The organism is Mesorhizobium sp. B2-4-14, from assembly GCF_006442155.1.
Lineage (GTDB): Bacteria > Pseudomonadota > Alphaproteobacteria > Rhizobiales > Rhizobiaceae > Mesorhizobium.
Map to the genome: position 1 here is coordinate 1 of NZ_VFVA01000022.1, position 100932 is coordinate 100932.

102 protein-coding genes, 2 tRNA genes and 3 pseudogenes are annotated in these 100932 nt (G+C 62.0%); 43 read left to right on the top strand and 64 right to left on the bottom strand.

The window, feature by feature from the left end:
- The 13 genes from FJ938_RS18955 to FJ938_RS19015 form a co-directional block, all read right to left on the bottom strand.
- On the bottom strand, nucleotides 1-451 hold a 451-nt coding region (locus FJ938_RS18955), incomplete at its 3' end, for an adenylate/guanylate cyclase domain-containing protein (RefSeq protein WP_140696241.1).
- Nucleotides 452-505: 54 nt separating this feature from the next.
- On the bottom strand, nucleotides 506-841 hold the full coding sequence (locus tag FJ938_RS18960) for a hypothetical protein (protein WP_181169134.1): 336 nt from the start codon (nucleotides 839-841) through the stop codon (nucleotides 506-508).
- Between the two features lie 31 nt (nucleotides 842-872).
- Nucleotides 873-1478, bottom strand: coding sequence for a L,D-transpeptidase (locus tag FJ938_RS18965; RefSeq protein ID WP_246673417.1), 606 nt, complete (start codon nucleotides 1476-1478; stop codon nucleotides 873-875).
- Nucleotides 1479-1594: 116 nt separating this feature from the next.
- The gene (locus FJ938_RS18970; RefSeq protein ID WP_181169139.1) at nucleotides 1595-2503 is read right to left on the bottom strand and encodes a glycine betaine ABC transporter substrate-binding protein; all 909 of its coding nucleotides are present in this window, start codon (nucleotides 2501-2503) and stop codon (nucleotides 1595-1597) included.
- Nucleotides 2504-2572: 69 nt separating this feature from the next.
- Nucleotides 2573-3559: an alpha/beta hydrolase gene (locus FJ938_RS18975; RefSeq protein ID WP_246673419.1), complete on the bottom strand. Its 987-nt coding sequence runs from the start codon at nucleotides 3557-3559 to the stop codon at nucleotides 2573-2575.
- Nucleotides 3560-3926: 367 nt separating this feature from the next.
- Nucleotides 3927-4067, bottom strand: a complete 141-nt coding sequence (locus FJ938_RS29555; protein ID WP_181169135.1) for a hypothetical protein — start codon at nucleotides 4065-4067, stop codon at nucleotides 3927-3929.
- Between the two features lie 564 nt (nucleotides 4068-4631).
- Nucleotides 4632-5450 (bottom strand): transporter, encoded by an 819-nt coding sequence (locus FJ938_RS18985; RefSeq protein WP_140696403.1) that lies wholly within the window; start codon nucleotides 5448-5450, stop codon nucleotides 4632-4634.
- Nucleotides 5451-5549: 99 nt separating this feature from the next.
- Nucleotides 5550-6413 (bottom strand): Na+-dependent transporter, encoded by an 864-nt coding sequence (locus FJ938_RS18990; protein ID WP_140696252.1) that lies wholly within the window; start codon nucleotides 6411-6413, stop codon nucleotides 5550-5552.
- A gap of 258 nt (nucleotides 6414-6671) precedes the next feature.
- Nucleotides 6672-7271, bottom strand: coding sequence for a HupE/UreJ family protein (locus FJ938_RS18995; RefSeq protein WP_140696255.1), 600 nt, complete (start codon nucleotides 7269-7271; stop codon nucleotides 6672-6674).
- A 42-nt stretch (nucleotides 7272-7313) separates the two neighbouring features.
- Nucleotides 7314-8363: a hypothetical protein gene (locus tag FJ938_RS19000; protein ID WP_140696258.1), complete on the bottom strand. Its 1050-nt coding sequence runs from the start codon at nucleotides 8361-8363 to the stop codon at nucleotides 7314-7316.
- Nucleotides 8360-9508: a DUF4331 family protein gene (locus FJ938_RS19005; protein WP_140696260.1), complete on the bottom strand. Its 1149-nt coding sequence runs from the start codon at nucleotides 9506-9508 to the stop codon at nucleotides 8360-8362. Before FJ938_RS19005 ends, FJ938_RS19000 begins: the two co-directional genes overlap by 4 nt.
- Before the next feature lie 72 nt (nucleotides 9509-9580).
- Entirely contained in the window at nucleotides 9581-10900 is a 1320-nt protein-coding gene (locus FJ938_RS19010; RefSeq protein ID WP_140696263.1) for a peroxidase, read from the bottom strand.
- Between the two features lie 51 nt (nucleotides 10901-10951).
- On the bottom strand, nucleotides 10952-11518 hold the full coding sequence (locus FJ938_RS19015; RefSeq protein ID WP_140696266.1) for a hypothetical protein: 567 nt from the start codon (nucleotides 11516-11518) through the stop codon (nucleotides 10952-10954).
- Between the two features lie 813 nt (nucleotides 11519-12331).
- Between FJ938_RS19015 and FJ938_RS19020 the strand changes: the two genes are divergently transcribed.
- The gene (locus FJ938_RS19020) at nucleotides 12332-13510 is read left to right on the top strand and encodes a hypothetical protein (protein WP_140696269.1); all 1179 of its coding nucleotides are present in this window, start codon (nucleotides 12332-12334) and stop codon (nucleotides 13508-13510) included.
- Nucleotides 13511-14179: 669 nt separating this feature from the next.
- On the opposite strand, the gene FJ938_RS19025 is transcribed toward FJ938_RS19020, so the two are convergent.
- The 5 genes from FJ938_RS19025 to FJ938_RS19045 all read right to left on the bottom strand — a co-directional run bounded on the left by FJ938_RS19025 (nucleotide 14180) and on the right by FJ938_RS19045 (nucleotide 18115).
- The gene (locus FJ938_RS19025; RefSeq protein WP_140696271.1) at nucleotides 14180-14938 is read right to left on the bottom strand and encodes a metallophosphoesterase; all 759 of its coding nucleotides are present in this window, start codon (nucleotides 14936-14938) and stop codon (nucleotides 14180-14182) included.
- Between the two features lie 58 nt (nucleotides 14939-14996).
- Nucleotides 14997-15746, bottom strand: a complete 750-nt coding sequence (locus FJ938_RS19030; RefSeq protein ID WP_140696273.1) for a hypothetical protein — start codon at nucleotides 15744-15746, stop codon at nucleotides 14997-14999.
- A gap of 470 nt (nucleotides 15747-16216) precedes the next feature.
- Nucleotides 16217-17236: an AAA family ATPase gene (locus FJ938_RS19035; protein WP_140696276.1), complete on the bottom strand. Its 1020-nt coding sequence runs from the start codon at nucleotides 17234-17236 to the stop codon at nucleotides 16217-16219.
- Complete coding sequence (locus FJ938_RS19040) at nucleotides 17227-17766, bottom strand: hypothetical protein (protein ID WP_140696279.1); 540 nt, start codon at nucleotides 17764-17766, stop codon at nucleotides 17227-17229. The genes FJ938_RS19035 and FJ938_RS19040 overlap by 10 nt, the downstream gene beginning before the upstream one ends.
- A 7-nt stretch (nucleotides 17767-17773) precedes the next feature.
- Nucleotides 17774-18115, bottom strand: coding sequence for a hypothetical protein (locus tag FJ938_RS19045; RefSeq protein ID WP_140696282.1), 342 nt, complete (start codon nucleotides 18113-18115; stop codon nucleotides 17774-17776).
- A 193-nt stretch (nucleotides 18116-18308) separates the two neighbouring features.
- Here FJ938_RS19045 and FJ938_RS19050 point away from each other — a divergent pair, with 193 nt between their 5' ends.
- The 3 genes from FJ938_RS19050 (at nucleotide 18309) to FJ938_RS19060 (ending at nucleotide 20628) form a co-directional block, all read left to right on the top strand.
- On the top strand, nucleotides 18309-18569 hold the full coding sequence (locus tag FJ938_RS19050) for a helix-turn-helix domain-containing protein (RefSeq protein ID WP_140696285.1): 261 nt from the start codon (nucleotides 18309-18311) through the stop codon (nucleotides 18567-18569).
- A gap of 758 nt (nucleotides 18570-19327) precedes the next feature.
- Complete coding sequence (locus tag FJ938_RS19055; RefSeq protein WP_027053229.1) at nucleotides 19328-19591, top strand: helix-turn-helix transcriptional regulator; 264 nt, start codon at nucleotides 19328-19330, stop codon at nucleotides 19589-19591.
- An 812-nt stretch (nucleotides 19592-20403) separates the two neighbouring features.
- The gene (locus FJ938_RS19060; protein ID WP_140696288.1) at nucleotides 20404-20628 is read left to right on the top strand and encodes a helix-turn-helix domain-containing protein; all 225 of its coding nucleotides are present in this window, start codon (nucleotides 20404-20406) and stop codon (nucleotides 20626-20628) included.
- A gap of 199 nt (nucleotides 20629-20827) precedes the next feature.
- Here the strand turns inward: FJ938_RS19060 and FJ938_RS19065 are convergent.
- Together FJ938_RS19065 and FJ938_RS19070 are read right to left on the bottom strand one after the other, a co-directional pair.
- Nucleotides 20828-20904: transfer RNA gene (locus FJ938_RS19065), tRNA-Arg, on the bottom strand.
- A 54-nt stretch (nucleotides 20905-20958) separates the two neighbouring features.
- Complete coding sequence (locus tag FJ938_RS19070; protein WP_140611365.1) at nucleotides 20959-21264, bottom strand: ETC complex I subunit; 306 nt, start codon at nucleotides 21262-21264, stop codon at nucleotides 20959-20961.
- Nucleotides 21265-21389: 125 nt separating this feature from the next.
- Between FJ938_RS19070 and FJ938_RS19075 the strand changes: the two genes are divergently transcribed.
- Nucleotides 21390-21466, top strand: a tRNA-Pro gene (locus FJ938_RS19075).
- 112 nt (nucleotides 21467-21578) lie between these two features.
- The gene (locus FJ938_RS19080) at nucleotides 21579-22019 is read left to right on the top strand and encodes a cupin domain-containing protein (RefSeq protein ID WP_246673410.1); all 441 of its coding nucleotides are present in this window, start codon (nucleotides 21579-21581) and stop codon (nucleotides 22017-22019) included.
- Between the two features lie 300 nt (nucleotides 22020-22319).
- On the opposite strand, the gene hdaA is transcribed toward FJ938_RS19080, so the two are convergent.
- The 3 genes from hdaA to FJ938_RS19095 are packed head-to-tail and all read right to left on the bottom strand — an operon-like array spanning nucleotide 22320 to nucleotide 24757.
- On the bottom strand, nucleotides 22320-23024 hold the full coding sequence (gene hdaA / locus FJ938_RS19085) for a DnaA regulatory inactivator HdaA (protein WP_140696405.1): 705 nt from the start codon (nucleotides 23022-23024) through the stop codon (nucleotides 22320-22322).
- Nucleotide 23025: 1 nt separating this feature from the next.
- Entirely contained in the window at nucleotides 23026-24228 is a 1203-nt protein-coding gene (locus tag FJ938_RS19090; protein WP_140611367.1) for an AI-2E family transporter, read from the bottom strand.
- Nucleotides 24200-24757 carry a CDP-alcohol phosphatidyltransferase family protein gene (locus FJ938_RS19095; protein ID WP_140611369.1) on the bottom strand — a complete coding sequence of 186 codons (558 nt, stop codon included), beginning with the start codon at nucleotides 24755-24757 and terminating at the stop codon, nucleotides 24200-24202. The genes FJ938_RS19090 and FJ938_RS19095 overlap by 29 nt, the downstream gene beginning before the upstream one ends.
- 210 nt (nucleotides 24758-24967) lie before the next feature.
- On the opposite strand from FJ938_RS19095, the gene purM reads away from it, so the two are divergent.
- From purM to FJ938_RS19110, 3 genes are read left to right on the top strand one after another with little or no spacing between them, the layout of a single operon-like run.
- Nucleotides 24968-26062 (top strand): phosphoribosylformylglycinamidine cyclo-ligase, encoded by a 1095-nt coding sequence (gene purM, locus FJ938_RS19100; protein ID WP_140696291.1) that lies wholly within the window; start codon nucleotides 24968-24970, stop codon nucleotides 26060-26062.
- Entirely contained in the window at nucleotides 26059-26772 is a 714-nt protein-coding gene (gene purN, locus FJ938_RS19105) for a phosphoribosylglycinamide formyltransferase (protein ID WP_140696294.1), read from the top strand. Before purM ends, purN begins: the two co-directional genes overlap by 4 nt.
- Before the next feature lie 15 nt (nucleotides 26773-26787).
- Nucleotides 26788-27297: a histidine phosphatase family protein gene (locus tag FJ938_RS19110; protein WP_140696298.1), complete on the top strand. Its 510-nt coding sequence runs from the start codon at nucleotides 26788-26790 to the stop codon at nucleotides 27295-27297.
- 35 nt (nucleotides 27298-27332) lie between these two features.
- On the opposite strand, the gene FJ938_RS19115 is transcribed toward FJ938_RS19110, so the two are convergent.
- A complete protein-coding gene (locus tag FJ938_RS19115; RefSeq protein ID WP_140610793.1) occupies nucleotides 27333-27575 on the bottom strand; it encodes a DUF680 domain-containing protein in 243 nt (80 codons plus the stop codon).
- 337 nt (nucleotides 27576-27912) lie between these two features.
- On the opposite strand from FJ938_RS19115, the gene FJ938_RS19120 reads away from it, so the two are divergent.
- Together FJ938_RS19120 and FJ938_RS19125 are read left to right on the top strand one after the other, a co-directional pair.
- Nucleotides 27913-28581, top strand: a complete 669-nt coding sequence (locus FJ938_RS19120) for a response regulator (RefSeq protein WP_140610794.1) — start codon at nucleotides 27913-27915, stop codon at nucleotides 28579-28581.
- 37 nt (nucleotides 28582-28618) lie between these two features.
- The gene (locus tag FJ938_RS19125) at nucleotides 28619-29974 is read left to right on the top strand and encodes a sensor histidine kinase (protein WP_140696301.1); all 1356 of its coding nucleotides are present in this window, start codon (nucleotides 28619-28621) and stop codon (nucleotides 29972-29974) included.
- 32 nt (nucleotides 29975-30006) lie between these two features.
- Here the strand turns inward: FJ938_RS19125 and FJ938_RS19130 are convergent, their stop codons facing one another.
- From FJ938_RS19130 to FJ938_RS29560, 6 genes and pseudogenes are all read right to left on the bottom strand, one after another.
- Nucleotides 30007-30885 (bottom strand): ABC transporter permease, encoded by an 879-nt coding sequence (locus FJ938_RS19130; RefSeq protein WP_140696304.1) that lies wholly within the window; start codon nucleotides 30883-30885, stop codon nucleotides 30007-30009.
- Between the two features lie 11 nt (nucleotides 30886-30896).
- Nucleotides 30897-31721: an ABC transporter ATP-binding protein gene (locus FJ938_RS19135; RefSeq protein ID WP_140696307.1), complete on the bottom strand. Its 825-nt coding sequence runs from the start codon at nucleotides 31719-31721 to the stop codon at nucleotides 30897-30899.
- A 105-nt stretch (nucleotides 31722-31826) separates the two neighbouring features.
- Nucleotides 31827-32831 carry an ABC transporter substrate-binding protein gene (locus FJ938_RS19140; protein ID WP_246671544.1) on the bottom strand — a complete coding sequence of 335 codons (1005 nt, stop codon included), beginning with the start codon at nucleotides 32829-32831 and terminating at the stop codon, nucleotides 31827-31829.
- Nucleotides 32832-33000: 169 nt separating this feature from the next.
- Nucleotides 33001-33249 (bottom strand): annotated as a pseudogene (locus FJ938_RS19145) (dihydrodipicolinate reductase C-terminal domain-containing protein); the annotation flags it as partial.
- A 68-nt stretch (nucleotides 33250-33317) separates the two neighbouring features.
- The gene (locus tag FJ938_RS19150; protein ID WP_140696310.1) at nucleotides 33318-35411 is read right to left on the bottom strand and encodes an ATP-dependent helicase; all 2094 of its coding nucleotides are present in this window, start codon (nucleotides 35409-35411) and stop codon (nucleotides 33318-33320) included.
- 58 nt (nucleotides 35412-35469) lie between these two features.
- Nucleotides 35470-35643, bottom strand: a complete 174-nt coding sequence (locus FJ938_RS29560) for a hypothetical protein (RefSeq protein WP_181165651.1) — start codon at nucleotides 35641-35643, stop codon at nucleotides 35470-35472.
- 110 nt (nucleotides 35644-35753) lie between these two features.
- Between FJ938_RS29560 and FJ938_RS29565 the strand changes: the two genes are divergently transcribed.
- Nucleotides 35754-35915, top strand: a complete 162-nt coding sequence (locus FJ938_RS29565) for a hypothetical protein (protein WP_181168876.1) — start codon at nucleotides 35754-35756, stop codon at nucleotides 35913-35915.
- 533 nt (nucleotides 35916-36448) lie between these two features.
- Here the strand turns inward: FJ938_RS29565 and FJ938_RS19160 are convergent.
- The 3 genes and pseudogenes from FJ938_RS19160 to FJ938_RS19170 all read right to left on the bottom strand — a co-directional run bounded on the left by FJ938_RS19160 (nucleotide 36449) and on the right by FJ938_RS19170 (nucleotide 40047).
- Nucleotides 36449-37605, bottom strand: a pseudogene (locus FJ938_RS19160) (M20 aminoacylase family protein).
- Between the two features lie 4 nt (nucleotides 37606-37609).
- Complete coding sequence (locus tag FJ938_RS19165) at nucleotides 37610-38842, bottom strand: Zn-dependent hydrolase (RefSeq protein ID WP_140696316.1); 1233 nt, start codon at nucleotides 38840-38842, stop codon at nucleotides 37610-37612.
- On the bottom strand, nucleotides 38839-40047 hold the full coding sequence (locus FJ938_RS19170) for a diaminopropionate ammonia-lyase (RefSeq protein WP_140696319.1): 1209 nt from the start codon (nucleotides 40045-40047) through the stop codon (nucleotides 38839-38841). The genes FJ938_RS19165 and FJ938_RS19170 overlap by 4 nt, the downstream gene beginning before the upstream one ends.
- Nucleotides 40048-40144: 97 nt before the next feature.
- On the opposite strand from FJ938_RS19170, the gene FJ938_RS19175 reads away from it, so the two are divergent.
- On the top strand, nucleotides 40145-40633 hold the full coding sequence (locus FJ938_RS19175) for an Lrp/AsnC family transcriptional regulator (protein WP_181169136.1): 489 nt from the start codon (nucleotides 40145-40147) through the stop codon (nucleotides 40631-40633).
- Between the two features lie 79 nt (nucleotides 40634-40712).
- The gene (locus FJ938_RS19180) at nucleotides 40713-41855 is read left to right on the top strand and encodes an NAD(P)/FAD-dependent oxidoreductase (protein WP_140696326.1); all 1143 of its coding nucleotides are present in this window, start codon (nucleotides 40713-40715) and stop codon (nucleotides 41853-41855) included.
- 114 nt (nucleotides 41856-41969) lie between these two features.
- Here FJ938_RS19180 and FJ938_RS19185 read toward each other — a convergent pair whose 3' ends face one another.
- From FJ938_RS19185 to FJ938_RS29570, 6 genes are all read right to left on the bottom strand, one after another.
- Nucleotides 41970-44078 carry a molybdopterin oxidoreductase family protein gene (locus FJ938_RS19185; RefSeq protein WP_140696329.1) on the bottom strand — a complete coding sequence of 703 codons (2109 nt, stop codon included), beginning with the start codon at nucleotides 44076-44078 and terminating at the stop codon, nucleotides 41970-41972.
- Between the two features lie 90 nt (nucleotides 44079-44168).
- Nucleotides 44169-46046 carry an ABC-F family ATP-binding cassette domain-containing protein gene (locus tag FJ938_RS19190; protein ID WP_140610806.1) on the bottom strand — a complete coding sequence of 626 codons (1878 nt, stop codon included), beginning with the start codon at nucleotides 46044-46046 and terminating at the stop codon, nucleotides 44169-44171.
- 137 nt (nucleotides 46047-46183) lie between these two features.
- Nucleotides 46184-46645: a MucR family transcriptional regulator gene (locus tag FJ938_RS19195; protein WP_181165652.1), complete on the bottom strand. Its 462-nt coding sequence runs from the start codon at nucleotides 46643-46645 to the stop codon at nucleotides 46184-46186.
- Between the two features lie 152 nt (nucleotides 46646-46797).
- On the bottom strand, nucleotides 46798-47001 hold the full coding sequence (locus tag FJ938_RS19200) for a hypothetical protein (RefSeq protein ID WP_140610807.1): 204 nt from the start codon (nucleotides 46999-47001) through the stop codon (nucleotides 46798-46800).
- Nucleotides 46994-47932, bottom strand: coding sequence for an EamA family transporter (locus tag FJ938_RS19205; protein ID WP_246671539.1), 939 nt, complete (start codon nucleotides 47930-47932; stop codon nucleotides 46994-46996). Before FJ938_RS19205 ends, FJ938_RS19200 begins: the two co-directional genes overlap by 8 nt.
- Before the next feature lie 59 nt (nucleotides 47933-47991).
- Nucleotides 47992-48825 carry a hypothetical protein gene (locus FJ938_RS29570; protein ID WP_181165653.1) on the bottom strand — a complete coding sequence of 278 codons (834 nt, stop codon included), beginning with the start codon at nucleotides 48823-48825 and terminating at the stop codon, nucleotides 47992-47994.
- Between the two features lie 112 nt (nucleotides 48826-48937).
- Between FJ938_RS29570 and FJ938_RS19220 the strand changes: the two genes are divergently transcribed.
- Nucleotides 48938-49897, top strand: coding sequence for a LysR substrate-binding domain-containing protein (locus FJ938_RS19220; RefSeq protein ID WP_140610809.1), 960 nt, complete (start codon nucleotides 48938-48940; stop codon nucleotides 49895-49897).
- Between the two features lie 55 nt (nucleotides 49898-49952).
- Here the strand turns inward: FJ938_RS19220 and FJ938_RS19225 are convergent, their stop codons facing one another.
- Nucleotides 49953-50465, bottom strand: a complete 513-nt coding sequence (locus tag FJ938_RS19225; RefSeq protein WP_140696332.1) for a DinB family protein — start codon at nucleotides 50463-50465, stop codon at nucleotides 49953-49955.
- 57 nt (nucleotides 50466-50522) lie between these two features.
- Between FJ938_RS19225 and FJ938_RS19230 the strand changes: the two genes are divergently transcribed.
- The gene (locus tag FJ938_RS19230) at nucleotides 50523-51215 is read left to right on the top strand and encodes a glutathione S-transferase family protein (RefSeq protein WP_140610811.1); all 693 of its coding nucleotides are present in this window, start codon (nucleotides 50523-50525) and stop codon (nucleotides 51213-51215) included.
- A 69-nt stretch (nucleotides 51216-51284) separates the two neighbouring features.
- Here the strand turns inward: FJ938_RS19230 and FJ938_RS19235 are convergent, their stop codons facing one another.
- Nucleotides 51285-51545 carry a DUF2934 domain-containing protein gene (locus FJ938_RS19235; protein ID WP_140610812.1) on the bottom strand — a complete coding sequence of 87 codons (261 nt, stop codon included), beginning with the start codon at nucleotides 51543-51545 and terminating at the stop codon, nucleotides 51285-51287.
- A gap of 358 nt (nucleotides 51546-51903) precedes the next feature.
- On the opposite strand from FJ938_RS19235, the gene ndk reads away from it, so the two are divergent.
- Nucleotides 51904-52326 (top strand): nucleoside-diphosphate kinase, encoded by a 423-nt coding sequence (gene ndk / locus FJ938_RS19240; RefSeq protein WP_140696335.1) that lies wholly within the window; start codon nucleotides 51904-51906, stop codon nucleotides 52324-52326.
- A 124-nt stretch (nucleotides 52327-52450) separates the two neighbouring features.
- Here ndk and FJ938_RS19245 read toward each other — a convergent pair whose 3' ends face one another.
- From FJ938_RS19245 to FJ938_RS19270, 6 genes are all read right to left on the bottom strand, one after another.
- The gene (locus FJ938_RS19245; RefSeq protein ID WP_140610813.1) at nucleotides 52451-53215 is read right to left on the bottom strand and encodes a YbaY family lipoprotein; all 765 of its coding nucleotides are present in this window, start codon (nucleotides 53213-53215) and stop codon (nucleotides 52451-52453) included.
- 113 nt (nucleotides 53216-53328) lie between these two features.
- On the bottom strand, nucleotides 53329-53805 hold the full coding sequence (locus FJ938_RS19250; RefSeq protein WP_140610814.1) for a molybdenum cofactor biosynthesis protein MoaE: 477 nt from the start codon (nucleotides 53803-53805) through the stop codon (nucleotides 53329-53331).
- A 3-nt stretch (nucleotides 53806-53808) separates the two neighbouring features.
- On the bottom strand, nucleotides 53809-54066 hold the full coding sequence (gene moaD / locus FJ938_RS19255; protein ID WP_140610815.1) for a molybdopterin converting factor subunit 1: 258 nt from the start codon (nucleotides 54064-54066) through the stop codon (nucleotides 53809-53811).
- A 1-nt stretch (nucleotide 54067) separates the two neighbouring features.
- Nucleotides 54068-54664, bottom strand: a complete 597-nt coding sequence (gene pgsA / locus FJ938_RS19260; RefSeq protein WP_027026303.1) for a CDP-diacylglycerol--glycerol-3-phosphate 3-phosphatidyltransferase — start codon at nucleotides 54662-54664, stop codon at nucleotides 54068-54070.
- 204 nt (nucleotides 54665-54868) lie between these two features.
- A complete protein-coding gene (uvrC, locus tag FJ938_RS19265) occupies nucleotides 54869-56935 on the bottom strand; it encodes an excinuclease ABC subunit UvrC (protein WP_140696338.1) in 2067 nt (688 codons plus the stop codon).
- Nucleotides 56932-57693: an SDR family oxidoreductase gene (locus tag FJ938_RS19270; RefSeq protein WP_140696341.1), complete on the bottom strand. Its 762-nt coding sequence runs from the start codon at nucleotides 57691-57693 to the stop codon at nucleotides 56932-56934. Before FJ938_RS19270 ends, uvrC begins: the two co-directional genes overlap by 4 nt.
- A gap of 413 nt (nucleotides 57694-58106) precedes the next feature.
- Between FJ938_RS19270 and FJ938_RS19275 the strand changes: the two genes are divergently transcribed.
- A complete protein-coding gene (locus tag FJ938_RS19275; RefSeq protein WP_140696345.1) occupies nucleotides 58107-58766 on the top strand; it encodes an outer membrane protein in 660 nt (219 codons plus the stop codon).
- Nucleotides 58767-58829: 63 nt separating this feature from the next.
- Here the strand turns inward: FJ938_RS19275 and FJ938_RS19280 are convergent, their stop codons facing one another.
- Nucleotides 58830-59426, bottom strand: a complete 597-nt coding sequence (locus tag FJ938_RS19280) for a glutathione S-transferase family protein (RefSeq protein WP_140610819.1) — start codon at nucleotides 59424-59426, stop codon at nucleotides 58830-58832.
- A 424-nt stretch (nucleotides 59427-59850) separates the two neighbouring features.
- A complete protein-coding gene (locus FJ938_RS19285) occupies nucleotides 59851-60216 on the bottom strand; it encodes a hypothetical protein (RefSeq protein ID WP_181165654.1) in 366 nt (121 codons plus the stop codon).
- 635 nt (nucleotides 60217-60851) lie between these two features.
- Between FJ938_RS19285 and FJ938_RS19290 the strand changes: the two genes are divergently transcribed.
- Nucleotides 60852-61163: a transcriptional regulator gene (locus FJ938_RS19290; RefSeq protein WP_140610821.1), complete on the top strand. Its 312-nt coding sequence runs from the start codon at nucleotides 60852-60854 to the stop codon at nucleotides 61161-61163.
- 179 nt (nucleotides 61164-61342) lie between these two features.
- Here FJ938_RS19290 and FJ938_RS19295 read toward each other — a convergent pair whose 3' ends face one another.
- The 4 genes and pseudogenes from FJ938_RS19295 to FJ938_RS19310 form a co-directional block, all read right to left on the bottom strand.
- Nucleotides 61343-61798 (bottom strand): hypothetical protein, encoded by a 456-nt coding sequence (locus FJ938_RS19295; protein WP_140610822.1) that lies wholly within the window; start codon nucleotides 61796-61798, stop codon nucleotides 61343-61345.
- A 154-nt stretch (nucleotides 61799-61952) separates the two neighbouring features.
- The gene (locus FJ938_RS19300; protein ID WP_140610823.1) at nucleotides 61953-62807 is read right to left on the bottom strand and encodes a 23S rRNA (adenine(2030)-N(6))-methyltransferase RlmJ; all 855 of its coding nucleotides are present in this window, start codon (nucleotides 62805-62807) and stop codon (nucleotides 61953-61955) included.
- Nucleotides 62804-63003, bottom strand: a pseudogene (locus FJ938_RS30415) (hypothetical protein); the annotation flags it as partial. The gene FJ938_RS19300 and the pseudogene FJ938_RS30415, both read right to left, overlap by 4 nt.
- 20 nt (nucleotides 63004-63023) lie before the next feature.
- Nucleotides 63024-63701: a TetR/AcrR family transcriptional regulator gene (locus FJ938_RS19310; protein WP_140610824.1), complete on the bottom strand. Its 678-nt coding sequence runs from the start codon at nucleotides 63699-63701 to the stop codon at nucleotides 63024-63026.
- Nucleotides 63702-63785: 84 nt separating this feature from the next.
- Between FJ938_RS19310 and FJ938_RS19315 the strand changes: the two genes are divergently transcribed.
- The gene (locus FJ938_RS19315) at nucleotides 63786-64256 is read left to right on the top strand and encodes a carboxymuconolactone decarboxylase family protein (RefSeq protein WP_140610825.1); all 471 of its coding nucleotides are present in this window, start codon (nucleotides 63786-63788) and stop codon (nucleotides 64254-64256) included.
- Nucleotides 64257-64317: 61 nt separating this feature from the next.
- Here FJ938_RS19315 and FJ938_RS19320 read toward each other — a convergent pair whose 3' ends face one another.
- Together FJ938_RS19320 and FJ938_RS19325 are read right to left on the bottom strand one after the other, a co-directional pair.
- A complete protein-coding gene (locus FJ938_RS19320) occupies nucleotides 64318-64767 on the bottom strand; it encodes a DNA polymerase III subunit chi (protein ID WP_140610826.1) in 450 nt (149 codons plus the stop codon).
- A gap of 9 nt (nucleotides 64768-64776) precedes the next feature.
- Complete coding sequence (locus FJ938_RS19325; protein WP_140696408.1) at nucleotides 64777-66288, bottom strand: leucyl aminopeptidase; 1512 nt, start codon at nucleotides 66286-66288, stop codon at nucleotides 64777-64779.
- A 364-nt stretch (nucleotides 66289-66652) separates the two neighbouring features.
- Between FJ938_RS19325 and lptF the strand changes: the two genes are divergently transcribed.
- From lptF to rsmA, 6 genes are all read left to right on the top strand, one after another.
- Nucleotides 66653-67855, top strand: a complete 1203-nt coding sequence (lptF, locus tag FJ938_RS19330) for an LPS export ABC transporter permease LptF (RefSeq protein WP_140610827.1) — start codon at nucleotides 66653-66655, stop codon at nucleotides 67853-67855.
- On the top strand, nucleotides 67852-68937 hold the full coding sequence (gene lptG, locus FJ938_RS19335) for an LPS export ABC transporter permease LptG (protein WP_181165658.1): 1086 nt from the start codon (nucleotides 67852-67854) through the stop codon (nucleotides 68935-68937). Before lptF ends, lptG begins: the two co-directional genes overlap by 4 nt.
- Nucleotides 68937-71357, top strand: coding sequence for an LPS-assembly protein LptD (locus tag FJ938_RS19340; protein ID WP_181165655.1), 2421 nt, complete (start codon nucleotides 68937-68939; stop codon nucleotides 71355-71357). The genes lptG and FJ938_RS19340 overlap by 1 nt, the downstream gene beginning before the upstream one ends.
- Before the next feature lie 88 nt (nucleotides 71358-71445).
- Nucleotides 71446-72378, top strand: a complete 933-nt coding sequence (locus FJ938_RS19345) for a peptidylprolyl isomerase (protein WP_181165656.1) — start codon at nucleotides 71446-71448, stop codon at nucleotides 72376-72378.
- A 13-nt stretch (nucleotides 72379-72391) separates the two neighbouring features.
- On the top strand, nucleotides 72392-73408 hold the full coding sequence (pdxA, locus tag FJ938_RS19350) for a 4-hydroxythreonine-4-phosphate dehydrogenase PdxA (RefSeq protein WP_181169137.1): 1017 nt from the start codon (nucleotides 72392-72394) through the stop codon (nucleotides 73406-73408).
- 25 nt (nucleotides 73409-73433) lie between these two features.
- Nucleotides 73434-74273, top strand: a complete 840-nt coding sequence (gene rsmA, locus FJ938_RS19355) for a 16S rRNA (adenine(1518)-N(6)/adenine(1519)-N(6))-dimethyltransferase RsmA (protein ID WP_140696351.1) — start codon at nucleotides 73434-73436, stop codon at nucleotides 74271-74273.
- A gap of 38 nt (nucleotides 74274-74311) precedes the next feature.
- On the opposite strand, the gene gmk is transcribed toward rsmA, so the two are convergent.
- The 3 genes from gmk to mltG all read right to left on the bottom strand — a co-directional run bounded on the left by gmk (nucleotide 74312) and on the right by mltG (nucleotide 77144).
- Entirely contained in the window at nucleotides 74312-74968 is a 657-nt protein-coding gene (gmk, locus tag FJ938_RS19360) for a guanylate kinase (protein ID WP_140696411.1), read from the bottom strand.
- Nucleotides 74969-74989: 21 nt separating this feature from the next.
- Nucleotides 74990-75880, bottom strand: a complete 891-nt coding sequence (locus FJ938_RS19365; RefSeq protein WP_140696354.1) for a YicC/YloC family endoribonuclease — start codon at nucleotides 75878-75880, stop codon at nucleotides 74990-74992.
- A gap of 157 nt (nucleotides 75881-76037) precedes the next feature.
- A complete protein-coding gene (gene mltG, locus FJ938_RS19370; protein WP_246673411.1) occupies nucleotides 76038-77144 on the bottom strand; it encodes an endolytic transglycosylase MltG in 1107 nt (368 codons plus the stop codon).
- Here mltG and FJ938_RS30020 point away from each other — a divergent pair.
- A complete protein-coding gene (locus FJ938_RS30020) occupies nucleotides 77131-77415 on the top strand; it encodes a hypothetical protein (RefSeq protein ID WP_246673413.1) in 285 nt (94 codons plus the stop codon). The two genes, mltG and FJ938_RS30020, sit on opposite strands and share 14 nt — an antisense overlap.
- On the opposite strand, the gene fabF is transcribed toward FJ938_RS30020, so the two are convergent.
- The 4 genes from fabF to fabD form a co-directional block, all read right to left on the bottom strand.
- Nucleotides 77403-78665, bottom strand: a complete 1263-nt coding sequence (fabF, locus tag FJ938_RS19375) for a beta-ketoacyl-ACP synthase II (protein ID WP_140610836.1) — start codon at nucleotides 78663-78665, stop codon at nucleotides 77403-77405. The two genes, FJ938_RS30020 and fabF, sit on opposite strands and share 13 nt — an antisense overlap.
- 34 nt (nucleotides 78666-78699) lie before the next feature.
- Complete coding sequence (locus FJ938_RS19380) at nucleotides 78700-78936, bottom strand: acyl carrier protein (protein WP_006203723.1); 237 nt, start codon at nucleotides 78934-78936, stop codon at nucleotides 78700-78702.
- A gap of 242 nt (nucleotides 78937-79178) precedes the next feature.
- Nucleotides 79179-79916 carry a 3-oxoacyl-[acyl-carrier-protein] reductase gene (gene fabG / locus FJ938_RS19385; protein ID WP_140696360.1) on the bottom strand — a complete coding sequence of 246 codons (738 nt, stop codon included), beginning with the start codon at nucleotides 79914-79916 and terminating at the stop codon, nucleotides 79179-79181.
- A gap of 57 nt (nucleotides 79917-79973) precedes the next feature.
- The gene (gene fabD, locus FJ938_RS19390) at nucleotides 79974-80921 is read right to left on the bottom strand and encodes an ACP S-malonyltransferase (RefSeq protein WP_140696363.1); all 948 of its coding nucleotides are present in this window, start codon (nucleotides 80919-80921) and stop codon (nucleotides 79974-79976) included.
- Nucleotides 80922-81199: 278 nt separating this feature from the next.
- Here fabD and FJ938_RS19395 point away from each other — a divergent pair, with 278 nt between their 5' ends.
- Complete coding sequence (locus tag FJ938_RS19395; protein WP_246673415.1) at nucleotides 81200-83128, top strand: LTA synthase family protein; 1929 nt, start codon at nucleotides 81200-81202, stop codon at nucleotides 83126-83128.
- Between the two features lie 51 nt (nucleotides 83129-83179).
- Here FJ938_RS19395 and FJ938_RS19400 read toward each other — a convergent pair whose 3' ends face one another.
- Nucleotides 83180-84805: a pilus assembly protein gene (locus FJ938_RS19400; RefSeq protein ID WP_140696366.1), complete on the bottom strand. Its 1626-nt coding sequence runs from the start codon at nucleotides 84803-84805 to the stop codon at nucleotides 83180-83182.
- 464 nt (nucleotides 84806-85269) lie between these two features.
- Here FJ938_RS19400 and rpsF point away from each other — a divergent pair, with 464 nt between their 5' ends.
- From rpsF to FJ938_RS19465, 12 genes are all read left to right on the top strand, one after another.
- Complete coding sequence (gene rpsF, locus FJ938_RS19405) at nucleotides 85270-85770, top strand: 30S ribosomal protein S6 (RefSeq protein WP_140610839.1); 501 nt, start codon at nucleotides 85270-85272, stop codon at nucleotides 85768-85770.
- Entirely contained in the window at nucleotides 85770-86018 is a 249-nt protein-coding gene (rpsR, locus tag FJ938_RS19410) for a 30S ribosomal protein S18 (protein ID WP_006203718.1), read from the top strand. The genes rpsF and rpsR overlap by 1 nt, the downstream gene beginning before the upstream one ends.
- A 226-nt stretch (nucleotides 86019-86244) precedes the next feature.
- The gene (gene rplI / locus FJ938_RS19415) at nucleotides 86245-86829 is read left to right on the top strand and encodes a 50S ribosomal protein L9 (RefSeq protein ID WP_056563263.1); all 585 of its coding nucleotides are present in this window, start codon (nucleotides 86245-86247) and stop codon (nucleotides 86827-86829) included.
- 174 nt (nucleotides 86830-87003) lie between these two features.
- Nucleotides 87004-88296: a cyclopropane-fatty-acyl-phospholipid synthase family protein gene (locus FJ938_RS19420; protein ID WP_140696369.1), complete on the top strand. Its 1293-nt coding sequence runs from the start codon at nucleotides 87004-87006 to the stop codon at nucleotides 88294-88296.
- A 91-nt stretch (nucleotides 88297-88387) separates the two neighbouring features.
- Entirely contained in the window at nucleotides 88388-88711 is a 324-nt protein-coding gene (locus FJ938_RS19425; RefSeq protein ID WP_140696371.1) for a YnfA family protein, read from the top strand.
- Nucleotide 88712: 1 nt separating this feature from the next.
- Complete coding sequence (locus FJ938_RS19430) at nucleotides 88713-89690, top strand: small ribosomal subunit Rsm22 family protein (RefSeq protein ID WP_140696374.1); 978 nt, start codon at nucleotides 88713-88715, stop codon at nucleotides 89688-89690.
- 220 nt (nucleotides 89691-89910) lie between these two features.
- Nucleotides 89911-91401 carry a replicative DNA helicase gene (locus FJ938_RS19435; RefSeq protein WP_140696377.1) on the top strand — a complete coding sequence of 497 codons (1491 nt, stop codon included), beginning with the start codon at nucleotides 89911-89913 and terminating at the stop codon, nucleotides 91399-91401.
- A 231-nt stretch (nucleotides 91402-91632) separates the two neighbouring features.
- Nucleotides 91633-93036, top strand: a complete 1404-nt coding sequence (radA, locus tag FJ938_RS19445; protein ID WP_140696380.1) for a DNA repair protein RadA — start codon at nucleotides 91633-91635, stop codon at nucleotides 93034-93036.
- A 47-nt stretch (nucleotides 93037-93083) separates the two neighbouring features.
- Nucleotides 93084-93758, top strand: coding sequence for a CvpA family protein (locus FJ938_RS19450; RefSeq protein WP_140610845.1), 675 nt, complete (start codon nucleotides 93084-93086; stop codon nucleotides 93756-93758).
- A 105-nt stretch (nucleotides 93759-93863) separates the two neighbouring features.
- A complete protein-coding gene (purF, locus tag FJ938_RS19455) occupies nucleotides 93864-95333 on the top strand; it encodes an amidophosphoribosyltransferase (RefSeq protein ID WP_140610846.1) in 1470 nt (489 codons plus the stop codon).
- Nucleotides 95334-95380: 47 nt separating this feature from the next.
- The gene (locus FJ938_RS19460; RefSeq protein ID WP_140696383.1) at nucleotides 95381-96121 is read left to right on the top strand and encodes an SDR family NAD(P)-dependent oxidoreductase; all 741 of its coding nucleotides are present in this window, start codon (nucleotides 95381-95383) and stop codon (nucleotides 96119-96121) included.
- A gap of 169 nt (nucleotides 96122-96290) precedes the next feature.
- On the top strand, nucleotides 96291-96509 hold the full coding sequence (locus FJ938_RS19465) for a hypothetical protein (RefSeq protein ID WP_140610848.1): 219 nt from the start codon (nucleotides 96291-96293) through the stop codon (nucleotides 96507-96509).
- Between the two features lie 152 nt (nucleotides 96510-96661).
- Here the strand turns inward: FJ938_RS19465 and FJ938_RS19470 are convergent, their stop codons facing one another.
- Nucleotides 96662-97168, bottom strand: coding sequence for an OsmC family protein (locus FJ938_RS19470; RefSeq protein WP_140696386.1), 507 nt, complete (start codon nucleotides 97166-97168; stop codon nucleotides 96662-96664).
- A gap of 183 nt (nucleotides 97169-97351) precedes the next feature.
- On the opposite strand from FJ938_RS19470, the gene FJ938_RS19475 reads away from it, so the two are divergent.
- From FJ938_RS19475 to FJ938_RS19485, 3 genes are all read left to right on the top strand, one after another.
- Complete coding sequence (locus FJ938_RS19475; RefSeq protein ID WP_140696389.1) at nucleotides 97352-98863, top strand: peptidase S10; 1512 nt, start codon at nucleotides 97352-97354, stop codon at nucleotides 98861-98863.
- 127 nt (nucleotides 98864-98990) lie between these two features.
- Nucleotides 98991-99878 (top strand): DMT family transporter, encoded by an 888-nt coding sequence (locus FJ938_RS19480; RefSeq protein WP_140696392.1) that lies wholly within the window; start codon nucleotides 98991-98993, stop codon nucleotides 99876-99878.
- A 60-nt stretch (nucleotides 99879-99938) separates the two neighbouring features.
- On the top strand, nucleotides 99939-100844 hold the full coding sequence (locus FJ938_RS19485) for a DMT family transporter (protein WP_140696395.1): 906 nt from the start codon (nucleotides 99939-99941) through the stop codon (nucleotides 100842-100844).
- Nucleotides 100845-100932 lie beyond the last annotated feature (88 nt).

Genomic DNA, 100932 nt, shown 5'->3' on the forward strand with positions numbered 1-100932 from the left:
GGTCGAGCTGGTCACCGAGCTGATTGCGCACCACGGCTGAACAAGCAATCCCGCCGGGCTGGGCCAGCGACTCGATCCGGGCCGCCAGATTGACGCGGCCACCGTAGAAATCCTCGCCGTCCACGATGATATTGTCCATATGGATGCCGATGCGGAATTTGATCTGACGGTCGTCCGGAACTCCGGCATTGCGCTCCAGCATGCCGCGCTGGGTTTCGACGGCACAGCGAGCGGCGTCAATGACGTTTACGAACTCAATCAGGAAACCGTCGCCCATCACCTTGAAGATACGCCCGCGGTGCTGGGCAACATTGGGCTCAAAGAACTCACGACGATGCTGGCGAAGCGCGTTTAAGGTACGCTCTTCATTTGCCTCCATGAGCCGGCTGTAGCCAACGACGTCGGCAGCCATGATGGCCGTCAGTCGACGCTCCAGCCGATCTTCGTTCATGAACGTCCTCTAAACCTCGACGCTTCACCTCTTAGCAACGGTCGCGCATAACATTTACAGTGGCTGAACTGATTTGACGTTCCCGTCCGTGTCGACAAGGCAACTCGTCTTCTTGCCACCGGCGTCGAGGTCGACTTGGTAAGTCTTCGAGTCGATCTGGTTTGAGCTGATCGGCAGGATTTTGTCGGCCTTCAGGCCGCTGGCTTTCGCGGCCGCATTTGCGCAAAGAAGCTGCAGGTCGGCAGGGGCTGTCTTGGCCGCTGTGCGCGACATCTGTTCCGGCGGAGGCGGAGCCGGCGTGCTGACGCATGCAGCCAGAAAAATAACCCCCAACAAAACGGCCGCGGCCGCAAACCGGTGCCCGCGGACCGTACCTGTAACTATCGACATTGGATTCCCCTCCCCAATTCAGTTCAGCTACTTATACGCCCTTGTACAATGCGGCGCCCTGCATGAGGACGATGACCTTGGCCCCCACTGCCACCCGTGAGGCCAGATCTATGATGTCCTTATTGTTCATCCGGAGGCATCCCGAGGAGACGTCCAGGCCTATCGTCCATGGTTCCGGCGTGCCATGAATACGGTAGATCGTGTCGTGGTCGCCTTCGTAGAGATAGAGAGCCCTGGCTCCCAGAGGATTATCGGGGCCACCTGGCATGCCAGCGGCATAAGGAGCAGCCTTGGGGTCACGAGCAACCATTTCAGCGGGTGGCGTCCAAGTCGGCCATTCCGACATCCGGCCAACCCGCACGATCCCCGCCCAGCCAAACCCGTCCCGGCCGACACCAATCCCATAGCGCATAGCAGTCTGGTTGGGCTGCACTAGATAGAGGAAATGCTGGTTGCCATCGATGATGATGGTGCCCGGTACCTCGGCGGTGCGAAACCGAACCATCTGCATACGGAATGCCTCAGGCACCTCCTTGTGCGCAGCGTAGTATTTGAGGGCTTTCTTGCGGTCGTAGTCGACCCACTTATGCGTGACTGGATCGAACACCTGCGTAGCCGCCCCCGGCGGTCCCGCCATCGCGACCCCCAGCGGAGCCGCAAACAACCAGGCCGCGATTGCTGTTCTGCCGTATCGCCAAATTGCGGCCGGCTTCGGCCGCCTGTCGCTTGCTGAGGAAGCTTCCTTAGTCCGTTTCATTTGGTTGCCCATCCGTCCACCCGGACGCCGTGTGTTGCGACCCATTGCTGCGCGAATGCATACGGGTCCTGACGCTCCACCTGGAGTGCGTAGCTCATTCCCGTGATCTCATCCTCTTTGAAGTCGACGTGCTCCAGGAACTTGACCACCTCGGGATGGCTTTGGCGAAGGGAAGTCGCATAGCCGACATTGAAGTGCGCTGCATTCCAGGCAACGGCCGCGCTCGATTTTGTCAGCCATTGCGGATCCTCCGAAGGCAGAACGATCTTCCACTTAACCGGGTCGAATGGCGGCTCTATCAGGCGAACGATGTCGTGGAGCTTGAAAACATAGTGCGGAGCATAGCAGGCGAACACGATGGGACGGTCGTTGGCTTCCGCCGCATCAACTGAAGCCATGCCGACGGCCTCCGGCATTTCCAGCAAGGTCATCGTTCTGGCGTAGCCGTAGCTGTTGGCCCGAATGCGCTCTATCGACGTCGACGCCCAGGTCTCGGCGCCTATCCACAGTTCCCCACGACCATCCCCGTCCGTATCGAGCGCCGCCGTCTTTTTTGGGTCGTCGAGGTCCGCGATGTCGCGAATGCCGTATCGATCTGCGGTGACGTGCGTCTCGCAAAGCCCCTGCCAGGCTTGTACTCCGATCGGACTGAGCGCGACAGTGCCAGCTTTCTTGACGTATTTGTCGATCAAGCTGTCCAGATTTGGCGACCATATTTCAGGATGTATATCAACTTCACCGGAATTCAGGGCAGCGAAAGCGATCATCGAGCCCATCTCGCGCACATCCGCGTCGAGCCCGAATTCCTTTTTCAGACCAACCTTCAATATGTTAGCCGTCGCCTGACCCGATGGCCAATTCGGCATGGCGATGACGAGGTCACGAGCGTGTACGGATAGAGGCATTACTGCCAAGAGGAAGGCCGACAACGCAACTTTCCTGAAAGCGCACGAGATTTTCGACATTTGCGTTCCTTATGGTATTACGCTGCCCGAGAGTTCTGAATCAATTTCCCCGACGATACGATCGCCCAAGCTCAAATGTTGGTCAGTAATCGGCTGGCCCGTGGCCAATTGACGGCCGATGAGCCTGATAACCTCGGGGCTTTCGGAAAACTTACCGTGGTTGAGCTGGTCGGCCGTGTTGATCCTACTCAAGTCAACGACGTCGATGTTCTCTCTCTCCATCAAATCCCTGTATGGCTCGACCTCGGCATCAACGGTGCCGAGGCGGGCCGTACCTCCCCAAAGCCATTGCGATGCTTTCAACGCCTTGTCGTCGTTCGATACGAACAGGGTCAAGTGAGGACGGCGAACACCCATGGAAAGCAATTGGGTGCGGAAGACATCGACATCCACATCAGGTGATGCCAGCATGACGCTCTTGATCTTGGTAGAAATGCCCCGGTTTCGGATCGCCATCTGACGGAGCGCTTCCAGGGTCACCCAATTCCCCATCGAATGAGCCAAAACAGAAACCTCCGAAACGGATGGGTCCCGCACCAGATAGTTTAGCGTTGCCTCAAGGGCGTCCCGGCTATAGTTCGCGCTTTCGCGATCATAACCATAGGCGAGCAGTTCGCCCCTGGACGGCCACGTAAACAGCAAGGGAACGACCTTTGCGCCTGAATCGTGGACGATCTGCGCGAACCTGAACACTGCATCGTCGAAACGGCTGTTGTAGCCGTGAACGAAGATCAGGACTTTCCTGGAAGGAGCTCTGCTCAACCGAGCATGAAGCTCGGAGATGATCTCGTCTCGTTTTAGGACGGTGGCGCTGATTGTAGCGAATTCCCGCCTGGGGTCGGCAGGAATGACTTTTGGCCATTCCACCTCGCCAATCTTACGGACCCGATCTGGGGGTATCGAAATCACTATGTCGGCGAACGCCGGATCACCGCGTTCGCCGCCGAACATCTCCCCCGGTATCTTGGAGGCGCGCCGTGTGGTAGCCACCAGCATCTCCACTTGCGAAGTTCCCGGTGCGGGATTTGTCGCCACCGGGAGAAAGACGTTCTCTGGCCGATGCGCGCATGACGCCAACCCGATCAGCGTCAAAGACAAAGACAGTCGCACGGACCTATTCACCAACTCGATCGTCCTCATGCTGTCAGAACCCGCACTGGTACTGGTCCTAGGCGATCGGAATCAGGATGATGGATCTCGGGCCGCTCTACGTCACGCAAACCGTGTCAGTAGATATTTACCTGCACATACCGGGAGCCAGAGCGCTGATAATAGAGCGAGCCACAGTGGTGATACCCAATGCCGTTGACGTGCACCACTCGACAGCCCACCGGAAGCGTCGCGAGGTAGACGTTACGACGGACTACCCGTCTGGTTGTGCGGCGCGCCACGCCACGCGCTGTGACCGGTGCGTGTCGGTATGCTGGGCGATGCACTGGGCGACGATGATGGTGGCGTACGCCTCTACGCGCCTGAGCCTGAGCTTGCGAAATGGGATTTCCACCAAGGAACTCCTTCAGGTCGTCGCTCACCAGGGAAACGGTTACGAGCGTAACCAGGGCACATAGAATTTTCGTGAGACGACCGGGGCTCATTTGCATTCCTCCTTTGATAAATGGAAGCAAGCCGCGCAGACGAGCTACTGCGTCGACCGAAGGCTCAGGTTCGAGACGTAGAAACGAAATGCGATGTTTGGTCCTGCAGCTAACCTCACCCCAATCGGGTGCGCTATTGTCCTTGAGGGCAATCACCTTTGACCGGAGTCAGTGTCCTCGCGCCGGTCGGTCGCTCCTTCTGGCTGCCGGACGACAGTGCTCACGACGCCTACACGGCCCAGGCTCCCTTCAGTGCTCGCGCAAGCCCCTCGCGCGTCCACCGGACGCTGGCGCTGGGTACCCCTCCAACACCTTATGCCCTCCCTTATGCCATAAGATTTCATTGTTGAACCTGAGTCACGGAAATGACTGCCGAACAACAGCCCCCCGAAGCGTTGGACCGGAAGAAAATCAATCAAATTGCGAAGCGGTTTTTCACCCGTTCCCGAACCCCGCACTTTATCCGTGAGGCTTCATCCCTTCGGAAACAGCAGTGTTGCACCCAATCGTATGCCGAACCCTTCTGGACCGCCGGCCGGGCTGTCGACCCAATAGCGTACGCCGGCCGTGAGGCTCACCGGTTGAGCCCCGAACTTGACGAGCTTCGAGACACTGGCATTGATAGGAATCGACCACTCGTGCGCAGCCCAGTTGTAGGTGCTCTCGCTATTTAACGTGAATGTCCATGCATCAGGCGTGGTGTAAGCGACGAATGGTTGCAGGAACGTGGCGTTCACGTCCGCCCTGTCGCTAGCCCCGGCAAAGGACCAGATGTGATTTGCGAGCATCCCGAAGGTCCAGGGGCCGCTCTGCTTGAGAATGACGGCTGTTGGGCCGGCCCCCCATTTCTTGCCGCCAAGCAGCTCGTCCGTGGCTGTCGGAACCAGGAATACTGGACCGACGCCCCAGATGATACCGCCTGCAGTCGGCTTTTTCGGTGAAAAGAAGACGCTCTGGACGATGTCGCCGAGACCAAACTGGTTGCCGGAGGAGCCGGCGATGTCGCTCTGCCAGGCAATCGGAACTATAGTGCGGGATATCACGTTCCAGTCGTCGTTCAGGGAGAATGGTATCACCGGCTGGACGTTCAGATATGCCTTGTGCCCGTCAGCCGGTCCATAGCCCGTATCGTAGTTGAACTGGAACGGAACGCTGATCAGCGAAGCGATGGGATTGGACAGTTGCTTGGCCAAGTCGGAATCCGCCGCGTCCGCCGAGCCCGCCAACGCAAACAGGCTCGCCACCGCGATGGCCGGAACTGAAGCCCTCAATGTCTTGCAACTAGTCTTCATGTTCGATCTTCCCGAGGCCAATCCGAGCGTTCCCACTGATATGTTCTTCGTTCGATCCTCAGGTGACTTCGTCCCCGCTGGATACCGGCAGCAACGACGTCAAGTGGGCGACGGACTTAGGGCAGCCGGTTTATTCCAGCGGAGGTAGAGCGCGCTCACCAAGGCGCCGATCACCAGGTGGTAAAGGATCAAGGCGGTAACGCCGGTTTCAGCCGGAAAATTAAGGCTCGTGATCGCCAGCGCGATGCCGGGATGGCGCGACCCGCATGCCAAGGCAAGGACCGTCCGATTGCCCGGGTCGGGTCCGCCCAGAAGGTGGCCGAGCAAGATCCCAATGGCGCTGAAGAGAACCAGGCAGAGCACCACCCCATTGCCAAATAGGTTGGAAAGATCGGGCCATCCCTTTATCAGAATCGGAATGATGGCCAACAATACGATCGCCATGGCCGTGGACGACAAAGGTCTCGCCATGCGCGCCGCGACACTGGGGGCGAGCCTGGCGACGACCATGCCGAGGACCAGCGGCGCGAAGATCGAAAGGACCACTACGGAAAGGACTTTGGACGGGGCGATACTTAGCTCAAATGGAAAGACGTATTCCATCGTTTCAATGCTGAGGGGCACCAGCACGATCGAGACGATCGCCGCGGCCGCGAGCAGCCCGACAGCGTAGTGCGACGTTCCGCCGGCACCGATCTGCTTGTTCGGCAAGAGAGGCGGCACCGGCGAGACCGCAAGTGTTATGAGCGCGATCTTGATGGCCGGCGCGAGATCGAACAGTTGGCCGGCCAGAACCACCACCGCAAGAAGAATGATGTTCATAGCCAGGATGGAGCGGACCAGAAGGCCAGGATGGCGAAAGAGAAAGGTCACCTCCTCCATTTTGGCTTTCAGCCCGAGCACAAAAACGAGGACGAATAAGCTCACGGTGAGCGCGAGTGAAATAACACTTGCAATCGTCATGGCTTCGCTCCTTTTCGCTGACAGGGGGATCGATACGAAAGACGTTCTGGAGCGTGCCCTGCGGTAAGCCGCTTGCGGGTCACGGTTGTAGAGCGGACCTGCGCACCCGCAACCGACCGTTCGAGCAATGTGGCGAGCCGGGCGCGATAAGCACGCATCGCCTTACGCCTTTCCCGAACCGCAACGAATGCCGTAGCGGCGCCGCATTCGTGACGCCGGACCATTTCGACACCATTCGCGGCTTCGAGGCTGCTCATGTCACGAGCCCGACGCAAATGCGAGCGCGACGCCAAGCACCGCAGCAAGGCCACCGAGGACTCGTGCGAAGGTATCGCCGGCTCGACCGGTCCCCGTGTTGGTGCGGAGAAATAGCCCAAGAGCGATGCCCGCGGAATGAAGAAGGCCAGTGGAAACGGCAAGACCGGCGCCGAAGGCGAGCGAGTCCGCCGTGCCCAGTTCGCCACCATGAGCGGCGCCGTGGAAAAGCGCGAAGACGCCTACGAGAAGCGCTCCGACGACGGTCGGTAGCCGGATCGCAGCAGCGATGAGGATGCCGAGCGCGACAACTGAAGCTAAGATGAATGGCTCGACGAGTGGAAGGCCAACGCCTGCGAGGGCCAGCACGTATCCCACCGTCATGCTCCCCAGGAAGGCACACGGGACGAGCCATATTGCTCGCCCTCCGACCACCACCGCCCACAGGCCGACCGCAATCATGACGACGATGTGGTCGGGGCCGAATAGCGGATGCGTGAAGCCCGATGCGAAGGAGCCGTGATCGCCGGGCGCAAGGTGCGCGAAGGCGGGTGCGGTGGTGGCGAATACACCGAGCAACAGGCAGGCGAGGCGCTTCAGCATGGACGTTCTCCTGGTTCGATAAGGCGTTCAGTCGAATTTGGCTTACGCACTTCCTTTGGTGGCGAAGCTCCCGCAGGCCGCCATGGCGGCGTCGAACAATCGGCGCGCCTTAGGGGTATCGCGCACCTCGAGATTGAGTCTCGCGAGCGCGAGGGCTCTTCCTGGTTCGCCGCCCACGGAAAGCCAAAACCGCGCGCCGTGATCGGCGAAAGCCGCCGGGGCCCAAGCGATCAGCGTGTCGTAGCGCTTCTCCGCGTAAGTCCGCCACCGCGCTGATTCACTGTGACGGCCAGCGTTCCAAAGGACGCGCGCAAGTTCAGCGGCAAAGTCGGGGTCATCGCTCTCGGCGGCGAGACGTTCCAAGCGCGCGATGGCGGCGTTGCAATCGCCAAGCGCTTCCTCGACTTCGGCCAGATGGCCCTCGGCCTGAGCAAAGCAAGGAAGTCGCTGCCACGCCGCGAGCAACCAGGGACGAGCTTGCTCAGGGTCGAGCGCCATCCACATATGCCCGCGCTGGAACTCGAGCTGTGCCAGCGCGAACGGCGATACGCTTCGATAACGCAGTCTGCTCTCGTCGAACCACTGCTCGGCAGCGTCCGTATCTCCGATATCCGCATAAAGGGAAGCGAGCCCAGCAGCGGCCTCGAAATCCCCAAAATCGTCGGCGATGCGCCGGCGAATGCTCAAGGCCTCTGCGTAACGCCCCACGGCTTGAAGGACCGCCGCCTTGTCCACTTCAATCTCGCGTCCCGTCTGTCCGAGCTCCGCCGCGTGCTCGAGATCCGTCATCGCCTCGGCAAAACGGTGAAGGCTGGCCCTTGACCTGGCCCGGCAAAGGAACGCCAGCCTGTCTCCGGGCGCGACCTCGGCCCGTTGTTCGGCAAGCAACGACGCACGCTCGTAATCCGCAATGCGGCCAAGGATCTGCGCCCTTAGCGTGATCAAGTCGACGAGTGCCACCCAGGCACGGTCTTCCATTTCGCCATGTGCGGCGAAGCGCTCCAGGCCATCGATTTGTCCATCGAGATGCGACAAAGCGATCGTGGCATGTGTTGTCCGGATCGCCTCGACGGGATTGGTCGCGACGTTCATGTCGGTATGCCAACCAGCGCCGGGAGCTTCGGCGGCATCGGATTCGGACGGGAAATATAAGGAAACGTTTTGGGCGCCGGCGCTGCGGTTCCATCCACCCCATCGGAGATGCGCGGACCGTTTCGCTTATTGATGAGGATCGTGAAGAGTGAATCCACGATGTCGTGGTTGACCCACCGCCCGCCGCACGTCTTGGGCGCGGAGCCGGCGAGCAGTGCGAGCTCGATTTCCAGATAGCCGTCCTCGTTGAACGGCTTCGACATGTCGACGACCTGGAAGTCGGCGAGCAGCATTTCGGTCAGAGGATGCGTCCCTTTTTCGTCGAGCGGCCAGTCGACCTTTCCATCGAGGCTGTCGTATACGGCCATGCTGCCGTTTAGCCGGGCGCGGTAGGCGACCAGATAGTCAGGGCGAAGCTTGAATCCATCCTCCTCGCTGTAGAGGTCGCGGATGTCGAGGTCGCGGTTTACCGAGTCGGCCGCCTTGTCCATCATGATGAAATTCTTGATCTCGGGGCGCCCAACCCGATCGAGCCGGGCGCGGAACGAGCCGTTTGTCGCGGTTTCAGCCATTACGCCAACCATCGATCCGGCCTCGGGGCCGAAAAGTTTGGCGTGTTCGACCTCGACGACGATGCTCAGTACGTTCTGGCCCTCGACGGAATTTACTCCGGTCACCGGCGGGATCTTTCGGGACACGCGCATGCCGCCCGAGAAAACCTGATCGACGAAGAAGGGATCGAGCCGACAGCCGGCGAAGACGTGTACGCCGTTGGCTTTCGCACCGGCCTCGTCGCCGACGCGAAAGGTGAGATCGCCCATGGGGCTCCGGCAGAAGCCGGTCTGCACCATCCGGTCCCCGTCAAGTTTCGGTACGTCGAAGGTAAAGCTGAAGAAGGCTTCTTGATCGTCGACTGCGAAGGCCGCTGCCGGACCCGTCGCCGACACATGGACAGGGCGCACGCGTAGCCGATAATCGAGGGCGTCAGAGAAGAAGAGCCGCGTCGCTTCGATCTCCTTGAAGGGGAAGTTGCACATGGCAAGCACGAGGTTGCCGGGGCGCTCCGGGCTTGGAAAGGTGAACACGTCGGTGATGTCAATTTCGGGATTGGCGATCGACCGGGGTCCTGCTCCATGATCGGACATTTGCTGTACCTCTCCAAATATTTGTGACGCTATCTGATCCCAAGGTATGAAACCGCTCGCGGGCGACGCTGCTCAAGTTCTTGCTGTAGCGAGCCACTGGAGCGCTCGGATGCCGGGCAGAAAGAAGTAGGCGCCCCCGCGAACGGTAGTGAATGCTGGCAACCCCTTGATTGTCTTGCGGATCGGACGCTTGGGAATCTTGAAATCCAGCGTCCCGTCTTGGCTGCCGATGATCGGATCGTGCTCGTTGCCGAGTTCGTGAAAGGTGCGGTCGTTGACCCAGACGTTCTGCGCAAACTCGAATTGCCGAATTAAGCTTGCGCAACCGACGAAGGCGGCGATCCCGCGTTCGGTCCCGTCTTCGGGCGCTCCCTCCGGCAATGGCTGACCGTAAGTGCCGCCACGCCGGATCATGCGGCGCCTATTCATGTTGGCCGCTGAGTCACGCGGATTCATGCGGCGGATGTGCGCGCCGAGCGGCACAGCATAGCCGTGCGGGTCCATCTGCTTGTAGTTGAAATTGTTGTTGCGCTGCCGATCGGCACCGAGGGCCGGATCGTCACGCTCGGGCGCCAGTACCAATGGGGCCCCACTCCGCCACCGCCCCATCAGCTTGGCGGCGATGAGTTCCTGTTCCTCGGCTGTCTCACCGTGCTCCCTGAGGAAATCACGGAACTTGCCGACATGCTCTTCAAGCCGACGATAGGCGATATAGCTGCCGTTCCGGCATAGCACCTCCGGCTGCGGCTGAGTGGCGATCTGACCGTCTTCGTCAGGATAGCCGAGAAAGAACTCGCCCGGCCTCAAGGCCATGCCGGAACCAGGTGTCGGTTCTTCGCCGATGCCTTCGACGGTCGGCTCGGAGAGACGGTCGCGATAGCCGAAGTGATCGTGGGCGTAGTCGTAGGGCGGTGTCGCGTCGAGATCGAGATAGGAGAGCATTTCGACGCCGGGAAATTCCCGGGCGTGGCGCCCATGCACCTCGACGCAGCGCTGGCGCTCGTCGCTATTGCTGGCGAAGAGAATGACGATTGCGTGGAGGTCGGGGCTTGCGAGCCCACCAACCCAGTTGTCGGGGTGATTGGTGCCGGTGTCGCCGAGGATCGCCGCCCGAGCAGCCATGCCCTGCCGAAACTCCTCGGGAAAAGTGGCCAGTGAAGCCTCGTCGACGCCGAGTGCTCGAAGTCCATTCCAGGTGAATGCAATGGTCGCCCACCGCGAATCGACCGCGGTGGCGCCCGAAACGGCAGCGCCGGTGCCGATCTTGTCGAGGATGGCGGCAATATAGGCCCGTGCCGACGCCGGCTCGCGGAACGTGAGAAACCCGTATCGCGCCGCCGTCGCGCGCGGGCGCTTCAGCAAGAAGTGCTGGACGTCGTCCAACTCAATCACGGCAAAGCCTCCCTTCTGCCTTACGATGACGTCCGCGCCCATTGCACGAGGTCATTGCATCTGATCGAGCATGTTTGAGAATGCCGCCTTGAGCCTGAGCGCCTTCTTGACCTCCTCGGCGCTGACCCACGGATACTCGGCATATTCGAGAAAGCATGGGCGATGGTGATCCCGAACGAACTGGATGAAGGCAGGCGCGTTCGTCTTCCAATCCTTCGGAAAGCCCTCCAGGTTCTCAAAAACAGTATTGAGGCCGGTCGCGGCGAATATACCGACCGCGTCCTCCGTGTACTTGTCGAAGTCGGTATCAAATATGCCCATATACTGGAAATAGGTGTCGCCTTTTATATCGAAAAGATTCCACCTGAGATAATGCAGCTTGAGTACAGCCAAGACGTCAGGGGTCGTGGCCACCGCTGCTTCGATATTTTTGGCATATTCATAGAACGACGCCTCGCGGCCAGGAATTATTTTGGCGATGATGGAAAAACCATAAACTGCTGGCGTCTTGGGGAATATGGGGCCGTATCTTCCCTGTTGGGGTATGCCGAAATAGCCGCCTTTCGGGACAGCCATAGCGCTAGGCTTAGACGAGTCTTCCTTGATAGCTTCGACCATGGGAATTGCTCCTGCTCTAAGGTTGGAGACGCGATGTTCTGAGAGGCGCTTATCGAGAGCGCCGAGCAGTCAGCCGAATTCTGCCCCCCGGTTCCCTTGGGCTCGGCTCCAGCTCTCGCCAAAGAGAATACGCACGTGATCAGCCGGCGCCATTGTCCTCAGGGGCAATGGCGTCCTCGATGCTGTTAGATAGCCGCGCCGACTGCAGCTTCTCGAAGCAGCGTTGCCAAGTTCGGTACGCTCTCGATGACAATCAGCGCACGGTGCGCGTCTTCGGGGAACCTCGGCGGGTGGGATCATCCGGATCAATGGGCAGCCTTTATGGACCCAAGGACAATAGCGGAACCCCGCGTGAACAATTATCGGGTTCGCTTGGATCCTCATGTCTGTCGGGCGCGCCCCGTGGGAGCGTCCTCCTGAGTCGTAGACCATGACAAAGCGAGCTCGTGCCGATCGCGAACCAAATTCGCAGCTGCTACCCAAACACCGCAAAGACATCGGTGATTTGGGGAGGGTTTGAAATAGATGAGCGACTAAGTTCAACGAACGCAGGCACGCCAAAGCGCAAGGGCGCCATTGAATGAATTGGGTAGCAGTGGTGTTTCATGAAAGGACAGCCGCGTTGGCGCTGCGACCGCTCGCGAAAAAGCCAAAAGGAGTTCGTCATCGAAATGGCAGATACGTCTGTCTTGAAAGAGCAAGCACGGCAAGACACAACTCCCCCGCCAGCCTGCCTAATGCGGCTGTGATTGTCCGCACTTCTTCGCGCGTACAGGTCGCCCCTTTTCCGGTTTAGATCGAGAGAGACCTCCAATGGAAAGCGTGGATCGAGGAGACAGTTATCTATTCCAAAGCGGCCCCTCCGTCAGACTGCAGCGACGACTGGGGCTGGTTAGGCAGGGCAGGCCGCAGGTGGTGCGCCGGTCCGCCTTGGTCATCTTGATCGCTTGGGTGCCCCTTGCCCTGCTGACGGTTCTTCAAGACGGCGCCGTGGTGGGCGATACCGCTCGTTCCTTCGCCGATGACATTGCCGTTCACGCGCGTTTTCTCTTTGCCGCGCCACTGCTCATCCTCGCCGAAATAGTAAGCGCGTCACAACTCGGTGCAATCGCTCTGCATTTCCGTGACGCCGGGTTCGTGCCCGAGCACGACCATCCCCGCTTCGCGGCCGCTCTCGCCTCGACCAAGGCTCTGCTCGATTCGAGCAAGGTGGAAATAGCAGTGATTGCACTGGCATATTTGACTGTCGGTTGTATTGTGTTTTCCTCGGCCTTGGATCAGTTGCCGAGCTGGCAGATCACGTTCGATGGGACCGCACCGCGGTTTTCTGTAGCTGGCTACTGGCATGTGCTCGTCAGCCTGCCGCTGCTGCTTGTGCTGCTTTTTGGCTGGATATGGCGATTGTGCCTTTGGACGCGGTTCCTTTGGCTGATGTCCCGGCTTGATCTTCGCCTGGCGGCGGTTCATCCTGATAATGTCGCGGGTCTGCAGTTCCTGGGCTATTCGGTCCAAGGTTATTCCGTCGTAGCGCTAGCGCTGGCAAGTATTATTGCGGGATCGGTCATGACACGACTCATGAAGCACGACGTATTGACCCTGGCACAGCAAGTGGGAATTGCGGCGACCCTACTCTGTATAGTTGCAATCTTCACTGCACCGCTTTTGGTATTCTGCGGCCTATTGCTTCGAACGCGGCGTCGCGGAGTCTTTGAATATGGCGCGGGCGCCAGCAAATTCGCCAGCGAATTTGAGCGGAAATGGCTCCGCGATCGCAGACCGATCGAGGAGAAAACCTTCCAGGAACCGGACTTTTCGACTGCCACTGATCTGTATCAGCTGGTTGCGAACGTTTACCGTATGCGCCTTGTTCCTGTCGATTTAAGGAGCATGATCGTGCTTGTCGTCACGGTCCTGGTGCCGTTCGTTCCGGTCGTGCTTATTACGACGCCGATAGATGCCATCTTCGCTGGACTGAAGAACTTGCTGCTCTAAGTGCGCGCCGGCGCCAGCGTGAACACTTCCGTCAATGTTTGCCCGCCGTGGGATCTTCAGTTCGCCGGGCGTGACGATCGCGATAGTGCTCATCTTGTCTACGAAGAGCTGGCGGCGGTTCCCGAGCGCCCGATACTTACTTGCGGAGAGGCGGAACGGCTCAGTCGCGTTAGGTGCGGCGGAGCGCTGGATCGGACCGGCCTGGCAGACCGCAGTCGTCAAGGATCGAGCCAAAGACTTGGCGCATGCGAACCCACGACGGCTCCAGTTGAATCACCATGGAAGCCGATGGGGACCGTCATAACCACCGATCGGCGGTGAGGATGCCCTTCTCTTCAACCTCTTCCTGGATCGCGACCAGTCCTCACCGCTGAACGGCAGTTGCTCCATCTGGCGACAGTCCCCGGCGACAGGGAAGGACAGAGGTCGGTGAACTTGTCCTCATTGATCACTTCTGGCGAAGTGACTTTGGTCCGAAACGCACTGTCTTCCGCAACCTAGGAGCCATAGTGTGGGCTTGTATCCGTGTCGCTCCCTGCTTGGTTGGCGTTTCGCCAGCAACGTCGGCTACTAGGCGATGGCGAGGCTGATCCTAACGGCCGGCATTGGGCGCGAAGCCGCCGTCCGTGTCTGGCGTTTACTTGTCAGCTGCGGGCTTTCATCCATGAGCTACACCCTTACGACCAGCGCCGGATCAAATGTGATGTTTTCATCATCGTAGCCGCGCGGATTACAGACAATGCGCGTGCTGCCGACCTGATAATCGCAGCTGTCGTGAGTATGGCCATGCACCCATAGAGCAGGACGTCCGTCTTCGATCACCTCGGAGAGGTCTGATGCAAAGGCGGCATTCAGCAGGTCGCCCCTAAACCTAGAAGGAATCGATTTCGCGTGCGGCAGGTGATGGGTAACGACGATGGTCTTGATTGGATCAGCCTTCAGCGCGCTATCGATGAACAGTCGCGACTGCTGATGCATCCGATACGCAGTCTCAGGCAAGAAACGCTGCCAGGGATCCCTCTGTTTCGCGATCAGCCTGTGGTCGTTCATGCGTTCGCGCGCGTAGACCATGGCGAGTTCCGGATTCCCTTCGACCCGATAATCTGTCCACAGCGTCGCGCCGACGAACCGAACGTCATCGACAACGACGGAATCGTTCTCGAGGAAATATACCCCCGAGAACTGGGCGGCGGCATGGCGGCCGTCTTCCAGTCCTTCCCGGATCGCATTTTTGTAGAATTCGTGGTTCCCGGCAACGTAAACGCACGGCATCGCCGGAGCGATATGCTTTACAAGCCAAAAAACACCGTTCGCAGGCGCGCGGCAAAGGTCTCCGGCGACGACGCAGACATCGGCGTCCGGAATAGCCAGGGCCTTATGCAAATCAGCGACTTCAAGGTGCAGGTCAGAAAACAACCATACTTTCATAAGCTCGAAACCTTGATTTCACTCACGTGGGCGCGCCAAGGCTCAATGGATCCTGGAATCATGAACACGCGATGTTTCTTTCGACCGCTGCGCGATCAGTTGGCGATGCGACGATCCGCTCCCTGACCTGATCCAGCACGGCGTCGAGTTCGGGTCCCTCCAACGTCTTTCGCTCCAGCAAGATCTCGCCAAGGAAATCGATCGCGATCTCTTGGTTGATGACCATTTTTCGGGCGACGGCATAGGCGCTCTCCAGCCGGGCATTCACCCGCGCCGCCAGATCGTGGTCGGTCGCGAGAAGCGACGTCCGGTTCTCGACCTTGCGGTGAAGCAGCGGCCATTTCTTCGAAAAGCCCATCACGGTCTCCATGTCGAACGCCAATGCGGTTGCAGCCGCAAGATCGCAGGACTCGGAGCCGGATCCTGCAGCGACCGATCCCACGATTACTTCCTCCGCTGCTCGGCCGGCGAGTGCTGCGATGAGAACGCCGGTGAGCATCGCCTCGGTCTGCTCTCCCGGCATGGTTCCGGTGACATATCCACCTTCCGGAGCCTGGATCGTTATCTTCACGATCGTTCCAAGATCGAGATGGAGGCGCGCTACCGCATGAGCCGATTCATGAACCGACATTCGGAACTGGAGCTGCAGCGATCGCAGAAGAATCCCGTCCTGGAGAAGACTGTCCGCGCTGCCAACAGCGTTTGCAGCCCTTTCAGCAGAAATGCCGGAGTCACCCGCAGCCTCGACAGCTCCGGTCTTCCTGCTCCGATGCTGTCGCGGGAGACTTGGTGTGCGACGCTTTTTCATCTTCCAATCCTTTCGATCGTTGCCGTGCCCCGACGATGGTTCATGAATGGTCCGCACCCTGGTGTTTGTTCGTCAGCGGCGGGAGGTCGAGAAGACCAGTCGCCTCAAGCCATTCCGCCGATCGCTGGATGCTCCAACGGAGCGGTTCTGCAGTCACAGGAGGCGATGGGGCCGGCCCTGATGAGGGCGAGGCAGCTTTCCGTATGGCCGAGAAGCCCGAGCAGCGCTTCGCTGGCCATGTACCTGCCGAACGCGAGTGGCCGCCGTGATGCAGGCGCCGAGGGATTCGCCACAGGAATCCCGCGCTCCATCAAGTGCTGCTTTGGTCTGCCCCCGGGCGGATGATCGACAAGCGATGATCCTTTCACCTCATTGCGGGGGCGGTGCGGAAAGCCTCTTGCTTCGCAATCTTTCATCCAGCTGCCTCCTGAGTCAGCACTGTCGCTGCCGATCGTTTTGCCGGCGCCAGCTCATTGCCGGCCCCAATGGCGTTCACGCGCCTCGACAAGCTTCTCGACGAGCCGCTCAAGTTTCCTGATCGACCCGCCCGGCCAGTTGCCGGCCAGCGCTGCGAGTTCGAATCCTTCGAGTGGTGTCCCCCAACGCGGGTCATGCCCCGCCTCGAGGTAGAGCCTTTCGAGAATGCGGGATGCCAGCAACGGCAGCTGGTCGGGGCCAGGTTCTGGAAATCGCAGGATCCGACATCTGTCCTTCAGCACCGCCGAGACGCTTCCCACCTCATTCGCCGTCATCAGCCAGGACACATGCGAGAGATCGCAGTTCGCCTCGACGTAGGGATCGAACCAGCGCCGCGATGTTTCCTTCTCGAGCAAACCGATCAGGACATCATGCACATTGCCGTTGTGTCGACCGGTGCCCACCTTCTCGATCTCGTCGAGGATGATTGCAGGTCCCGCGCATTCATGCCGGCGCACCGCCATGATAGCCAGGCTCGGTTCACCCGACGACCATCGCCGCGCGGTACCGCCGACGGCGCTGTCGCTCAAGCCGCCGCAGGGAACCAGCTCGTATGGCGTCTGGAGTTCCTCGATCAGCCTTCTCGCGAAGCGCGTCTTGCCGCATCCAGGCGAGCCGACCAGGATTGTTGGTCGTACGTATACATGTCCCCTGCCGACGAGGCGGTTCAGGATGTCGTCGGCTACCGACCCGACCCAGGGGAATTCGGACACAAGCTGCATGCGAGCAATGGACAGGTCAGACGCAGCTGGAAGCGGCAGTCCGCGCTGCACGAATTTTTGGAACTCGACCGATACGCGCTTTCCTTCCGATGTGGTCGAGTTGCCGATGGAGCGAATGACAACCACCGAATTATTCGGCGCGGGTTCGGCTTCCGCGTCGTCTTCGGAGAGGTCCTCGATGTCGTCATCTCTCCACGCCTTCTCCGCCGCCGCCTTCTTGTTCGTCGGGTCGTCCGCCAGCCGTGCGTGTAGGATTGCCGACTTCAACTCGGCTTCATAATTCAGAAGCATCCGGAACAGCGAAGTCCGTGAGACATGAAAGCTGTCGACGTAGCGAGTAAAGATGAGAGTACGTGACAGAGCGCTCCACGCGAGCGCCCCCAAAGCATTCGCGGGCCTTTGCCCTCATTGAAGTCGCGCATCGCCAGCGATGCCGCTTCGCCCGCGACCACAGCTGCCGCCTGCGGATCGCCAAACGAGGCAAGGTAGAATTGACAGCGCAGGCGGCAGGCCTCGGCCGGGATTCCCTTTACGGCTTCGGCAACGACGAGCGCGGCCTCGACACTTTTGATGCCGTCCTCAGATTGCTCGACAGCAAGATCATCAAGACAACTGGCAAGGGGCAAAAGTTCGACGCGACCGCGTTTCCTCATCCGCCGCGACAGGCGGCTCGAATATTCCCGAATGTCGTCTTCGAGCTTATCGCCAAAGAACGCCATGCCGCGCAACAACTCATCTTCGCTCGGAAGATGCAAGCCGGCTTTGGCTGCTTTCAGGCGGCGGTCGAAATGGCGGTCGAGAGGTGAATCCTTGGCCGTCATCTCGTCCTCACGCATGTAGGCCGGATTGCTCGGCGGGACGTCCGAGTTTGTACCAGCGCGAGAGCGTCCGCGCCCAGGTGTGGTCGTCGGACAGTAGCCATAGATCCGACGTGCCGATCAGCCGGTTCTCGCCGATGAGCCTCGGATGGCCGCTCGACAGCCCGGCAAGGGAGGGAACAATCCTTTGGGTAAGGATCCATCGATCGAGGATGGGGGCTTCCTCATCTGCCATTGCCTCCGGAGGCGCGCCACGGCGGACGCGCTCCAAATCAGCGGCCAATGCGAGTAGGCGGTCGACCTGGAACACCAGCATCTCGTCGGTTAGCGTTGCGCGGCCAAACAGCAGCATTGGGGCCCCCTTGCTCGATCCAGGATCCCGCGTGGTTTCGAATCCTATGATTCGCGGGAATCAGCGCGACAGACATACAGCGTCGGACAATCGGCGTCCATACGCATACAATTCGGCGTCCCGACGCCAATTTGTGACGGAAGGATTCATATGATCGAATGGGACGATCATCGAAACCAGTCCGGCAACCTAAATGATTGTTCCCAACGAAATCCTCTATGCAGCTCGGGCTGCCCTTGGCATCAGCCGTCCCGACCTCGCAAAATTGTCCGGCGTTGGGGAACGGACCATTCTGCGACTGGAAAGCAACGAGCGCGTCACAGTCAGGACGTTGCAACGCGTTCAAGCCGCACTAGAGGCACGAGGGGCGGAGTTCATGGCGAGTGAAGGCAACAAGGGTCCGGGAATGCGGATCCCATTGTCGCTGCTGTCGCGCGATGATCTGAGATTTTGATTGCCTAGTTGGTTTCGAGCCTTTCCGAGTATCCCCGGATCGCATGACGCGCAGCCTCTGCCCAACTGTCCGAATGTGTGCTGAGGAACGTGAGTTTCATAACAAGCTTGAGTTCTGTTCGGACGATTGGCTCGCCTTCGCGTGATTGACCGGCTGTCGCCCTCCGATGGATCGGCCTGAAACTAATCCGTCGAGCGCTTAACCCAAAGTGGGCGGCTGCTAGGTTGCGCGCGCCGCACTGTGGGTGGTTTGGCAGTGAAATCCCGCCTTCGATATCCCGCTTGCTTGCCCCGGCACATAGATACGTCTGGCTCACGGAGTACGGTGAGCCAAGCCCGGCGCAGATATCAGTCGCAGCTCCGTCTCCACATCCGTCGAGCGCATGTCACGCATCCGCCAGAGGCGCGCGACTGGCTCGATTCAGGTGCGACCCGAAATATCCCCGCGCCGAATTTGAGAGCAACAGTGTTGAGTTCATTGCGTTGGAAGAGCACGGGAGGACCTGCAATCTCCTTTCGAAAAAACGCTCCGCGACAGCACTGGCTCAAGGCCCGTCATCGAGCAACGCCTCCCTCGGGGAGCTCGGCAGCAAATGGTCGATCAATCGCCTTAGCGAAAAACGAATCAACTTCCCTGCTCGAACACCGCATGGCGCTTTATGTGAGAACAGCTCTCACAATGCCATCATACTTCTCGTCACGTAATAAATCTGACGCCTATGTTGACAGCCTCGCCGGCTGCCCCGCCATCATACCAACATGGAGTCCGTTGATGACATCGCTCGGCAGTTCCGCGCCGCAAGAGCACTGCTGGATATCCGCCAGGACAGCGTGGCGGAACTGGCCAAAGTGAGCCGTCAAATGGTCGCTCGAATTGAAAGCGCCGACAAAAGCGTCCCCCACGATGCAATCGAAAAAATCTGGAAAGCATTTGAGCAGAAAGGGGTGATATTCTTAGAAGCGACCGATACTTACGGTCCTCCGGTCACTTTGAAACGGACTAAGCCCAAATCCAGTCCCTGATCGTCCCCCAGGAGTCAGATGGACATGTAGGCAGCGCGAGGCCCGACATTTGTCGCTGGATGGTCGCAGCCGGCCCAACGTCCATGAACGCATAGCCTGAAGTAGACAACGTGCAGTAAATCGACGTACACGGGCAGCCACCGCCTCGTTTAGATCGCGCACCCGTTGTGGAGGTCGCCTGCAGGTCAGACGTGTTCGGTCAACTCGGGCCTCGGCGGTCCGGTCGCTGACCTTCGGATCCGATTCCGGGAATCAATGCCGGCGGTGCGGATCAGACTTCGTCCTCCGCCCGTAATTGTGCCATGGGAAAGTCGCTGATTTCAAGGGGTCCCGGCGAAACCGCGGCGGGACGAGTTGGCCCTTGGACGTGGATTCCCGGCGAGGCTTTGCCAACCAAGCTACGAAGTATCAGCCTGAGTGCCGGGCGAATTGGCCAACGGGGGCCAATATCAGTCACCGGATCCTTGCGACTGCTTCGGAGAGAGAATCGAGCTTTCGGTCCGAGAAGGCCAAGACGGCATTCTCCAATCCTTTGTACGCACACTCGAAAGAATAGGCGTTACGCCTTGTCAACAATAACACGGAATTTCAATGAATCCTTTGCCATGAGAAACCGATCCACAAATATGAGCAGCCTTCCTAGTCACGCCAATTGTTGACGTTTTCTCCTAACAATCATCATCCATACTGCCAAACAGGGAAACTCCATCAGGGAAATCCGCCGATGGTCTCGTTTTTTGTTGACTTAGGCTTTGCGATATGCTCCCTACATCGCCCACGTGAATTTGCGGCACTAAACGTAGGAGGAAGCAATGGCCGATACCGACAAACCCGACCAACCGTGGCTAATGACCGTGCCTGAAGCGGCCAGATATCTGCGGTTAGCGGAGTCGACACTCAATAAAATGCGTTGCAAGGAGGGAGGACCGCCATTCGCCACGGTTGGCGATCGCCTGATCAGATATCCTGAACCCGAAGCGAAACGGTGGCTTTACGCGCGCTTGCGCCATTCCACCAGACAGAAGCTCCCCCGCTGATCGCCGGATATTCCCATTTTTTGGCAGCTCCGCGCCGCCCTCGGCGACGCGGGCCGGGGACTAAGGGTTACGTCGTGATCACGTTCGCGTGAATTTCTGCCGAGTCCCGCGTGCCGACACGGTGCCGACACAGTCGCGATGTGTTTTGACAAGAAGTTCGATGTCGGCGAACTCATACTCCATAAACAATTGAAATTATTGGCGATCCCGACAGGATTCGAACCTGTGACCATCGGCTTAGAAGGCCGGTGCTCTATCCAGCTGAGCTACGGGACCGCTGGCCGGCTTGGAGCCGGTGGTGTTCGCTCTGGAGCCCATTTGGGCCAGCGTTCAATGCGTCCAGGGCGTCCTGCGGTCATAGCGGAAATTCTCCGCATAGGAAATCTGGCGACGCTTGGGCTCTTTCGGCTCCTCGACGCGGAAGCCAAGCCCTTCCTTTTCCGCGTAGGCCACCGCCTCTTCCCGCGTGTCGAAGGTGAGCCTGATCTGGCTTTTCATGTCCCCCGACGTGGTATAGCCCATCAGAGGATCGATTTTCTTGCGCATCTCGGGGTCGAATTCCAGCACCCAGTGGCCGGTCTTGGCCTTGCCGGATTGCATCGCGGTTTTGGCTGGGCTGAAAATGCGCGCGGACATGGCCACCTCGTTACTGTGCAAGGCAGCATCGCCGCCCTTTCGCCCGTCATTACTGCGCAATGGGGACCGCGGCAAGGTTTTTGCACTTGCCATGTAGCACCGAAATGAATAGGCAACAGACCGTTCGGAGTGTAGCGCAGGCTGGTAGCGCATCTGGTTTGGGACCAGAGGGTCGGGAGTTCGAATCTCTCCACTCCGACCATCCTTCTCGAAACGCAGTACCGATAGCCTCGGCGTGACCGTCTGGCCACCTTGCGCCGCTTCCGGTCGTGGGCTTGCCGCGACAATTTTCTGGTGCAAGTCTGAAGACGGCAATGGGGGGCTTCGAAATGGCGGCAAACAACAGGCCGGTGATTACCCGGAAGGGCCAAGAGAGCAACAAGACCAGCCAGTCCGGGGGCATGGCGCTGGTGACCGGTGTCGGGCCGCAACACACCTCGGCGACAAGACTGTGGTTCGGCAAGGCAAGCAACGCGCCCGGCTTTCGTTCGCTGCCACACCACCATGGCGAAGCTGAAACCGGCGCATACCTGCTGTCGGGCAATGCCCGTATCTATTTCGGCGAGAACTATCAGGAGTTCGTCGAGTTATCGGCGGGCGATTTCATGTTCGTGCCGCCGTTCCTGCCACATCTCGAGGCCAATATGAGCACGACGGAGGAACTGTGGTGGCTGGCCTGCCGAACCCCCGAGAACATCGTGATCAATTTGCCTGACGTCGATGATGCCCAACTCGCCGGCTACCGCCGCGGTTGAGCACGTTCCGCAGTCTGAGCATCGGCAATCGCCCAATGCATTTGAAAGCGAGCTCGCCAGGCGAGAACCCCAACCGCCTCGTGCCCGGCGAGCCCGCACCTGATTTGGAGCGCAATCAGGACCGGGATCAGCCGGCAAGCTTGCGTTGCAAGATGGATGCCAGTTGCTGTTTCCCGAAATGGGACGGCAGTTGGGGACAACGAACCGCCATTTGCAGGCCGGATGAATATCGAGGCCGGCCTAACTCTTGTTTTGACGCAATTCCGGACAGAACCGTTTCACACCTTTCCTGGAACTGCTCTAGATCTCGAACTCGCCCTGCCCCTCATCCATGGCGCTGACCGTTTCGGCCGCCAACGCTCTGGTGATCGGCATCTTGCGCTCGAGCGCGGTGCGGTCGAGCCGCTCCACCACGCGCATTGCTGTCGCCAGCGAGCGTTCGATGCGCCGCACCAGATACTGCACCACATGCGGTTCGACCTCGACCTGGCGGTCGGCGAACAGCTTGGTGATGACGCCGGCGAGCAGGAGATCATCAGGCTCATGGATCTCGACCGTCGCCGCCGCCTTCAGCCGTGACGCAAGGTCCGGCAGCGAAACACCCCAGGCCAGAGGAAAGCGGCGCGCCGTCAACAACAGCGTCGAGCCGGCGCCACGCACCGCATTGATAAGATGGAACAGGCCTTGTTCGTCAATCGCCCCTGCATCGACATCGTCGATCAGCGCAGGGCGAGCGCCGAGATTGGCGATGCTGCCACCAATGCGCCTGGCATCCACAGCCAGCGCGTTGGCACGCGCACGCCAGATTGAGGCGAGATGCGTCTTGCCGGAACCGGCGGGACCGGCCAGCACCACCACCGGCGACGGCCAGTCCGGCCAACGGTCGACCAGCGCCGCCGCCTGGTGGTTGGTGCCGGAGACAACGAGTTCGTCCCGCGAATAGCCAGTGCCATGGCCGAGATCGAGCGGCAGTTGGCGCGGCGGATCGGTTCGCTGGGCGGTCACTTCAGCCACGCGACTGCGTGCGGTGGCCCCCGCCGCGATCGGCTGGCAGCGGCGGCAAAGGCTGTGTCGAATGGCCCTTGTAGAGCGGCGATTCGAGATAGCGGGCTATGGCAAAGCGCACCAGCACGGCGACGGCGGCGGATGCCGGCACCGCAATCAGCAAGCCGACAAAGCCGAACAGCGCACCGAAGGCAAACAGCGCGAACATCAGCCACACCGGGTGCAGGCCGACACTTTTGCCGACCAGCCTGGGCTGCAGGATGTTGCCTTCGATGAACTGGCCGATGAAGAAGACCACCGCCACCGCGACGATCATGGTCCAATCCGGCCAGAACTGCACGAAAGCGACGCCAACGGCCAGCACCAGTCCGGTTAGAGAGCCGACATAAGGGATGAAAGAGATCAGTCCGGCGAACAAACCGATGAGAATGCCGAAATTCAGGCCGGTCAGCGTCAGGCCGGTGGCATACATGGCGCCCAGGACAAGGCAGAGCGTACCCTGGCCGCGGACGAAGCCGGCGGTCGCGGTGTTGACGTCGCGCGCGATGGCGCGCACGGTCGCGACATTGTCGCGCGGCACCCAGCTGTCGATGACCGCCACCATGCGATCCCAGTCGAGCAGCATGTAGAAGGCGACGACCGGCGTCACCACGAACAGGCTGACCACCGAAACCAGCGCCACGCCGGAACTCCAGATCGAAGTGAAGACCGTGGTGAGCAGGCCGAAGCCCGAGGTCAGCAAGGAGTTCAGCCCGTCGCGCAAGCCATTGGCGTTGACGCCGAATTTCTGTTCCAGCCACTTCGGATCAAAGGATGTGATCAGGCTCTGCAGCCGGGTCAGATACTCCGGCAGCTTGCCGGCGAAATCGGCCATCTGGGTGGCCAGAACCGGAATGAGGATGACGAAAGCCAGCACCAGTACGATGAGGAAGGTGATGAGGATGACCACCGTCGCCATGAAGCGCGACAGGCCGAGCCGCTGCAGCCGGTCGGCGACGGGATCGAGGAAATAGGCGAGCACCATGCCGGCGACGAAAGGCAGCAGGATGGCGCTGAAAACATAGAGGAAAAGCGCCAGGATCGCCGCGCCGGCGAGCCAGAAGAAGATCTGCCGGCGGAACGCGGAAGACGCGGCAAGATCGGCAGCCGCAGCTTCGATCACTGCCGCTTCTTTCTCAGATGTCCGGAGTGGAGCTTTCGCCATAGCCGCTCATATGCCTCAGCCAAGTCACGAGATAGGCCGTGGCCGAAGCCACGGTCAAGACCCCGGACAGCAATATGAGGGCAGGCCGCAGAGGGTCGAGGTGCGTGGCAAAGGCGAGCTCTCCCAGCACAGTCGCCGCCAGCACGATCTGGATGGCGGTATTGGCCTTCGACACCAGAAGCGGCTTCATCTCGACCGGATGGGCCATGACGGTAGACAGCAATACGGCGCAAACGATCAGCGCGTCGCGCGACACCATGGTGATGACAAGCCACAGCGGCAGTTCGCCTGCGAGGCCCATGACGACGAACGCCGACACCAGCAGCAGCTTGTCGGCCATCGGATCGAGATAGGCGCCGAGCCTGGACTGCTGGTTGAAACGGCGGGCGATGAAGCCGTCGACGCCGTCCGAGACGCCGGCGATGACGAACCCGGCAAAGGCCCAGTCCCAGCGCGCCTGCAGCATCGCCAGCACCACCGCGGGCACCAGGACAAGGCGCAGGATGGTGATCATGTTGGGGATGGTCAACGCATTGTCCCGCCGTATTTTTGCCTTGAGATAGATGAGGCAGATGGAGAGCCGAGGCAAGGAAGAAGCAGGTTGGCTAGCCGCAAACGCCGCGTGCGATGCCCCGGCTATCCACGCTTTTGTCGGGCCAAATGGCGCCCGCTTCCGCCCTTATCCTTGCGGACAGAAACTGTTCATGCGAAGAGCCCGCAAACGAGCAGGAAAATTGCGATGAGCAAGCGCGAAACTGGCCAGCAAAAAACGGGCAAGCGCAGGAACGGGCTCACCTACGCCGAGGCCGGCGTCGACATCGATGCCGGCAATCTGATGGTCGAGAAGATCAAGCCGCTGGTGCGCGCCACGCGCCGGCCGGGCGCGGACGGCGAGATCGGCGGTTTCGGCGGCCTGTTCGACCTCAAGGCTGCAGGTTTCACCGATCCGGTTCTGGTGGCCGCCAATGACGGCGTAGGCACCAAGCTCAAGATCGCCATCGATGCCGGCAAGCACGACACGATCGGCATCGATCTCGTCGCCATGTGCGTCAACGACATCGTCGTGCAGGGCGCGGAGCCGCTGTTCTTCCTCGACTATCTCGCCACCGGCAAGCTCGATCCCGACCAGGGTGCAGCGATCGTCGGCGGCATCGCCCAAGGATGCCGGCAGGCCGGCTGCGCGCTGATCGGCGGCGAGACCGCGGAAATGCCCGGCATGTATCAAGGCAAGGATTATGACCTTGCCGGCTTTGCCGTGGGTGCGGCTGAACGCGGCCAGCTTTTGCCGACCGACGATATTGTCGAAGGCGACGTGCTTTTGGGCCTCGCCTCCTCCGGCGTCCACTCCAACGGCTTTTCCCTGGTTCGCCGCATCGTTGCCGCCAGCGGCCTTGCCTGGGGCGATCCGGCGCCGTTCAACGACGAGGCCACACTGGCCGAGGCGCTGCTCGAACCGACGCGTATCTACGTCAAGTCAATCCTGAAGGCGATCCGCAACACGCATGGCATAAAGGCGCTGGCGCACATTACCGGCGGCGGCTTCCCGGAAAACATTCCACGCGTGCTGCCCAGGGATTTCTCGGCCGAACTCGATCTCGAGGCGATCGACGTGCCTCCGGTCTTCTCCTGGCTGGCCAAGACCGGCGGCGTGGCGCCGGAGGAGATGATGCGTACCTTCAATTGCGGCATCGGCATGATCCTGGCGGTGGCGTCCGGCCAGGCGGCGCAGGTCGCCGCGGTGCTGCAGGAAGCCGGCGAAACGGTGACGCCGATCGGCCGCATCGTGCCGCGCCGCGACGCCGGAGTGATCTATCGGGGCTCGATCGGCCTATGAGCACGCGGAGGAAACGCACCGTCGTTCTGATATCGGGACGTGGCTCCAACATGACGGCGCTGATCGCGGCGGCGAGCGACCCGGCCTTCCCGGCCGAGATCGTCGGCGTCATTTCCGACAAGGCGGATGCCGCTGGGCTCGCCATCGCCAAGGCCCGCGGCATCGCCACGCAGGTCATTTCCCGTGCCGACCATGGCAGCAAGCAGGCGCATGATGCCGCGATCGACGCGGCACTCAAGGCATTCAATGCCGAGATCGTGGCGCTGGCCGGCTATATGCGTATGCTCACCACCGGCTTTGTCGAGAAATGGCAGGGCCGCATGATCAACATCCACCCCGCCTTGCTGCCCGCGTTCAAGGGCCTCGACACCCATGCAAGAGCGCTCGCAGCCGGCCTTCGCATCCACGGCTGCACCGTCCATTTCGTCACAGCCGAAATGGACGACGGCCCGATCATCGCCCAGGCGGCCGTGCCGGTGATGGTCGGCGACAATGCGGATATGCTGGCCGCCCGGGTGCTGAAGGCCGAGCACAGGCTCTATCCTCTGGCCCTGGGACTGGTCGCCGAGGGAAAGGCGTGCATGGAGGCCGGCCGAACCGTGCTTGCCCACTTTGCCGACGACGCCGACAACGGCACTTCGGTGGTGATGGCACCCGACCCGTTGCGCGAGGAAGCCGACCTTGAGCATCTGGCGCGGATTACGCCCTGAGCCGAGAACGCGGCCATGAAACAACTCCTCTTGCTTCGCCATGCCAAATCGAGCTGGGACGACCCTGATCTCGATGATTTCGACCGGCCCGTGGCGGATCGCGGGTTGAAGGCCGCCCGATTGATGGGCCGCGAGCTTGCGGCGCGCGACTGGCTGCCGGAATTGGCGCTGGTATCGCCGGCGCTGCGCACCCGCGACACCTGGCGGCTGGTGGCGGCAGAGTTGCCCGTGCACCCGCGGGTGGCGTTCGCCGAAGCGCTCTACGAAGCTTCAGCAGCCGATATTCTGGGCCAGATTCGTCAAGCCGACCCGTCGAGCGGTTGTCTGGTGGTGGTTGGCCATAATCCAGGCCTGGAGAACCTGGCGAAACAGCTTGCCGCGCCAACGTCGGAGATCAAGGCGCGCAAGAGGCTGGAGGAAAAGTTCCCGACAGCGGCCCTTGGGCGCTTCGTCTTCGAAGGCGACTGGTCTGGCCTGTCGTCGGCGCGGTTGACACATTGCCTGCGCCCGAAGGATCTGAGCTAGACTCCGTCAAGCCTGCTGCACACCGTCTCAAGACGTCAGTTCCCCCAGATGCCCTGGCCCGGTTCCGGCCAGTCGGTGGTGGTCTTCATCTTGGTATCGGCTGCTGCCTTGTGCCCGGCCATATCCGCAGTCTTGACCGCGCCGGTGACGGCATGATCGACGCCAGCCACCGCAGCAAGCGGCTGGTTGGCAGTGTCCGAACCATAATGGTCACTGCCGGCAAAGGCGGCGCCGGCAGCAACGAGGATGGCGGCGATAGCCAGAGCGATCTTGTTCATTTCAATCTCCTGTTTCATTCGTTAGGCGGCGTCTTGGGAGGACGGTTCCGCTGAGGACAAGACCCGAGGCCGTCCGGTTTTATTCCTCAAAATGGAAGCTTTTTGGTGCCGAGCGCGAAGACTGGCGCTCAAGACGATACCGGCTGGGCCTCCCTCTTGCGCACAAGAGCGGCGGGCCAAGCCCACCAGACGGTCCTTCAATCTCCCGCATTTGCCTTGCGACGGGATCGATATTATCGCTTGCAGACGCCCGTCAATGGAACGCGATCCGGCTGTGCCGGTCAAAGAGGCGGACGGAATTTCAGCATGAAGTGCTGCCCGGGACAGAGTTAGAGAAATGCGGCTGCTGCTTGTCGAGGACAATCGCGAACTGGCTGATTGGCTGGGCAAGACCTTGCGTCAGGCAAACTATGTGGTCGACATCGTCCATGACGGCGAGGATGTCGAGCATGCGCTGGCGGCCGGCGACCATGCGCTGGTCATCCTCGACCTTGCGCTGCCGCGCATGAGCGGGCTGGAGGTGCTGCGCATGCTGCGGGCGCGCGGCAACCGGGTGCCGGTGATCGTGCTGACCGCCAACGCCAGCCTCGACGGACGGGTCAAGGGTCTCAACGAAGGCGCCGACGACTATCTGGCCAAACCCTTCCAGATCGAGGAACTCGAAGCGCGCATCCGCGTGCAGTTGCGGCGCGCCAACGACCGGACCGCGCCTGTCGTTGCCTGCGGCGATCTCGTCTTCGACACCAACACGAGGCTGTTTTCACTCGCTGGCGAGACACTGTCACTGACGCCGCGCGAACACGCGGTGCTTGAACAATTGATGGTCAAGGCCGGACGAACCGTGAGCAAGGCCGCCCTGTCGGCGGCGATCTACGATTTCGAGACCGACGCCGACCCCAGCGCCATCGAGATCTATGTGCACCGTGTGCGCAAGAAGCTCGAAGGGTCGCGGGTCCAGATCGCCACCTTGCGCGGCCTCGGCTATCTCTTGCGCCATGAGGATTAAGCGCAATGAAGATTGGGCGTCATGACAATTGGGTGCCATGAGGATTAACAGTCTACGGCTGCAGCTTCTGGCCTGGGTGGTGCTGCCGCTCGCCGGGCTTGCCACCGTCAATCTGTGGACCAGTCACCGCAGCGCCCAGGCGACCGCCGATCTGATCACGGATCGGATGTTGGTCGGGTCGGCACGGATGATCGCCGAGCAGGTGGCCATGACCGACGGGGTACTCAACGCCACGGTGCCGCCGGCAGCGCTTGAAATGTTCGACACTGGCGACCGCGACAGGGTCTACTACCGTGTCGAGACCGCGGGCGGACGGCTGCTGACAGGCTATCCCGGGCTGCCCCAGGCGCCGGGACACCCCAGCATGGAAGCTACCTACCGCGGCCAGGCGCTGCGGCTGCTTACATTCACGCATGCGGTGGTCGGCGCCGGTGCCGATTCGCCGATAACGGTCTCCGTCGGCGTCACGCTTGCCGGCCATGACGCGATGGTGCGGCATCTCTGGTTCAGTGCCTTCGCCCAGCAACTGGCGCTGGTGGCGATTGCCGGCGTCTTCGTGCTGCTCGGCCTGCGGCGTGGACTGGCGCCGCTGATCAGGCTGCGCGACGCCGTGCGTTCGTCGAAACGCAGCGAGCTCGACCCGATCGAAGTCGCCGGCGCGCAGAACGAGATCCGGCCGCTGGTCGAAGCTCTCAACGCTTATATGGAGCGGGTGCGGGCACAGATGGCGGCGCAACGCCGCTTCATCGCCAATGCCGCGCACCAGTTGCGCACGCCGCTGGCGCTGTTGTCGACGCAGGCGAGCTACGCGCTGCGCGAAAACGCCGTCGATGCGCGCCGGGAAGCGCTTGTCGCCCTGCAGGCAAGTGCCGGACGGCTGGCACGGCTGGCCGAACAGCTCTTGACCCTGTCGCGCGCAGAGCCGGGCAGCCGGCGGCCACGCGCCGACCGCATCGACCTGACCGAAGCCGCGCGCCAGGTGCTGGAAACGCACGCGCCAAGGGCCATCGATCGCAACATCGATCTTGGTCTCGATGAAACCGGCGCCGTGCCGGTCATCGGCGACGGCACCATGCTGCGCGAGATGATCGTCAACCTCGTCGACAATGCGCTGCGCTACACACCGGCGGGCGGCACCGTCACCGTCAAGCTCCTCGCCGATGGCGAGGCCGTGCTGACGGTCAGCGACGACGGGCCAGGCATACCCGCCGACGAACGCGACCATGTGTTCGAGCGCTTCTACCGCATCGCTGGGTCAACCGAGGAAGGCAGTGGGCTGGGCCTCGCCATCGTGCGCGAGGTGGTCGAGAATGCCGGCGGCCGCGTCACTCTTGCGGATGGCGCGGCCGGCGGCCTGATGGTCGAGGTGCGGCTGCCGCTGGCAGGCGGCTAGCTAAAAGCAAACCCTGCCCAGTTTGGATCCGCTTACTGCGTTTCGTGCAACGGCTGCGGACGCCATTTCGCCAGCCGGTTCTCAACCATCGTCATCAGGTATTCCGCGCCCAGCGCCACCACCATGATGATGACGATCGCGGCGTACATGCCGGCGGCATCGAACGAACCCTTGGCGATGTTGATCAAGAGCCCGATGCCATAGCGCGACCCGACAAATTCGCCGACGATGGCGCCGATGATGGCGAAGCCGAAGCTGACATGCAGGCTGGCGAAGATCCAGCTCATCGCCGACGGCACGATCACCGAGCGGGTCAGTTGCCAGTCGGAGGCGCCGAGGATGCGGGCATTGGCGATCATCGCGCGATCGGCCTCGCGCACGCCCTGGAAGGCGTTGTGGAAGACGACGAAGAACACCATTACGAAGGCCAGCGCCACCTTCGAGGCAAGGCCGAGACCGAGGATCATGATGAAGATCGGTGCCAGCACGACGCGGGGGATGGAGTTGATCACCTTGATGTAGATGGAAAAGATGTCGGCGGCCATGCGGTTGCGGCCGAGGGCGACGCCGATCAGGATGCCAGCGACCGAGCCGGTCACGAAGCCGAGTACGGACTCTTCCATGGTAACATAGAGATGGTACCAGAGCGGCCCTTCGGACGTGCCTTCCGTCGTCCACGCATAGAGCCTCTGTGCGATCGCGCTCGGCGTGGCATAGAAGAACGGGTCGATCCAGGCCTTGCGCCCGGCGATTTCCCAGGCGGCGAGGAAGGCGATGAGGATGGCAAGGCGCCAGAAGATCACCGTGCGGCGGCGATGCTGCGCCGCCCTGGCGGCGGCGGCTTCGATTTCGGCGTCGGAAGTTCCCGGCCGGAAGCTTCCTGCCCTGATGTCGATGGCGGCATCGGTCATAGTGTCCTCCTTCACGCGGCGGCGCGGGCATAGCTGGTCTCGACCTCTTCCTTGAGATCGGCCCAGATGGTGCGCGAATAGTCGATGAAGCTTTGCTGGTAGCGGATGTCGGCGATAATGCGGGGACGCGGCAGGTCGATCGTGTAGACCGACTTCACCGTCGCCGGCCCGGCGGTCAGCACATAGACCTTGTCGGCCAGTGCGATCGCTTCCTCAAGATCGTGGGTGACGAAGACCACCGATGCCTTGGCGTCGGACCACAGACGCAACAGTTCCTCGTGCATGAGGACACGCGTCTGCACGTCGAGCGCGGAAAAAGGTTCGTCCATCAGCAAGATCTCGGGGCCGTTGATGAAGGTCTGCGCCAGCGCCACGCGCTTGCGCATGCCACCGGAAAGCTGGTGCGGATAGTGGTGCTCGAAGCGCGCCAGACCGACACGTGCCAGCCAGTCGCGCGCGGCCGCCTGGGCCTGCGGTCTCGGCTTGCCGCGAAACAGCGGTCCGGCCATGACATTGTCGATCACCGTGCGCCAGGGAAACAGCGCGTCGGTCTGGAACACGAAGCCGATGCGCGGGTCTATGCCCTTGACGGGCGCGCCCATGACGCGGACCTCGCCGGCGCTTGGAGTCGCCAATCCGGTGATCAGGTTGAGCGTGGTGGATTTTCCGCAACCGGTCGGACCAACGACGGCGACGAACTCGCCGCGCCGGACGCTCATGGTGAAATCCCGCAGCGCCGTGAGCGACTTGCCCGTGGGCGAAAGGAAGCGGCGGCTGACATTGATCAGTTCAATCGCCGGGGTGGTCTGGTCTTGTTCGTTTTCTTGAGGGGCCATCGTGGAGCTCCTGGTTCGAGCAAACGCCACCGCCGGCCATTGCCGCCGGACGCGAAAATTGACGACAGCCGGCGCGATGCCCTGGCATCGCGCCGGCACGGTCCATTACTTGGCGTTTTTGACGAATTCCGTCGTGTAGGTCTTGGACAGGTCGATCTGCTTGCCTTGCAGTTCCTTCTTGAACGCCGAAAGAACGGTCAGCACCGTCTCCGGGCCGCCTTCGGGCATGATCCCGTCGGGGGTGAACATCCCCTTGCCGGCATCAAGGGCCTTCACGTAGGCTTCCTTGTCGCCGACGTAGTAGTCCTTCGGCATCTTGTCGGCGATTTCAGCGCCGCTATGGCTGTTGATGAACTTCTGCGTCTTGACGAAGGCATTCGCCAGCTTCTGCACAACATCCTTGTGGGCATCGACCCACTCGGTTTGCATGTAGAGAGATGCGGCCGGGTATGTGCCGCCGAGCGCGACTTTGGTGCCTTCCATCGTACGCATATCGATAAGGACGCGGGCTTCGCCCGTCTTGAGGAGCCGGGTGATGGTGGGTTCGGTCGTCATGCCGGCTTGGATCTTGTCCTGTTGCATGGCAGCGATGAATGTGTCGCCGGCGCCGACGGGGATCGAGGTGAACTCACCAAGCTTCAAGCCGTTCTTTACCGCCAGATACTCGGTCAGGAAGTTCGTCGACGAGCCGAGGCCGGTGACACCGAGGTTCATGCCCTTGAAATCGGCGGGAGACTTGATTTCGGGATGCTTCGCCGAAACGAGTTCGACCTCGCCCGGAGCCTGGCTGAACTGGACAACGGATTCGACGAACTTTCCCTTTGCCTGCAGGTCGATGCAATGATCGTAGAAACCGACAACCCCTTGCACGGCGCCGGCCAGCATTTCGTTTTCGGCATCGACACCAGCCGGTTCATTCAGCAGTTCGACGTCGAGACCCTCGTCCTTGAAGTAGCCGAGAGCTTCAGTGAGCTTGGCGGGCAGATAAATCTGCTTTTCGTAGCCACCCACCATGATGGAGATCTTTTCGTCAGCCGCCGATGCCACTGTGGCGCCCGTGGCGGTGATGGCAAGCGTCAAGGCGGCTGTGCGCAAGGCGCACTTCGAGATGAAACCGGTCACAAAACTTCCTCCATTTGGGCGACGCGCTGTGAAGCCGCGCCGCATTCCTCCCTCGCCGACCGTCGTGGGCCGGACATGCGGTGACACCGCAAAAACTGTCATGACATGCCCAAGCTTTCAGCTGGCTTTCAGCCACGAGGCAAAAATATTCGCAATTTCATGTCCGGGCGCTCAGCCCCAGCACATCGCGCATGTCGTACTCGCCAGGTGAACGTCCCGCCACCCAGAGTGCAGCGGCAATGGCGCCACGGGCGAACATGACGTGGTCGCCGGCCGCATGCGACAGGGTAACAAGCTCGCCTTCGGCACAGAAACCGACGCTGTGTTCGCCGACAATGCTGCCGCCACGCGTCACCGCAAAACCGATCTCGCCGGCGGGACGCGGGCCGGTGACGCTTCCGCCATCCGGTGGCCCATGCGAGCCAGCGCGCCGGCGATGGCAATCCTGACCGGCGATTGCGCCATGGCCTTCGCCTATTTCCACATGCCGCGCATGCGCGCGCCGATGTCGACGCGCACCTCCGGCCGGGGTGCCCTGCCCTGCGCCGCTTGCACGCCTGGCCACGACATTTGCTGGAACGCACCCAGGATCGAAGCCGGGATGAAGCGGGTGCGCGAGGCGTAGAGATGGCGGTCTCCCCGCGCCGCCTGGCCGTGCGGAAAGAAGCGCTGCGGCATGACCAGGCTGAGATTGTCCTTGGCCCGCGTCATCGCCACGTAGAGCAACCGGCGCTCTTCCTCGATGTCCTCCTTGGTGCCGACACCGAGATCGGCCGGGATACAGCCGTCGACCGTGTTGAGCACAAAGACGTTCTTCCACTCCTGGCCCTTGGCCGAATGGATGGTCGACAGGATCAGATAGTCCTCGTCGCGATGCGGCGGTCCGGCCTGGTCGCTGGTCGCGTCGGGCGGATCGAGTGTCAGCTCGGTCAGGAAACGCTCGCGCGAGGCATAGCCCGACCCGATCTGCTCGAGCTGCAACAGGTCGGCCCGCCGCGTGATCGCATCCTCGTGGATACGCTCCAGATGCGGCTCGTACCAGAGCCTGACCTGTTCGAGATCAGCCGGCCATTTGGCGCCGGCCCGCAGCGCGGAATAAAGCTCAACGAAGCCCGGCCAGTCGTCCGCCGCGCGTTGCGGAGGACGCCATCCCGCCAGGCCCATCGCCTCGTCCAGTGCCGTTGTCATGGTCTCGACGATTTGCCCGGCGGCCGAAGGGCCAATGCCAGGCATGAGCTGCAGCACCCGAAAGCCGGCGACGCGGTCGCGCGGATTTTCGGCGAAGCGCAGCACCGCCAGCACATCCTTGACGTGCGCGGCATCGAGGAACTTCAGGCCCCCGAACTTCACGAAAGGGATGTTGCGCCGCGTCAACTCGATTTCGAGCGGCCCACTGTGGTGCGAGGCGCGAAACAGCACCGCCTGCGATTTCAGCGCCGTGCCGGCCTCGCGCTCTGCCAGGATTGTGTCACAGACGAAATTGGCCTGCTCGACCTCGTCACGCACGCTCACCAGTCTCGGCTTGTCGGCGGATTTACGCTCCGACCACAGGTTCTTGGTGAAGCGTTCCGGAGCCTCGCCAATCACCGCATTGGCGGCTGCGAGAATCGTCTCCGTCGAGCGGTAATTGCGCTCCAGCATGACCACATCGGCGGCCTGCGCGAACTGGCGGGGGAAATCGAGAATATTGCGCACCTCGGCGGCACGGAACGAATAGATCGACTGCGCGTCGTCGCCGACCACTGTCAGCCCGGCGCCGTCGGGCTTCAGCGCCATAAGAATCGAAGCCTGCAGCCGGTTGGTGTCCTGGTATTCATCGACAAGCACATGATCGAAGCGTGCGCCCAGATGCGCCGCGATTTCCGGCTCTGCCGTCATCTGCGCCCAGTAGAGCAGCAGGTCGTCGTAGTCGAGCACGTTTTGCGCCTGTTTGGCCTCGACATAGCCGGCGAACAATTGCTTCAGCTGCTCCGCCCAACCGGCGCACCAGGGAAAGGCGGACCCCAGCACCTCGCCGAGCGGCGTCTGCGCGTTGACGGCGCGCGAGTAGATGGCAAGGCAGGTGCCCTTGGTCGGGAAACGCGCTTCGGTCTTCGAGAAGCCGAGTTCATGGCGCACGAGATTCATCAGATCGGCAGAATCCTCGCGATCATGGATGGTGAAGGCCGGATCAAGCCCGATCTCCAGCGCATAGTCGCGCAACAGCCTTGCACCGATGCCGTGAAAGGTGCCGGCCCAGGTCAGCGCATCGGTGATCACCGCGGCGTCGCGGCCAAGCACCTCGCCGGCGATGCGCTCGACGCGCCTGGCCATTTCCGATGCGGCGCGCCGCGAAAAAGTCATCAGCAGGATGCGGCGCGGGTCGGCGCCCTTGACGATCAGATGAGCGACACGATGCGCCAGGGTGTTGGTCTTGCCGGAGCCGGCGCCGGCAATGACCAAAAGCGGCCCGGCGATCTTGCCGTCACCGTGCTCGACGGCCTGGCGCTGGGCATCGTTCAGCCGGGCGAGATAGGCGGGCTGGGCGGTCGATTCCAGGAAGGGCGAATCACGGGCGGCGAGGTTCATCGCCCATCAAGCATCGTTTCCGCTTTGTTCGCAACATAGAAGCGGGCGTGACGACGGGCTACCGTCTCGGATCGACACCCATCGCCGCCGATTGGCGGCGCAGTGCCTCGCGATCACTTTTTGGCGCCGGCAGCAGCAGCGGATCGACGTTATCGGGCACCTCATCGATTATCTTGCGAGCGAGGCGATAGGCGAGAAAGGCAAAGGTGCCTGCCAGAAGCAAACGAAACATGCAGCGGTTCTCCTTTGATGGAGATCAACCGCAGATATGACGTTTTGTTCCCGACGCGAAATTCGCAACCAAACCGGCACCGCATCGTTGTGAGGCTGGAGGCGATAGCGATGAAAAAGCCAAGATTGGGCCTCGTTCTGGTGGCTTTGATCGGTTTGGCGACTGTCTCGGCCTGCGACAACAAACTGCCGCCGACGAAGGCCCCGGATGCCAGACAAAGCCTTTATGTCCCCGGCAATTCTGTTACCAAAGCAGGCAGTGTCGGCAATTGAGATGATGTTCCGTACAACAAGATTTGGGCCGGAGCATCAAGGCATCGCCGCGATGCACTCCTCGAGGCGTTCAAGGCGGAACTTCGCATTGCGCAATTCATGCCCCGCTTCATGCCGTTGCTGACGGCCTTGGGCTGGGGACGCTGCCGTCAGGTCCCTTTCGAGCTCGGCGATGCGCGCACGAACCTGGAGGGCCTCCTCCTGACGCAACGCCTTTATCCAGCTCCGCCCGCGCATCTGTGTCCTGCAAGCATCCCCGAAAGTCCGTCGCTTCCATGCCAGCAAAACCCTAACTTCCTGCAATGGCGAACATTCTAAATTTAAGGATTGCTAATTTAGCAAGACAAGAGACGCCAGGAAGAAGGCCGGCGCCGCTTGGGAGGTAATCTGATAGCGCCGGCCAGGCGGATATCAGGTCCGCCGCGACACAGAGGCTAGCTGAGTCTTGCCCCTGCGTCATGCGACATCGCGGATTTCCGGCTTTCCCGGGCGTTTTTCCCCGGCAAAAGCGCGCCGAATGTATCCATCACCGTTCAAATCCCAAGCCGTTGCCTGGCGATGGCGACATGGAAATTGGCGCCGAACAACAGCCCCTCATCGTTGAAGTCATAGGTCGGATTGTGCAAAGGCGCCGAGGCCTCGCCATTGCCGAGGAAGACGAAGCAGCCGGGCACGTGATCGAGGAAGCGGGCGAAATCCTCCGACGCCGTCATTGGCTCGCGGGCGACCGCGATACTGCCCGGCTTGAAGACGTTCTTGGCGGCGGCGAAGGCCGCGTCGACCAGTTCGGCATCGTTGCGCAGCGCAACGAACTCTCTGGTATAGTTGACCACGGCGGTGACATTGTAGGCGGCAGCGGTGCCTTCGGCGATGACGCGCATCTGGCGTTCGATCTCGGCACTGACCTCGGGGCGGAAACTGCGCGCGTCGCCGAGGATGCGGGCAAGACCGGGCAGTGCATTGCGAGTGCCGTCGGTAACCAGTTCGGTCACCGAAACGACGGATATGTCGGCAGGGCTCAGGCGACGCGCGACGATGGTCTGCAGATTGACGACCAGTGCACAGGCGGCGACCAGCGTTTCCTGACCCGAATGCGGCCGCGCGGCGTGGCCGCCCACCCCCCTGAGCACGATCTCGAAATTGTCTTCGGCCGACATGACCGGGCCGGCACGGGTCTCGAAATGCCCGACGGGCAGGCCGGGCATATTGTGCAAGCCGAAGATCTCGTCGAAGGGAAACCGCTCCATCAGGCCATCAGCATGGCCAGCGCTCCCCTGCCCCACTCCTCGGCTGGCTGGAAGATGAAGCGTACGGTGCCGTCGAAACCACCCGCCTCGGCCAGCAGTTTTGCCGCGCCAAGAAGCATCGTTGTGTGGCCATCATGGCCGCAGGCGTGCATGGTTCCGGGGTTGCCGGAGCGATATGGCGCGGTGGATTGCTCGGCGATGCGCAGCGCGTCCATGTCGGCCCTCAGCGCGATGGCGCGGTTGCCGCTGCCGCGTTTCAACGTGCCGACGACACCGGTGCCGCCGATCCCCTCGACGACATCGTCCAGGCCGAATTTGCGCAGCTTGGCCGCGACGAAGGCAGCCGTGCGTTTCTCCTCGAAACCGAATTCGGGATGCGCGTGCAGGTCACGCCGCCATCCCGTCATCTCGCGCTTCAGTGTTTCGGGATTAAGTCCAGCCATTTCCTCACCCCTCGAACTCGGCAAGTTCGGTGACCACATCAAGCAGGATATTGGCGCCGGCAACAAGCTCGGCATCGTCGGTGTGCTCGCGAGGATTGTGGCTGATGCCTCCGGCGCTCGGCACGAAGATCATCGCCGCCGGCGCGATGCGCGCGATCATCTGGGCGTCATGGCCCGCGCCCGAGATCATGCGCCTCGAGACAAGCCCGCGCTTCCTTGCGGAGACCTCGATCAGTTCGACGACTTGCCTGTCGAAGACAACGGGCTCGAAGCGCGCCAGCTTTTCGACCGTCACGGTGATGCCGTCGGCGGCGAGTTGTTCCAGAAAGGCCGCCAGCGCCGCCTCCTCCGCCTGCAGGCGCTGCTCGTCGGGATCGCGCAGATCGACGGTGAAGGCAGCGCGTGATGGAATGACATTGATGGCGTTCGGCTCGAAGTGCATCGTGCCGACTGTGGCAACCGTTGCCGAGTTGGAGGCCGCGGCCCGGTCATGCAGGAAGGTGACCACGCGTGCTGCGGCGTATCCGGCGTCGCAGCGCATCGACATCGGCGTGGTGCCGGCATGGTTGGCGACACCATCAATGGTGATGCGCTGCCAGGAGATTCCCTGCAGGCTTTCCACCGCGCCGATCGGAATGCCTTCGCGCTCCAGGACTGGCCCCTGTTCGATATGCAGTTCGACATAGATATGCGGCTTGAGAAAGCCCGGTTCGCGATCGCCGGCATAGCCGATGCGGGCCAGTTCCTGCCCCAGCCTGCTGCCATCGGTGCCGACAGCGGCGAGTGCCGCTTCGACATCGATGCCGCCGGCATAGACCAGCGACCCCATCATATCGGGAGAGAAGCGCACGCCCTCCTCATTGGTGAAGGCGGCGACGGCGAGCGGGCGCGACGGCGAAAGACCCGATGCCTTCAGCGTCTCGATCACCTCCAGCCCGGCAAGCACGCCATAGCAACCGTCATAAATGCCGGCATCGATGACGGTGTCGATATGCGAGCCGATGAGCAGTGGTGCCTTGCCTGCATTGTCGGCACTTTGCCAGATGCCGAAGATGTTGCCGATGCGGTCGATGGCGACATCAAGCCCGGCCTGGCGCAGCCAGCCGACGAAGAGGTCACGGCCCAGCCTGTCCGTGTCGGAGGCGGCCAACCGGATCAGCCTGCCCTCGCCGTCGCGACCAACAGCGCCCAATTCACGGATGCGACCAAGCAGGCGCGGTGCATCGATCGCGATCATGGCGTTGCCTCGGCAGCCAGCTTGCCGGCCAGCACGTTGGCCGGGCTCGTGCCGACCAGTTCGGCATAACGTTGCGGGTCGGTGGCGCCCTCGGTGTTGATCACCAGGACGCGGGAGTTGCCGTCGAGCCCGAGAACCATCTTGTTTTCGGCCACCGCCCGCATCACTCCGGCGAGGCCGACGCCACCGCTTTCACCGGCGACGATCGACGGATCGCTGCCGGCCGGCCGTGCCAGCCGGCGCATCACCGCGATGGCGTCATCCTCATCCACGGTCATGAAGGCGTCGGCGGTGCGTGCCAGCACGCGCCAGGCGACTTGCGAGGCTTCATAGCATTCAAGCATGGCCATCACCGTCGGCCGGTCGTGCGCCACCTTGACCACGCGCCCTGCCTGGGCAGCCGCGACAACGCAAGCGGCGCACGCCGGCTCGACCACGGTGAAAATCGGCCTGGCGCCGCCGAGCACGATGGCCAGATGGCCGGCCACCGCGGCGGCAATGCCGCCGACACCCGCCTGGACGAAAACGTGGGTTGGCGGTTCCCGGAGCTGGCGCAGCGCTTCGCGCACGATCGCGGTATAGCCTTGCATCACCAGGCCGGGGATGCGCTCATAGCCCGGCCACGACGTATCCGACACCACGGTCCAGCCTCTGTCGGCCGCGACCTTCGCGGCTTGCCTGACCGAATCGTCATAATTTCCATCGACACGGACCATCTCCGCACCGTAGCGGGCTATTGCCGCAATCCGCTCCTGGCTGACACCGGAATGGACAAAGATCACGGCCTTGGCACCGGCAAGCTCAGCACCTTGCGCGACGGAGCGGCCGTGATTGCCGTCTGTGGCACAGGCAACCGTCATCGTCGCGGCGACAGCGCGAACATCGGGTCGATCGAGATCACCGACATCGACAGGGCGGCCAAGCCGCTTCTCCGCCTCCTCCAGCACAAGGCGGAAGACGGCATAGGCACCACCCAGCGCCTTGAAGCTGCCAAGGCCGAGACGAAAGCCCTCATCCTTGACATGCAAGGCACCGAGGCCGAGTTCGGCAGCCAGCGCCGGCAGCGCGTGCAGCGGCGTTGTCAGGTGATTGTCGCGATGAGCAAGAAAATGCTCGACGATGTCCGCCCCGGCAACCCCAAGCGTTTCGGCATCGGCGGCGATGAGTGGCTGGCGGTGCAAGGCATTGCAGTTGAGCAGGAACACTGGCGCTCTCCTTTGGCGGTTCTCGAGAATATATTGCAGGATCGGCGCAAAAAGCGCTGTAATTGACCCCTGCAGAACGCAAGTTTGTTTCGCCAGGATGTCTCCATTGCCTTCATCGCCCCTCTCACTCGACAGCTTCGACCTCGCCATCCTTGCCATCCTGCAGCGGGACAACACCACGCCGCAGCGGCTGATCGGCGAAGCGGTAAACCTGTCAGCACCGGCGGTGCAGCGCCGCATCAAGCGCATGGAGCAGACCGGGGTCATTGCAAGCAATGTCGCGGTGGTCGATCCGGCGGCCGTCGGCCAGCCGATCACCATCTTCGTCGAAGTGGAGCTCGAGAGCGAACGCACCGAGATGATCGACGCGGCCAAGCGGCAGTTCTCGGCGGCGGCCGAAGTGCAGCAATGCTACTATGTGACGGGTGAGGTCGATTTCATCCTCGTCATCACCGTGGCCGACATGGGCGCCTATGAGGCGCTGACGCGAAAGCTGTTCTTCGGCAGCAACAATGTCCGCAAGTTCCGCACCTTCGTGGCCATGGATCGCGTCAAGGTGGGGCTGACGATACCGTTGCCGGATTGAACCTTGCCTGACGCAGCTGAAGCCAGCTCTGCCATGCTTTTGACATGCTCCGGACGCGAATTGAGCAGTGGAGGCGCGATTGGACGACACCACCCCAGTTGCCATCATCGGTGCGGGCCCGGCGGGCCTTGCCGTTGCCGCATGCCTGCGGCAGGCTGGGGTTGACTCCATCCTTCTCGAAAAAGAGCAGCAGGCCGCGCCCGCCTGGCGGCGCCATTACGAGCGCGTCCATCTGCATACGACCAAGCGCTATTCGTCGCTGCCCTTCGTGCCCTTTCCCAAGCACTATCCACGTTATGTGCCGCGCGATCTCTTCGTCGAGTATCTCGATGCCTATGCGAAGCGGTTCGACGTCAAGCCCCGCTTCGGAGAAACGGTGAAGGCGATCACCCGAGAGGGTCGCGGCTGGCGCGTGGACACGACATCCGGCTCGCTGCGCGCCAGACATGTGGTGATCGCCTCAGGCTACAATGCCGAGCCGTTGCGGCCCGGATTTGCTGGCATCGACACATTCAAGGGCCTGACGCTGCACAGCGCCGAGTACCGCAATGCCAAGCCTTTCGCCGGCCAGTCGGTGCTGGTCATCGGCATGGGCAACACCGGCGCGGAGATCGCGCTCGATCTGGCGGAAGGCGGCGCAAGACCGACGATTTCCGTACGCGGCGGCGTTCATATCGTGCCGCGCGAACTGTTCGGCGTGCCTATCCAAATGGTCGGCATGGCGGCGCGCCTGGGGCCGCAACGCCTCAACGATGTTCTTTTGCCCATCATCCTCGACCTGGTGATGGGCAGGCTGGAGAAATATGGGCTCAAACGGCCGAGACGGGGACTGCTGGAACAGATTGCGATTGAATCGCGCATACCAGTGATCGATGTCGGCACCATCGGCAAGATCCGGGAAGGCGCGATCAAGGTTGCGCCCGGTATCGGCGAGATCTCGCAACGCGGCGCCCGTTTTGCCGATGGCAAGCACAGCGAATTCGACACGATCATCTTCGCCACCGGTTTCCGGCCTGGCTATGCCAAATTCCTGGAGCCCAGTGTCCAGCCAGACCGCAGTGGCGTTACCGCGCAAGCTTCGGATCTCGGCCTCTACCTCATCGGTTTCCACAATGCCGTCACCGGATTGCTGCGCGAAATCGCGATCGAAGCGCAGGCGATCGCCGACGACATCCGGCTCCGGCTGAACAGAAAAAAGGCCGCCGAAACCCTGCCCGTGTGATTTGGCGCATTGCGGCCGCGCTTTGCCTTTTCAATCCGCGAAGCGCCCTGTCTTCAGCATCATGCCAACGATCTTCGACAGCAAAAGCATTTCACGGTTTCAGCCGGCGCCGAGTTATTGCGCCTTGCGTAGCCAGACCTTGTTGTCGTGGAAGGCGGCACCACCATAGGGCGCGGGCGCGTCGGCGCCGGTCAGCACGTTGATGCCCTCGCCGCGCTCATGCGCGCTGTTTGGCCAGATGCCTTCGGCGATCACGACACCGCGCTTGATGCCGTCGAACAATCTGGCGTGCAGCACCACCTCACCACGCTGGTTGCCGATCTCGACACGATCGCCCTCCGTCAGCCCGTGCGCGGCGGCATCGTCGGGATGGAGAAGCAGTTCCGGGCGGCCTTCCTTGGCCTTCGACACCGGCGTTTCCGTGAATGTCGAGTTGAGGAAATTGCGCGCCGGTGAGGTCGTCAGCCGGAACGGATGCGCCTCGTCCGCCACCTCGATCAGGTCGACATGGTCGGGAAATTCAGGCAGGCGTTCCACGGGGCCAAACAGTCCCATGCTCCTCGGAGGCCGGTTGGGTGCCGGCTGGCCGGTCCAGTCGGCGCGGAAGCGGAATTTTCCGTCGGGATGGCCAAAGCCCCTGATGTAGTGGGCGGTCTCGAAGTCCGGCTGCAGATCGACCCACTTCTGTTCCTTCAAGCTGTCGAAGCTGCCCAGCCCCCGCTTGCCGAGAATGATGTCTATATGCTGCTGCTCGGTAAGACCAAAGCCCGGGCGGTCGGCGACGCCCAGGCGCTCGGCCAGCTGTTCGATGACGAAGTGATTGGTTCGCGGTCCTTCGGGCGGCTCGATCAGTTTGGGGCCGAGCGTGATGTGCTGGTTGCCGCCGCCCTTGTAGAGATCGTCATGCTCGAGGAACATCGTCGCCGGTAGCACGACATCGGCGAGCCTGGCCGTATCGGTCATGAATTGCTCATGCACGCAAGAGAACAGGTCCTCGCGCAGGAAGCCCTGTTTCACCAGCCGCTGCTCGGGCGCGACATTCGCCGGATTGGTGTTCTGGATCAGCATCGCCGTTACCGGCGGGCCGCCATAAAGCGCATCGCTTGCGCCGGTCAACACCGGGCCTATGCGCGAATGGTCGAGATAGCGGATCGAGGGATCGCGCATGCGCGATCCCTCCAGCACATCCTGGTTGAGCTTGAAGATGCCGGAATTGGAATGGAAGGCGCCGCCGCCCTCATATTGCCAGCTGCCGGTGACAGCGGCGATGCAAGACGCGGCATGCATGTTGACCGCGCCATTGCGCTGGCGGGCAAATCCGTAGCCAAGGCGGAAATAGGTCCTTTTCGTCGTGCCGACGAGACGGGCGAACGCCTCGATCTCGGCCACCGAAAGCCCGGTGATCTCAGCCGCCCACTCCGGTGTCCTGGGCTTGAGATGTGCTTCCAGCCCGGCAGGGTCATCGGTGTATTTTTCGAGATAGGCGCGGTCTGCCAGACCGTCCCTGAACAGCACGTGCATGACCGCGCACGCCAGCGCGCCATCGGTGCCGGGCTTCAGCACCAGGCCCATATCGGCCTGCTTCATGGTCGCGTTTTCATAGACATCGATGACGATGATTTTGGCGCCGCGTTCCTTGCGGGCCTTGATGACGTGGGTCATCACGTTGACCTGCGTGACCACCGCATTGGTGCCCCAGATCACCACGCAGTCGGATTTCGCCATCTCGCGTGGGTCCGGGCCACGCAAAGCGCCTGCCCCCATCATCCAGCCAGTCCAGGCGAGATTGGTGCAGATCGACGCGAAGAAGCCTGAATATTTCTTGGCGTGGCGCAGCCGCTCGATGCCGTCCCGTTGAACCAGCCCCATCGTGCCGGCGTAGAAATAGGGCCAGACCGTCTCCGAGCCGTATTTCTCCTCGGCCGCAACGAACTTTTCGGCGACCAGATCGAGGGCGGCCTCCCAACTTGCTTCCTTCCAGACCCCGTCGCCCTTGGCCCCGGCCCGCACCAGAGGCTTCAGCAGGCGGTCGGGGTGATGGACGCGGTCGGCATAGCGCGCGACCTTGGCGCAGACGACGCCGGATGTATAAGTGTTGGCCTTCGCGCCATGGACACGGCCGATACGGTTACCATCGAGCAGTTCGACCTCGAGCGCGCAGGTCGACGGGCAATCATGCGGGCAGGCCGAATGGCCGATCCTGAGCTTGGCGTGCTGGTTCATGGCGTTTGTCTAGCGGGTTTCGGGCTCGGCGTGTAGAGCCAGATGGCGCGTTCCCTTCTCCCCTTGTTTGTGGAGAAGGAAGAGGCTCCCCTACTCCGCCGTGCCTTCCTCGTACTCGGCCGACATGGTGAGCCACTTCTCCTCATGACCGGTCAAGGTCTGGGCAAGCTGCGAGCGCTCCTTGGCCAATCGCGTCGCGGTCGACGGATCCTTTTCGTAGATCGCCGGGTTGGCCAATTCGTCCTCGATGCCGTCGATGCGTTTGCGGATGCGATCCATCAACGCTTCGGTGGCGCGGATTTCCTTGGCCAGTGGCTCGAAGGCGGCGCGGCGCTGGGCCGCCTCGCGGCGGCGGTCGGCCTTTGACGCCTTGTCGGCCTCGCGCCGCTCGCGGCGATCGCCAGACACGCCGGTGACCAACGTCTTGTAATCTTCCAGGTCGCCATCATACGGGTTGACCGCGCCGTCCTTGACCAGCCAGAGCCGGTCGGCGGTCGCCTCGAGCAGATGGCGATCGTGCGAGATCAGGATCACGGCGCCGGGAAATTCGTTGAGCGCATGGATCAGCGATTCGCGGCTGTCGATGTCGAGATGGTTGGTCGGCTCGTCGAGGATGAACAGGTTCGGGCCCTCGAAGGCCGACAGCCCCATCAGGAGCCGCGCCTTCTCGCCGCCCGAGAGATCCTTGGCGGGTGTGTTCATCTTCTCGGTCGACAGACCGAACTGGGCGACACGGCCGCGCACCTTCGATTCCGGCGCCTCCGGCATCAGCCGTCGGACATGGTCATAGGCATTTTCCTCCGGACGAAGGTCATCGAGTTGATGCTGGGCAAAGATCGCCACTTTCAGCCCGGGCGCCACTGTCATGGTGCCGGTCTCCTGCTTGAGCCGGCCGGACAGCAGCTTGGCGAAGGTCGACTTGCCGTTGCCGTTGGCGCCAAGCAGCGCGATGCGGTCGTCGGCATCGATGCGCAGCGTCATCTTCTTTAGGATCGGCTGGCCCTCCGTATAGCCGACATTGACATTGTTCAGCGCAATGATCGGCGAGGCCACCGTCTTGACCGGCTCGGGGAAAGAGAACGGCCGCACCGAATCGTTCACGATGGCCGCGATCGGCTTCATCTTCTCCAGCGCCTTGATGCGCGACTGCGCCTGCCTCGCCTTGGAAGCCTTGGCGCGGAATCGTTCGACGAAAGACTCCATATGCTTGCGGGCGGCTTCCTGTTTGACGCGGCCCTTCTCCTGCAGTTCCTTCTGCTCGGTATACTGGCGCTCGAACTGGTCGTAGCCACCGCGCCAGAAAGTCAGCTTCTTCTGGTCGAGATGAACGATGGAGTTGACGGCACGATTGAGCAGGTCACGGTCGTGCGAAATCAGCAGCACGGTGTGCGGATACTTCGACACATAGTTTTCCAGCCACAACGTGCCTTCGAGGTCGAGATAGTTGGTTGGCTCGTCGAGCAGCAGAAGATCGGGCTCGGAAAACAGCACGGCGGCCAGCGCCACGCGCATGCGCCAGCCGCCGGAGAAGGACGAAGCCGGGCGGCGCTGTGCCGCATCATCGAAGCCGAGGCCGGCCAGGATGGTGGCCGCGCGAGACTCGGCCGAATGCGCATCGATGTCGGCCAGCCGCATATGGATATCGGCAATCCGGTGCGGATCGGTCGCCGTCTTTTCCTCTTCGAGCAGCGCCGTGCGCTCGACATCGGCCTTGAGCACGATTTCGATCAGCGGCTCCTCGGTGCCGGGTGCCTCCTGCGCCACCTGACCGATGCGCGTGTTCTTCGGCAGGCTGATCGAGCCGGTCTCGGAGGGAAAATCGCCGGTGATCGCCTTGAACAGCGTCGTCTTGCCGGTGCCGTTGCGGCCGACAAGGCCGGCTTTGGTGCCGGCCGGCAACGTCAGCGAGGCGTGGTCGAGAAGCAGGCGCCCCGCCATGCGGAGTGAAAGGTCGTTGATGATCAGCATGGCGGCGCTTTTGCACCGGACATCAACGCTTCGCAAGACCCAGCGGGCCAGTTGAACGCACAAGGCCCGAAAACGGCGCGCGCAATTGCGCCGTCAGGGCAGCTGCTCAGTGGCCTGCCATACCGGCCAGCAGAACCTCAGGCGGTCGCCTTGCCACGCTTCGTCGCCTTGGCCACGTTGGCCGGCGCCGCGGCCGGCTTGCGGCCAAGTCCCGTCGACTTCGCGAGCGCGGACCTGGTGGCCGAATAGTTCGGCGCGACCATTGGATAGTCCGGCGGCAGACCCCATTTGGCCCGATAGTCATCCGGGCTCAGGCCATAGTCTGTCCTGAGGTGTCGCTTGAGCGACTTGAACTTCTTGCCGTCCTCCAGGCAGACAATGTAGTCGGGAAACACCGACTTTTTAGGGTTTACAGCCGGAACCAGGCTTGGGCTTTCCGCGACAGCCGCGCCAGCCAGTTTTCGAACCGAGGCGCTGACACTGGCGATCAGGTCAGGCAGGCCGGAGACCGGAAGCGGATTGTTGCCGACATAGGCCGAGACAATATCGGCCGTAAGCTCGATAACGGTCTTATCCTCGATATTTGACAATTCTTTCATCCCATTTGCGACAAAGTCATCCACCCCACAGAAGACTTTTGTCGATGTATCGCCCGAACCGCGTCCCCCAACGGACCGCCTAGCCCCAAAACGAATCAAGACTTGACGTCAACTATTTCTATGGGAAATCGACATTGGGCAAATTAGAAAATCTAATACTTCAAGGCAGCAGACTTGGTTGTCCGGCCGTCAGCCAATATCTCAAGAATACGCCTCCAACGGGCACAACGCCCGAAATCCTTCTGCTCAATCGCCTTTTCAGCCTTCATCGCCGCGTAAAGTGGCGCCTCGGCGCCAAATTCCTTGATCAGCCAGTGCGCTTCCCTGCGGGCCAGACGTTCGTTGTCGTCAAACATGATTTTCGGCCTCCGAACGCTCCACACCGACGGCAATACAACTGCCAATGACGAGGACGGCGCCGGCGACGGCTGTCATCGTCAGCCGTTCGCCGGAGAAGATCAGAAGCAGTGTCGAAGCGATCGGGGTGAGATAGGCGACAACCGCGACCTTGCCGTGGCCTTCAAGCTTCAAGGCCCGCGACCAGAAATAATAGCCCAAGCCCATCGGGCCAGCACCAAGATAGAGCCCAAGCGCAAGGTCGGCAGCAGCGGGCAAGGTTGCGCCGTCATGGACGCACCACAGCAATGTCACGGCCACGCCGATCAATGAGGATGGCAGCAAAAGACGGTCCGCTGACATGGCGAGCCGCCCCACCAGGATCGAATAGAAGGCCATGCACAGCGCCGATCCGAAGGCGGCGAGATAGCCGACAAGGTTGCCCTGAAACCAGGAATGGTCGCGCCCGCCCGAGATGACAAGCACGACGCCGGCAAATCCAAGGGCCGCGGCAAGGCCCAGCACCGTGGGTCGTTGCGGGCTCTCGAACGCGATCACCGCCGCCGCGACCATCAGAGGCCAGGTGTAGGCGACGAGGTTCGCCTCGATCACCGACATCGAGGCGAAGGCCACATATTGCAGGATCATGGTGCCGACGAGACCGACGAAGCCGACCACGAATGGCGCCAGTACCGCGACGAGACCCGCATGGCGCGGCATGGCGGGTTGCCGCGCGGCGCCGATCAGGCGGATCAAGGCGAAGACCATGGTCGCGCCGCAGAACTGCAGGCATTGCACCAGCGACACCGGATGACTTGCCAACAGCGCCTTGCCGACCAATGCGTTGGTCGCCCAAAGTGCGACCGCGCCAGCGGCAAAGGCCAGCGCCAGCCTGGAGCCAGGCTGGTTCTGCGCAGCCCGAGACAGGCTCCCTTCCTGTCTTTCAACCACGACTGACCCCCGGCTCATCGAGGCAAAGGGCGGCTGCGGCCGGACGGAGCCATGGCTGGTCACCACGATTCCCTTGCACCGCCGGGGACCGGCGCCTCGGGCGGCACCGGCACGGGGCGCTCTGCCTCGAAGCGGCGGTAGGCGGGCAACTGGTTGGTCCAGACGTCTTCGGCCAGCTCGTTGACCCACTCGCGGTCGTGATCGTTGTCCGCGGCAAGATAGAACATTCTGTTGTCGTCGACATAGGGCTTGGCGACCGAGCGTTGATTGAGCACTAGGGTGACACGCTCGCCGAACTGGATCGGCGCCGTGCGGTGCAGGACGCCAAGGAACTGCCCGAGTGTCGCGAAGTGCATCTTGTGGTCGATGCGCATGATGCGGTTGCGCGGGATCTCGCGGCCGGATTCAAGGATGGCGCGACCGGTTTCGGAGTCGTCGCAATAAATTTCGAGATGCCCGCCGACCAGCGGATCGCTGATCGACAGCGGAATGAGTTCGGTGACCGGAACGCCGTCGCAATGCCATTCGACGGCGCCGTCCCTGGGATTCATGAAGGTGACGGTCGAGCCGACGATCGACAGCGGATAGGGCTCCAGCTTCGTGCCCATCATGTCGGACAGGCGTTCCAGGCGTAGCTTGTCGTGCAGCAACTCCCTGATTTCGGGGATGAAACGGTCGGCGCCGGTGATGAAAGTCAGATCGAGGTGCTTGTGCACGGCATGGCTGGCCTTGAGCTTCAGCGCAGCCTCCTCGATTGCCGCAAGCAGCGCCGGGTCATAGCCATGCCGATACTGCGCGACGCCGAAACTCGACACTTTCCAGGCGGTTTCGTGGCCGATGATGGCCTCGCGGCTCATCGCATAACGCAGCTCGGGGATGGTATGTGCGTTCATTGTACTTCTCCAATAAGGGGGCAAACACTTGGTAAACAGTCGATTAAATTAGCCCCCCCTGTAAAATTAGGAATGCTAGTGCTAGTGTAAGCCCAGCTTAAGGTCGAAAACCGTGCGTCTGCTCAGTCAGGTCAACCTCAATTCGCTGAAAATCGTGGAAAGTGCTGCACGGCACGGGAATTTCACGCGTGCTGGCGAGGAGCAGTTCATCACCGCTTCGGCGGTCAGCCAGCGCGTCAAGAGCCTGGAGGACCAGCTGCGCTTCAAGATATTCCAACGCGGTGGCAATGCCGTGTCGTTGACGCCGGAGGGCGAAACCTATGTCTCGCGCGTTCGCGAGGCTCTGGAGCGGATCGTCGCTGCCAGCATGGAAGCAACCGGGCAATCGCAGGAACATGTGCTGAAGATATCCGTGCTACCGACCTTTGCCGCGCGCTGGCTGTTTCCGCGCCTGCCGCTTTTCCAGCGGCAACATCCCGATATCGTGATGCGGGTCTCGACCTCCTACGCGACGCATGAGTTCACGACCTCGGATTTCGATCTCGAAATCCGCTATGGCGACGGCCATTTCAACGGGCTGCCGTCTGATCTGCTGTTTCGGGAAGACCTGACACCGGTGTGCAGTCGCAAGCTGTTCCTTGAGGTTCTCGGCGACAGGCCGCTGTCAAAGGTGACACCGGACGACCTCAAGCACTTCACGCTGCTGCACTCCGACACCTGCACCCAGAACTGGCAATCCTGGCTTGGTTTCGCCGGCGCCAGCTTCGTGCTCAGCGAGACCAAAAGCATCTATTTCGACTCGTGCATGATGTCCTACGAGGCGGCCAACGCCGGAATGGGTTTTGCCGTCGCCAACCGCGCCTACATGGCCAGCGACATCCGTGCCGCGAGGTTGGTGGCTCCCTTCGCCGTCCATCATCCGAACACGGCCGGTTGGTATTTTGTTTCCCCCCACAAGAGCCTTGCCGCACGCAAGGTGCTGCTCTTCAAACAATGGGTCATGGCGGAGGCGGCTCTGACGCAATCCCAATTAGACAGCGAAATCAGCGATTTGGCTTTGGAGATTGCCTGAAAGTCAAATTGCGCTGCAAGACTTTACAAATCCGCGAAGGATTCACTGACCGAAATCAGGCAAAGGCCCTTCCCTCTTCAGTGCGCTGGAAATGCGCCAGATCGAGCGGGACGGAAGGGCGGCCGAGAGCCGTCAGGATCATATGCGCCTGGCCGCGATGATGGGTCTGGTGGTTGAAGACATGAGCCAGCGCTGGCGCCAGGCGTTGCGAGACGGTGCGCATGTCCGATACGGTCATATAGGTGAAGCGGCCCGAGAGCGCCTTGTCGCCCAAGCCGCCGAGCCAGTCGATGATCCGCCGGTCCCCTGCCTCGCGCGCCAACCGCAGCTTCGGCAAGGCGCGATGCAGTATCGCGTCCAGCGCGGTCGGCGCATCGCCTTCGCCGGTGAAGCGCTTCATCCATATGCGATCGGCGACGAGCAGATGGTTGAGCGTGCCCATCAGCGAGCCGAAGAAAGCGCCAACATGGCGATTGAATTCTTCTTCATCGAGATCGGCGGCGGCATCATAGATGCGGCCATTGGCCCATTGATTGTACGCCGCAAACATCATGAAGTGCTGTTTCATCTCTTCTCCCGCCGCCGCGTTTCGGGCGATACCTAGACCGCAAAGGGGCCGACGCCAATGACCATTCTGCTTTATGATCTCGTCGGGCGCGACGAGAACCGTCCGTTCAGTCCGCATTGCTGGAAGGCTACGATGGCTCTGGCCCATAAGGGGCTCGATATCGCGACCGCGCCGACGCGTTTTCTTGAGGTGCCCACCATCGAAGGCGGCGTTTCGAAAACCCTTCCGGTGATCCGCGACGGCGACAAGGTCGTCATCGATTCCTTCGCTATCGCGCTCTATCTCGAGGAGGCCTATCCGGATCGTCCCACGCTTTTTGGCGGCGATGGCGGCAAGGCGATGGCGCGGTTCATCGAACGCTGGTCGCAATCGACCATCCACCCCTATGTGACCACCGCAGCGATCGTGGATCTGCATGCCATGCAGGACGAGACGAATGGCGCGTATTTCCGGCAAAGCCGGGAACAGCGCCTGGGCAAGAAACTGGAAGAGGCGAAGGCTGCGCGAGAAGCCGGGCTCGGCACTTTCAGGGCTTCGCTGGAGCCGTTGCGCTCGATGCTGAGCTACCAGCCATTCATCGGCGGTGCCTCGCCGCTGTTTGCCGACTATATCGTCTTCGGCGCGCTGCAATGGGCGCGCATCGCGACGTCCTATCAGCTGCTCGACGACGGCGACGTGGTGGCACAATGGTTCGACCGCTGCCTCGACCTGCATGGCGGGCTCGGGCGAAAGGTCGCCGCAGCGGCCTGACGCCCGACCTGCCGCAAGGCAAGCGCGGTCACTCTGCCGTCAAAGAGCCGGCAGCGGAGACGGCCAGGCCTACTTGGCTGCCTTTTTTGGCTTGCTGGTCTTCTTGGCGGCCTTCGCCTCCTTGGGCGCGGCTTTTGCCTTGACAGCGCCCGTTGCCTTTTTGGCGGGCTTTTTGGCTGCCGACGACGTTCCCGTAGCATCTTCCCGGTCGATGTCGGCTGTCGCCTGATGCCAGTGGCGTTCGTGCTGGCCGGCCGGTTGCCCCTCTTCCTGCCAGATCTTATGGGCTCGGTTGCGAATGCGCTCCTGACGATCGTCTGCCATAGTCATACTGTCTCCATTCGGGCCGACTTCAGCGCGGCGCCGAGACGCGACTATAGCAAGCAAAGCCTGATATTGCAGCCATTTGGTCTCAACTTGCCTTGCAGCTCGTCGGCATCGATCTGAACTTCAACCCGCCGCACGGCGTGCCCTGCGCTGTCGCTCCCTGCCCCTCGGGCGTTCAAAGTCCTTTGAAAGGTCCACCGGACCTTTCAATCACCATTCGTCATTCGGAAAGCCAGGCAATCGCCTTCCCGTCCGTTTCGTAGACCATTCCTCATCCTTTGGCCTCACCCCTTGGCAATGGGCCGGGCGGCTTGTATAGAGCCCGCCACTCTCCATTCCATTCTCCAGACAAGGACGACCCATGGCGCTCGAACGCACCTTCTCGATGATCAAGCCGGACGCAACGCGGCGCAACCTCACCGGCGCCATCACCAAGATGCTCGAGGACGCCGGCCTGCGCGTCATCGCTTCGCGCCGGGTGTGGATGAGCCGCCGTGAGGCTGAGGGTTTTTATGCCGTCCACAAGGACCGCCTGTTCTTCGGCGAACTGGTCGAGTTCATGTCGTCGGCACCGACGATCGTCCAGGTGCTGGAAGGCGAGAATGCCATTGCCAAGAATCGTGAAGTGATGGGCGCCACCAACCCGGCCAACGCTGCCGAAGACACCATCCGCAAGGTGCATGCGCTGTCGATCGGCGAGAATTCGGTGCACGGCTCCGACGCGCCGGAAACCGCCGCGCAGGAGATCAAGTACTGGTTCTCGGACACCGAAATCGTCGGCTGAGCCGATAGCCCATATCGCAAATCATGCTGAAAGGCCGGCGAAATGCTGGCCTTTTTTCGTATAGGGATATCGTCTGAAGCTCCCCGGCGCATCTTTCATGAGTTCGTACCGGCAAAGTGAGAACTCAGCTTGCAGCGCTGAAGCGCAGGATTTCGCGTCCGTCCTTGTCGGCGATGGCGAGCTTTCCGGCATCGACCTTGTATGACGCCGCCTTGGCCAACGCATCGAACAACGCCTTTTCCTCGGCCATCACCTCGGGCGCGCAGGCCTTGTAGGTCGACCCGATGCCGCTGATCGCGATTGCCTGGCCATCGACCTTCGCTGTGGCGAAATAGCTGTTGCATGGGCCGCTGCCGCCGGCCTTGCCGGCCTCGCTGACCTTGAACGTCACCTGCGGCGCGGTGATGGCGCCGACGCCGTCGACATAGTCGACCACCCAAAGCTGATCAAAGACGGAAGCCGCCGGCTCGCCACTCGGCGCGACCGTCTTGAGCACGATGGTCTGGGGCACGTCGGTCAGCGGATCGAGCTGGTGGCGCAGATCGGAAATGAACATCAGCCTGCCGTCGACGGTGATGCGGGCCCGCAGGGCGTAGGTCATCTGTGGCCGGATGGTAGAAGGGTCGAATTTGATCTCGAAGCTGATCGGCACCTGACCGGCAGGTTTGATCTTCTGTTCGCCGATGATCCTAGCCGGCGCGTCGGCCAGCGAGACATCGGCAAGCTGGACGGAGAGCACGGCACTGGGCGGCAAGGCGATGCGCTCGCGATAGATCACCTCGCCCCGCACCGCCTTTTCGGCGACCAAGGAGAGTTCAGGCACCGCCAGGATGCCGACGACCAGCGGCACAAAGCCGAAGACGAAGAACTCCGCGAGCCTGTCCAGCATGACCATCTCCCTTGCCACGGGCTGCCAATGCTCCGGGCTGCCGATGCCCGGGCCGACCAACGGTCGTTGAATTGGCCAAAGGATTGCGGTCAATGCATGGCTGCGGCGGGATTTTATTCTGGTGATTTCCAGCGCTGCGCGGCCTTGACGTCGGTTTGCTTGGCCTCGACCCAGCCACCCTCCGAACCGTCAACACGATGCTCCTTCTTCCAGAAGGGAGCACGCGATTTCAGATAGTCCATCAGGAAGTTCGCCGCTTCGAATGCGGCCTGGCGGTGCGCCGAGGCGGCAACCACCAGCACGATATTCTCACCCGGCGCGATCTTGCCATGGCGGTGGATGACCGTGAGGCCTTGCAGCGGCCAGCGCTGAACCGCCTCGGTGGCGATGCGGCCGATCTCGGCCTCCGCCATGCCGGGATAGTGCTCCAGTTCAAGCGCCGCTAGCGCGCCCTGCTCGTCCCGGCAGAGGCCGGAAAAGGTGACCACGGCACCAATGTCGGCGCGGCCTTGCGTGAGCCCGGCGATCTCGGCGGCGACGTCGAAATCCTGGCGCTGGATGCGCACGGTCGGCGCCAGAACGGCCGACATGAGTCAGCCTCCCGTCATTGGCGGAAACAGGGCGATCTCGCGCGCGCCGGATATCTTCTCGTGGTGGTCGACATGTTCCTGGTTGATAGCAACACGGATCACGTCGGGATATTGCAGCGCATGCTCATAGCCCTCGCCGCGCGATTGCAGCCAGCGCAGGAGGTCGGCGACCGTCTCAATGCCGACGGGCAATTCGACATCTTCCTCCGATGTGCCGATCCGCTCGCGAACCCAGGCGAAATAGATGAGGCGGGTCGTCATCTCACTCGTCCATGATGTGCTTGAGGCCGGCGCGGAAATAGTCGTAGCCGGTGTAGAGCGTAACCAGTGCCGCGATCCACAGCAGCACAAGGCCGGTCTGTGTGGTCAGCGGGAAGATCTTGTCGCCGGCCGGGCCGGCCAGCAGGAAGGCGATCGCGACCATCTGGATGGTGGTCTTCCATTTGGCAAGCTGCGTCACCGGCACCGAGACCTTGAGCGCCGCCAGATATTCACGCAGACCGGAAACCAGGATCTCGCGGCACAGGATGATGATTGCCGCCCACAACGACCAGCCGGCGATGCCGGCATGACGATCGGTATCCGCCGCCAGCAGCAAAAGGCACGTGGCGACCAGCAGCTTGTCGGCGATCGGATCGAGCATCTTGCCGATGTTGGAGGTCTGCTGCCAGGCGCGCGCAAAATAGCCGTCGAAATAATCGGTGACTGATGCCAGCAGGAAAATGATCAGTGCCGACCAGCGGGCGAAGTCGCTGGATTTCAGATGACCTTCGAGGAAAAAACACAGCACGACCAACGGCACCGCGATAATGCGGGCGTAGGTGAGTATGTTAGGCAGGTTGAATGCGCGCTGGGCCATGTCTTCAAGGACTCTTTCTGCCTGCGTACTCAAATCAGATGCGAATGTGGGGGGTCAACAGGCCAAAATCGATTGGCCAGCCGAAAATAACGGGAAACCTCACACGCTGTCCTAAAACCGCACTCCATTTCGGAAAGACGTGCGTTCTTCCCCTTCATACATGTCGCTGTGCCAAAACAACCATGCACATTCGGGTGACATGCATCAGCTCTCATGGAAGTGATTATAGACCAGCCTCGCCACCTGCTCGGAAATGCCGTCGACCTTCCTCAGATCCTCGATCGCGGCGCGGCTGACCGCCTTTGCGGTGCCGAAATGCAGCAGGAGGGCGCGCTTGCGGCCGGGGCCGATACCGGAGATCTCGTCGAGCGGACTCTTGACCATTTCCTTTTTGCGGCGGGCCCGGTGCGAGCCGATGGCGAAACGGTGAACCTCGTCGCGCAGCCGCTGGACGAAATAGAGCACGGGGTCGCGAACCGGCAGCGAGAACGAATCCCTGCCCTTGACGAAGAAGCGCTCGCGGCCGGCGTCGCGGTCCTGTCCCTTGGCGATGCCGATGGCCATGACGCGGTCTTCTATGCCGAGATCCGAGAGGATCTTGCGCACCGCCGTCATCTGGCCCTGACCGCCGTCGATCAGGATGACGTCGGGCCAGGCCGGGAAGCTGCCGGAGATATCCTCCTCGATGTCGTCGCCCGCTTCGTCGGCGGCAGCGTTGTCGGCCACGGCATCACCATGTTCCTTGAGCAGCCGCGAAAAGCGCCGCTCCATCACCTCGCGCATCATGCCGAAATCGTCGCCGGGCGTGATCTCGGTCGAGCGGATGTTGAATTTCCGGTACTGGTTTTTCACAAAACCTTCCGGCCCGGCGACGACCATGGCGCCAACGGCGTTGGTGCCCATGATGTGCGAATTGTCATAGACTTCGATGCGCACGGGCGGCTTGGCCAGGCCGAACGTCTCGGCGAAACCGGCAAGCAGCCGGCCTTGCGTCGAGGTTTCGGCCAGCCGCCTGCCAAGCGCCTCACGCGCATTCTGCAAGGCGTTTTCGGTCAGGTCCTTTTTCTCGCCGCGCTGCGGCACCGAGATGGCCACCTTGCGGCCGGCACGGGTGGAAAGCGCCTCGGCCAGCAGTTCCTGGTCCTCGACACCGTGCGACAGCAGAATGGCGCGCGGCGTCGGCTTGTCGTCATAAAATTGCGCCAGGAAGGAGCCCAGCACTTCTGATCCCTCCAGCGCGGGATCGGCCTTGGGGAAATAGGCGCGGTTGCCCCAGTTCTGTCCGGTGCGGAAGAAGAACACCTGGATACAGGTCTGCCCCCCTTCCTGATGGATGGCGAAGACATCGGCCTCATCGACGGTCGCCGGGTTGATGCCCTGATGGCTCTGCACATGTGACAGTGCGGCCAGCCGGTCGCGATAGATTGCGGCGCGCTCGAAATCGAGGTCTTGCGACGCCTGCTGCATGGCGGCCGAAATCTCGGTCTTCACCTTCTGGCTGCGGCCCGAGAGAAAGTCCTTCGCTTCGGCGACGAGCTCAGCATAGCCCTCATGCGAGATTTCGCCCGTGCAGGGGCCGGCGCAACGCTTGATCTGGTAGAGCAGGCAAGGTCGCGTGCGGTTCTCGTAGAACGAGTTGGTGCAGCTGCGCAGCAGGAAGGCGCGCTGCAGCGAATTGATGGTGCGGCCGACGGCACCGGCCGAAGCAAACGGACCGAAATAGTCGCCTTTTCGCGATCGCGCCCCGCGATGTTTGTAGATTCCGGGCGACACATGATCACCGGTCAGAAGAATATAGGGGAACGACTTGTCGTCCCGCATCAGCACATTGAATCGCGGCCGCAACCGCTTGATAAGATTGGCTTCAAGCAGCAGCGCTTCGATCTCGGTGCGGGTGACGACGAACTCCATCGTCGCGGTCTCACGCACCATTCGGCCGATCCGGGCGGTGTGGAAGCGCCCTTGCGCGTAGTTGGTGACGCGTTTCTTCAGGCTGCGCGCCTTGCCGACATAGAGAACGTCGCCGGTGGCATTCATCATGCGATAGACACCGGGCGCATTGGGCAGCCGCTTGACCAGGGTCTGGATGACCTCGGCGCCGACCTGGCCCTCGGTATCGCCGGCATGCGGTGTCCAGTCGATGGCGGTGAAGGCAACATCGGGGCCCGCCGGTTCGACGATCTCCTCGAGTGCCTCATCCTCGATGTCGATTTCGGGAGGAAGGTCATCGGCGCCAGCGCGCGCCTTGTTCTTGGTATCCAAGGGATTCATTCCGTCATGCCTGTCACATCGGGCGTCTGCCATGCAAGATGCTGGCCGCCATCGAGCGCGATCATCTGGCCGGTAACTGAGCGCGCCTCCCAGAGATAGCGAATGGTGGCGCCGAATTCCGGCAATTCCGGGCCGCGCTTCAGAATCAGACCAGCGACCTGTGCGTCAAAATCAGAATCATTCTGACGCTGATTCTTAAGCGTCGGGCCTGGACCGATCGCATTAACACGGATTCGCGGACCGAGCGCCTGGGCCAACATCTCGGTTTGCGTCCACAGCGCCGATTTCGAAAGCGCATAAGAGAAATAGCGCGGTGTCGGCCGCCAGACGCGCTGGTCGATGATGTTGACGATCAGCCCTTCCTGTCCATCCGGCAAGGACCGGACGAAGCTCTGCGCCAACAGCGCCGGCGCTTTGACATGGATGGCGAAATGGCGGTCCCAGGACTGCCATTCAAAATCTTCGACCGAATCATCGACGAAGAGGGAAGCATTGTTGACCAGAAGCGAGATCGGCCCGAGCGCTGCCTGAGCCTGGCCGATCAGGCCGGCCACATCGGCCATGTCGGTTAGATCGGCGCCGACCGCCACGGCCCTGCCGCCTGCCTTGTTGATCCGCGCCGCCAATGCATCCGCCTCATCATGCGAGCGATTGGAATGGATGGCGACCGCAAAGCCATGGCCAGCGAGATCTTCAACGATCGCCTTGCCGATCCGTTTCGCCCCGCCGGTCACCAGTGCCGCGGTGGCATTGCTCATCGTGTGTCAATCCTCGGTTTCGGCACGAAAAGACGGTGCCGGCAAAATATGGCCTGTCATCTGTTAAACGGCGTTCGCACCTGGGGCAGCATTGTGGCGAAACGGCTGGACGGGCTCTCGACTCGCTTCTCGACGAAAGCCAGCCACCGCCCAATATAGGACGCCGGACTCCTTGTACCAAGCCGTGTCCAGCGTAACGCCCTCCGATTGCTGACATTTCGCTGTTGCGAAGATGCAACGTCAAGTTTCTGCCTCATTCGTGCCGGGTAATGACCCAAGTTCAGGTTCGGTTCAGCCGCATTTTGACACGACATTTGGAACCGACGAACGCCAGATCCGTTTCACCCCCCGGGCGGGTCGATGGCGATCGTGAGAAACAAGCCTGTGTCCTGTGGCTTAAGGAGTAAAGAAGAATGCAAGCCAATCTTAAATTCGCACGGCCGCTGGCTGTTGCGCTCGGGCTCTTTGCCCTCGGTGGTACCGCCTATGCCGCGGACGTCGTCCGGGAAGAGCCGCCGGCACCCGCTCCGGTTGCCGAACTTCCTGTCGCTTCGTGGGCCGGCCCCTATGCCGGTATCAATGTTGGCTATGGCTTCAGCGGCCGTACCAAGGAGAAGGACTTCGGCGTTTCGACCGATACCAAGGGTTTCGTCGGCAGCGTCTTCGGCGGCTATCAGTGGCAGCAGGAGAACTTCGTCTACGGCGGTGAAGCCGAGCTCGGCTACGACGGCGTCAAGGGCGACGACAACGGCATCCACTCAAAGGGCGGCTTCGAAGGCTCGCTGCGTGCCCGTCTCGGCTACGCGGTGACCCCGGAAATCCTGCTCTACGGCACCGGCGGTCTTGCCGGCAGAAGCCTGAAGGTAGAGGACTCCGTCATTCCCGCCAGCGACACCGCCACCATGATCGGCTGGACCGCGGGTCTCGGCACCGATATCAAGCTGACCGACAATGTGTTCGGCCGCGTCGAGTATCGCTACACCGATTTCGGCAGCAAGGACTTCGGTGGTGGTATCGGCAAGGTCAAGGCGACCGACAACCGCGTCACCTTTGGCGTCGGTATGAAGTTCTAAGTCGTCCAAGCCACGACACGAAAAAGCCGGGCCTCGCGCCCGGCTTTTTTTATGGCGGCAGCCTCACGCCGGAATGAGGGGCTTCAGTTCCGGAAATTTCTCGTCGAAACGCGCCGCCCAACGCGTCAGCCGGCCACGGCCCTTTTCCCATTTGCCGGCAAAGCGCAGCGCGAGGTAGCCAAGGCAGGCGCGCAACGCGATCTGGCCGGCGGTGATCTTCTTCGGCAGTTTAGGCGGATTGGCGTTGAGCAGGTCGAGTGCGGTGCTGATCTTCGCCCATTGGCGGTCGAGCCAGGGCTGATAGACCATTTCTTCAGGCCGGGTGCGGCGCTCATAGACCATCGACAGCGCGCAATCGCAGATGCCGTCGGCCAGCGCCTCCAGCACTTCCGCTTCCAGCCGCTTGTCGGGATTGCGCGGAAACAGCGCGTTCTTCGAAATCCGGTTGAGGTGCTGGGTGATGGCACGACTGTCATGAACCGAACGGCCGTCGTCGAGCACCAGCACCGGGATCTTGCCGAGTGGATTGGCACCGATTAATTCGGCTGGCCTGTCCTCGGTCTTGACCGGCACGTGCTCGATGGCGATTCCGGCATAGGCCGCGGCCATCCTTACCTTGGAGCTGTAGGGAGAGGAGGAGGCGTAGAGCAGCTTCGGCATGATCGGTTTCCTGTTTGCAGGCGTCCAGTGTTGACTGGACGGGCACTCGTGATCAACCGGCAGAGCGCAAAAAACAGCTACCAGAAACCGATTGCGGCTTCCGACCAGACATCACGACAAGCTTACAGACCGGTACGCTGGAGACGCGAGCAAGTGACGACGAACAGGCTGACAGGATTTTGAACCTGCATTTCACGCTTCACGGATCCAGGCATTGCCCCCCGGGGGGAACCTCCGGCGACCGCTGCAACCACACAATTGGATCGGGCGAGCGGGGCAGCCAAACGGCGCCTCGCTTTGCTTGCCCTCGGTCCCTTCCGACGTTCAGCCCAAGGGCTGAACCAACTGCCGAATATACTTCGATCCAGAGCGTCAGAGCGTCCTTGCCGTGTCCGAAGGACACGCGACGCCCCAACGGCTCGGTCTACTTCCTGGCCGGAGCTTTCGCCTTCGCAGGCGCTGCCTTGGCCTTCGGCGCGGCCGCTTTCTTCACCGCTGGCTTGGTCGCGGCGGCGGCGGCTTTCGCAGCCGGCTTTGCCGCGGCCTTCGCGACCGGCTTTGCCGCTGCCTTGGCGGGTGCCGCCTTCTTGGCTGCGGGCTTTGCCGCCGCCTTCGCTGCTGCCGGTTTCTTCGCTGGGGCTGCTTTTGCCGCCGGCTTTACCGCTGCCTTCGCAGGCGCTGCTTTCTTCGCCGCCGGCTTCACAGCAGCCTTCGCCGCGGCTGCGGGTTTCTTCGCCGGAGCCTTGGCCGCGGCTGCCTTCGGCTTGGCGGCGGGCGCTGCTTTCTTCACTGCCGTTGCGGCCTTCGCCGCGACTGCTTTTGCGGGTGCTTTCTTTGCCGGTGTCTTGGATGCCGGCGCTTTAGATGACTGCTTAGCCATGTCATGCCCCTTCACGTTATGCCGATGGCCGTGAATGACCCCGGCGCGCAATGCATATCTGACTCGCGGCTCGCTAGCCAGCGAAGCAATGATATGATTCTCTCAGCTTAAATTTTGGTTGCGATCGGCACACGATCGCACTCATCATCGCAAAAACGCGGCGTCATCTTTGGATATCGCCCGCGATTTGACACCGGCATTCTCGATGCGCTGCGGGACCAAGCCCGCCGTGAACCTTCGAAGATAGCGAATAGTTTCGCGCATTGATCTTCGATCACGAACATCATGAGCTGCAGCCTTATCGAGGCGATCTTCTTTTACAGCTGGACGATCGATGCAGCTCACGAACGCAATGCGACGACCGATCTGGAGATCACCTTGTCAAGCGCCGTTTCATTGCCGGTTGGAAAATTGACAGATAACTCTGTACAATGGAGTATTCTGTCGAAAACTAAGAGCTTCGATGTCGGTCCCACAACCGCTGCTGCCCGAGATCGCCGAGCCACGTGGGAAAGCTCAAAGCCTTGCTGTATTGGAGCCCATAGATGAGCGCCGACGACATCATCCACCAGAGTACACGGCTCAGGATCATGACTGTTCTGAATAGGCTCGAAAGGCGCGAGGCGCTGGAATTCACGCGGCTGAAGGCGATGATCGAAACCACCGACGGGAATCTCGGCGCGCACCTCGATACGCTGGCGAGGGCAGGCTATGTCGAGATTGAAAAGCTCTTCGTCGGGCGGCGGCCGCAGACCCGAGTCAAGGCAACGACGATTGGGCGGCGGGCCTTTCGCGGTCACATGGCCTTTCTTCGCAAGATCATCGACCAGGCCCAGGCGACGCAACGCAGGAAATAGCTCTACGGCCGAGCGGACGCTCCCATCGTGCAACGACCACGGCAACGCCGGCGCCGATCGTGACCTGCCGAGCGATTGACCCGGCGCGTGCGATCGCACCTTCGGTCAACGCAGGACGCAAAAACGCCTGCGACCCCTTCAGGTCGCAGGCGCGAAAATCATCCGAGGAAGAGACGCGTTCAGCGCAGAACGCGGCAGCGGCCGTTGTAGACCATCCAGCGGTCAAAGCCCGAGACGCAGAATTCGACGTTGTCGCCGATCGAGGCAAAGCCCTGGCCTTCCTCGATCAGATAGAAGATCGACCGGTCACGGCCGTCCGACAGACTGACGGTTGCCCGGCAATAGTGACGGCCGATCGGCCATTGCTCGCTCGCCAGCTGATATCGGTGCTGGTGAATGTTGTGAAAATCGGTGATCGCGACGTCGGGCAGATGCGGCACGTGATGCACCTGGTAGGCGAAGCGATGGGTGATCTTGTTCAGCACCCATGACTCACCACAGATGCTGCCGTCGTCCTCGGAATAGATGCCTATGACATCGGCGGCGTGAACGGCCTGCGTTACGCCGAGAGGCGCGGTAAAGGGGGTGCAGAGCGAAATCAGGGCAGCAAGTGCGGATTTGGCGAAGCGAGTCATGGCAGCCTCTCAAGGTCGATTGCGCGCACTGTGCGGATTCGCTTGGCGGCGGTCAAGCGGTTGCCGAAACAATGGTTTCCAGAAATCGGCGCTTGCAATTGCCAACAATAGCGAAGTTCACCAGGACAACGCACCGCAAAACGGCCGTTCCAAATCAAGCCTGCTCGCCGACCAGCCATTCCAGCGACCAGTGCGCCGGCTTTTCCACGGCGAGCAATCTGTGCAATGCCGGCAGCACGGTTCGCAATTCGCCTTCCAGCGTGAAGGGCGGATTGACCACTACCATGCCGCTGCCGTCGAGGCTGGGTTCCGACGAAGCCGGCCTGATCTCGAATTCTATGTCGAGGATTTTCGGGATGCCGGATTGCTTCAGCGCTTTCCTGAAGGCGATGATCGCCTTGCGGTCCTTGATCGGATACCACAGCGCATAGATGCCGCCAGGCCAGCGCCTGTGCGCCTTGACCAGCCCGTCGACGAGGCGGCCGAACTCGCCCTCTTCTTCGAAGGGCGGATCGACGAGCACCAGCCCGCGTTTCTCCTTTGGCGGCAGATGCGCGCCCAGCGTCAGCCAGCCATCGAGTTCCATCACCCGGGTCTGGAAATCGTCGGCGAATTCCGCCTTCAGCTTCACCGCGTCTTTCGGGTGCAGCTCGATCGCCGACAATCGATCCTGCTTGCGCAGGAGATTGCGTGCGAGCAGCGGCGAACCCGGATACTTCTTCACACCGCCCTCGGGATTGAGCGACCGCACCGTGCCGAGATAAGGCGCCAACAGCGCCGCCACCTTGGCATCGAACGAGGCGTCGATCAGCCGGCCGATGCCGCCCTGCCACTCGCCTGTCTTTTGCGCTTCGGGTGATGACAGGTCGTAGCGGCCGATGCCGGCATGGGTGTCGATGACGCGAAACGCCTTGTCCTTCTGCTTCAGATATTCGAGCAGACGCGTCAGCACGACATGCTTGACGACGTCAGCGAAATTGCCGGCGTGATAGGCGTGGCGGTAGTTCATGAAGCTCCCCTGCCCCGGCGCGGCGGCGGTTGCGAGTTTGGACTTTTCGGCCGGCCGCCACCGAAATGCAAGGACAGGAAACCGATCAAGCCAACCGCCATCAGGGATAAGCCGATCGGCCGCGCGCGGCTTCGGCTTCGCCCGCCCCGGAGCGCAAGACAAGATCGACCGCCCGCATCGGTATATCGTCGGCATCGCATTCAGACAGTCACTTGGTCAGATCTCGCCGGACAACCGGCTTGCCTTGGCGCCGTCGCGCAAGCGTTCCATTTCATCCAGCAGCATATCGAGCCCAAGCTCGAACGTCTTGTCGAACTCCGCCTTGCCAAAGTAACGGCCGGCAGCGGCGACATTGGGAAAATTACGCCCAAGCTCCTCGTTGCTGACGGGGGTGGCGGCCGATGGGCCCTTGGCGTACCCGGCTGTTTCGTCGAGCACCGCGCCGGTCAGATAATAGCCAACCGCGCGGAACAGCCTCGCAGTCGCCTCCTGGTCGAAGCCGCCGTCCTTGAACAGCCCGATGATGCCGTCCAGATAGGCAAGGCAAATGGGCGAATTCATGCGGTAGGTCAGGAAATACGTCGCGAAGGCCGGATGCTCGCGACCGATCCGGCGATAATCCAATATGGCCATGCGCATCCGTTGACGCCATGGCAAGCCGGGATCCGGCATCTCCAGCGGGCCGACCAGCCTGTCGACCATCGCCTCGAACAGATGCGTCATGGACGGAAAGTGGTGGTAGATGCTCATCGCCTCGCAGCCGAGCACCGCCGCCAGTTTGCGCGTCGAAAAGCCGGCGAAACCCTCCCGCTCGATCACCTCGAAGGCGGCGTCCTCGATCATCTCGCGGGACAGCCGACCGCGGGTTCGCTTTTTTTTGATCTCTGAGTCCATGGCGTCGCTTGACAGCTTACACTGTAAGGTTCATCTTCCGCGCACCTTACATCGTAAGGCTAGAAAAGACCAGAGGAGAAAACCATGTCGAACCGTCGCATCGCCGAATCCGTGCAATCTTCCATCCGCCGTGCGTTCCTTTTCACCACCGCAGCCTGCGTCCTGTCGCTCGGAGCAGCGCCGGCCCATGCCGATGAATATGATGCAACCATCAAGGACATCCAGTCGACCATGGGCGGTGTGCCAAGCTTTGTGAAACAGTTTCCCAAAGCCGGTCTGCCCGGTGCCTGGGCCGAGGTCAAGGCCATCGAACTTAGCGACAAGACGGCACTGCCGCCAAAGGTCAAGTCGCTGATTTCGCTGGCGGTGGCGGCGCAAATTCCGTGTAACTATTGCATCTGGTCGGACACGCAGGATGCCAAGCGCGCCGGCGCCACCGATGAGGAAATCCAGGAAGCCGTGGCGATGGCGGCGCTGACCCGCCACTGGAGCACCATCTTCAATGGCATGCAGATCGATTTCGACACATTCAAGAAGGAAATGGCTGGGCAGTAAGTCCACCGGCGACATGCAGAGGCCGGCCATCGGCGGGCCTCTGCATCATCACGTGACCTGCCTAGGCCTTGCGCTCCCAGCGGCGATCGGGCGTCTGCTGCCAGTAGGTCACGGCATGGCCGGCGTCCTTCATCGCCTTCCAGTGCCCCCGGGCCGCCTCGACCTGGGCGGCATCATGGCCGTCGAACAGGAACACGGCGCGCTCGTAGCCGCCGAGATCCGGCGGCGTGGCCCCGTCGACCAAGAAACGTATCTGCGCCGCGTTCGGGTTGGCTTCGCCGGTGGTCAACAGGATCGGCTGCTCAGCGGGATAGACTTCGCGGTCGCTGGCATGGGCGAGGAAGGAATCATCGCGAAATGTCCACAGATGCTGGTCTAGCGCGTCGCGCCGTTCCTCGGTGCCGGTCTGCACCACGGCGCGCCAGCCACGATCGATGCTGCGCTCCAGCAGACCAGGCAGCGCATCCTCCAGTGTCGATTCGGTCAGATGATAGAACAGCACCTCGGCCATGGATCGAGGTCAGCTCTCGTAATGGTCACGCACCAGCCGATCGAGCAGCCGCACGCCGAAGCCTGACCCCCAGGACTGGTTGATCTCGTTTGATGGCGAGCCCATCGCCGTGCCGGCGATGTCGAGATGCGCCCAGGCCGTGTCCTTGACGAAGCGCTGCAGGAACTGCGCGGCGATGATGGCACCGCCGTAGCGGCCGCCGATATTCTTCATGTCGGCGTTCTTGGAATCGATCAGCTTGTCGTATTCGGCGCCGAGCGGCATGCGCCACAGGCGCTCCTGCGTCGACTGTCCCGCTGCCACCAGCCTCTCCGACAGTTCGTCATTGTTGGAGAACAGGCCGGCATAATTCTGACCGAGCGCGACCATGATGGCACCGGTCAGCGTCGCCAGATTGACCATGAACTTCGGCTGGAAGCGGTCGTTGCAGTACCAGAGCGCATCGGCCAGCACGAGGCGCCCTTCGGCGTCGGTGTTGAGCACCTCGATGGTCTGTCCCGACATCGAGGTGACGATGTCGCCAGGACGCTGCGCGTGGCCGTCGACGGCATTTTCCACCAGCCCGATAATGCCGACGACATTGGCCTTTGCCTTGCGCGCGGCCAAGGCATGCATCAGCCCTGTTACGGCCGCGGCACCACCCATGTCGCCCTTCATGTCCTCCATGCCCGACGCCGGTTTCATCGAATTGCCGCCGGTGTCGAAGGTGACGCCCTTGCCGACGAAGGCGACGGGGTTGTCCTTGGGTTTGCCGCCGTTCCACTGCATGACGGCCATTCGGGCGCCGCGGGGGGAGCCCTGCGCGACACCGAGCAGCGAGCCCATGCCGAGCTTCTTCATCTCCTTCTCGGTCAGGATCTCGACCTTGACGCCGATCGCCTCGAGTTCCTTGGCGCGGGCGGCGAACTCGACGGGCCCCAGCACGTTGGCCGGTTCGTTGACAAGGTCGCGCGCCAGAAGCACGCCATCCATCACGGCCTCGGCATCCGTGAATGCCTTCCTGGCGCCCGCCGGGTCGGCGGTGTGGATTGTGACCTTGATCGGCTTCTTCGGATCGGACTTTGCGTCGTCCTTGTCCTTTCTGGTCTTGTACTTGTCGAAGGAATAGCTGCGCAGGAGAATACCCGCCCCGAGGGCGGCGGCGTCCTTGCCATTGGGCGAGGCCCCGACGAGGTCCAGCACCACCGCCACATCGGTTGCCTTGCGCAGCGACGCCGCAATGGTGCCGCCGAGCTTCAACCATGCATATTCGTCGAGCCCCGACGTCTTGCCGGCGCCGATCGCGACTAGCCTGTCGAGCGATGTTCCTTCCGGCGCCAGCATTTCGACGACGCCGGCGAACTTCCCGGTAAACTCGGCGACCGGGAAAGCGCGTTCCAGCGTCTTGCCGGGATCGTAAGCCTTGGCCGCATCACTCAGGCCACCGTCATCCGCCGACAGCACGAAGACCGTGCCCTTCCTGTTCGCCGACGCCTGAGGCGCGGCGAATTTTGCAAAGGCGATCGACGGTCTCTGGTTCATCATGTCCTGCTTTCGGGGATTGCGTGAAATTGCGCGAAGCGGTTTGAAGCGATCCGCGACATTTGGTCGTTTTCCGGCATTTGGCAAGACTTTGCCAAAATGGCTACCCATATGACACACGGAATCGATGGCGATTCGTCGCGGCACGGCGCCGCTTTTAGCCGCAACTTGTTGTTAACCATCGATGTTCGCCCTTTCTTATCCATTGCCGCCGACACTCCGGTCCACTGCGGCCCGCGACGTGGGTCGGGAACCGGATCGCCTGCCTGATGTGGCCCAATGGAGCCAGTTGTGCGGGCGTCGCCGGACAGCTACCCTTAGCGTGGTGGCATGATGCCGTTCGAGAAAATCGAGTAAAGCCTTCATGAAGGTCATTGAACGCTACATCATGCGCCGCGCTTTCGTGGTCTTCCTGGCGGCGCTGGTCTGGACGCTGGCCATCGTGTGGACGACGCAGGTGCTGGCCAAAATCGATCTGGTCACCGACAGCGGCCAGTCGTCACTGACCTTCTTCGAGGTCGCGGCCCTCATCCTTCCCTCGATCATCCCGATCGTCGTGCCTTTCGCGCTGGTGGTGGCGGTCGCCCAGACACTCAGCGTCATGAATTCGGATTCCGAGCTCGCCGTCGTCAACGCCGCGGGCGCCTCACGCTGGACGATCGTGCGGCCAATCATGCTTCTCGCCCTTGCGGCCAGCGTTTTTTCCTTTGCGGTCGACAATGGCATAGACCCCTATGCGCGGCAGAAAAATCGCGCCCTGGTGGCGGAGTCGCGCGCGGACCTGTTGTCGCTGATCATACAGGAAGGCACATTCCGAAAGATCGAGGACGGGCTGTTCCTGCAGATCGGCGAGCGGCTTCCCAACAATCGCCTGGGCGGAATCTTCGTCGCCGATTCGCGTGAGGAAGGTGTCAATCTCGTCTATTACGCCAAGACCGGCAGCATCGTCGAACGCGGCGGCGAAAAGGTGCTGATGATGAATGACGGCGTCATCCACCGCAAAACGCTAACCGGCGACCTGTCGGTTATCCGATTCACCTCCTATGCCTTCGACATGTCGGCCTTCATGTCGGCGGCCGGCCAGGTGACGCTCCTGCCGAAGGACCAGACCACCCAGTACCTGCTCAATCCAAGCCCAAACGACAAGAATTTTCAACAAATCCCCAACGAATACCGTGCCGAAATCAACCAGCGGTTTTCGGAATGGACCTATTCGATGGTCTTTGCCCTGATCGCGCTCGCGGTCGCGGGGGACGCGCGCTCGCATCGCGAGGCGCGCGTCAATCCGTTGATCACGGCCATCGCGATATCCCTGTTCGTACGCTGGCTTGGCTTCTTTGCCGCCAGCAAGGCCGACGAGATTCCGCAATATGCCTATATGGTCTATGGCGTGCCCATCGTGGCTTCCGCCGTGGCGATCTGGTTCATCGTGTCCAACCGGACCATGGAACTGCCGGTGGCCTGGGCCGATTGGATGACGAACCTGGCCAGCCGTCTCGGTGATGGCTGGAACGCCCTCAAATTGCGTTGGTCCAGGCGCGACACTTCAGGTCAAGGGGTCGGCTGATGGGCTGGACGCTTGGCCGTTATTTCTTCTTCCGCTACGTGGCGATCACGATCTGGTTCTTCATCGGCCTGCTGGCGCTGGTGTTCCTGATTGACTTCACCGAGCTGTCCGGTCGCACCACCGGTCTGCCCGGCTTCACCTATGGGACGGCGATGGCCATTTCGGGCCTTCGGATGCCGATGATCATGCTGCAGACGGTACCGTTTGTCGGCCTGTTCTCGGCCATGGCGACGCTGGTTTCGCTCAACCGGCGCTACGAGCTGGTCATCGCGCGGTCCGCCGGCGTTTCCGCCTGGCAGTTTCTTTTGCCATGCTGCATCGGGGCTTTACTGTTCGGCTTCGTGTCGGTGGGGCTCATCAACCCGCTGGCCGCGCATGCCTTCTCCTGGTCCGAGCAGATCGAGACCCAGCTGCGCTCCGGCAAATCAAATACGGTTTCGGCCGATGCCGCCCCCTGGATCCGCCAGAAAACCAGTTCCGGTGACACCATCATCGGCGCGCGGGCCATCCTCAACCAAGGCCTGGAGATGGCCGACGCCGTCTTTTTCATCCTCGACCCGCAAGGCAATATCGTCGAGCGCAAGGACGCCGCGCGTGCTTACCTGCGCGACGGCTATTGGGATTTGCAGGATGTGAAGACCTTCAGGAACGGCACCATCCAGCCCACGGCGAGCGATCGTGTGCCGACCAATCTGAAACCAGAATTCGTACAGGAACGGCTGGCGCGCCCGGAAACCATTCCCTTCTACGACCTACCCGGAAAAATCGAGGTTGCCCGTTCCTTCGGCCTCAAGGCAAATGCCTTTGCCATGCAGTTTGATTCGCTGGTGGCGTTGCCGTTCCTCCTCGTCGCCATGACGCTGATTGCGGCAACAGTTTCAATGAGATTTGCGAGGATGGGGCAATCGGCGACGATGATTCTGGGTGGCGTCGTTGCCGGGTTTCTGCTTTATGTCGTTTCGGTGCTGGTGAAGGCATTCGGCGTGGCGGGGTTCGTGCCGACTGCGATAGCCGCCTGGGTGCCGGTTGTAGTAGCTATGTTCTTCGGGGTGACTTTCCTGCTATACAAGGAAGACGGCTAGTGAGGGAGGCGTTTTTGCCCAGCAACAGGCAGGCCAATTTGGCGCGCCTCTATGCGGCGAGCGCCTTGGCGTGCCTGCTTGCCTGCGGCGTGCCGTTGCCTTCGTTCGCGCAAGATGTCGGCAACATGGCGACCAAGGTTCCGTCCGGCTCGCAGATGCTGCTGGCGGCCGACACGCTGGAGTACAACAACGACAACCAGACCGTGACCGCTATCGGCGGCGTGCAGATCGACTATGGCGGCAACCGCCTCGTCGCCCAGAAGGTGGTCTACAACCGCAACACCAAGCGGATGGTTGCCAGCGGTAATGTTGAAATCGTCAACAGCGACGGCACCAAGATCAATTCACAGCATATCGACATTACTGACGATTTCGCCGACGGTTTCGTCAACGCGCTTCGCGTTGAAACCGTCGACAAGGCCTATTTCGCCGCCGAGAGCGCCGAGCGCATGGGTGGCGTGCTGACCACCTTCCACAATGGCGTCTACACCGCCTGCGAACCGTGCGAGGACAAGCCCGACAAGGCGCCGACCTGGCGCGTGAAGGCCAGGAAGATCATCTGGAACGGCGAGAAGAAGACGGTTCGCTTCGAGAACGCGAATTTCGAATTCTTCGGCTTTCCGCTCGCCTACCTGCCGGCGTTCGAGATCGCCGACCCGACGGTGAAGCGCAAGAGCGGCTTCCTGATCCCGAGCGTCAACTACAACAGCCACCTGGGGTATAGCGTCAAGATCCCCTATTATTTCGCCCTTTCGCCGACTTATGACCTGACGGTGACGGGAAGCGGCTACACCAAGCAGGGCTTCCTTGGAGAGGCCGAGTGGCGGCAGCGCTTCAACAATGGCGAATACAGTTTGAAGATCGCCGGCATTCAGCAGCGGAATCCCGACGCCTTCATCGACAGCGCCGGCCGCAATGTCAGTTCGGGTGCAGCTGGCGATCCGAACAAGTTTCGCGGCATGATGGGCACGCAGGGGCAATTCGCGATCAACGAGCGCTGGGATTTCGGCTGGGATGTGCTGCTGCAGACCGACAAGAACTTCGCCAGCACCTACAATATCGGCAAATACAACGCCGCCGTTCACCAGTCGTCGGTTTACCTGACGGGCCTCAATGGCCGCAACTATTTCGACGTGCGCGCCATGCATTTCGACGTCCAGGAAAATACTCTAAACAGCAATCCCGCTGCGCGCAGCGGCCAGCAGCCTTGGGTGCTGCCGTCGCTCGACTATGCCTACATTCCCGATGTTTCGGTCGCGGGTGGCCAGTTGTCGCTCAATGTCAATACGCGGATTATCCGTCGCGACGATCTCGATGAGGCATTCAATGTACCATACAACTCCGCTACGCCTGTACAGCGTGTGCGCGGCATCGAAGGCGAATCCGGCCGTCTGACCGCCGAGACCGAGTGGAAGCGGTCATTCGTCACTGACGGGGGACTGGTGCTGACGCCGTTGCTGGCGCTGCAGGGCGACGTCGATTATCTCAACGCCTCATCGGGTTCGCTCGACGCGATCAATCACATGGCGACGAATTTGGGCGAGCAGGACGATATGCGCTCGTCCTTTGCCCGCTTTATGGCAACCGCCGGCCTCGAAATGCGCTGGCCGGTGCTGTTTTCCATGGCCAGCGGATCCAGCCATGTCTTCGAGCCGATGGCGCAGGTCTTCATGCGGCCGAACGAACAATATGTCGGCGGCCTCTCCGTCCCGAACGAAGACGCCCAGAGCATGGTGTTCGACGCGACCACCCTGTTCGAACGCGACAAGTTCTCTGGTTACGACCGTGTGGAAGGCGGTTCGCGCGCCAATGTCGGCCTGCGCTATTCCGGCTCCTATATCAATGGCTGGGGCACCAACGCGATTTTCGGCCAATCCTATCAGCTTGGCGGCGAGAATTCCTTCGCAGCGCCTGATCTGGTCAATGTCGGCGCCTATTCAGGCCTTCAGAACACCACGTCCGACTATGTCGGCCTCTTTGGCATCAACAGCCCGAACGGCTTCGCGGCCTCGGTCAGCGGCCGCTTCGACGAACAGTCCTTCGAGATTCGCCGCGCCGAGTTCAAGGCTGCCTATTCGGGCCTGCCGGTGTCATTGAGCGCCAAATATGCCTTCATCCAGGCCCAGCCGCTCTATGGCTTCACCACCGACCGTCACGAGGTCACACTCGGAGCGTCGACACATCTCGCCCAGAACTGGCGTGTGTTCGGCACGGGAACCTACGACCTGCAGGAAGGCCTGCTGGTCAAGGACGGGGTCGGTTTCGCCTACAACGATTCCTGCTTCACCTACCTGATGACGTACTCGCAGTCGCGCGACCTCAACACCAGGGAGGTGACGCAGAGCATCGGCTTCAATCTGTCGTTCCGCACCCTCGGCGATTTCGGCTCGTCGACCAACGCAGTCAACACCATCCAGTAGTCGGCGACATCGTTTTGCCGCATAGGGCTGGCACGGATTCGCGCACCCGGAAGAGGACGAAATTGGGCGGGACCGGGATAGAATTGGGATGCTAACGATGAGGAAATACCTCTTTTCAGCAGGGTTCGCGCTGCTTGTGGCGGCGACATCCGTGTCAATGACCGTCATGACGCCGCCGGCTTTCGCCAGCGAGATCAAATACGTCGTCAACGACATACCAGTCACCAGCGGCGATATCGCGCATCGTGCCGCGTTCCTGAAGCTGCAGCACAAGAAGGGCGACGCCGCCCAGGAAATGATCGACCAGACGCTGCGCTTGGCCGAGGCCAGGCGGCTTGGTATCCGCATCAGCGATGCCCAGGTGCAGGCTGCCTATCAGCGCTTCGCCACCAACAACAAGATGCAGATCAGCCAGCTTGACGGTGTCATGGAAAAGTCCGGTGTCGGCAAGGACCATTTCAAGGAATTCATCCGCGCCCAGATGGCTTGGAGCCAGGCCTTGAGCGCGCGTTACCGTTCCGGCGAAGGCGGCAGCGTGACCGAGCAAGATGCGGTCAGGCGCATGCTCGACAAGGGCGGAGCCAAACCAAGCGCCACCGAGTACATGCTGCAGCAGGTCATCTTCGTCGTACCGCCCGCCGAACGCAGCGCGACGTTGGCCAAGCGCAAGCGCGAGGCCGACGCCATGCGTGCCCGCTTCAATGGCTGCAACACGACGCGCGAGTTTGCCAAGGGCCTGATCGACGTCACCGTCCGCGATCTGGGCCGGGTGCTGGCACCGCAACTGCCGGCCGACTGGGCCGAGCAGATCAAGGCGACGAAGGTCGGCGGCGCCACCACCACGCGAGAGACCGAACGCGGCGTCGAGTTCATTGGCATTTGCTCCTCGCGCGAAGTGTCCGACGACAAGGCTGCCCAGATGGTGTTCCAGAGCGAAGGGTCCAACGACAAGGCCGCCGAGGATCTCAGCAAGAAGTATGTCGACGAGCTGAAGGCGAAAGCCCGCATCGTCAAGCGCTGACGTGAGCAGCGCGATGACCGCGCTGGCGTTGAGCGTCGGCGATCCATCCGGCATCGGCCCTGAAATCGCCGTCGCGGCCTTCCTGGCGCGCGAGGCTGTTGCCTTGCCGGCCTTTTATCTGCTGGCCGATCCGGCGCTGATCGCCTCGCGGGCAAGTCACCTCGGCGTGTCGGTGCCGATCGTCGAGACAACTCCCGCGCAAGCGGCGCAGATCTTCGCCCATGCCTTGCCGATCGTTCCACTGGCGGCCCACTTTATCGACAGCCCCGGCCTGCCGGATCCCGCCAACGCAGCCGGCACCATCGAGGCTATCGACCGCGCTGTCGCTGCCTGCCTTGCCGGCGAGGCCGCGGCTGTGGTCACCTGCCCTATCGCCAAGAAGCCGCTCTACGATGCCGGGTTCCGCTTCCCCGGCCACACCGAATATCTGGCCTATCTGGCGGTCGGGCACAGCGGCGTCGAGGTGATGCCGGTGATGATGCTGGCCGGCCCCGACCTGCGCACGGTTCCTGTCACCATACACATCGCTCTGGCCGAGGTGCCGAAGGTTTTGACCAGCGAGTTGATCGTCGCGACCGCGCGCATCACCGCCGCTGACCTCGCCAGCCGCTTCGGCATCGCCAAGCCGAGGCTCGCCATTGCCGGCCTCAACCCGCATGCGGGTGAAGGCGGCTCCATGGGGTTGGAGGATGAGCGTATCGTGCGCCCGGCGGTCGATATCCTGCGCGCCGAAGGCATCGATGCTTTCGGCCCCCTGCCGGCGGACACGCTGTTCCATATCCGGGCGCGAGCAGGTTACGACGCGGCGCTGTGCATGTATCACGATCAGGCATTGATCCCCGCCAAGGCGCTGGCCTTCGACGAGGCGGTCAACGTGACGCTCGGCCTGCCTTTCATCCGCACATCGCCCGACCACGGCACCGCCTTCGACATCGCCGGCAAGGGCATTGCACGGCCCGACAGCCTGATTGCGGCGCTGAAGCTTGCCAGAAGGCTCGCCGACACCGACAAAGAGGCTGCGGCCGTATGAGCGCTCCAGCTTCGGATCTTCGGGCATGAGCATCGACGGGCTGCCGCCCCTGCGCGACGTCATCGAGCGCCACGGGCTGCAGGCAAAAAAGGCGCTCGGCCAGAACTTCCTGCTCGACCTCAACTTGACCGGCAAGATCGCGCGCAGCGCCGGCGATCTGACAAATGCCACGGTGATCGAAGTTGGGCCGGGACCTGGAGGACTGACAAGAGCGCTGCTTTCCAACGGCGCCCGCAGGGTCGTCGCCATCGAGCGCGACGAACGCTGCCTGGCCGCCCTTGCGGAAGTCTCCGCCCATTATTCCGGCCGGCTGGAGGTGATCTCCGGCGACGCGTTGAAGACTGACTTCGCCGCGCTTGCTTCCGCGACCGACGGACATGGCGGCCCGGTGCGGATCGTGGCCAACCTGCCCTACAATATCGGCACGGAACTGCTGATCCGATGGTTGACGGTCCCGGACTGGCCGCCCTTCTACGCCTCGATGACGCTGATGTTCCAGCGCGAGGTGGCCCAGCGCATCGTCGCCGCGCCTGGCAGCGATGCCTATGGCAGGCTTGGCGTGCTGGCGGGCTGGCGCACGCAGGCCAGGATCGCTTTCGATGTGCCGCCCCAGGCATTCACGCCGCCGCCCAAGGTCACCTCCTCGGTGGTGCATCTGGAGCCACGCGCCACACCGCTGCCCGCCGATGTGAAAAAACTCGGCCGCGTCACCGAAGCCGCCTTCGGCCAACGCCGCAAGATGCTGCGGCAGAGCGTGAAAAGCCTCGGCGGCGAGGCCTTGCTGGAACGCGCCAGCATCGATCCGACCCGACGCGCCGAAACACTCAGTGTGGAGGAATTCGTGCGGCTGACCAATGCTGCGTAGCTTCCCTCTGCCCGTCTACGGGGAGAAGGAGGAGGCGTTCACGCCGTCTTCTCGTCCAGCAGGCCGGAGACGAAATCGAACAGACCGGGCCGGCGGTCCCGCCGCAGCCGCTCGGCGACAACGATGCCGCGCACTTCGGCGAAGGCACGGTCGAGATCGTCATTGACGATGACGAAATCATATTCCTTCCAGTGCTCGATCTCGGTACGGGCGTTCTTCAGCCGCGTCTCGATCACCGCTTCCTGGTCCTCGGCGCGGCGTTTCAGCCGCGACTTCAACTCCTTCATCGATGGCGGCAGGATGAAGATCGAGACGATATCGGCGCGCATCTTTTCCTTGAGTTGCTGGGCGCCTTGCCAGTCGATGTCGAACAGCATGTCGCGTCCCTGCGCCAGCGCCAGTTCGGCCGGCTCGCGCGGCGTCGCATAGCAATTGCCGTGCACTTCGGCCCATTCGAGCAGCGCGTCGGAATCGCGCAGCCGCTCGAACTCGCGCATCGTCCGGAAATGGTAATGAACGCCCTCGATCTCGCTGCCGCGGCGCGGCCTGGTGGTGACCGAGACCGACAGTTCGAGGCTGGAATCGCTTTCCAGAAGATTGCGCGCGATTGTCGACTTGCCGGCACCTGACGGCGACGACAGGACGAGCATCAGCCCCCGGCGGCGAATGCGGGACCCCAAATCCCTGGGAACCATCGGTTCCTTGGCAACCATCGGCTACTCCAGATTCTGGACCTGTTCACGAAACTGGTCGACCACGGCCTTCAGTTCCAGCCCGATCGCGGTGACGGCGGCGGCGTTCGACTTCGAGCACAGCGTATTCGATTCGCGGTTAAATTCCTGTGCCAGAAAATCGAGCTTGCGACCGACCGCGCCGCCTCCCGTGAGCAGCGCCCGGCCAGACGCGACATGCGTTTTCAACCGGTCGATCTCTTCGCGAATATCGGCCTTGGTGGCGAGGAACGCCGCCTCCATGTGCAGCCGGCTGGCGTCCAGATTGGCGGACGCGTCCATCAACAGCCTGACCTGTTCGCCGATGCGTTCTCGGATCGCCGCCGGATCGCGCGACGAGTCCGCTTCCGCGCGCAGCGTCAATACCTCGATGACGTCGATATGGCCGGACAGCAGCAGAGCCAGTGCAGCGCCCTCACCGTGCCGCGCCTGTTCCAGGCCCTTCAGCGCCACGTCGAGCGCAGCCATGATGGCGGTGTCAAGCGCGGTGCGCGCCTCTTCAGTCTCGACGGTTTCAGGAATGTCGAGCACGCCACGGAGCGACAGCAACCCGTCGGCGGTCGCGGGGGCAACGCCGAACTGCTCCTGCAATCGCTTGGCAAGACCCGCAAGGTCTTTCAGAAACGCTTCGTTGACGACGGGTTGTGCCTGCGCGCCGGCAGCGCGGCCGATGGTCAGCGTCGCCTGGAAATTGCCGCGGGCGAAACGCTTCTGCAGCGTTTGCCTGACCGCCGGCTCCAGTCGTTCGAAACCTTGCGGCAGCCGCAGCCGCACCTCGACGCTCTTGCCATTGACGGACTTGACCTCCCAGGCGATGGAGGTGCCGTCATGCTCGGCGACGGCGCGGGCAAATCCGGTCATGCTCTGCAAATTCATGTCGCCTGCATATCCTTGGCGCATCACCCCGAAACCGGTTTTCCGGACAGGGGCAAGTGCTGCGTAAAAACGATCACGCCCGGGTGCGTCGAAATCAGACGCATGGCGTTCTTTCAAATGTCAGGCCGTCGCCCTAGGGGCAACGCCTTTCTTCCTCTTACTGGGCAGCGCCCGCATCGCCGCCGGCGTCGCCATTGTCGCCACCGCTGGTGTCGCTTCCACTGCCGTCGGCAGGCTTGTCCGCATTGTTGCCGCTGGTACCAGCGGCCGAGGCGGCCTTGGCCGCCTCATCGGCCTGCTTCTTCTGCAACGCGCGATAGCGGGCAACGTTCTCATTGTGCTCATCAAGCGTCGCGGCAAAAACGTGACCGCCTGTGCCGTCGGCGACGAAATAGAGATCGTCGGTCTTGGATGGATTGGCAACGGCCTCAAGTGCCGCACGGCCCGGATTGGCGATCGGTGTCGGCGGCAGGCCGCTGATCGCATAAGTATTGTAGGGCGTCAGCTTCTGGATGTCGGACTGGTAGATCGGGCGGTCGGCGGGCTTTCCCTTGCCGCCAAACAGACCATAGATGATGGTCGGATCGGATTGCAGGCGCATCCCCTTGGCCAGCCGGTTCAGGAAGACGGCAGCAACGCGCGAACGCTCGTCACCCCTGCCGGTTTCCTTCTCGACGATCGAGGCCAGGGTGACGAATTCCTGGACATTGGCCAGCGGCAGGTCCGGCGCACGCCGCTGCCATACCTCATCGACCAGTTTCTTCTGATCGGCCAGCAGCTTGTCGATCATCTGCTGGCGCGTCGCGCCACGCGTGAAGCGCAGCGTGTCGGTGGCAAGGCTGCCCTCCGGCGGCATGGCCGTGGGCATGACGCCGCTCAAGGCGGGTTCGTCGGCAATGCGCTCCAGTGCCTGCTCGACGGTCAGCCCCTCCGGAATGGTCAGCGAATACATCACCGACTTGCCGCTCTTCAGCAACTCCATGATGTCGCGCATGGATGCCCGGGGCTTGATCGCATATTCGCCGGCCTTGAGTGCGGAATCATTGCCAAAGGCGCGCACACCAAGACGGAATACGCGGGCGTCAGTGATCAGGCCGCGGCGCTCAAGCTGGTCGGCGATGTCCTGGACGCCCGTGTTCGGCTTGACGAGGAAGGTGTCGCCATTGGCCGAGGGGCCGGGCTCGGTGAATTCCTGTTTGCCGAAGTAGAGCGCCGCGCCTGCCGCCAGAACCGTCAGGATCACCAAAGAGATGACGAAGTTCATGAACACGACGACCTGGCTGCGCGAAGCACGCGAGCGCTTCGGCGGCGGCGTTCCAGCTTCCGGCCGCAAGGCCTCGCTGGCCGTCTTCGGTACGATCGGCCCGGTGTTAGCGGGCCGCTGCCCCGATTCTCCGTTGCCCGCCGGATTTGTGTTCATTTCGCCCTACCGTTTGATCTCTCAACGAATCCCCTGCGGCAGAGTAGAGGCGAATATGGCAAAATTGACGGCACGCCAACGCGGCGTCCGGCAGCCGGACGATCAGCCATTGTAGCGCTGGAACACGAGCGAAGCGTTTGTGCCGCCGAAGCCGAAGGAGTTGGACAATGCTACGTCGATCTGGCGGGAGCGAGGCTTGTTGGGCACCAGGTCGATCGCCGTTTCGCGCTCGGGGTTGTCGAGATTGATGGTCGCCGGCGCAATATTGTCCCTGATAGCGAGGATCGAAAATATCGCCTCAGCGGCACCCGCCGCCCCCAGGAGATGGCCGATCGACGACTTGGTCGACGACATCGAAATCTTTGAGGCGGCATTACCGGCCAGCCGCTCGACAGCGCCGAGTTCGATCGTGTCGGCCATGGTCGAAGTGCCATGCGCGTTGATGTAGTCGACATCGGCGGGCGTAAGCTTGGCCCTGTTCAACGCCGCGGCCATGCAACGGAAAGCGCCGTCGCCGTCCTCGGCCGGTGCGGTGATATGATAGGCATCGCCAGTGAGACCGTAGCCGGTCACCTCAGCGTAAATCTTGGCGCCGCGGGCCTTGGCGTGCTCGAGATCTTCCAGCACGACAACACCGGCACCCTCGCCCATGACGAAGCCGTCGCGGTCACGATCGTACGGGCGCGACGCCGTCTGCGGGGCATCATTGCGCTCGGTCGACAGTGCCCGGCATGCGGCGAAGCCGGCGATCGACAGCCGCGTCACCGGCGCTTCGGCGCCGCCCGCGACCATGATGTCGGCATCGCCCCACATGATCAGCCGGGCCGCATCGCCAATGGCGTGCGCGCCGGTCGAACAGGCCGTGACGACGGAATGGTTCGGGCCCTTCAGCCCGTGCCGGATCGAAACCTGGCCGGAGACGAGATTGATGATCTGACCCGGGATGAAGAACGGGCTGATGCGGCGCGGACCGCGCTCCTTCAGGATTATCGCATTCTCGGCGATACCCTCGATGCCGCCGATGCCCGAGCCGATCAGGACGCCGGTGGCGCACTGTTCCGCATGGGTTTTCGGTTGCCAGCCGGAATCCTTCAGCGCCTCGTCGGCGGCGGCAATCCCGTACAGGATGAAGTCGCCGATCTTGCGCAGTTCCTTCGGCTCGAGCACGGCCTCGGGATTGAAGGTGGCATTGCTGCCGTCACCACGCGGAATGACGTGAGCGATCTTGCAGGCAAGATCTTCCACCTCGAACTCGGTGATGCGCCTGGCGGCGCTGCGGCCGGTCAGAAGTTCCTTCCAGCTGTGCTCGAAGCCCATGCCAAAAGGCGACAACAATCCAAGGCCCGTGACGACGACACGCCTCATCGCAGGTCCTCCCCGGTGATGACTGCAGAATGCGTCAGGCCGAAGCCTTGTCGATATACTTGACAGCGTCGCCAACGGTCAGAATGGTCTCGGCTGCGTCGTCGGGAATCTCGACGCCGAATTCTTCTTCGAACGCCATGACGAGTTCAACCGTGTCGAGGCTGTCAGCGCCCAGATCATCGATGAAGCTCGCCTGCTCCGTCACTTTGTCGGCATCGACGCCAAGGTGCTCGATGACGATCTTCTTGACGCGCTCTGCGGTGTCACTCATTTGGGCATCCTCGTCTTTTGTTTGTCTGTCTTCGTTAGCGGGCAGAATGCCGCTAATCAAGTTGAAAGATGGTCCTGCCGGAAACGCAACGGCTACGGACCGGTTTTTGCCCGAACCGCCGGGTTGCGGGCCGCATTACACGAAAAATGGGCAAGGTCCAAGCCGAAATGGTCTGTTTTCACAGCGTGCTGGCCTTGCCTGTCATTGCCCCAAAACCGCTGCGTGCTTCTGGATGGCATTCGTCAGATCATCGCCATGCCGCCATTCACGTGAATGGTCTGGCCGGTGACGTAAGCGGCTTCGTTGGAAGCGAGATAGACCACAGCGGAGGCCACTTCGGCGCTGGTGCCCATACGGCGCGTCGGGATCGCCGCCATGATCGCTTCCTTCTGCTTGTCGTTGAGCTTGTCGGTCATCGCCGATTCGATGAAGCCCGGAGCGACGCAGTTGACGGTGATGTTGCGGGTGGCGATCTCCTGCGCCAGCGATTTGGAGAAGCCGATCATGCCGGCCTTGGAGGCACAGTAATTGGTCTGACCGGGATTGCCGGTGACGCCGACGACAGAAGTGATGTTGATGATGCGGCCGTGGCGGCGGCGCATCATCGGGTGGGTGAGTTCGCGGGTAAGCCTGAACACGGCCGTCAGGTTGACTTCGAGCACCGTGTCCCAGTCGGCGTCCGACATGCGCACGAACAGCCCATCCTTGGTGATGCCGGCATTGTTGACCAGGATATCGACGCCTTCGAGATCGGCTTCCGCTTTCTGGCCAAGCGCCTTGACCTCGTCGCGGTTCGACAGGTTGGCCGGAAACAGCTTGACCCGGTCACCGAGTTCGGCGGCCAGCGCCTCCAGCCTCTCGACGCGCGTGCCGTGCAGGCCGACGATGGCGCCTTGTGCGTGAAGCACCCTGGCGATCGCCTCGCCGATCCCCCCCGAAGCACCGGTGACGAGCGCCTTGCGGCCGGTCAATTCGAACATTTTTGTCTCCAGGTTGAGAAGAGCACAGCCTCTATAGGGATGGGATCAAATGGCGCTTTATGCAAGCGCGGCCAATGCTGCCTCGACTTCAGCCGCCGAACCGACCGATGCGGTGGCGATGTCGCGGTTGATACGCCGCGCCAGGCCCGAAAGCACCTTGCCGGCACCAATTTCGTAGAGCGTGGCGACAGCGTTGGCGCCAAGCCAATCCACCGTCTCGCGCCAGCGAACGCGACCGGTCACCTGCTCGACCAGGCGCCGCGCGATCTCGTCCGGATCGCTCGACGGTGTCACCGACACATTGGAGACGACAGGAACCAAAGGTGCATTCTTCGTCACTCCGGCCAGCGCGTCTCGCATGATCTCTGCCGCCGGCGCCATCAGCGCCGAATGGAAAGGAGCCGAGACCTGCAGCATCAGCGCCCGCTTGGCTCCCTTTTCGGTGCAAAGTTTCGCCGCCAGTTCGACCGCCGCCTTGGCACCGGAAATCACCAACTGGCCGCCGCCATTGTCATTGGCGATCTGGCAGACCTTGCCGGACCCTTGCGCGGCCTCGGTGCAGGCGGCTTCGACATCGGTCTGCTCCAGCCCAATGATCGCCGCCATGGCGCCCTCGCCGGCTGGAACTGCCGCCTGCATGGCATTGCCGCGGATACGCAGCAGCCGGGCGGCATCGGCGGCGGAAATGAAGCCGGCGGCGGCAAGCGCCGAATATTCGCCCAGCGAATGGCCGGCGACATAGGCGACCTTGTCTTTCAACGAGAAACCGCGCGACTCCAGTGCCCTGATCGCTGCCAGCGATACCGCCATCAAAGCCGGCTGCGCGTTCGCCGTCAGCGTCAAGGTCTCTTCCGGACCTTCCCAGATCAGCTTCGACAGGTTTTCGCCAAGCGCGTCATCGACCTCCTGGAAGATCCTGCGCGCCTCGGGAAAGGCATCAGCGATATCCTTGCCCATGCCGACAGCCTGGCTGCCTTGTCCCGGAAAGGTGAATGCAACGGCCATGCGAGGGCTCCCGAAGACTTGTTCTGCTTGCCTGATAACACGAATTTTCCTTGCCTGTGACGCAAGGCAGCCGGTCAAGTCAAGCCCGCTTCAAACAAGCCTCAGGTCGGAACCTTCTGCCGAGTGCCTGTTCCAAAAGGACTTTTGGCGATCACTCCTGATGAAAACTGCTCACGATTCGTTTGCTGGCTCTTCTTATTTCCGATACAGGCGCTAGCTTGGCGTGACAGTTTCATGACAATCGAGTGACGCGTTTGTCGCTGGGTGGGGAAGTTAAGGTGGCCAAGAATTCGAAACGCGCCGGCGAGGCCGCGCCGCAGTTCCTGGAAGACGATCCGTCCACCGGTTATTTGCCGGGCCGGAGATGGCCGGTCGTCCGTTACGGATTGGTCAGCCTGCTGATCTCCGCCGTCCTGGTGTTCGCCATCGAGTTGATCGTGCGTGGCGATGTTGCCGGCACTGTTTCCTTCTTTCTTCAACCGCTCAAGCCCGGCTGGACGACCATCGTCGTGTTCGCCCTGATCCTGATCGGCCTCGACGCCTTGCTCGGCCGCAGTCACCAGAGCCTGATGATTGTCGCGCCGTTGACCCTGGGGCTGGCCTTTGTGGGTCATCAGAAATCGCACTATCTTGGCGATCCGCTCTATCCGACAGATTTCCTCTACGCTCGCCAGATTTTCGCCCTGCTGCCGCTCCTGGTGCGCGAACGGCCGATGACCGCGCTGGCCATGGTCGTGGGCATCGTCGTCGGACTGTCGCTGCTCGTCCACGGTTGGCGGCTGTGGCACCGCAAGGTTCCGGCCCTCAGCCGCAAAGGCCGCCTTGCGCGGCTGACGCTGGCAGTGCCTCTGCTCGCCTTCTTCGTCTCGATCATGGACTACGCCACCTTCTCGTGGACCCGGGACCGGCTGCAGATCATCCCGATCATGTGGGACCAGAAGGAAAACTATGCCTCCAACGGCTTTGCGCTCGCCTTCGCGCTTAACGTGCCGATGGCCCATGTCTCGGCCCCCTCAGGCTATTCCGACAAGGCAATCGCGGCGATCGACCGGCCGCGGACGACAGCATCGGTGCCCGATGACAAGCCCGACATCATCGTCGTCATGAGCGAATCCTTCTGGGATCCAACCAAGCTGCCTGGCGTCGCCATCACGCCGGATCCCATTCCCACAGTGCGGCGACTGCGTTCGGGTTCGATGTTCTCACCTGAATTCGGCGGCATGACCGCCAACATCGAATTCGAGGCGCTGACCGGCTTTTCCAATGCTTTCCTGCCGGCCGGCAGCATCCCCTACCAGCAATATGTGCGCACGCCGACGCCTTCGATGGCGACCTTCCTGAAGAGTGAAGGCTACAGGGCGCGCGCCATCCATCCAGGCACCAACTGGTTCTGGAACCGTGGCGCGGTGTATGCCGATTTCGGTTTCAACGATTTCAAGTCGGAAGAGACGTTGCCGCCCATGGAAAAGCGCGGACCGCTGGCATCGGATGCGGCAATGACGGATGAGATCATCCGCGAAGCCGACGCCAGCGACGATCCGGTGTTCTTCTTCGCCGTCAGCCTGCAGAACCACGGCCCCTATGAGCCGAACCGCTATAACAACCCGACCCACTCGGTACAGGCGCCGATCAGCCAGTGGGCGCGCGATTCGCTGCTGAGCTATGCGGAGGGTTCGGCCGATGCGGACCGTGGCCTTGACCGGTTGATCGAATGGGCCAAGAAGCGCGAGCGGCCAACGATCATCGCCTTTTTCGGCGACCATCTGCCGCCGTTGGGGCCGGTCTATGTCGAGACCGGGTTCCTCAAGGACAACGTCGCGCCACGCAAGGAGCCGACGCCGGAAGCGGCCCTTGAACATCACGAGACACCGCTGGTCGTCTGGTCGAACCGCTCCGGTCCGGTCAAGGACCTCGGCACGGTGAGCCCGGCATTCCTGCCCTATCATATCCTGACGGCCGCGGGCATCACCCATCCCTACTACACCGGTTTCCTGGGCGAGATGCGGGAGCGCTACCGCGTCGTCGACCGCAACCTGCTGTTGACACCGACTGGCCAAGCCACGCCCGATTGGTCGCGTCAGAAGGAGATCGACCCGGCGATCCGCGATTTCCAGCTGATCCAGTACGATATGATGTTCGGCAAGCGCCATGCGGCGCCGGACTTCTTCCCCGAGACGGTCAACAAGGTCGTCGCCCATACGAGCTGAGCCAATCGGCGAGCGCTGACCTCCCTGTGATGCGCCTTCCAGGTCGGCCGCTCAGTTGGTCAGTTGCAGCTTGGAGAACTTGTTGGCGATCTGTTGGAATACGTTCGGCAGTTTGGCCGGATCGTTGACCGCATAGTAGCCGCTCGAGTCGGAAGCGCAGGCGCTGTAAAGCGCACGGTTTGCCGCGGTGTCGGATTGGAGCACCATGGTGTAGATTTGCACACCTTGGTTCTTCAACTGCGTGCACACGCTCTTGGTCCAGCCGTCCACATTGCGGGCCGCCGTCGTCTGATTATCCGACCCAAAGCGGCCACCCGCCAGATAGCCATAGGACGTGTAGTCGGACCTTGTCAGCTGGTTACTGGCGCCGTAGACGACATTCTCGCCATCGGTGAGCAGCATGACGATCTTGCTGACGCCCGGCGTCCTGAACGGCGCACCATCCGTGTAGGGCGCCCCTGGCGAAAGCACCCGCATACCCCATGACAGGCCTTCCGAGACATTTGTGCCGGAGCCGTTCCATTCCGTCATCTGACTTGCTGCTTTGCGCAATTTATCGAAATCATCGGTCAAGGGAACAATCGGGGTGGGGCAGGAACGGTTCGGGCCAACGGTTACCGCGCTGCCGGTTTCGGTGACGATCTTGTTCGTCGAGGCCACGTATTTGGCGACTTTTTCCAGGTCCGCGTCGACCGTGCCACCAAGCAGACCGCTGAGATCGATGCCGAGAATATTGACGCCTGGCTTGGCGAGTTCGGTCTTGTCGATGGAGTCGTCGAGGTAGGAATTGTTATAGCCGGTGACAGAGTTGCCGTAGGAGCCTGACGGCTTGGTGGCAGCCGCAGGATCGTCGGGAGCAAAATAGGGCACGAACAAGGTGTCCGGATTCGACGGATCGGGCGGCGTGTCGGAGATGTTGTAGGAGCCGGAGCGAGCCTCGACGCAGCCCTTCCACCCGGTGCCGTTCCACCCTCCCTTTTGCCCAAGTTGCTTGAACAGCGCCATGTGATTCGGCCGCTTGCCGTCGATGACAGGGAAATTGATGCCATTGGTGGGCGATTTCCCGTCCATGTCGATCCAGGCCGGATCGAACCCGTCGCCATTGACGTTGACGGCCGTCACGAATGGAACCAGTGAGGCGCGGACCTGGCGCGTCGGCGATTTTGTCGCCTCGAGCGTGTCCAGCAGCGACTTTGTCGCCGTCCTCAATGCCGTCATGCGGGCGCCGGCCATCGAGCCGGTATTATCCAGCACCAGAACGACTTCGAGCTGGTTGTTTGATTCGACGGCCGACGCTTCGACCACGATGTGCTTGTTCTGGCCAAACAGGAAGGCGAAGTTCAGGTTGACGTCCGCCGAGGCGACAGCCTTGGTCTTGATGAAGTTGACCCCCCTGTCGGCGGTCAGCGTCGCTTGTACGTTGATGAGTTCGCCATGCCCGGCGATGTTGGCCTGAAAATAACGGTCGAAGGCGTCGGTGCGGGTAATGTCCAGATCGCCAAGATGCGAGGAGGCAAGGTTTGCCGCGTCGAGAGCATTCTGGAGGTTGCTTTTTGCCCGCATGATGGTGGTCACGTCGACCGCGAAAGCCACGGCTGACAAGATGGCCGGCAGGCCCAGCCCGAGCAATAGCGTGAAATTGCCGCTCCTCGAGCGCCAGAATCTGTTGAGAAGCATCCTTACCCCAGGAAATGCTTGCCGCTTGTTATGCGGGTTGACCGGGCTTTTGCCCCTTCCATGATGAACCGACCGTTGACAGCGAGGCTCAACCCTGCACAACCTGACATTGTGGTTAAGGGCTGGTTGCCGTAAAATCGCCGGGCCGTACCGGCGCTGCGGCTTGATTTTCCAGCGCCCTGCGACATCGGGGACGCCGCTTGCGCTTGCCTTATCAGTGAATTGCTGTATAGACGCCGCCAATCTGCCGGTCCCAGCTGGGGGCTGAACGGAGGGCCGGAGGTTTTTATCAAAAGCCTTCGTGTGAAGCCAGAAGCGCTTCCGCCTCCCGTGTCTCCGCTCTCGACCGTCTCGTCATGCTCCTTTCTTCCCCGCGCCTCGTTGGGCTCCACGGGTCAGAGAAGTTGCAGAGGCTTTTGCCGCCGGGAACCGGGAGAGAAACGAAGAAAGGCACGAAAGACATAATGGCTCTTTACGAACATGTGTTTCTTGCCCGGCAAGACCTCTCGCAGCAGCAGGTCGATGCGCTTGTCGAACAGTACAAGGGCGTCATCGCAGCGAATGGCGGGTCCGTCGGCCGGGTCGAGAACTGGGGACTGAAGTCCCTCACCTACCGGGTCAACAAGAACCGGAAGGCCTACTACACGCTCATGGATTTGAACTGCCCGCCGGCGGCTCTCAACGAGATGGAGCGCCAGATGGGTCTGTCCGAGGACGTCCTGCGTTTCCTGACCATCAAGGTCGAGGCGCATGAGGAAGGTCCCTCGGCCATGATGCAGAAGCGCGAAGAGCGCTCCGAGCGCGGCAGCTTCGGCGACCGCGACCGTGGCGATCGTGGCCCACGTTCGTTCGGCGACCGCGATCGCGGCGACCGTGGCGATCGTCCGCCGCGCAGCTTCGGTGATGCCGGTGGCGAGCGTGGTCCGCGCCGTCCGCGCGAAGGCTTTGAAGGGGGTGCAGAATAATGGTCGACATCAATCAGATCCCGACCCGGCGCCCATTCCATCGTCGCCGCAAGACCTGCCCGTTCTCCGGTGCCAACGCGCCCAAGATCGACTACAAGGACGTGCGTCTCCTGCAGCGCTACATCTCCGAGCGCGGCAAGATCGTGCCGTCGCGCATCACCGCCGTCAGCCAGAAGAAGCAGCGCGAGCTCGCCAAGGCGATCAAGCGCGCCCGTTTCCTCGGCCTGCTGCCCTACGTGGTCCGTTAAATACGATCCAAGCGGGCGGTTTTACCGCCCGCTTTTCCTGCCGATCGCGACGGGCGCGACCGGTTCCGAACCAAAAATCCCGAGTTGGATTTCGAGAGAAATCCTAACTGCCTGAACAGGCAGGACAGCGACACCGGCGCCACGTCGTGCCCAGAGCTTCCTGACCTGTTCCACAGACATTCGGCGTCGATCCCGGGGATTGGCGTCCAACCAAAGGAACAAAACCATGGAAGTCATTCTTCTCGAACGCGTTTCCCGCCTCGGCCAGATGGGCGATACCGTCAAGGTCAAGGACGGCTTTGCCCGTAATTTCCTGTTGCCGCAGGGCAAGGCGCTGCGCGCCAACGAAGCCAACAAGAAGAAGTTCGAAGGCCAGCGCGCCCAGCTCGAAGCCCGCAATCTGGAGCGCAAGTCGGAAGCCAGCCAGGTTGCTGAAAAGCTCGACGGCAAGAGCTTCATCGCGGTCCGTTCGGCCGGCGAGACCGGTCAGCTCTACGGTTCGGTGTCGACGCGCGACATCGCCGATCTGCTGACGGCGGAAGGCTTCACGGTCAACCGCAACCAGATCCAGCTCAACCAGCCGATCAAGACAATCGGTCTCACCAATGTGGCGATCGCGCTGCATCCGGAAGTCGAAGTCACGATCACGCTCAACATCGCCCGCACAGCCGACGAGGCCGAGCGCCAGGCCAAGGGCGAGACGCTGACCACCGCCGAAGCCATCTATGGCGACGACATCAACGACAATGCGCGACCGGAAAACTTCTTCGATCCGAACGCCGAGTTCGACGGCGGCGAAGACAACGCCTGACGGGACAGTCTGGGCGCCGGACCGGCACTCAGACCATCCCGCCGCTTTCCAGTCATTCTGGACTAATGCCCGGGCCTCTCGCCCGGGCATTTTTGTGCCAAAAGGAACTTTTCGAAACCCTACATATTGATGCAGAATAGGACAGCCTGTCTGACCGTGAGGGGACATCTGAGCATGAATATTCTGTTGAAGCGCATTCTCGACCGCCTGGTGCGCTCGGGCAATCTCAAGGTAACCGGGCCCAAAGGCGCGACGTTCACCTTCGGCGACGGCAGCGGCGAGCCGGTGCACATGCACATCAAGACCAGGCATGCCGAACGCGCCATCACTTTCGATCCGATGCTGGCGGTGCCTGAATCCTACATGGACGGCGAGCTCGACATTCTCGAGGGCGGTGTACTTGGATTGATGCGCATCGCCTTCCAGAACATGGGCAGCGGCGGCATCGACGCGACCTGGTCGAAAGCCATCGAGGGCCTGCGCCACGCCTTCCGCCGGCTGCAGCAGATCAACACCACCTCGCGCTCGCGCCGCAACGTGCAGCGCCACTACGATCTTTCGGGCGAGCTTTACCGGCTCTTCCTCGACGAGGACATGCAGTATTCCTGCGCCTATTTCGAGCAGCCGGACATGACGCTGGACGAGGCCCAGGCGGCCAAGAAACGGCATATCGCCGCAAAGCTCAGGCTGAAGGCCGGCCAGACCGTGCTCGACATCGGCTCCGGCTGGGGCGGGCTCGGCCTTTATCTCGCCAAGGCGTTCGACGTCGACGTGCAGGGCGTGACGCTGTCGACGGAACAGCATGGCGTCGCCACCGACCGGGCGCACGCGCAAGGGCTGGAGAACCACGTCCATTTCGAGCTGAAGGACTACCGCGAGATCAATGAACGCTTCGACCGCATCGTTTCGGTCGGCATGTTCGAGCATGTCGGCGTCAACCACTTCCGGACCTTCTTCGACAAGGCGGCAACCTTGCTGAAGCCCGATGGCGTGATGCTTCTGCACACGATCGGCCGCTCCGGCGTGCCTTGGGCGACCAGCGCCTTCATCCGCAAGTATATTTTCCCGGGCGGCTACATACCGGCAATGTCGGAAGTGCTCCCGGCGATCGAGAAGTCCGGCCTCGTGGTCACGGACATCGAGATCCTGCGGCTCCACTATGCCGATACGCTGAAGCATTGGGGCGAGCGCTTCGCCGCCAACCGCGACAAGGCCAGGGCGATCTATGACGAACGCTTCTGCCGCATGTGGGAATTTTATCTCGCCGCCTCGGAAGCCGCGTTCCGCTGGCAGGACCTGGTCATTTTCCAGTTCCAGATCGCCAAGAAGAACGACACGCTGCCGATGACCCGCGACTACATGGCCAAATGCGAAAAGGCGCTGGAAATGCGTGACATGGGCCACCGCGAGGCGGCTCCTGTCGAAAAGCCCGCCAAGCCCGCCCGTCGCCGCAAGGTGGCGGAGTAGGCATACCATCGGCACGCCGTTCGCCATTGGCGCTTGCCATTCCCGGCCCATGCCCTGAAAAAAGGCCTCGTGATCGTCGCGAGGCCTTTTCATGACCTATCTCATCTATGCCGCCGCAGCACTGGCCGAGATCGCCGGCTGCTTTTCGGTATGGGCCTGGTGGCGGCTGGAAAGGTCGCCGCTGTGGCTGGCGCCAGGCTTCGCCTCGCTGCTTCTGTTTGCCTGGCTTCTGGCGCTGGTCGACATCAATGCCGCTGGCCGCGCCTATGCCGCTTATGGCGGAATCTATATCATTGCCTCGTTGGCCTGGCTGTGGCTGGTGGAAGACGTACGGCCCGACCGCTGGGATTTTGCCGGTGCCGCGCTTTGCATCGTCGGAGCTTCGGTTATCCTGCTCGCACCGCGAGGGGCATAGCGTGGAATTGCCAGCATCTCTTCGACAAGCTGTCGATCGTATCCTGGAAAGGGTTCCGCTGCCGGAGCTGAAGCAGGCGGCGAAAACCCTGTCGGACCGCTACCGGGCCGAACTTCGCGACGGCCGTCTGCACATGGCTCAGGACATGGCGGTCAAGGCTTATCTGGCGGCGCGGCTGCCGGCGACTTATGCCGCGGTCCGCGCCAGCCTTGGCGCTTTGAATGAGGCCCGGCCGGATTTCATGCCGAAAACCTTGCTCGATGTTGGCGCTGGCCCTGGTACGGTGCTTTGGGCCACCAGCGATCTCTGGCCTGATCTCGAACAGGCCGTGCTGTTGGAAGCAAGTGCCGCGGTGCGCAAGGTCGGCGAGATGCTCGCCGCCGATGCGCTTGCCGCCCGAACCGTCTGGCAGGCCGGTGACGTCACGATCGACCTTGGTGACGTTGAGTCGGCAGACCTCGTCACATGCGCCTATGTGCTGGACGAGATCGTGCCGGCATCCCTGCCCAAAATGGTCGACCGGCTATGGCAGCTCACGAAAGACACATTGCTGATCGTCGAACCAGGCACGCCGGCGGGCTGGCAGCGAATTCTGACAGTGCGCACGCAATTGATCGCGGACGGCGCGCATCTGCTGGCGCCTTGTCCGCACCAGGCACCCTGCCCGCTCAGCCCGCCCGACTGGTGCCACTTTTCCCGCCGCGTCGCCCGCTCGCGCCTGCACCGGCTGGCCAAGGACGCCGAGGTGCCGTGGGAAGACGAGAAATTCATTTTTGTCGCCGCGTCGCGTCAGCCGGCCGCCTATCGAGCGGCGCGTGTGATTGCGCCGCCGAAATCCGGCTCCGGCAAGGTGTCGCTGAAACTTTGCGAGCCGGACGGAGGCGCGGGCGAAAAGCTGTTTACGAAGCGGGATGGGGACGTGTTCAGGCTGGCCAGACGCCTGGACTGGGGCGATGCCATGGACCCCGGCACCACTTAAGTGGCCGATTGTTCTTGCTTCGTTCCATGGCCTCGCATAAGAATCGAAGCCCGCCGAGTCAACCGGAATCGGGGCACAGGAACACTGTCCTGTGGACGGTTTGCCGTCCCTGTGAACAAACGGGGCATCGGGGCCGTTTGGTCGTACGGTGATGCAGAAAGGTCAGCATGGTTTCGCCTCGTTCTGATATCGAAAGGCCGGGATCGAAATCGGGGGTATCATGGCAGAGGCAGCGCGAAAATTCGGCGTGGCGGAGCAACCGCTTTATCGCGAGGCGCCGAACAACATTGAGGCGGAGCAGGCGCTGCTCGGCGCGATTCTCGTCAATAACGATGCCTTCTACCGTGTCTCCGACTTCCTGAAACCAGGCCATTTCTACGAGCCCCTGCACCGCAGGATCTTTGAAGTCGCGGCTGAGCTCATCCGCATGGGCAAGGTGGCGACGCCGATTACCTTGAAGACCTTTCTGCCGGCCGACGAGAAGGTCGGCGACATGACGGTGGCGCAATATGTCGTGCGGCTGGCGGTGGAAGCCGTCACCGTCGTCAACGCCACCGACTATGGCCGTGCCATCTACGATCTGGCGACGCGCCGCGCGCTGATCACCGTCGGCGAGGATATGGTCAACATCGCTTATGACGCGCCGGTCGACATGTCGCCTTCCGAGCAGATCGAGGACGCCGAACGCCGCCTGTTCGAACTGGCCGAAACCGGACGCTATGATGGCGGCTTCGAGAGCTTCACCGACGCGGTCAAGACCGCCGTCGACATGGCGAACGCCGCCTATATGCGCGACGGCGGTCTGTCGGGCCTGGCCACCGGCATGCGCGATCTCGACCGCCGCATGGGCGGCCTGCAACCCTCCGACCTGATCGTCCTTGCCGGCCGTCCGGGCATGGGCAAGACGTCGCTCGCCACCAACATCGCCTTCAACGTCGCCGAGGCCTATGTGCCGGCACAACAGGCCGACGGCTCGTTCAAGGCGGCCAATGGCGGCGTCGTCGGATTCTTCTCGCTCGAAATGTCGTCCGAACAGCTCGCAACCCGTATCATTTCCGAACAGACGGAAATCTCTTCGTCGAAGATCCGCCGCGGCGAAATCAGTGAAATGGACTTCGAAAAGCTGGTCGCCTGTTCGCAGACCATGCAGAAGATTCCCCTTTTCATCGACCAGACCGGCGGCATCTCGATCGCGCAATTGTCTGCCCGCGCGCGCCGCCTGAAGCGCCAGCGCGGCCTCGACCTCATCGTCATCGACTATATCCAGCTGATGCAAGGGTCCAGCGCCAAGGCATCGCAGAACCGCGTCCAGGAAATCACCGAGATCACCACGGGCCTGAAGGCGTTGGCAAAAGAGCTGACCGTGCCGATCATCGCGCTCTCACAGCTGTCGCGTCAGGTCGAAAGCCGCGACGACAAGCGCCCGCAGCTCTCGGACTTGCGCGAATCCGGTTCGATCGAGCAGGACGCCGACGTCGTGATCTTCGTGTACCGCGAAGAATACTATCTCAAGAACCGCGAGCCGAAGCTTGGCACCGAGGAATACGTCAAGTGGGAAAACGAGATGAACGAGATGCGCGGCAAGGCCGAGGTCATCGTCGCCAAGCAGCGCCACGGGCCGACGGGCACGGTCACGCTGGCCTTCCACGGTGAATTCACACGCTTCTCCGACCTCGCCGAGGAGCATCATATTGCGGAGAGGTTCGAGTAGCTTCTTGAGAAAGGTCTCATTCCTTCGCGCCCCCCTCTGTCCTGCCGGACATCTCCCCTTCAAGGGGGGAGATCGGCAATTTCGATTCTGTCGCTCACCTTGCAACGATGACGATAGGCGAAAGCCGTCGCGACATCCGATCTCCCCCCTCGAGGGGAAGATTGCCGGCAGGCCAGAGGGGAGCGCTGTCCCGCCAAGCTATCCAGCGATGTTCGAATCGGACCGCGCCTGATGGCCAAATCCCGCGTTCAATTCATCTGCCAGAATTGCGGATCGGTGCATCAGCGCTGGGCCGGCAAATGCGATGCCTGCGGCGAGTGGAACACGCTGGTCGAGGAAGGCACGTCCGGCGGTATCGGCTCGGGGCCGGCCAACACCCGCAACGCCCGCAAGGGCCGCGCGGTGGTGCTGACGACGCTTTCCGGCGATATAGAGGATGCGCCGCGCATCGTCTCGGGCATTGGCGAACTCGACCGCGCCACCGGTGGCGGTTTCGTGCGCGGCTCGGCGCTGCTGGTCGGCGGTGATCCCGGCATCGGCAAGTCGACGCTGCTCACCCAGGCCGCCGCCGCTCTTGCCTCGAGAGGCCACCGCATCGTCTATGTCTCAGGCGAAGAAGCCGTCGCGCAGATCAGGCTTCGCGCGCAGCGCCTCGGCGTCGCGTCCACCCCGGTCGAGTTGGCGGCGGAAACCAATGTCGAGGACATCCTCGCCACCATCGCGGACGGCAAGCGCCCGGACCTCGTCATTCTCGATTCGATCCAGACGCTTTGGACCGATCTTGCCGATTCGGCGCCAGGCACCGTTACCCAGGTGCGTGCCGCCGCCCAGGCGATGATCCGTTACGCCAAATCCACAGGTGCGGCGATCGTTCTCGTCGGCCATGTCACCAAGGAAGGCCAGATCGCGGGCCCGCGCGTGGTCGAGCACATGGTTGACGGCGTGCTCTATTTCGAGGGCGAAGGCGGCCACCACTACCGCATCCTGCGCACGGTGAAGAACCGCTTCGGACCGACCGACGAGATCGGCGTTTTCGAAATGTCGGACAAGGGTTTGCGCGAAGTCTCCAACCCATCGGAGCTGTTCCTTGGCGAGCGGCATGCGAAATCGCCCGGTGCGGCCGTTTTCGCCGGCATGGAGGGCACAAGGCCCGTTCTGGTCGAGATCCAGGCGCTGGTCGCGCCGTCCTCGCTCGGCACGCCGCGCCGGGCGGTGGTCGGCTGGGACGGGGCGCGGCTGTCGATGGTGCTGGCGGTGCTGGAGGCGCATTGCGGCGTTCGCTTCGGCCAGCACGACGTCTATCTCAACGTCGCCGGCGGCTATCGCATCAGCGAGCCGGCGGCCGATCTCGCGGTCGCCGCAGCACTGGTTTCCTCGCTCACCGGTCTTGCCCTTCCCGCCGATTGCGTCTATTTCGGCGAAATCAGCCTATCGGGCGCGGTGAGGCCGGTTGCGCATGCGCAACAGCGCCTCAAGGAAGCCGAAAAGCTGGGTTTTGGTAGCGCGGTTCTGCCCTTGGGCAGCGAGGAACTTGCTGGAGGGATCGGGGCCGGCGCTTTCCAGCCCACCGAGCTTACCGACCTCGTGGCGCGCATAGCCGGCTCGCGGCGCAGCCGCGCCGACGATGAAGAGTGACGCGGCTCGTCGAGCCGTGAAAAAGAGATCGGAGTGGGGCGAAAGACATGCCGATTACGCTGCTTGACGGAATTCTCGTCGGCTTCACCCTGGTCTCGGCGATGCTCGCCATGGTTCGCGGCTTCTCGCGCGAGGTCCTGTCGGTCGTCTCGTGGGCGGCGGCAGCAGCGGCGGCTTTCTTCTTCTACAAACCGGTCCTGCCCTATCTGAAGCCCTACATCGAAAATGAGAAGATCGCGATGGCGGCCTCCGCCGGCGTCGTCTTCATCATCGCGCTGATCGTCGTCTCGGTCATCACCATGAAGCTCGCCGACTGGATCATCGATTCCCGCATCGGCGCGCTCGACCGGACACTTGGCTTCCTCTATGGCGCCGCGCGCGGCATCCTGGTGGTGGCGGTGGCACTTTTGTTCTTCAACTGGCTGGCCGGCGCCAAGGCTCCGGCCTGGGTCACGGATGCCAAATCGCGGCCGTTGCTGGAATCGATAGGCGCCAAGATCGAGAACCTGCTGCCAGCCGACACCGAAAACGCAATTCTCAAGAAGTTCAGCCCGAAAACAGGCGCCGAGACCCCGGCTGCGCCCGATGCACCGGCGGCGGATGCGCCAGCGGCGGATGCGCCGACAACAGGTGACGACGCCAATGCGCCGGCTCCTGACGATAATGACGCCGGCCCGGCGGACAACACGGCCAAGCCGGCGCCGGCAGCACCTGCTAACTGACGCCCCAAACGGGGCGCCAGAACGTGCGACCATGTGAAGGACTGCAGGCAGTGCGTTGCTTTCGACGCGCGAGCGCCTTATATGGCGATTTTAGCGGAGCTTAAGATGGCAGACGCAGACGACGTGCTTTCCGCCGAGGCCGACGACCATTTCCATGACGAATGCGGCGTGTTCGGCATTTTCGGCCGGCAAGACGCGGCAGCCATCGTCACGCTAGGCCTGCACGCGCTGCAGCATCGCGGCCAGGAGGCGGCCGGTATCGTTTCCTATGACGGCACGCAGTTCCATGTCGAACGCCATGTTGGCCTGATCGGCGACACATTCACCAAACAACGGGTCATCGACAGCCTGCAGGGCAACCGGGCCATTGGTCACACACGCTACGCCACGACCGGCGGCGCCGGCATGCGCAACATTCAGCCCTTCTTCGCCGAACTCGCCGATGGCGGCTTTGCCGTCGCCCATAACGGCAATTTGACCAATGCCATGACAGTGCAGCGTGCATTGCAGAAGCAAGGCGCGATCTTCTCTTCCACTTCCGACACCGAGACGCTCCTGCATCTGGTGGCGACCAGCAAGGAACGGGATCTCAACTCGCGCTTCATTGATGCGGTACGGCAGGTCGAGGGCGCTTTTTCGCTGGTGGCGATGACAGCCAAGAAGATGATCGGCTGCCGCGATCCACTCGGTATCCGCCCGCTGGTGCTGGGCGATCTCGACGGCGCATGGATCCTTGCCTCCGAAACCTGCGCTCTCGACATTATCGGCGCGCGCTTCGTGCGCGACCTGAAACCCGGCGAGATGGTCGTCATCACCTCCAAGGGCATTGAAAGCCTGTTTCCGTTCGAGCCGCAGAAGACCCGCTTCTGCATCTTCGAATATGTCTATTTCGCCCGGCCGGACTCTTCGGTCGAGGGCCGCAACGTTTACGAGGTGCGCAAGCGCATCGGTGCCGAACTGGCGCAGGAAAACCCTGTCGAGGCCGACATTGTCGTGCCGGTGCCGGATTCCGGCACACCGGCGGCAATCGGCTTCAGCCAGGCGGCGGGCATACCCTTCGAACTCGGCATCATCCGCAACCATTATGTCGGCCGCACCTTCATCCAGCCCGGCGATTCGATCCGCCATATGGGCGTCAAGCTGAAGCATAATGCCAACCGCCGCATGATCGAGGGCAAGCGCGTGGTTCTGGTCGACGATTCGATCGTGCGCGGCACCACCAGCCAGAAGATCGTGCAGATGGTTCGTGACGCCGGCGCCAAGGAGGTGCATATGCGCATCGCCTCGCCGCCGACCAGCGCCTCCTGCTTCTACGGCGTCGACACGCCGGAGAAGTCGAAGCTTCTGGCTTCGCGCATGTCTGTGCAGGAAATGGCTGAATTCATCCGCGTCGATTCACTCGGCTTCCTGTCGATCGACGGCCTCTACCGCGCCGTCGGCGAGGCCGGCCGCGACAGTGAGCAGCCGCAATTCTGCGATGCCTGCTTCACCGGCCAGTATCCGACCCGCCTGCTCGACTTCGAAGGCCACGACAATGTGCGCACCCTGTCACTGCTGGCGACGAGCGGGTCGTAGGATTGCCGGACCATCATCAGCCCAGCCAGACTTCCGGAATCCATCGCATGACCCTCGACCTCACCGGCCGCGTCGCGGTCGTCACCGGCGCCTCGCGCGGCATAGGCTATTTCATCGCCAGGGAACTGGCGGCCGCCGGTGCCCATGTGATTGCGGTTGCGCGCACCGTTGGCGGACTGGAAGAGCTCGACGATCAGATCAAGGCAGGCGGCGGCCAGGCAACGCTGGTGCCGCTCGACCTCGCCGACATGGCCGGCATCGACCGGCTGGGCGGCGCCATCCACGAGCGCTGGGGCAAGCTCGACATCCTCGTCGCCAATGCCGGCGTGCTCGGCGTCATCTCGCCGATCGGCCATGTCGAGGCCAAGACCTTCGAAAAGGTGATAACCATCAACGTGACCTCGACCTGGCGGCTGATCCGCTCGGTCGACCCTCTGCTGCGGCTCTCGGATGCCGGCAGGGCCGTCATTCTTTCTTCCAATACCGCGCATTCGGCGCGCGCCTTCTGGGCGCCTTACGCAGCGTCGAAGGCGGCGGTCGAAACCATGATGCGCTCCTGGGCGCATGAGACGCAAAGCTTGCCGTTGCGAGTCAACGCCGCCGATCCAGGTGCCACCCGCACCGCGATGCGAGCCCAGGCCGTCCCCGGTGAGGATCCGGAGACGCTGCCGCATCCTTCAGAGATCGCCAAGCGCATCGTGCCGCTGGCCAGCCCCGATTTGAAGGAAACCGGGCTGATCTTCCAAGCCAAGCACAACCGCTTCGTCGCTTATAAGCAGCCGGAATAACCTAGGGCTGCAAGACGCTGGTTTCAGAAATCCGCCGGATCATCACGCGGCTGTGATTTAAGGTGGAAAGGCCGCGCCGCGGTCATGCTTTCGTCATTTCCGCGGAGTTGGTAGAATCGTAGCGACTCCCACAACAAGCGCCCGAGCTGGGCAGAACAAGGAAATTCCCATGGCTTCGACCGCAGCGTTGGTCTGGTATCTGGTAATCGCCGGCCCGCAGGGTGGCATGGTGGTGCTGCCCAGCACCTTCGACAAGCGTGAACAATGCACCGCCGCCATCACCGAATATCAGAAGCAGCCGACACCGACCGGCTGGTCTATCCAATGCGTGCCGAGTGCCTCGCCCTTCACCGACGAGGGCGATGCCGAACAGCCGTCAGCCCAGTAAAGCTTAATCTCCCCCTTGAGGTGGAGACGGCCGGCAGGCAGAGGAGGCTCGCCGCGCATGAAGCGCCGGCCTCCTTTATTCATCAGGAAGTCGCGTCAGGACGTGCCGGCCCTCTGTCGCCCTTGGCGACATCTCCCCTCGAGGGGAGATCATCAGCGCTGGGCCGTCACCGTCAGTTCCGGCTTCTGATTGATGGTTTGGAACACCACGCAATAGCGCTCGGTCAGTCTCAGCAGTGAATCGATGCGTTCCTGCGTTTCATCCGTGTCGAAATTGAAATTGAGCCGGATGGCGCGAAAACCGACCGGTGCGTCCTTGGCGACACCGAGCGTTCCTCGAAAATCAAGATCCCCTTCGGCTTCCACCGTGGCGGTGCCGAGCTTGAACTCGAGCGCCGTCGCCACCGCCTTCAGCGTTACCCCGGCGCAGGCCACCAGGGCTTCGAGCAGCATATCGCCGGAGCAGAGCTCAAGCCCTGAGCCGCCCGTTGCCGGATGCAGGCCGGCGATCGCCAGCGCCCTGCCCGTCTCCACCTTGCAGGCGATCGACTGGTCGTCGAGGCTGCCCCGGGCCTTCAGCGTGATCAGCGCGCGCGAAGCATCGTCGCGGTAGACCTCCTTGAGCGGTGCCTGCATGGCCTTGAGTGCGGTGGCGTCCATTTTCCGTTCCTTTCGGGGGGTCCTTTCGCCTTGATAGCATTGTCTTGCGAGGCATGTGCAAATCCTGAGAGATGCTAGCGAAGGAACGCGGCGGTAATTGTGCCGAACCACTGACTTCGACGTTTCCTTTGACTTCGACCGCCCCAGCCATACCTATGCGGCAGTCGTTCTCGCGGAGGCACCATGCCGCTCAAACTGAAACTGGTCCCTCTCATCGTTTTGATGCTTGCCGCCTTTGCGCAGCCCGTGCTTGCCGAGACCACCGAGCGGCCGGTACCCACAGGCGGGGTGCTGTCGCTGCTGCCGCAGCCGCAGACTACCAATCATTCGATCACGCTAGCCGGACGCAAGCTCGACTATCAGGCAAAGGCCGGCACGCTGTCGCTGCGTTCCGGCAAGGGCGACGTGACGGCGGAGATGTTCTATGTCGCCTATGTGTTGCAGCCGCCGGCGACCCCGGTAAAGGAGCCAAGACGCCCCATCACCTTCGTGTTCAATGGCGGCCCGGGAGCAGCTTCCGCTTATCTGCATATCGGCGCGCTCGGCCCGCGCATAATCGCAACCGGCGCCGATGGCGAATTCCTGCCCCCGCCGCAAAAGCTGATCGACAATCCGGACAGTTGGCTCGACATGACCGACCTCGTCTTTGTCGATCCGGTCGGAACCGGCTACAGCCGTGAGGCACCGGGCCAGGACACGCATGATTTCTGGGGTGTCAATCAGGATGCCAGTTCGATGGGCGCTTTCATCCGGCTGTATCTCGCGCAGAACGGCCGCACGGGATCGCCGCTGTTCCTCGCCGGGGAAAGTTATGGCGGGTTCCGGGCGGCACTGCTGGGCCGCACCCTGCAGGAAGACATCGGTGTCGGCCCGAGCGGCATCGTGCTGATCTCGCCGGCGCTGGAATTCATGCTGGTGCTACCCGACCAGTTCGAGCCGCTGCATTGGGCGCTCGAACTGCCTTCGCTGGCAGCGGCACGGCTGAGTGCCGACGGCGTTGCCGGCGAGGCGCTGCGGGCCAAGCTCGCCGAGATCGAGCGATATGCATTGGGCGACTATCTCACCGCGATTGCGAGCGGACTGGAGGAAGGCGGGCGAGTTGCGAGCAAGCGCGTGGCGGAAATCACCGGGCTGCCGCTCGATGTCGTGCAGCGGAATTTTGCGCGCGTCCCGACCGACCTGTTCGCAAGGGAGTTTGCCCGCGCCAGAGGTAAAGTGCTCAGTCCCTATGACGCCATGATCGGCACGGCCGACATCGCGCCCGAGAGTGCTCGCATTGCTGGCCCCGATCCGGTGCTCGACCGCAGCGTGCCGGCGCTGACTTCGGCTTTCGTCGGCTATGTCCGCGACGAGCTGAATTTCCGCACCGACGTCAGCTATCGGCTGCTCAACGGGGAGATCACCCGCAGTTGGGATTACGGCACCTCGCGGCAGGGTTATGCCGGTGTGATGACCGATCTGCAGCGAGCGCGGGCGCTCAATCCATCGCTGGGCGTCGTGATCGTCAACGGCTATACCGACCTGGTCACACCCTATCTGGCCTCACGCTATCTGGTAAGCCAGCTGCCCTCACTTGCCGATACCAAGCCCATTCGCCTCGATGTCGTCGAAGGTGGGCACATGATGTACTTGCGCCCGGACGGCCGGCGGGCGCTGAAGGATGCGGCCTCGGAACTCTATCAAGCCACGCAGTGAGCGCGTTGGCCCTGCCCCAACGCATGCCTGGCGCTGGAATAGCGCCGCGCAGGCTTTCCCCCGTATAGCTGATGGCAGCGGAGCCGACGGGACAGGAACCGCCATCACGCAAGCAGTCCGACGCCGCATGGCCGATATCGCTATTCTCGAAACACGCGAAAGGGTTCTCGCCGGAATCCTTTTGACCGGCGCCGCCTACTTGCTGTTTTCGACGCAGGACGCCTCGATCAAGCTGCTGGTCACCGGCCTGACGGTCTGGCAGATCATGTTCTTCCGCAGTGTCACCGTTCTCGGCGCTTGCGCGGTGATCGGCGGGCGGGCGCTGTTTGCCGACACGGTGCGCTCGTCGATCGTACGGCCAATGCTGGTGCGCAGTGCCTTCACGCTCGCCGCCTGGCTTTGTTATTATAATGCCGCCCGTAGCCTGCAGCTCGCCGAACTGACCACTGTCTACTACGCGGCCCCGATCATCGTCACCGTGCTTTCGGTATTCTTGCTCGGCGAAATGGTGCCGTTGCTGCGCTGGCTGGCGGTATTGATCGGCTTTGCCGGCGTCTTCGTCGCTTGCGACCCCACCCATCTCGGTCTGTCCGTTCCGGTGCTGCTGGTACTGGCGGCGGCTCTCCTATGGGCCATCGCCATCGTACTCCTGCGCAAGACCGCGCTTGCCGAACGCTCGATGGTCCAGCTCCTGCTCAACAATTTCTATTTCCTGATGTTTTCGGTGGCGCCGGCTCTGTTGTGGTGGCATGCGCCGGATTTGCCTCAGTTGCTGCTTCTTGCCAGCGTCGGCGCGCTCGGCGGCCTGGCGCAATATCTTCTCTTCGAAGGCATGAAACGCACGCCGGCATCGATCCTCGCCCCACTCGAATATAGTTCGCTGTTGTGGGCTTTCGCGCTCGGCTTCGCGATCTGGGGCGACGTGCCGCGCCGCGAGGTTTTCCTGGGCGCCGCCCTTATCGTCGCCGCCGGCCTGCTGATCGTGGGCGGCGAGCATTTCCGCAAGCGGTTGTGATGTGGATGGCCTTCACTGCTGACATGACGATGGCAGGACATGGCGGGATAGGCTGGCGGCATGACTGACATGGCGGCTACGACCGAGACCCCCGAACGCACGCTTGGCATCATATTGGTGTCGTCATCGGCTGCCGTGTTCGGTCTGACCGGTGTGCTGACCAAGTCGATCCATGCCGATCCGCTGACGATCACCTGCTGGCGCGGCTTTGTCGGCTCGATCCTGATCAGCCTCTATGTGCTGTGGCGCCGCCACCGCTCGGGCAACCGTGAAACGCTGCGGCTTGGCTGGCGCGGCTGGCTGCTGGCGGTGGAAGGCGCGCTCGCCAGCATCGCCTTCATTTCCGCCTTCAAGTTCACTTTCGTCGCCAATGTCGCGGTCATCTATGCGACGTCGCCTTTCATTGCCGCCCTGCTGGCCTGGGTACTGGTACGCGAACCTTTCCGCCTGCAGACGATGGTCGCGGCCGCCGTCTCGTTATGCGGCGTGGCTATCATGGTCTGGTCGGGGTTCGGCACCGGAAAGCTGTTCGGCGACGGGCTGGCGCTGCTGATGACGATCGGCAGCGCGCTCTACATGATCATGGTGCGCGCCTTCCGCGACACACCCGTGGTGTGGGCCGGCGCGGTTTCGGCCTTCCTGTTGTTCATGCTCGGCTGGTTTGTCACCGATCCCCTGGCCGTCTCTGCAAGGGACGCCGTTCTGCTTGTAACGTTCGGCGCTTCCTTCGCATTGGCTTCCATCCTGTGGACGGAGGGCGCACGGCTTATCCCGGCGCCTGAATCCGGCCTGCTCGGCTCGGCGGAAGTGCCGTTCGCGATCCTGTTTGCCTTCCTGTTCCTGGCCGAGATCCCACCGATGGCCAGCATGATCGGCGGTGCCATCGTGCTCTGCGCGGTGTTCGCCCATGCTGGCCGCGACTGGCTGGCGGCCCGCTCCCAACAGGTCGCGTCAAATATTTCTTAAAAAAGTGACACGGTCACGGAACCATTACCGGACTCAGACATTGTTGGTGCGACGGGCCACCCCCCAAGTCCCCCCAAACCCCTCGGCC

Bases quoted from the DNA above. Each gene is read 5' to 3' on its own strand.
- FJ938_RS18960 (WP_181169134.1), bottom strand. From the start codon at position 841: ATGTCGATAGTTACAGGTACGGTCCGCGGGCACCGGTTTGCGGCCGCG.
- FJ938_RS18965 (WP_246673417.1), bottom strand. From the start codon at position 1,478: ATGGCGGGACCGCCGGGGGCGGCTACGCAGGTGTTCGATCCAGTCACG.
- FJ938_RS18970 (WP_181169139.1), bottom strand. From the start codon at position 2,503: ATGCCTCTATCCGTACACGCTCGTGACCTCGTCATCGCCATGCCGAAT.
- FJ938_RS18975 (WP_246673419.1), bottom strand. From the start codon at position 3,559: ATGCTGGTGGCTACCACACGGCGCGCCTCCAAGATACCGGGGGAGATG.
- FJ938_RS18985 (WP_140696403.1), bottom strand. From the start codon at position 5,450: ATGAAGACTAGTTGCAAGACATTGAGGGCTTCAGTTCCGGCCATCGCG.
- FJ938_RS18990 (WP_140696252.1), bottom strand. From the start codon at position 6,413: ATGACGATTGCAAGTGTTATTTCACTCGCGCTCACCGTGAGCTTATTC.
- FJ938_RS18995 (WP_140696255.1), bottom strand. From the start codon at position 7,271: ATGCTGAAGCGCCTCGCCTGCCTGTTGCTCGGTGTATTCGCCACCACC.
- FJ938_RS19000 (WP_140696258.1), bottom strand. From the start codon at position 8,363: ATGAACGTCGCGACCAATCCCGTCGAGGCGATCCGGACAACACATGCC.
- FJ938_RS19005 (WP_140696260.1), bottom strand. From the start codon at position 9,508: ATGTCCGATCATGGAGCAGGACCCCGGTCGATCGCCAATCCCGAAATT.
- FJ938_RS19015 (WP_140696266.1), bottom strand. From the start codon at position 11,518: ATGGTCGAAGCTATCAAGGAAGACTCGTCTAAGCCTAGCGCTATGGCT.
- FJ938_RS19020 (WP_140696269.1), top strand. From the start codon at position 12,332: ATGGAAAGCGTGGATCGAGGAGACAGTTATCTATTCCAAAGCGGCCCC.
- FJ938_RS19025 (WP_140696271.1), bottom strand. From the start codon at position 14,938: ATGAAAGTATGGTTGTTTTCTGACCTGCACCTTGAAGTCGCTGATTTG.
- FJ938_RS19030 (WP_140696273.1), bottom strand. From the start codon at position 15,746: ATGAAAAAGCGTCGCACACCAAGTCTCCCGCGACAGCATCGGAGCAGG.
- FJ938_RS19035 (WP_140696276.1), bottom strand. From the start codon at position 17,236: ATGCTTCTGAATTATGAAGCCGAGTTGAAGTCGGCAATCCTACACGCA.
- FJ938_RS19040 (WP_140696279.1), bottom strand. From the start codon at position 17,766: ATGACGGCCAAGGATTCACCTCTCGACCGCCATTTCGACCGCCGCCTG.
- FJ938_RS19045 (WP_140696282.1), bottom strand. From the start codon at position 18,115: ATGCTGCTGTTTGGCCGCGCAACGCTAACCGACGAGATGCTGGTGTTC.
- FJ938_RS19050 (WP_140696285.1), top strand. From the start codon at position 18,309: ATGATTGTTCCCAACGAAATCCTCTATGCAGCTCGGGCTGCCCTTGGC.
- FJ938_RS19055 (WP_027053229.1), top strand. From the start codon at position 19,328: ATGGAGTCCGTTGATGACATCGCTCGGCAGTTCCGCGCCGCAAGAGCA.
- FJ938_RS19060 (WP_140696288.1), top strand. From the start codon at position 20,404: ATGGCCGATACCGACAAACCCGACCAACCGTGGCTAATGACCGTGCCT.
- FJ938_RS19070 (WP_140611365.1), bottom strand. From the start codon at position 21,264: ATGTCCGCGCGCATTTTCAGCCCAGCCAAAACCGCGATGCAATCCGGC.
- FJ938_RS19080 (WP_246673410.1), top strand. From the start codon at position 21,579: ATGGGGGGCTTCGAAATGGCGGCAAACAACAGGCCGGTGATTACCCGG.
- FJ938_RS19090 (WP_140611367.1), bottom strand. From the start codon at position 24,228: ATGGCGAAAGCTCCACTCCGGACATCTGAGAAAGAAGCGGCAGTGATC.
- purM (WP_140696291.1), top strand. From the start codon at position 24,968: ATGAGCAAGCGCGAAACTGGCCAGCAAAAAACGGGCAAGCGCAGGAAC.
- purN (WP_140696294.1), top strand. From the start codon at position 26,059: ATGAGCACGCGGAGGAAACGCACCGTCGTTCTGATATCGGGACGTGGC.
- FJ938_RS19110 (WP_140696298.1), top strand. From the start codon at position 26,788: ATGAAACAACTCCTCTTGCTTCGCCATGCCAAATCGAGCTGGGACGAC.
- FJ938_RS19115 (WP_140610793.1), bottom strand. From the start codon at position 27,575: ATGAACAAGATCGCTCTGGCTATCGCCGCCATCCTCGTTGCTGCCGGC.
- FJ938_RS19120 (WP_140610794.1), top strand. From the start codon at position 27,913: ATGCGGCTGCTGCTTGTCGAGGACAATCGCGAACTGGCTGATTGGCTG.
- FJ938_RS19125 (WP_140696301.1), top strand. From the start codon at position 28,619: ATGAGGATTAACAGTCTACGGCTGCAGCTTCTGGCCTGGGTGGTGCTG.
- FJ938_RS19130 (WP_140696304.1), bottom strand. From the start codon at position 30,885: ATGACCGATGCCGCCATCGACATCAGGGCAGGAAGCTTCCGGCCGGGA.
- FJ938_RS19135 (WP_140696307.1), bottom strand. From the start codon at position 31,721: ATGGCCCCTCAAGAAAACGAACAAGACCAGACCACCCCGGCGATTGAA.
- FJ938_RS19150 (WP_140696310.1), bottom strand. From the start codon at position 35,411: ATGAACCTCGCCGCCCGTGATTCGCCCTTCCTGGAATCGACCGCCCAG.
- FJ938_RS29560 (WP_181165651.1), bottom strand. From the start codon at position 35,643: ATGTTTCGTTTGCTTCTGGCAGGCACCTTTGCCTTTCTCGCCTATCGC.
- FJ938_RS29565 (WP_181168876.1), top strand. From the start codon at position 35,754: ATGAAAAAGCCAAGATTGGGCCTCGTTCTGGTGGCTTTGATCGGTTTG.
- FJ938_RS19165 (WP_140696316.1), bottom strand. From the start codon at position 38,842: ATGATCGCGATCGATGCACCGCGCCTGCTTGGTCGCATCCGTGAATTG.
- FJ938_RS19175 (WP_181169136.1), top strand. From the start codon at position 40,145: ATGTCTCCATTGCCTTCATCGCCCCTCTCACTCGACAGCTTCGACCTC.
- FJ938_RS19185 (WP_140696329.1), bottom strand. From the start codon at position 44,078: ATGAACCAGCACGCCAAGCTCAGGATCGGCCATTCGGCCTGCCCGCAT.
- FJ938_RS19190 (WP_140610806.1), bottom strand. From the start codon at position 46,046: ATGCTGATCATCAACGACCTTTCACTCCGCATGGCGGGGCGCCTGCTT.
- FJ938_RS19195 (WP_181165652.1), bottom strand. From the start codon at position 46,645: ATGAAAGAATTGTCAAATATCGAGGATAAGACCGTTATCGAGCTTACG.
- FJ938_RS19200 (WP_140610807.1), bottom strand. From the start codon at position 47,001: ATGTTTGACGACAACGAACGTCTGGCCCGCAGGGAAGCGCACTGGCTG.
- FJ938_RS29570 (WP_181165653.1), bottom strand. From the start codon at position 48,825: ATGAACGCACATACCATCCCCGAGCTGCGTTATGCGATGAGCCGCGAG.
- FJ938_RS19225 (WP_140696332.1), bottom strand. From the start codon at position 50,465: ATGAAACAGCACTTCATGATGTTTGCGGCGTACAATCAATGGGCCAAT.
- FJ938_RS19230 (WP_140610811.1), top strand. From the start codon at position 50,523: ATGACCATTCTGCTTTATGATCTCGTCGGGCGCGACGAGAACCGTCCG.
- FJ938_RS19235 (WP_140610812.1), bottom strand. From the start codon at position 51,545: ATGACTATGGCAGACGATCGTCAGGAGCGCATTCGCAACCGAGCCCAT.
- ndk (WP_140696335.1), top strand. From the start codon at position 51,904: ATGGCGCTCGAACGCACCTTCTCGATGATCAAGCCGGACGCAACGCGG.
- FJ938_RS19245 (WP_140610813.1), bottom strand. From the start codon at position 53,215: ATGCTGGACAGGCTCGCGGAGTTCTTCGTCTTCGGCTTTGTGCCGCTG.
- FJ938_RS19250 (WP_140610814.1), bottom strand. From the start codon at position 53,805: ATGTCGGCCGTTCTGGCGCCGACCGTGCGCATCCAGCGCCAGGATTTC.
- moaD (WP_140610815.1), bottom strand. From the start codon at position 54,066: ATGACGACCCGCCTCATCTATTTCGCCTGGGTTCGCGAGCGGATCGGC.
- pgsA (WP_027026303.1), bottom strand. From the start codon at position 54,664: ATGGCCCAGCGCGCATTCAACCTGCCTAACATACTCACCTACGCCCGC.
- uvrC (WP_140696338.1), bottom strand. From the start codon at position 56,935: ATGAATCCCTTGGATACCAAGAACAAGGCGCGCGCTGGCGCCGATGAC.
- FJ938_RS19270 (WP_140696341.1), bottom strand. From the start codon at position 57,693: ATGAGCAATGCCACCGCGGCACTGGTGACCGGCGGGGCGAAACGGATC.
- FJ938_RS19275 (WP_140696345.1), top strand. From the start codon at position 58,107: ATGCAAGCCAATCTTAAATTCGCACGGCCGCTGGCTGTTGCGCTCGGG.
- FJ938_RS19280 (WP_140610819.1), bottom strand. From the start codon at position 59,426: ATGCCGAAGCTGCTCTACGCCTCCTCCTCTCCCTACAGCTCCAAGGTA.
- FJ938_RS19290 (WP_140610821.1), top strand. From the start codon at position 60,852: ATGAGCGCCGACGACATCATCCACCAGAGTACACGGCTCAGGATCATG.
- FJ938_RS19295 (WP_140610822.1), bottom strand. From the start codon at position 61,798: ATGACTCGCTTCGCCAAATCCGCACTTGCTGCCCTGATTTCGCTCTGC.
- FJ938_RS19300 (WP_140610823.1), bottom strand. From the start codon at position 62,807: ATGAACTACCGCCACGCCTATCACGCCGGCAATTTCGCTGACGTCGTC.
- FJ938_RS19310 (WP_140610824.1), bottom strand. From the start codon at position 63,701: ATGGACTCAGAGATCAAAAAAAAGCGAACCCGCGGTCGGCTGTCCCGC.
- FJ938_RS19315 (WP_140610825.1), top strand. From the start codon at position 63,786: ATGTCGAACCGTCGCATCGCCGAATCCGTGCAATCTTCCATCCGCCGT.
- FJ938_RS19320 (WP_140610826.1), bottom strand. From the start codon at position 64,767: ATGGCCGAGGTGCTGTTCTATCATCTGACCGAATCGACACTGGAGGAT.
- FJ938_RS19325 (WP_140696408.1), bottom strand. From the start codon at position 66,288: ATGAACCAGAGACCGTCGATCGCCTTTGCAAAATTCGCCGCGCCTCAG.
- lptF (WP_140610827.1), top strand. From the start codon at position 66,653: ATGAAGGTCATTGAACGCTACATCATGCGCCGCGCTTTCGTGGTCTTC.
- FJ938_RS19345 (WP_181165656.1), top strand. From the start codon at position 71,446: ATGCTAACGATGAGGAAATACCTCTTTTCAGCAGGGTTCGCGCTGCTT.
- pdxA (WP_181169137.1), top strand. From the start codon at position 72,392: ATGACCGCGCTGGCGTTGAGCGTCGGCGATCCATCCGGCATCGGCCCT.
- rsmA (WP_140696351.1), top strand. From the start codon at position 73,434: ATGAGCATCGACGGGCTGCCGCCCCTGCGCGACGTCATCGAGCGCCAC.
- gmk (WP_140696411.1), bottom strand. From the start codon at position 74,968: ATGGTTCCCAGGGATTTGGGGTCCCGCATTCGCCGCCGGGGGCTGATG.
- FJ938_RS19365 (WP_140696354.1), bottom strand. From the start codon at position 75,880: ATGAATTTGCAGAGCATGACCGGATTTGCCCGCGCCGTCGCCGAGCAT.
- FJ938_RS30020 (WP_246673413.1), top strand. From the start codon at position 77,131: ATGACGAAGTTCATGAACACGACGACCTGGCTGCGCGAAGCACGCGAG.
- mltG (WP_246673411.1), bottom strand. From the start codon at position 77,144: ATGAACTTCGTCATCTCTTTGGTGATCCTGACGGTTCTGGCGGCAGGC.
- fabF (WP_140610836.1), bottom strand. From the start codon at position 78,665: ATGAGGCGTGTCGTCGTCACGGGCCTTGGATTGTTGTCGCCTTTTGGC.
- FJ938_RS19380 (WP_006203723.1), bottom strand. From the start codon at position 78,936: ATGAGTGACACCGCAGAGCGCGTCAAGAAGATCGTCATCGAGCACCTT.
- fabG (WP_140696360.1), bottom strand. From the start codon at position 79,916: ATGTTCGAATTGACCGGCCGCAAGGCGCTCGTCACCGGTGCTTCGGGG.
- fabD (WP_140696363.1), bottom strand. From the start codon at position 80,921: ATGGCCGTTGCATTCACCTTTCCGGGACAAGGCAGCCAGGCTGTCGGC.
- FJ938_RS19400 (WP_140696366.1), bottom strand. From the start codon at position 84,805: ATGCTTCTCAACAGATTCTGGCGCTCGAGGAGCGGCAATTTCACGCTA.
- rpsF (WP_140610839.1), top strand. From the start codon at position 85,270: ATGGCTCTTTACGAACATGTGTTTCTTGCCCGGCAAGACCTCTCGCAG.
- rpsR (WP_006203718.1), top strand. From the start codon at position 85,770: ATGGTCGACATCAATCAGATCCCGACCCGGCGCCCATTCCATCGTCGC.
- rplI (WP_056563263.1), top strand. From the start codon at position 86,245: ATGGAAGTCATTCTTCTCGAACGCGTTTCCCGCCTCGGCCAGATGGGC.
- FJ938_RS19420 (WP_140696369.1), top strand. From the start codon at position 87,004: ATGAATATTCTGTTGAAGCGCATTCTCGACCGCCTGGTGCGCTCGGGC.
- FJ938_RS19425 (WP_140696371.1), top strand. From the start codon at position 88,388: ATGACCTATCTCATCTATGCCGCCGCAGCACTGGCCGAGATCGCCGGC.
- FJ938_RS19435 (WP_140696377.1), top strand. From the start codon at position 89,911: ATGGCAGAGGCAGCGCGAAAATTCGGCGTGGCGGAGCAACCGCTTTAT.
- radA (WP_140696380.1), top strand. From the start codon at position 91,633: ATGGCCAAATCCCGCGTTCAATTCATCTGCCAGAATTGCGGATCGGTG.
- FJ938_RS19450 (WP_140610845.1), top strand. From the start codon at position 93,084: ATGCCGATTACGCTGCTTGACGGAATTCTCGTCGGCTTCACCCTGGTC.
- purF (WP_140610846.1), top strand. From the start codon at position 93,864: ATGGCAGACGCAGACGACGTGCTTTCCGCCGAGGCCGACGACCATTTC.
- FJ938_RS19460 (WP_140696383.1), top strand. From the start codon at position 95,381: ATGACCCTCGACCTCACCGGCCGCGTCGCGGTCGTCACCGGCGCCTCG.
- FJ938_RS19465 (WP_140610848.1), top strand. From the start codon at position 96,291: ATGGCTTCGACCGCAGCGTTGGTCTGGTATCTGGTAATCGCCGGCCCG.
- FJ938_RS19470 (WP_140696386.1), bottom strand. From the start codon at position 97,168: ATGGACGCCACCGCACTCAAGGCCATGCAGGCACCGCTCAAGGAGGTC.
- FJ938_RS19475 (WP_140696389.1), top strand. From the start codon at position 97,352: ATGCCGCTCAAACTGAAACTGGTCCCTCTCATCGTTTTGATGCTTGCC.
- FJ938_RS19480 (WP_140696392.1), top strand. From the start codon at position 98,991: ATGGCCGATATCGCTATTCTCGAAACACGCGAAAGGGTTCTCGCCGGA.
- FJ938_RS19485 (WP_140696395.1), top strand. From the start codon at position 99,939: ATGACTGACATGGCGGCTACGACCGAGACCCCCGAACGCACGCTTGGC.